This window comes from Candidatus Binataceae bacterium (assembly GCA_035650475.1).
Lineage (GTDB): Bacteria > Desulfobacterota > Binatia > Binatales > Binataceae > JAKAVN01.
This window is the reverse complement of record DASRHP010000006.1, coordinates 1-113,069: the sequence shown is the minus strand read 5'-3', so window position 1 is coordinate 113,069 and position 113,069 is coordinate 1. Positions and strand designations below refer to the sequence as shown.

Here is a 113,069-nt window from a genome sequence, read left to right as displayed (position 1 = left end):
CCGCGTCCATGTAGATCTGGTCGAGGTCGGGCCGCTCCTCGCGGTCCACCTTAATCGCGACGAAGTTCTCGTTAATCAAGCGTGCGACCTGCTCGTTCTCGAACGACTCGCGCTCCATCACGTGGCACCAGTGACAAGCCGAGTAGCCGATCGAGAGCAGGATCGGCTTGTTCTCGGCGCGGGCGCGCGCGAGCGCCTCGGCTCCCCACGGGTACCAGTCCACCGGGTTGTACGCATGCTGGCGCAGGTAGGGGCTCTGCTCGTGGATCAGGCGGTTGGGCTTGCGCTCCAAGGGCTCGTGACCGCGTTCGTCGCTCATCAGGAAGCTCTACTTTTCGGGACTCGCGCCGGCGCGCGTTAGTGGACCTCTAAACGCTAGCACGTGCCCGCCGGTGCTTACTACGCTGGTCTCGCGGCGCTCGCAGGCAACGGGCAACAGAGGAATTCTCGGCGGCAGCTTCATGCGGGTACTTGAACCTACGGATGCAGGCTGCGAAGGTGGTGCGCGAATGGAAAGCGCTGCCGATCCGAATCGCGCCTGCACAGGCGCCGGCGCGACGGCCTGCGCCGCCGCGCGCCCCTTGGCGGGCGCCCTCGACGGTTCAACCGTCGAAATCTTCGGCCGCGCGGTGCCGTGGCGCGCCGCGGTCGCCGCAGTGTTGGGACTGGCGGCGGTAATGTTCTTCGCGCGGCTGGGCGCGCGCGCGCTGTGGTCGTCGGAATTCCGATGGGCCGAGATCGCAAGAGAGATGCATCTCACCGGCCGCTACTTCTGGCCGACGATCAACGGCAAGGTGTATTACGACAAGCCACTGGGCTCCTACTGGCTGGTGCTCGGCGCCGCATGGCTGACCGGCGGTGTGGACGAAACCGCTGCGCGCCTGCCGTGCGCGATCGCGGGCCTGCTCGCCGTCTGGCTGCTCATCCTGATTGCACGCCGGCTCTATGATCAGCGAAGCGCGCTGCTCGCCGGTGTGGTGCTCGCGACCAGCTTCAGTTTCGTCTTTTTCGCCCGCCATGCCTCGGCCGACGTGGAAACGGCAACCGGCGAGCTGGCGGCGCTCGCGTTGTTCCTGCGCAACGAGGAGCGGCAGGATGGATGGTGGGTGGTCGGGCTGTGGCTGGTGATGGCGGCAACCTCGCTGACCAAGGGGCTACTCGGCTTCGTGCTGCCGCTGATGGTGATCGGGCTGTACTCGGCGTTGGCCAACGGATGGGCGGAGCTCTGGCGGCGGGTGGCGCGCGGCGCGATCCCGGACCGCATCGGCTGGCTCATCGAACGCAACCGATGGCTCTTCAACTGGAAGTCGATCCCGGCGATCGCGCTGGGCGGCGCCATCTATTACGTGCCGTTCGCGATCTCGGCGGCGAGCACCGGCTCCGAGAAGGGGCTCGAGATGGTGTACCGCGAAAACGTGGTGCGCTTTTTCCATCCCTTCGACCACCGCGGACCGATCTATCTCTACGTTTACGTGATCTTCGCCCTGATGATGCCGTGGTCAGCGTTCCTGCCGGCCGCGCTCGCCGAAGCCCATCGCAGGGGCGGTCCATCCGAAGTCAGCCCGCGCAGCAACCGCTTCGCGCTGGTCTATTTCTGGGCGACCTTTATCTTCTTCACGCTCTCCGGCTCGCGGCGCAGCTACTACCTGCTGCCGATCCTGCCCGCCGCCGCGTTGCTGGTGGGGCAAACCCTGACAACTTCGCTGGACGCGCTTTCGCCGCTCGGCCGCAGGCTACTTCGGGTGGGTTACGCCGTGATCGCGGTCGGAGTAATTGGCGCATTTGTGGTGCTGCTGCCGCCGGCGTGGATCCTGCCCGGGCGCTTGGCCGCGCTGCCGCCGGCGCCGGACCGGGTACTCTATGCCGCTTGCTGGATCATCGCACTCGGCGCGGTGCTCTATGCGATTCGCCGCTTCGATTCGCGCCGCGCCGCCGCGTCAACCGCAACGGTCGCCGTCGTGTTCCTGGGCTATCTGTATATTTTCGCGATGCCCGCTGCCGACCAGTGGCGCGGCGAGCGAAGCTTCGCCGAGGCCATCCGCCGCCAGATGGGTACTGCGACGTCGGGCGTCGTCCTCTACCGCAGTGAGGGACCGATATTCTACCTCGGCCTCCCCCATCCGCTTCCCTACTACGACGACGCCGCCCGCCTCCGGCGCGACGCGCTGGAGGGCAACGTGCGCTGGGTGATCGTGCGCCGGCGCGACCTCGCCACCTTCGAGAGCGCGCTGCGCCTTGCAGCATCGGTCGCCGCCCGCGAGAAGGCGTTCCCGTTCGAGCCTCACAAGCACACGCTCAACAAAGAGGTGCTCGTGGTGCTGCAAGCCCCTGAGAAGCCCGGGTCCGTTAAGTAGGGAGCCGGCCCGAAGCGATCGGTGGCCAAGGATGCTCGCCACCACTGAGAAAGGCAGGGGCGTCTGACCGACCGAAAGGAATGGGGACGTCAGCCAGACCAGGAGAAATAAAGGACGGGACTGCGGGCGGGTGACGCGCCCTACAGCCGCATCGGCATCACGACGTAAGTGAATTGCGTATCGGCGGGTGTGCCAATCACGCCCGGGCTAACGTCGTCGGAGAGCCCCAGATGGGCCTCGCTCTCCGGCGGTATCACGCCGAGCGCCTCGGTCATGTAGGTGGCGTTGAAGCCGATCGAAAATTCTTCGCCCTTGAAGTCGACGTCGATCGTTTCGCTCGCCTCGCCCATCTCGGGGCTCGTTGAGGAAACCGTCAGCGACCCGGGCGCCATCGTCAGCTTCACCCCGCGGTAGCGCTCGTTGGAAAAAATCGCGGCGCGCTTGATCGAATTGAGCAGGGCGTCGCGGCCGACCGTGATCGTGTACTTCGACTGCTTGGGAATCACCCCGCGGTAGTCCGGAAACTCGCCCTCGACCAGACGCATCGAGACTTCGGTCGCGCCGCGCTTGAGCCAGGCGAGCTGCCCGTCCACCATCAGCCGCACCTGCTCGTCGCCTTCTTGGTCGAGCAGCTTGCGCAGCTCGGCAAGCCCCTTGCGCGGAATTATCGCGCTGCCCTGCATCGTGAACTCCGCCGCCTCGCGCTCGATCATGGAGAGCCGATGGCCGTCGGTGGCAACCATCCGCACCGCCCCCTTAGACGGCGACTCGATCAACACTCCGCCGAGGTTGTAGCGCGCCTCGTCCGGGCTGACCGCGAAGATGGTCTTGTCGATCATGCCCGCGAGCACGCGGGTGGCGATGGTCAGATCGCCCTTGACCGCCTTGCGCGCAGCGTCGCCCTGGGGTTTGGCGCTCTGGCTCGGCATCGCGGGAAAGCTGCGCGGGTCGAGCCCCATCATCTTGAATCTCGCCCGCCCGCACCGGAGCTCGACCCAGTCGTTGTCGAGCGACTTGAGCGAGACTTCGCCGCCCTCGGCCTCGCGCACGATCTCGAACAGCTTGCGCGCGTTGAGCGTAACGCTGCCCTTCTTGTCGATACGGCAGGGAACCTCGGTGCGGATGCCGACTTCGAGGTCGGTCGCCGCCAGCTTGAGGTTGGCGCCGTTGGGCTCAAGCAGGACGTGCCCGAGGATCGGCACCGTGTTGCGCCGCTCAACGATCCCCTGAACCATCGCCAAGCTGTCCTGCAATGCCGCGCGCTCGATTACAAGTTCCATTAACCCTCTCGTCTGCGCTCTTCTGATCCTTACAAATTAATCTTGATCAGAAGAGATCAGTAGATCCCAGTAGGCCCTGTCGATTTGTTGATTCGGGCCGCAAGCCCCCGTTATTCCGGCACAATCCCGGCGCATGAAGCCGTGGGGCAGGGCGCGCCCTGTCGCCGCTTCCGCCGCGCCGCTGACGCCGGCTGTCGATACTGTGCCCATTGTAAAGGAATTTTCCACAGAATTGTTAAGAGCCCCGCTCAGGCTGCCTTCTGATCGACCTTCAGCTCGCGCTCGATCTTTTCGATCGACATCCTGAACGCAGAGTCGTTGGCCACCCGGCGCGCGATCAGGTTGTAGGCGTGGATCACTGTCGAATGGTCGCGTCCGAAATGCTCGCCGATCACCGGAAACGAGTTGTCGGTCAGTTTGCGGCACAGGTACATCGCGACCTGGCGGCAGAACGCGATGTGCTGAGTGCGCTTTTTCGATTTGAGGTCGGCGAGCCGGATGTGGAAGAAGTCGGAAACCGTCTTCTGGATCGATTCGATTCCCGGCCGTTGATCGTGGACACGGATGAGGTCGTGGAGCGCCTGGCGCGCAAACTCGACCGTCACCGGCGCCCGGTCCATCGAAGCCAGCGCAGAGAGCCGGGTCAGACATCCCTCCAGCTCGCGCACGTTGGAGGAGACGTTCTGCGCGATGTAGAGCGCGACCTCGGCCGGCAGCGCCAGGCGCTCGAGCGCCGCCTTCTTCTGGACGATGGCGACTCGGGTTTCGAGATCCGGCGGCGCGATGTCCGCGATCAGGCCCGACTCGAAGCGATTGCGCAGCCGCTCCTCGAGTCCCGGAATCTCGCGCGGCACCTTGTCCGAGGTCAGCACGATCTGATGGCGGTCGGCGTGAAGCGAGTTGAACGTGTGAAAGAACTCCTCTTGGGTCCGCTCGCGGCCGGCGAGGAACTGGACGTCGTCGAGGATGAGGGCGTCGACGCGGCGGAACTTCTCCTTGAACTCACCCATCCGGTCGCGCCGCAGGGACGAGATAAGCTCGTTCATGAAGACCTCAGCCGGCATGAACAGCACCTTGCGCTTGCCGCTCGCCCACAGGTGATGACCGATCGCGGTCACCAGGTGCGTCTTACCCAGCCCGACCCCACCATAGATGAACAGCGGGTTGTATTTTTCACCGGGCTGATTGGCAACCGCTTGCGCTGCGGCGTGGGCGAACTGGTTGGCCGAGCCGACCACAAATTCGGCGAAGGTATAGCGCGGGTTGAGCTGCGGGTGCTGCTCGCGTTGGGCTCCGGCATGGTCGGCGGCCGCGCCGTTGGACAGCGGCGCGATGCGCCGAGGCGGTGCCTCGCGCAAGGTGCTGCCGTTGCCGTTCAGTCCCAGCGTGAGTTTGACGTCAACCACCTGCCCGGCTTCGGCCGAGAGCGACTGACGCAGCAGTTCGAGGTAGCGGTCGCTGACCCAGTCGCGGAAAAAGCGGTTAGGCGCCTCGATCGTGGCCGTGCGCCCCTGCAAGCCGAGAAAGTTAAGCGGTCCAATCCAGGTTTCGAATCCGACCTGGCCCAAAGTATCTCGCATCCGATCGGCAGCTCTCTGCCACAATGCTTCCATGAGTCCCCTCCCCGAAAAGGGGGACCGCCAGCCCGTCCACGGCCCCCACGGTATCGAGCAAGCCCCGTTAATTACTCACAAGGTTATCCACATCTGTGGATAAGCAAAGTTTCCCCGTCTCCAGAGCGGAAAAGTGCTTCGTGAACGCAGGTCTATCAACTCGTCCCCCCGGCGTTGCGGACTTTCGGCTTCTGATTCGTGAACGTAACGGAGAAAGATCGCGTGACGGTCGGCCACGATGATCCTGTCGGTCGCTCTACGATCGGCCGCGCGGGCTCGCGCGCCGCTCGTAAACACGTGCCGATGAAGCCAACGTGATAAACTCTTTTCGTGAATGGCTCAAGCGCAAATGATCGGGTTTCTACAAGCGCGCGATTTTTTTCGGAAATCCACCGCGCGGATCGCCCGCGCGCCGACAGCCGCGTGCCGCACTTTTTTGTCGATCGCGCGCGTTGGCTCTGGAAGCCGGAGCCAGAATGCGATGCTTGGTTAAAATTGACGGCTACGTGGGTTTGACTGTCCCGCCAACCGATGTTAGCGAGCACGATGAAGCGATGATCACGAACAAAAACTCCTCCGCGCTGCTCCGCCGCGCCGCCGCCGCGATCCCCGGCGCGGTCAACTCGCCGGTGCGCGCATGGAAGGCGGTCGGCGGGGCGCCGCTCTTCATCGCGCGCGCCGAGGGTCCCACCGTTATCGACGCCGACGGCAACCGCTTCGTCGATTACGTCGGCTCCTACGGCCCGGCGATCCTCGGCCACGCCCATCCCGCGATCGTCGCCGCAGTCGGCGCTCAGGCCCACGACGGCTTCGGCTACGGCGCGCCGACCGAACTCGAAGTCGAGCTGGCCGAACGGATCGCGGCGGCGATTAGGACCGCCCAGCGCGTGCGCCTGGTAAGCTCGGGTACCGAAGCCGGGATGACCGCGATTCGGATCGCGCGCGCGGCCACCAACCGCCAGCGCATCATCAAGTTCGACGGCTGCTACCACGGCCATAGTGACGCCTTGCTGGTGCGCGCGGGCTCGGGCGTGATGACCTTGGGGGTGCCCGATAGCGCGGGGGTGCCCGAGGCGCTGGCGGCGCTGACCCGAGTCGCGCCCTTTAACTCGCTCGACGCGGTAGAACGTTATTTTCATGCCGAGCCGAGAGACATCGCGGCCATTATCGTCGAACCCGTCGCCGCCAACATGGGGGTCATACCCCCAGCACCCGGGTTCCTGCGCGATCTGGGCGAGCTTGCCCATCGCTACGGCGCGCTGCTCATCTGCGACGAGGTCATAACTGGATTTCGACTGCGCTACGGCGCCGCCTGTGAGCAATTGGGCGCGCAGCCCGACCTGGTCATGCTCGGCAAGATCATCGGGGGCGGGATGCCGATCGGAGCGGTTGGAGGGCGCGCCGATTTGATGGATCTGCTGGCGCCGGCGGGTCCCGTCTATCAGGCGGGGACGCTGTCGGGCAATCCGCTATCGGTGCGGGCTGGCCTGGAAACTCTCAAAATCCTTGCCCGGCCAGGCACTTACGAGCGACTGGAAGCGCTCTCCGCCCGGCTTGGCACAGGCCTGAGCGACGCCTTGGGGGCCTCCGGACTGAGGGGCTGCGTCAACCGGGTAGGCTCGCTGCTCACCATGTTCATCGGCCCCGAGGCGGTGAGCGACGCCGAGCAGGCGCGCAGCGCTGACACAGCGCGCTTCGCCCGCTTCTTTCACGCGATGCTCGAGCGCGGGATCTACCTGCCGCCCTCGCAATTCGAGGCGCTGTTCGTCTCGCTCGCCCATAGCGAGGCCGACATAGACCGCACCGTTGCCGCCGCCCGCGAGTCGCTTGCCGCGATCACGAAGAGCCCTAGGTGAGCGACTTTCGGCACTCCGCTCCCGATGGCGAGCAGCCGCAGGCCCGGCGCCAGCCGAGCCTGTGGCGGTATGCTGCGATTGGAGCCGAGTTCTTCTCCCCTATCATCGGAGGTTCGGTGGTCGGCTATTATATCGACCAGCATTTCCACACCGGGGCCATATGGACACTGGTCGGATTGCTTGGCGGTGTGTTTCTCGCCTTCTATCGGCTGATTCTCGAAATGCGCGAGTTCCGCAGGAATTTGACCAAGTGAATTGGGCCGTGCCGGCGATCGCGGGCATTCAGAGCATCGCGGCGGTCCTGACCGGCGCGCTGACGCTGCTTTTGCTCGGCGTTGGCTCGCCGGCGTTGGCCGTGGGATGTGCCGTCGGTGGCGTCGTGATGATCGCCAACCTGTACCTGCTCACCCTTGTTGGGCGATGGATCCTGGCGGTGGCGGCGCAAAGCGGCGGGGCGAGTCGGATCGGAATTGTTGCCGCGCCCTTGAAATTACTGTTTATTGTTAGCGTCGTAGCCCTGCTTTTCAGCCTCACCAATCTCAGCGCGCCGGGCTTTGTGCTCGGTGCCTTGACTCAGCCGGGCGCGATCTTTATTGAGACGTGGCGTGTTTCGGCGCGGGCCGCTTGGCGGTCCGCGCCGGCGCGAAAGGGGTAACGTTGGACCCGGTCAATTTCATCGACCTCATCGCGGACAGCACCCGCCTGCCGCCGGTGCTCGTCGGCACTTGGCTGGTCATGGGGGTTTTGATCATTTTCGGCCTGCTCGCCCGGCGGGCCCTGATGGCGGCGACCGATCCCACGATCCCGGACGAGGGAGTGACCCTGCGTTCGGTGGGTGAGGTGATGACCGAGTGGCTAGACGGCTTCGTGGCGGGGGTACTCGAGACGCACGGCGCGCGGCGCTACGTTCCCTTCTTCGGGACACTGTTCATGTTCATTCTGGCTGCCAATTTTCTGGGACTGATCCCCGGGATGGAGCCGCCCACCAACGACACCGACCTTACCTTCGCCCTCGCCATCATTTGCTTCTTCTATTACTTGTACCAAGGCTTCGAGCATCAGGGGCTCTATTATCTGCGGAGCTTTCTCGGCCCGCTTTGGTGGCTGTCGTGGTTTTTCGTTGTGATCGAGGTTGCCGACAACCTGTTCCGGCCCTTCTCGCTCGGCATTCGTCTGTTCGCCAACATGTTCGCCGACCACAAGGTGCTCGGGCTTTTCACCGGACTGACCAAGCTGCTGGTGCCCCTCGCTTTCTATGCGTTGGGCTCGATCGTGTGCATCGTGCAGGCGCTGGTCTTCGTGATTCTGGCCGTCGCCTACGTCCGGATGGCGAGCCACGCCCACTACTGAGACGGCGGCTGGCTGGCAGGCCGCGGAGTTCACGGCATAAAGCAACTATTCGCGACCAGGCATGGTCCGGTTCGTGGTGTGGAAGAGGATAGAGGCGAGGAAAAAAGAGCCCTGGATCCGGCCGGTGGCCGCGAGCAACCAAGGAGGCAGAAGGATGTTACGACGGTTAGGCAAATGGTTCGGGTTAGCCGCGGCGATGGTCCTCGGCACGCCGCTGCTGGCGATGGCGCAGGCGGCGGGCACGGGTGGCGGCGGCGACGGGCTGCGCGCGGGCCTTATCGGGCTCGGCGCCGGCATCGGAATCGGGATTGCGGCGTTGGGCTGCGGCATGGGTCAGGGCAAACTGGCGGCCTCGGCGATGGAATCGATCGGACGTAATCCCAACAGCACCAACCAGCTCTTTGTCCCGATGATCATCGGGCTCGCCTTCGTCGAGTCGCTGACCCTTTATTCACTGGTCATCTCGTTCATCCTGCAAGGCAAAATCTAATCTGCGGCGACCGACCGACCTTGAAGAGCGGGGCCCCGTCCGGGGCCCCGTTTTTCTTTTCGTGCGCTTGCGGTTCGCCCCGCGCGGGTCTAAGCACAGCGGCAGGAGGACTCCATCCATGGTATCCACGCAAAGCGGCACTGGACTGCTGGTGGTGTGGACGGACGTTGCGCCCGAGTACGAAGCCGAGTTCAATCGATGGTACGACAACGAGCACATTCCGCAGCTGGTCGGCATCCCCGGATTCTTAAGCGGGCGACGGTACCAGGCGGTGGACGGCAAGCCGAAGTACATCGCTATCTACGACCTGAGCGACGAGAGCGTGCTCAAAAGTGACGCCTTCCGCGAGGGGCGCGATAACCCGACTCCATGGAGCCGCAAGATTATCCCCCAGTTCCGCAACACCCAGATCGGCGCCTTCCGCCAGATCTTCGCGCATGGCGCGCGGCCCGGCCGCGACGCGGAATTCGTCCTCACCGTGCGGCTCAATACCCCCGCGGACCACGAGGCCGAGTTCAACGCCTGGTACAACGAGGATCACGTGCCGGCGCTGGCCGCCGTGCCCGGCGTGTACTGCGCGCGGCGCTATGTCGCGGTCGAGGGCGATCCCAAGTACCTGGCGATTTATGAGATGCGCGAGGGCGGAATCCCGAAGACATCCGAATGGAACCGCGCGCGCGACTTCGGCCGTACCGCCCAAATCCGTCCGCATCTGAAGGACCTGCAGACCGTCGTCGCCCGCAGGATCCTGCCCTAACGAGGACTGCCGCGGCCCACCCCCACGGCAGGATCAATCCGGTCTGCTCAGTAGCGCCGGCGTCCACGCCCGTCCGACGCAAGCCGCGGGAACCGAGGCTTGCCCCGGCTCAGTCCCGCCGACGGGCGCCGTGCAGGATGTCGAACGGGGCGCGGCGCCGCTCGCGTCGCAGCAGCACGTACATCGCGCCCGCCCCGCCGTCGGCCGGCCGCGCGGTAGAAAACGCCAGCACGTAGCCGCCGATAAGGCCGTGCGAGAGCCACTGCGCGGCCGCATGCTTGAGCACCGGCGTGCCGCCCGGCGAGCGCAGCCCGCGCCCATGCACCACCAGCACCGTGCGCATCCCCTTGCGCACGGCGTCGAGGATAAAGCGCTCCAGCGCCTCCTTGGCGTCGCTCTGGATCATCCCGTGGAGGTCGATATGGGCTTGGACTGCGAACTCGGCCCGGCGCAGACGGGTCAGCAGGCGCGGGTCGATCCCGACGCGTGCGCCCTCGACGTACTCGTCCGTTTCGGTCAGTTCGAAGTGGCCCTGGCCGGCAATCAGGTCGGATAGCCGCGCCAGCACTTCGGCGTCCTCGCTCACGATCTCCCGATTGATCTCGGGGTTTGGCGCGATTCGCGTCGCGCGCGAGCCGCCAAGCGGCCGCACGCCCTCGACCGCCTGGCGAAACATCGCCTCGTCGTCGGCGGGCGACGGCTCGGGTGCAGCGGAGGCGGACTTCGAACCGCGTGGCGCTGCCGGCGCAGTCTTCGACGACCGGGCGGATGCGGGCAACGGCGCCGACGGTATCGGGCGCACGCCCAGCATCTTCTTGAGATCCTTGAAGGGCGAGTCGAAGACCGGCTTTTCGGCCTTTTGCTCGACGCGCCGGGGCGGCGCGATGGTCTTTCGCCTCCTGGCCATTTGGCGCTAAGCCTATCTTGTGGGCCGGCGAACGCTAAGCCGACGCGGTTGAAACCAGATCGCCGGCCGGTCGTCAGTTCTCGCCAGTTCGGGGCCAACTTTCGTTGGCCGAGCCCCCATTGTTCGCGGAGAATACAGATCTCTCCGCGAGAAAGGACGCCACCATGCGCAAGCCTATCCTGACCGCCGTCGTCATCGTTGGGCTCATCGTGGTTGTGGTTGTCGGCGTGATGATTTACGCGGTCGTCAACCTCAACAGTATCGTCGCCGCCAACCGCGAACGCATCCTGAGCAAGGCGAGCGACTCGCTAGGCCGCAAGGTCGACGTCCAGAATATCAGCGCGTCGCTCGGTTGGGGCGTCAGCGTTGACCTGAGCGGCGTCACGATCGCCGACGACCCGGCGTTTTCCGACAAACCCTTCGTCACCGCTTCGGACGTCTATGCCAAGGTCGCGGTCCTCCCCCTGCTTCATCGCCAGGTCGAGGTCGAGCGGCTGTCGCTCAAGCAGCCGGTCGTCCGGATCATCCGCAATCAAAGCGGCGAGATGAACGTCAGCACGATCGGGCACAAGCATGCCGCGGGTGAAGCCGCCGCGCCCCCGCCCCAGGCGCCTGCCAGAGGCAAGCAGCCGCCAGCCGCCGGACAGCCCTTGGGTACGGCTCCCCTGACCGCGACGGGAGAGAAGCAGAAGTCGGCGACCGCGCTGGCCGGCGTCTCAATCTCGAGCTTCGCGATCCAGAACGGCACGATCTCCTACACCGAGCCGGGCGCTCAGCCGCTCCAGATAAGCTCGCTCAACCTCGACGTCGAGAACCTCAGCGCGAGCTCGCCCGTGACGCTCAACCTGAGTATGGCGGCGCTGGGCACGCGCAAGAACCTGACGCTGGAGGGCACGGTCGGCCCTGTGATGAAAAACGGCATCATCGACACCACCGCAATCCCGCTTGCGCTCAACGCCGGCGTCGGACCGCTCACGCTGGCCGATTTGCGCGCGATGCCGCAGCTTGCCAAGGCGATTCCGGCAGAGGTCAAGATAACCAACCCGGTTTCAGCCACAGCGCGGCTCACTGGCACCACCCGGGTGCTGGGTTTCAACGTCAATGCGGACCTGACGCCGAACGAGGTCGTGTATGCCGGCATGCTGGACAAGGCGGCGGGTGTGCCGATGAGGCTCAGCGCCGCAGGCACGCGCAGCGCTGGGATTCAGAGCAAGCTCGATATCCAGAAGGCGATGCTGACGCTGGGCGACCTCAACGTCCAGGCGGGCCAGATCCAGTTCGGCGGAGACACGATGAGCGCGCGGCTCAACAGCAATCGTTTCGACCTCGCTTCGCTGGGCAAGATGGTGACGCCGCTCAGCAAGTACAACGCGTCGGGCAAGGCCGAGCTGCACGCGATGGTCAAGGTCGCCGACAAGAAACCCGAGCTCGACGGTGTCGTGACCCTGGCGTCGGTGACGCTGGTCCCTCCGGGCAAGCCGGCGCTGCTGCGCGGCCTGACCGGCGACATCAAGATGGCCGGGAAGAGCGCGGTGGTCGGCCCGCTGACCTTCGACCTCGGCTCGGGTCATGGCCGGCTGGAGGCCTACGCCCAGTCCTTCGAGCCGATAAGCGCGAATTACTCGTTCAGCACCGACGTTCTCAAGCCCGCCGAGCTGACTCAGAGCTCCAAGCCCGAGACGGCCGGCGACCATCTGGATCAGCTCGCAGTCAAGGGCACCGTGCGCGGCAGTCTCGCGGCGCCCGAGGTTACCGCCAAGCTGACCTCGCCCGGCGGTACCCTGCAAAACGTCGCCTATCGTAACCTGGCCCTCGACGCCGACTACGGCGGCCAGCGCCTGACGCTCAACTCGCTCAAGCTTGCCGCCTTCAACGGCACGATCGACGGCAGCGGCAACGCCGCGCTGGCCGGCGACCGCGCTTTCAACGTCGCGCTCAACTGTAATCAGATTGGGCTCAGGCCGCTGCTGCTGTCGCAGAACTCCAAGGCAGCCGACACCGTGCGCGGCCAGTTGACCGGGCAGCTGCGGGTCGCTGGGCGCGGCAGCACCTTCGAACAGATAAAGCCGACGCTTAGCGGCAACGGTCGGGTTTCGGTCGCCAACGGCAAGCTCGTGGGTGTGAACGTGGTGGCCGACGCAATGCGCAAGGTCAACGGGATACCGGGAATCGGCGCGCTGGTCTCGCCGGCGATGATCGCCCGCCATCCCGAGCTCTTCAAGTCGCCCGACACCGATCTCAACCAGCTCGGGATGGGCTTCACGATCCAGGGACCGCGGATCACCTCGCACGATATCGTCGCCTCGACCGCCGACTACACGGTCAAAGGCGACGGATGGTTCGACCTCGACAAGAAGATCGACATGGACGTCGACCTTCTGCTGTCGCCGCAGCTCAGCCGCGAGATGATTTCCGAGCGCAAGAACATCGCCTACCTGACCGATCGTCAGGAGCGGGTCAAAATCCCGGTCCATATCAGCGGTCAGCTGCCCAAGCCGACGGTTACGCCCAATGTCCAGGACATCGCGCAGCGGGCGGCAACCCACGCGGCGCAGGAGCAGGGGCAGAAGGCGATCCAGAAGTTCCTCGGCAAGAAGACGGGCGGCCTGATCCCTGGCCTCGGCGGTCCCGCGCCGGGGCCGTCGCCCGGCGCCGCGCCGCAGCCTGCCAACCCGCTCGCGCCGCTCCAGAAGCTATTCCGCTAGAGGAGGCGGACGAAGAACGCGCTCTGGACCCTTCCTTGTGGCGGCGCGGCGACGGAGGCGGGGCGCTCCTGCCCGTCGGTCGCGCACGAGAGGACCGGACCCCGCGCGCGGCAGCCACGCGCAGGGCGAGCCGGCGCGCGTCCTACAAATTAAGCTGCACAATGGTGGCGCCGGCACCGCCCTGATGCGGCTCGGCCTGACGGAATCCCGCGCAGTAGGGCGAGCCAGCCAGGTATTCGTGGACCGCCTTCTTGAGCGCGCCCGAGCCGATCCCGTGCACGATCCGGACCTCGCTGCGGTTGGTCAGATAGGCCTGGTCGAGAAATTCCTCGAGTTTGCGCAGCGCCTCGGAGGTGCGCATCCCGATAAGGTTGAGCTCCCCGCCGTCTGTAAATTCCCCCGCGCCCGCGCTGACCATCACCTTGGGCGCGCCGTGCTCGGCACGCCCCGACACCCGCCGCAGGCGCTCCGGCGCGACCTCGATCCGGAGGCCGCCGCGGCCGATGACTGCACGCCCTTCGCCGAGCGCGATAAGCTCGCCGCGGATGTCTCCGAACTCGACCTGGTCGCCAACGCTGAGCGGCGCGCGCGCCTCGGGACGCTCCTCGGCCTCCGCCCGCGCGGGCGCAAGCTGCTCGACACGCGCGGCCGCCCGCGCCGCCAGCGCGCCCATCTCGCGCCGCGCCTTGCGCCCGGCCCGAATTTCCTCGGCCAGCGCCGCGCCCTCGCGGCGTAGTTCGACCACCAGCTCGCGCCCCTCGGCCGCGACACGCGCGCGTTCGGCCTCGGTGCGGCGCAGCGCGCGCTCGAGCTTCTCCTCGGCCTCGGCCGCGCGGGCGGCGGCGGCACGCTCCCGCTCGCGGATGCGTTCGAGCTCGTCGCGGAGCCTGGCGCGCTCTTCTTCGAGGAGTTTGAGCGCGCGCTCCAGCTCGGCCGTTCCGGCCGGCATCGCCGCGCGCGCGGCGGCGACGATCTCGGCGGGCAGGCCGAGCCGCTCGGCCACGGCCAGCCCGTAGCTCTGGCCGATCGTATGCGGCTTGAGCCGGTAGAGCGGCTGGAGATGCTCGGGGTCAAAATCGACGGCGGCGGCCTCGTAGCCGGCACGCGAGTAGGCATGCAGCTTGATCGCCGCGGTGTGGGTCGCGATCGCGACCAGGCATCGACGCCGCCCCAGCCACGTCATCAGGCCGATCGCCAGCGCCGCGCCCTCGACCGGGTCGGTGCCCTCACCCGGCTCGTCGAGGATGACCAGCGCCGGCTCGCGCATCGCCTCGGCCATCTCGCGCAGGTTGACGATATGGGCGGCGAAGCTCGAGAGGTTGGCCTCGATCGATTGCTCGTCGCCGATATCGGCGAAGATGCTGCGAAAGACGGTGAGCCGACTGCCCTCGCGTGCCGGGATCAGCAGCCCCGCCTGCGCCATCAGGGCGAGCAGCCCAATAGTCTTGAGCGCGACGGTCTTGCCGCCGGTGTTGGGGCCGGAGATCACGATGCCCTGCATGCCGGGCGCGATGCGCACGTCGATCGGCACGGCCTCGCGCCCGCCGGCGATGAGCAGCGGATGGCGCGCCTCGATCAGTTCGAAGCCGCCCTGGTCGGCCTCGACGATCACCGGCTCGACGCATCGGAAGCGCTCGGCGAAGCGCGCGCGGGCATTGAGCGCGTCGAGCGCGACCATCGCGTCGAACGTCAGCCTCAGCTCCGTGCCATAGCCGCGGATCATGGCGGTCAGATGGGCGAGGATGCGCAGCTCCTCGGCCTCGACGTCGCGCTCGAGCATCATCAGGCGGTTGTTGAGCTCGACCGCCCACATCGGCTCGACGAACAGCGTCTCGCCCGACACCGAACGGTCCTGCACGATTCCCTCCAGGCGCTCGGCGTAGTTGAGCTTGAGTGGGAGGACGAAGCGATGGTTGCGCACGGTGACGAGGTAGTCGGAGACGAACGGCTCCATCCCAGGCCCGCTCAGCGAGCGCATCAGGCGCGCCTCCAGCTCGACCCGTTCAGCGCGCAGGCGCTCGCGCAGACGGGCGAGCTGAGGACTGGCCTCGTCGAGCAGGCCGCCGTCGTCGGCGAGCGCGCCGAGCAGCGCGTCGGCCAGCTCCTTGGGCGCGATCAGGTTCTGCGCGAGCGCGGCCAGATGGGGCAGGCGTTCGACTCGCGATCGCATGAAGGCGCCGACGTGGCGCGCGGCGAGCACGAAGTCGCGCACCTTGACTAGCGAGGCGCCGTCGAGCACGGCGCCCTCGCGCGCAGCGGCGAGCAGGAGCGTGCGCTGGTCAGCGAACTCGCCCATCGGCAGCGCTCCGGCATGCCCGCGCAGCGCGACCATCTCGGCCGCCGCACGCAGGCGCGTCGCGACCTCGGCCGGCTCGTCGGCCGGGCGCAGCGCCTGGACCGCGGCGCGCCCGGGCTCGGAGGCCGCCATCGCGGCGACCAGCCCGATCACCTTATTGAACTCCAGCGCCCGCAGGTCTCGTTCGCGCATCGTCGTGCCGCCGGTTCCCTTGCGGCGGCTTCGCCGTCCGCCGTCCGGTCAAGCTAATATCTAGCCCACGGCGCGGCCACAGGCACTATCCGAGCGCCGCGCGCTCGCGCTTGCTTCGAGAGGAAGGCGATGGAACGAATCGAAAGCCGGATCAATACGTCGAGCCCCGAGTACCGCCACAACGCGGAGACGATGGAGGCGGCGGTCAAGCGGCTGCGCGAGGCGGTCGAGCGCGCGCGCCAGGGCGGGCCCGAACACGCGCGGCGCCGCCATCTCGAGCGCGGCAAGCTGCTGGTGCGCGAGCGGATCAAGAAGCTGTGCGATCCGCAGAGCGCTTTTCTGGAGCTCTCGCCGCTGGCCGCGTGGGGAATGTACGACGACGAGGCGCCGGCGGCAGGCATCGTCACCGGCGTGGGACGGGTCCACGGGCGCGAAGTGGTGGTGGTTGCCAACGACGCCACGGTCAAGGGCGGCACCTACTACCCGATCACGGTCAAGAAGCATCTGCGCGCGCAGGAGATCGCGATGGAGAACAGGCTTCCGTGCGTGTACCTGGTCGATTCCGGCGGCGCCTTCCTGCCGCTCCAGTCCGAGGTCTTTCCCGACCGCGAGCACTTCGGGCGCATCTTCTACAACATGGCGCGGATGTCGGCGGCGGGGATCGCGCAGATGGCGGTGGTGATGGGCTCGTGCACGGCAGGCGGCGCCTACGTGCCCGCGATGTGCGACGAAAACATCATCGTGCGCGAGCAGGGCACGATCTTCCTCGGCGGGCCGCCGCTGGTCCGTGCGGCGACCGGCGAGCAGGTCAGCGCCGAGGAGCTCGGTGGGGGCGACGTCCACACCCGGCTCTCCGGCGTCAGCGACCATCTGGCCGAGGACGACGAGCACGCGCTTGCGATCGCGCGCGCGATCTTCGAGAACCTCGGGCCGCGCGTCGCTCCCGAGTACACGCTCCAGCAGGAGGAACCCGAGGATCCCTACTACGACCCGCGCGAAATCTACGGAATAGTCTCGGCCGACACGCGCAAGCCGTACGAGGTGCGCGAGGTGATCGCGCGGCTCGTCGACGGTAGCCGGATGCACGAGTTCAAGCCGCGCTACGGCACTTCGCTGGTGACCGGCTTTGCACGGATCTACGGCTACCCGGTCGGGATCATCGCCAACAACGGCGTGCTGTTCAGCGAATCGGCGCTCAAGGCCACGCACTTCATCATGCTCTGCTGCGCGCGGCGCATCCCGCTGCTCTTTCTCCAGAACATCACCGGCTTCATCGTCGGCAAGCGCTACGAACAGGGCGGGATCGCAAAGGACGGGGCCAAGATGGTCAACGCGGTGGCCAACGCGCAGGTGCCCAAGTTCACCGTGGTGATCGGCGCCTCCAACGGCGCGGGCAACTACGGAATGTGCGGGCGGGCGTACTCGCCGCGGCTGCTCTTCATGTGGCCGAACGCGCGGATCTCGGTGATGGGCGGCGAGCAGGCGGCCAACACGCTGCTCACGGTCAAGCTCGACCAGCTCAGGGCGCAGGGCAAGAGCATGACGGCGGAGGAGCAGGCCGAGTTCATGCGCCCGACGCTGGAGAAGTACGAGTACGAATCGAGCTGCTACTACTCGAGCGCCCGGCTATGGGACGACGGCGTGGTCGACCCGCTCGAGACGCGCGCGGTACTGGCGCTGGGGATCGCGGCCTCGCTCAACGCCGGCATCCCGCCCGCCACCGGTTTCGGCGTGTTCCGGATGTAGCGTGCGCGGCGGGCGCGACGGCCTTCGGAGGACACGCCTTCAGGGCCCCGCAAGAATCGCCTCGCGGACGACGGTAGGCGCTTCGCTTGTCCGAAGCTCTCCGACAGACTTCGCTTCGCTCGCGCTGCGCGCTTCGCTCCGAATGACCATCCGGAAGGAAACCGGCGGGCGACCGGAGCGGTCGCCGGCAAAACAGATCCCTCCGGCGACCGCCCAACTGCGCGCGCTTAACGCTGCGGCTGGTCGGTTTCCGGCCGACGCTCCACGCAGTTTCGCGCGCAGGTATAGCGCGCCGGCCATCGCGCACACGACTGAATCCATCCGCTGCGCTGATCCACCGTGATCATGGTGGGGGCACGGGTCTCGGGGCAGATAACCTCGACCCGCCGCCCGAGCAGCCCGTGCCATGCCTGCCAGGCGTCGTGGGCGAGGACTGGCTCGCGCGACAGCAAATAGCCGATCATCGCAGCGCCGCCGGCCAGCGCGGCAAGCATCACTTTCCACCACGGCAGCGCATGCTCGGCCGCTGGCCCCAACAGCAGCGCGCCGACGATCGCGAAGACGAAGAGCGCGGCGACGAAAACCGTGATCGGCGGCAAGCGCGAGGCGTCGCGTTCGCCGCGGCGCAGCAGCCACTCGCCGGCGACGCCGATCAACGAGAAGGCCGCGAACAGCATCCCGCCGGTCGCCATCGTGCGCCAGAAGTAGGCAGTCAAATCCGCGCCGCCTTCCGGCGCCGGCGCGGCAACGACCGCTCCGCGTGCCATGTCGAGAAGCATGAAGGAGGCAATCACTACGACCGCGCCGAACAGTCCCGCAAGCAGGCCGTCGGCGGTCGACATCCGTTCATCTATTTTGTTGGACATCACCGCACGGCTCCTTTCTACGTCGTTCACACAAGCCGATTAGGCATTTAGCGTGCCCGAGGCAGAGCGTCGGCAGGGTCCGTCACGCTTCAGCAAACCGACCTGTATATGCGGGCGAGCGGCGCGGCGGGTCGATTCGCCGCCGTGCGGTCTGTTTCGATCGGCACAATGGCGGAACGCTTTGGCGCCTGCGGAAACAAAAGGCGTCATGCGACTGCCGGCGCGGCTCCGATTCCACCAAACGTTTTCTTGGCACCGATGATGCACACTCCTCAATCAGCGATTCCTGCCGCTGACGCAGAGGAGGGCCACAGGCCATGAGCTGTACAAGGAGGCTGTCGACGCTTTGTCTGACGCTTGCTGCGATCGCGCTGGCCGCGATGCCGCGCGTCGCAGCGGCGGCCGAGGACGAGATGCAGAGTTATCTCGCAGCGACCGCTACCCAGGGAACGATTCCCCCCGGCACCCGGATCACCATGGACAACTGGCGCAAGTATAAGGAGTTTATGCCGCCGGGGATGGTCGCGATGTTCGAGGGCAAGTACTTCTGGAAGATGCCGTCGGACGTCGTGATGGAGATCGGGCCGACGGTGGACCATCCGCTGCCGCCGAGCTATCGCGAGGCGACCGAGAAGTACAGCGGGCAGGTGAGGATTGTGACGCTGCCCAATGGCGGGATGAATATCGAGAACTACGTCGCCGGGATGCCGTTCCCCAATCCACAGGAGCCGCACAAGGGATGGAAGATCCTTGTGGACGAATGGTTCCCTCCGGGCGCGCACCTTTATGTGCAGTCGCCGGAGACCGGGCTCGTCAGCTTTTGCACTCAGGACCGCTTCGGCAACCGGGCGTGCGTGCGCTCGACGCTGATCTATCGGGCGCTGGCCTTTAACACCGATCCCGGCGTGCCCCGCGTCGAGCCGGGCGCGGGTGGCGCCTACTACTCCGAATACATCATGGTTGACGAGCCTGAAGAGTCGAAGTACACCGCCGACCTGACGCTGTTCTGGCAGGATTTCACGCGCCAGGAGGACAACTACGTCTTCGTACCGGCGCTGCGGCGGACGATGCGGCTGTCGGTTTCTGCACGCTGCGCACCGCTGCTCGGCAGCGACATGACCCACGACGATCAGAAAACCGGCTTCAACGGCGGCTTCGTCAACTTCCAGGCCAACTGGCTGGGCGATCGCAAGATCCTGGGCCAGATGGAGTTGACCACCGCCGACGGCAAATTCCCCGAGAACTACGACCTGCCGTTGGGCTGGGCCAAGCCGTCGTGGGGCAAGTGGAGTCTGCGCGACGCCTATATCATTGATGTGCGGCGCATCCCGGCGCTCTCCGCGGGCTATTGCTACGGCAAGCGCGTGATGTTCCTCGACAAGCAGACAATAGCGCCGTTGTGGATCGAGCTTTACGACAGCAACATGCAGCCGTGGAAGTTCGCCCATTTGGCCAAGGGTCCGCTAACCGATCCGGCTTCCGGCCAGACCTACGCCTGGGGCCGTTACATCGAGCAGTACTGGGATGTTCAGAACGACCATGCCAGCCATATCTTCGGCGCCGACGCCAAGGGCCGCGACACCGTGATCAACGGCGCGGTTCCCGAGCAATATAAGGACATCACGCGCTACTCGACGCCGGGTGGCCTGATGCACATCATGCAGTAGAGGTGGCTGCCAGTCGCTCAGCCTGTTGGGATGGCAGGCGAGCCAGTGCGTGGGCGGCATTCCCGAAAGAGGGTAGCCGCCCACGCCGTTTTTGGGAGGGTGGCGACGGTCTGCCTCGGTGTGCCGAATCGGGTCTATGAGCCGGGCCAGTCTGGTTCCTGAGGGAGCAAAGCGAGACGGCTCAGCGCTGGTTTCCTGAAAAGCAAGCAAGCGTTCTCTTGGCACAACCGATGCAGTATCTGAGCAGCGTACGGCGGGGCGCAGCAACGTGCCCGCGCCCGAATCCCAAAAACCGGCCGCCCACCTAAGGGAGGCGAGCCACCTCGAGGAGGAGACGATGAAATTCGGCATGCTTCATCTGTTCGAAAACCCCGCCGGCAAAACCGAGCATCAGATCGTTAAGGAACAGCTCGACCTGATGCGGGCGGCGGAAGATCTCGGCTTCGATTCGATCTGGCCCGCCGAGCACCACTTTTCCGAGTACGGCTATTGCGCCTCGCCGGCGCTGAGCTTGGCGGCGGTCGCCTCGGTCACCAAGCGCATCCGGCTCGGCACCGGGGTGGTCGTGCTGCCGTTCCACAATCCCATCCGCGTCGCCGAGGAGTTCGCGCTGCTCGACCTGATGAGCGACGGGCGGGTCGATTTCGGCGTCGGGCGCGGCTACCAGCCGATCGAGTACCGCGGCTTCCAGGTCGATCAGGAGAAATCGCGCGGGATTTTCAACGAGGCGCTCGAGGTCATCCTGCAGGCGTGGACCAAGGAGCGCGTCAACTTCAAAGGCGCTCACTTCCATATCGAGGACCAGGAGGTGCGGCCCAAGCCGCTCCAGAAGCCGCATCCGCCGGTGTGGATCGCAGGCATCACCGACGCGACCTTCGCGATGGTGGGCAGGTGGGGCTTCAATCTGCTGTGCGCGCCGGTCTTCGGCTTCCAGGGCAAGAGTGCCGACGCGCTGCTCGACCAGTACCGCAAAGCGCTGATCGCCGGCGGCCACGATCCGGCGACGCGCGAGATCGCGGCGCTCAACATGGTGTACTGCGCCGACACCACCGAGCAGGCCCGGCGCGAGTTCGCCGATGCCGTGATGTGGTACTACCGGACGATTGCCAAGTACGTCGCGCCGCCGCCGGAGAAGGGGCCGGTCAAGACCTACGAGCTGTACGCGCAGACGCGCAAGCTCGCCGAAACCGTCAGCTGGCAGCAGCTAATCGATGCGGGCGCGGTTATCTGCGGCGACCCCGACCATTGCATCGAGCGCATTGCCGAGATCCAGCGCAGGTACGGCTTCACCCAGCTTCTGTGCTGGACGCGGTTGGGCGGCCTCGACAGCCGCAAGGTGCTCAGGAGCATGGAGCTGATGCAGCGCCACGTGATTCCGTACTTCAAGAAGCAGGCGCGCGCGGCGGCCTGAGGCGAACCTCCGGCGCGTCGAACTTACGTAAGGAACCGGCCGCCCGGACCAATTGGTCCGGGCGGCCGTCGTTTTATCAGTAACTCGCCTTGGTGAACGGAGCGTGGTCGCGCTTATACACCAGGAAGGTGCGGTCGAACTCGATCACGACGATTCCCGACTCGCCCGTCCGTCCGTCGACCTTCATCCCCACCGTATGCACGCTGATCAGCCCCTGGGTCGGACGGCTCTTCGACTCGCGCTTCGATAGCACGGTGGTCTCGGCATAGAGCGTGTCGCCGGCGAAGACCGGATTGGACAGTCGCACCTTGTCCCAGCCCAGATTGGCGACCGCGTTCTGGCTGGTGCTGTGCACGCTCATCCCGGTGACCACCGACAGCGTGATCAGCGAATTCATCAGCGGCCGCTTCCATTCGGTGGTCTGGGTGTACGCCGCGTCGAAGTGCAGCGGATGCGTATTCATGCAGAGCAGCGTCATGTAGGTGTTGTCGGTCTCGGTCAACGTGCGGCCGGGGCGATGCTCGAAGACGTCGCCGGGCGTGAAGTCTTCGAAGAACAGGCCGAAGGCTTCGCGGTAACGGTTGGGGCCGACCTGCTTGTAAGCCGATGGCAGCTTTTCCATGGGTTGCGTCTCCTCTCCTCTAATGGTCGATCGCGGCGGAATTCGGGATTACTCGCGCGGGGACACCCGCGCCATATCCCACCTGGGTCGGGCGGCTCAGCCCTCCGGCGCCAGCATCTTGTTCGCCTGCACGTAGCGGTCGAACTCCTCGGGCTTGAGCAAGCCCAGCTCGACGCAGGCCTGGCGCAGGGTCTTGTTCTCGGCGTGCGCCTTCTTGGCGACCTTGGCCGCGTTGTCATAGCCGATATGCGGGCTGAGCGCGGTGACCAGCATCAGCGAATTCTCGACGTAGTGCGCGATCCGCTCGCGGTCGGCCTCGATCCCGACCACGCAGAAGTCGGTGAACGAGACGCAGGCGTTGGCGAGCAGGGTTATCGAGTGGAGCAGGTTGTGGATGATGAGTGGCTTGAAGACGTTGAGCTCGAAGTTGCCCTGGGTGCCAGCGGCGGCGATCGCGGTGTCGTTGCCGATCACCTGCAGGCACACCATTGTCATCGCCTCGCTCTGCGTTGGATTGACCTTGCCCGGCATGATCGACGAGCCCGGCTCGTTCTCCGGCAGCCGCAGCTCGCCCAGCCCGCAGCGCGGCCCCGAGCCCATCCAGCGGATGTCGTTGGCGATCTTCATCAGCGAGCAGGCCAGCGTGCGCAGCACCCCGCTCGCCATCACCAGCGCGTCGTGGGCGGCGAGCACGGCGAACTTGTTGGGCGCCGAGACGAACGGCAAGCCGGTGAACGCCGCGATCTTCGCCGCTGTGCGCTCGCCGAACTCCGGATGGGTGTTGAGCCCGGTGCCGACCGCGGTGCCGCCGATCGCCAGCTCATAAATGTCGGGCATCGCGGCGTCGATCCGTTTCAAGTCGGCGTCGAGCTGCGCGACGTAGCCCGAGAATTCCTGGCCGAGCGTCAGCGGCACGGCGTCCATTAGATGGGTCCGGCCGATCTTGACCACGTCGCGCAGCCCCTCGCTCTTGGCCGCCAGCGCGTCGCGCAGCTTGCGCACCGAGGGGACCAGGTGATGGACGATCTCCTCGGCCGCCGCGATATGCATCGCGGTCGGAAAGGTGTCGTTGGACGACTGCGACATGTTGACGTCGTCGTTGGGATGAATCGGCTTCTTGCTCCCCAGCTTGCCGCCCGCCAGCTCGATCGCGCGGTTGGAGATGACCTCGTTGGCATTCATGTTGGTCTGGGTGCCGCTGCCGGTCTGCCAGACGCGCAGCGGAAACTCGCTGTCGAGCTTGCCCGCGATCACCTCGTCGGCGGCCTGCTCGATAAGCCGCGCTTTGTCTGCGGCGAGTTTGCCCAACTCGCAATTGACCTGCGCGGCGGCCTTCTTGAGCAGGCCGAAGGCGCGGATCACCGGCCGCGGCATCCGGTCGGGCCCGATATTGAAATGATGGAGCGAGCGCTGGGTCTGCGCGCCCCAGTAATGGTCGTTGGGCACCTCGATCGCGCCCATGCTGTCGGTTTCGGTGCGGAATCCTTGCTTGTCTGCCATCTGTGGGTCCTCTGCGGATGCGCGCGACGGCGCGTCGCGCCGGGCGCATCGAATCTGGGCGAAAGTCTGTAGGCTCGGGCGCGATTTTGCAATGCAAGCGCCTGCGACGCGCCTGGCGGCATGGCCAAGGCCGCCGCCCGCCTCCGCCCTCAAGCTTCCCGCGCCCGCGCAGGCATTACAACGGCCGCCGCACGCATCCAGTGGGGCGGGCCTGCGCGCCCGGCCAGCGCCCGCTTCATCATAAGTTTATCCGCGATTCATCCAAATTTACCCGCCTGTCACGCGCGCAAAACGCCGGCTCGCTAGGCTGCCGCGCCGATGTTTCGCATCCACTCGCGTTCCACAGGAGGGGAACCAACATGCGCAAATCGATAAGACTTGGCAAAGCGACGCGCGCCGTCGCGCTCGCCGCGGCGATCAGCCTAACCGGCGCTCCCGCAGCAACCCAGTTTGCCCTCGCCGGCACCCATCAGGGCGCCGATCCGACGACGCCAATCCATCACGTCGTCGTAATTTTCCAGGAGAACGTCTCCTTCGACCATTATTTTGCGACCTATCCCGAGGCTGAGAACCCCTCGGGCGAACCGCAATTCCACGCCCGTGGGGGAACGCCCTCGGTCAACGGGCTCGGCACGTTGGCTCAGGGCGAGCCGACGGGCGTGCTGCTCACCGACAATCCCAACGCCAGCAATCCAGCCAACGGTGCGAGCGCGCTCAATCCTTTCCGGCTCGACCGCACCCAGGCTGCGACCTGCGACCAGGACCACAACTACGGCCACGAGCAGCAGGCGTTCGATCAGGGCCTGATGGATCTGTTCCCGGCCACGGTCGGCGTGGGCGGCGGCGGATGCCTCGATTACGGCAAGGGCAGCGGCCTGGTGATGGGCTACTACGACGGCAACACGGTCACGGCGTTGTGGAACTACGCCCAGCACTTCGCCATGAACGACAACGCCTACGGCACTACCTTCGGCCCCTCAACCCCCGGCCTGCTCAACCTGGTGGCGGGCAACACCTATCCCGCAACCCCCTCCGGGGGAAGCTCAGCCAAGGTAGTGAACATCAACAACGGCGTCGGCACCCTGGTCGGCGACCTGGATCCGACCGGCGACGTCTGCTCGGCCGGCGTAACAATCCAGATGGGTGGCAGGAACATCGGCGACCTCCTCGACGCCAAGGGCCTCAGCTGGGGCTCGTTCATGGGCGGCTTCGACCTGACGGTGAAGAACCCTGACGGGAGCACCGGATGCGCCCGGCAGAGCCCCGCCGCGGGCGGCGGTTCGGTCGCCGACTACATCCCGCATCACGCCTTCTTCCAGTACTGGCCCTCAACCGCCAACCCTAATCACATCCGCCCCTCGGTGCCGCCGAGCCAGTACGGCAGCAGCGCCGACGCCGCCAATCATGAATACGACCTCCACGACTTCTTCGACGCGCTCCGCGCTGGCAACCTGCCCGCGGTCAGCTTCCTCAAGGCGCCGGCCAACATGGACGGCCACGCGGGCTACTCCGACCCGCTGCTCGAGCAGCAGTTCATCGTCACCGTGATCAACGCTCTGGAACGTTCGCCGCTATGGAGCAGCACCGCCGTCTTCATCAACTGGGACGACTCCGACGGCTGGTACGACCATCAGATGAGCCCGATCGTCAATCCGTCGGCGGTGGCCAACCCCTCCGACACGAAAAACAGCGATCAGCTCAACGGCGCGGGCAAATGCGGCAACGGCACTCCGCTCAAGGACGACCAAGGCAATGTGATCCAAGGACGATGCGGCTATGGACCGCGGATTCCGCTGCTCGTCATCTCGCCGTGGGCGAAGGCGAATTTCGTCTCGCACAGCCTCGCCGACCAGAGCTCGATCCTGCGCTTTATCGAGGACAACTGGAGCACTGGCCGGATCGGCAACGGCTCGTTCGACGCGCTGGCCGGTCCGCTGGATAACATGTTCGACTTCAGCGCGGATAACGGCGCCCCGTCGCGTCGGCTCTTCCTCGACCCCGATACGGGTCAGCCGGTACCGCCGATGTAACTTCGGACGCGCAGGGTGCCCGTCCTACGGCGGGCGCGCGGGCCCCGCGCCCCGCGCCCGCCTCTTCATCTCGTTTCAAGAATGCCCGGCTTGCGATCCCGAGCGCGCAGGAACGTTTCACTCTCCTTCCTAGAACCGGGAGGAGAGCCGCCTGGGGGGAGTAAGTCGATTTCTCAGCCCGCCTTCTGGGGCGCGCCGCCAAGCAGTCCCTTACCCGGGATGTGATTGACTTCCAGCCGGATGCCGTCGGGGTCCTCGAACAGAATCGAGTAGTAGCCCGGCGCCCACGCGCCTTCCTGCGGCGGATGGACAATCCTGGCGTCGAGCGTGAGCAGGAATCGGTAGAGCTCGTCGATATCCTTGCGCTCGCGCGCGCGGAAGCATACGTGATGCAGTCCGACGCGCCGCTGGGTGAAGCGCTCGTCGCGATGGTGCGGATCGGCGCGATGGATTCCGAGGCCGGTGCGGCCGCCGATGCAATAGAATTGCGAGTCGGTCTTGCGCACCACGTGGGTCAGGCCCAGATGCGGCAGCAGCTTCTCGTAAAAGGGCAGGCAAGCTTCGTAGTTGCTCACCGTCAGCATCACGTGCGCCACGCCGTTGATCTCCATCGCGTCCTCCCTTGGCGTCCGATGCGCCGTGGCGGCCGCACCACTTTCGATCCGCCCGTGCGCCGTTCTATGTTATAGAGGATGCGCGCCGGCGGGGGCCACCAAGGTTGCCCCTTCGGCCGTGCAGATGCGCGCGCGCTTTTCAGCCCTCGCGCGCGCCGTTATAGTTGGAAAACTCGGATTCCGACAGGAGAGCGACGGACAATGCCGTGGACGATAACCCGATTGTGCATCGACTGCGTTGACACCGGATGCGTCAGCGTCTGCCCGGTGGATTGCATCTACGAGTATGTGGGCGAGGACAAGGAACACTACCCTAACATGCTCTACATCAACCCCGACGAGTGCATCGATTGCGGCGCCTGCGAGCCCGAATGCCCGTGGCAGGCGATCTTCGAGGAACCCGCGGTGCCCGAGATTTTCAAGGACGACATCGCGCTCAACCACGCCACGCTGGAGCTCGGCGACCAGTTTAAGGTCAAGACCTTCGTCCAGAAGGAGCATCCGACGCCCGAACAGATCGCCGCGAACAAGCGCAAGTGGGGGCTTGAGGCCTGAGGCCTGCGGCGCACACGCGCCGAGGGTTGTTTCCAACCACGGTACCGTCGCCGCTCTTCGCGCGGCGGTACCGTTTTTTTTGTGGGCGGCGGTCGCCGCTCGTCGCGATTCTCCGACCGTTCCCGCGCGTCGCTTCCGCGCGAAAGTGCCCGCGGGTTTTGAGCCGGCGGGCCCGGATGCCCGCCCCGCTGTCGGAGAGCACTCCCGCCGCGGCGCACCGAACATTGCGGCGGCTAGCGCAAGGCTTCCTCAGATAATTCGCTTCTGGCCGTGTTTGAAGCCACCCTGCTGGCCGACCGGCGCCTCGCGCTCGCTCTCCCGCTCGCGCCCGCGCTGACGGCCCCGTCCGCCCCCGCCGCCACCGCCTGCGCCACCACCACCACCACCACCACCTCCGCCGCGCTCGCGCCGCCCGCCGCCGCCCGCGCCCTCGCGCCGCTCGCCGACCGGGATTATCTCGACCGCGCGCAGGAAGCCGTCGCCGGTCGAGCGGGTGGTGATCAACGGGTCGTCCTTGAGCGCGAGATGGACGATGCGCCGGTCGCGCGGCGGCATCGGGTCGAGCGTCACCGTGGTGTGCTCGCGCTTGGTCTGCTCCGCCATCGAGAGCGCCATCCGATGGAGCTGGCGGCGGCGCCGCTCGCGGTAGGATTCGGTGTCGATCGTGATCGGTACCGCGTCCTTGACCTTGCGGGCGAGGATACGATTGACGAGGTACTCGAGCGCATCGAGGGTCTGGCCGTGGCGGCCGATCAGCAGGCCGGAGCCGTCGCCCTTGATCGCAAGCTCGATCCCCTCCGAATCCTCCTCGGTGACGGTGACATTGCCCTGTTCACCCATCAGCTCCAGGATCCGGCTTAGGATCGAGCTGGCCTCGGCGGCCTGGGCGTCGAGGTCGGCGGGCTTGCGGGCGCCGTCGCCTTCCTCTTCCCCGCCGGCCGTCTCCTCGGGCGCTTCTCCCTCGGGTCGGCGCGCGGCGCGCGGCGCCGACGGCGGCGGCTGTTCCTGCGGTATCGGATGGCGCCTTGGCAGAGGCTGCGGCGCGGTTGGAGGCGCTTGCGGAGTCTCAGCCGTCGGCGGCGGCTGCGCCGCGCGCGCGGCTTCGGCGCGCCGCGGCGGCAGCGGTGGCGCGGGCGGCGGCGAGGTCACGCCACTGGTAGCGGCCTCAGGCGGGCGGCGGACCACGCGGACGCGGGCCTGGCGGGCGCCGAGGCCGAGCACGCCCGCGCGCGGCGTGCTCAGCACCTGGATAATGACGTCGTCTTCGGCGGCGCCGAGCTTCTCCAGCGCTTCCTTGATCGCCTCGTCAACGGTGGCTGCCGATACTTCGATCGCTTCGTATGCTTCGCTCATGCGGCAACGGGCGCGGGCTGTTTGAACTCGCGGTTGAGAAAGTACTGCTGGATTATACCGAGGAGATTGGAGGCAAAGTAATAGAGCGAGAGCCCCGCCGGCAGGGCTATGAACAGGACGGTAAAAAATATCGGCATCCACATCATCATCTTCTGCTGATTGGGGTCGGCCGGCTTGGGCATCATCCACTGCTGCAAAAACGTGCTCGCCCCCATCAGCAGAACCAGCACCGGGATCCCGTGGCAGTCGATCCACGGCACCTTGGGCATCCACGCCACCGGGTAGCAGTCGGGCGCCGAGAGGTCGCGGATCCATCCGATAAACGGCGCGTGGCGCAGCTCGATCGCGTTGAGCAGCGCCTCGTACAGCCCGTAAAGGATCGGAAACTGGATCGCGGTCGGGATACATCCGCCGAGCGGATTGACGTGGTTGCGCTTGTAGAGGTCCATCATCTCGCGGTTGAGCGCCGCCGAGTCGTTCTTGAATTTTTCGCGGATTTTTTCGACCTGCGGTGCCAGCCGCTGCATCCGCAACGCCGAGCGCTGGGCCTTGATCGACGCCGGCAGCGTTGCCAGCCGCACCGCCAGGGTCAGCAAGATGATGTCCCAGCCGTAGTTGGGGGCGACCACATGGAAAAGCTGGAGCAGGCGAACGAAGATGATCGCCAGGAAGCCGAACCACCCGAAATTGATCGCCTTGCTCAGCCCCGGCGCCGCCTCTTCGAGGACTCCGAGCTGCTTGGGCCCCATGTAAACGCCTGAGACGACCTTGAGCGCGCCCGCGAAGAGCATCTCGGCGCGCGCCTCGCCTCCGCTGTACTCCATCCGGAGCTCGCCCGCAGCCGGTGTCTTGGGCACGAAGGCGGACAAGAAATAGCGGTCGCCGATTCCGGCGTACGTTATCTCGCCTACCACCGGCTGGACGCCCTTTTTCAGCTCCTTTTCGTACTCGTTGAGGACCTTGCCCTTGACGTCAGCCTGGAGCGCCGGATAATCGCGGTAGCCCTCCCCGAGTTCGACCAGCGGCTGGCTGAGCGTCAGCCCGACCGCCTTGACCGCGGCCGTCGCGCCGGCGGCCTCGGCCGCGATGTCGAAGATGTAGTTGCCGTCGCGGAAGGTGAAGGTCTTGGTCACCCGCAGCCCGTCCTTAACGTCGGCAGTGAAGCTGAGCGTGGCGTCCGACCCCTTGCGGACCTCGATCCGCGGCGGCGCGGTGCTCGTGTAATCGAGCGTTTGGTCGCCGAAAATCCGGTCCCCGATCTGGACCACGAGGCCCAGCGGTAGGCGCTCGCCGGGCACGACGAGGTCGTACAACGGGCTGTTTGTGGCCACGCTCTCGCGATAGTTTTTGAGCCGGAAACTCACCAGGCGCGCGCCGCGGGTCGTCAACACCGCGTGATACAAGTTGGTGTCCACCTCGATCGTGCGCGGCGCCCCGGCGGCCGGCGCCGCAGCCTCGAGCGGCTCGGGTCCGGGCACGCCCTCGTCGGCGGCCGCCGTGGCCAGGGCACTGGTGGGCGCCGCCGCGGCGGCGGAGGACGCCGCTTGGGGCGCCCCCGCGGTCGGCTGCGCCTGCGCAGCGGGCGTCGCGAGAGCCTGCGCCCTTTGCTCGGGCGGTGTCTTCGGTGGCGGGCGAAACCAGCGGACGACGTCGGTGTAGAAGATGGCCGCGAGGAGCAGCAGGATGAAGATGATGAGCGAACGGTTACTGTCCAAATTTCTCCTTCAGGGATGACGTCATGGTATAAGTCGGCGAGGCTGGCACGGGGTCGTAGCCCCATCCGCCCAACGGTCGGCACCGCATCAGGCGACGGATTGTCAGGTAAAGGCCGCGGCCGAGACCGTGCTGGCGCAGCGCCTGATGTGCGTACTGCGAGCAGCTCGGCTCGAAGCGGCAGGCGGGGCCGAGCGTCGCCACTAGCAGCGGCGAGATAAGCGCGCGATACAGGCCGAGCGCGGCGAGCGCCACGCCCAGCGCGAGCGCGCGTAACCGTGGCGCCGCCGCCGCGCAGACGCGGCCGCGGGATTCTTCGCTTCGCTCAGAATGACAGCATGGCTTCCTGTCGTTCCGCGCGGCCCCCTCCGTGTTTGACGCTTTACGCACTACAGGCCGTCCTCGCCGCGGCTCTCGAGCCTGCGCCTGAGGTTGGCGGCGACTGCGGCGAGCTCGGCAGCGATGGCGGCGCTGTCGAGCTCGCCGGCGCCGCGGCGCGCGATCACCACCATCGCAACTCCCGCCGGCATCATCGGCCGCAGCCGCAGCCGGAAGCACTCGCGCAGTCGGCGCTTGAGCCGGTTGCGCACCACCGCGTTGCCGATCCGGCGCGAAATCGTAAGCCCCAGCTTTGAGCGCCCCTCCGCCGCGCCGCGCATCGCGTAGAGCACGAAGTGCGCGCTCTGCACGCGCGCGCCGCGGCGCTGGATCAGAAGAAATTCGCCCGGCCGGCGCAGCCGATCGCTCCTGCCCAGCCCGCCCCGAGGTGGAGGGTTTAGCCCGGCTGCTTGGGGGGAATCGCCACGGCCAGGCGCTTGCGTCCCTTGGCGCGCCGGCGTTTGAGTACGTTTCTGCCGCCCGGCGTGGCCATGCGCGCCAGGAAGCCGTGCGTCCGTTTGCGACGGCGGTTGTGCGGTTGATAGGTCCTTTTCATCGCCTGCGGCCAATCCTGGCCCGATCGTCATGTCGGCTCGCGCCGAGCCCACGGAATTTGCCTTAAAACGGGCGGGGCCAGCGGCCCGCGCCGAACAAACAATCGAACCATACCCGATGCGCGCGGGCAAGCCCGTCCTACTGAGAGCCGAGATCAGTTGGATAGCCCGCCCCGCGTTAGCCGTTCGCGTCCCTGACCAAGGGTCACGCCTGCTAAGCGGAGCGGCGGGTGATGCCCTCGAAGACCAGGCTCAAGACCGCCTCGGCGATCTGCTCGGGGCGCAGGCGCCCCTCGCGGCGGTACCACTGGGTTATCGAATTGCTCATCCCGAAGATCAGCCGCGTCATCAGCCCCGGCTCGATGTCCGCGCGCAGCTCGCCCGCCGCGACCGCCTCGGCCACGAGCGCCGCCACCTCGCGGTCGAAGCGCCGCCGCCGCGCCATCGCCTGCCGCTCGGTCGGCGTGTTGCCCTTGATCCGCTGGAGCAGCTCGACCTCCTGGACGAACTCCAGCGTGATGAGCACGCCGCGATAGACGATATGCCGCAGCCGCGCGAGCGGCGAGCCGCTCCTGGACCCCGGCTCCTCAAGGATGCCGAGCAGTCGGTTGAAGGCGCGCTCGAGCGCGCGCGCCAGCAGCTCCTCCTTGCCCGAGACGTGATAGTAGAGACTCGATTTCCTAAGCCCGGTCTCGCGCGCGACGTCCTCCATCGAGGCCGCCTCGTAGCCGCGCCGGTTGAAGACGCGCACGGCGGCGTCGGTGATCGACTCGATGTCGTAGGGCTCGCGATGCTCGCGCGAGGGACGGCCGGGTTTGCGCGCGCCGCGGCGCGGCCGCGGCTCAATCGCAGCTGGGCGCGCGGGCGCTCGAACCGGCCGCTTCATCGAATCTGGCGCTCGGCTCGGCCGCGGCTCACGACGACGACGCTGCCGAGGCGCCGTGGGCGCTGCGCGCAAGCATCACGGCGAGCGTGCTCAGGTCGTCGATGTCGTAGTACTCGAGCTCGATCCGGCCGGGCGTGCGGCCGCGCGCGAGCACGATCCGCACCTTGCGTTTGAGCGCGCGCTGCATTGCCTCGGCGAGCGCGGCGATGTTGGGATCGACGCCGGCCGCGCGCCGCGCCGAGGAGCCGTTGCGCGGGCTGCGCGCCGCGCCCGCGAGCTGCTCGGCGCCGCGCGCGGAAATGCGCCCTTCGGCGATCCGGCGCGCGGCGGCGGCCTGGCTCGGCGCGGGCAACCCGAGCAGCGGGCGCGCCTGGCCAGGTGTCAGCTCGCCTCGCTCGATCATCTCCTGCACCGCGGGCGCGAGTTCGAGCAGGCGCATCTGGTTGGTCACATAGGGGCGGCTCTTGCCGATCCGCGCGGCGATCTCTTCGTGGCTGAGTCGGAATTCCTGGTTGAGGCGGCGGAAGGCATGCGCTTCCTCGACCGCGTTGAGCTCGTCGCGCACCAGGTTCTCCACCAGCGACATCTCGAGCGCGGCATGGTCGTCGAGCTCGCGCACGATCACCGGGACGCTGTCGAGGCCAGCCATGCGCGCCGCGCGCAGCCGCCGCTCGCCGGCGATCAGCTCGTAGCGGGGCGCGCGGTCGTCCGATGCGCCGTCGGCGCCGGGGGGAATCGGGCGTACGACCAGCGGTTCGATAACGCCCTGGCTGCGAATCGCCTGCGCCAGCTCTTCAAGACGCTCGGGATCGAAATGGCGCCGCGGCTGGAGCGGACTCGGCGCGACCCGGTCAAGCGCGACGCTGAGCAGCGCGCCGTCGCCCGGCCGCGGCGCAGAGGCGGGCGCGGCCGGCGCCGGCGTCCCGGTGCTTTCGATCAGTGCGTCGAGTCCGCGTCCGAGCGGTCTGCGTATCATCCGTCGTTTCTCCTCGCCCGTTCAGCGGAGCGCGCAAAGATGCTCCGCAGGTTCCATAGCCCGCGCCGCGCGGGCGCGCCGTTGGCCTGCGCCTCGCCCGCGCGGACGGGCGTGGCGGGCGCGGCGGAATCCACCGCCACGGACAGCGCCGGCGATTTGGCCGGTGCGGGAGCCCGGCCGCTTGCGCGCTCGAGCAGCTCGAGCGCGAGCAGGCGGTAGGCCTCGGCACCGACCGACTTCGGGTCATACTCCATCACGGCGAGGCCGTGGCTGGGGCTTTCGGAAATCCGCACGTTGCGCGGGATCACGCTCTCGAAGACGCGTTCGGGAAAGTGCTTCTGGACTTCGAGTGAGATCTCGTGGCTCAGCCGGTTGCGCGCGTCGAACATCGTGAGCACGACGCCCATCAGCTCGAGCTTCGGGTTGAGCGCGCCGTTGACCCGTCGGATCGTCGCCAGCAGCGAGCTCAGCCCCTCCAGCGCGTAGTACTCGCACTGCATCGGAACCAGCACGGCGTCGGCGGCGACCAGGGCATTGAGCGTAAGCAGGCCGAGTGAGGGCGGCGTATCAATTAAAACATAGTTATATTGCGGCGATTGAGCCTCCAGCTCGGCTTTCAACCGCCGCTCACGCCCCTCCAGCGTCGCCAGCTCGATCTCGGCGCCCACCAGGTCGGTGCTCGACGGCGCTAGATGGAGCTGGGCGCGCGCCTCGCGGATGATCTCGCTAAGCGGCGTGTGCCCGACCAGCGAATCGTAGATGGTGCGCGATTTGACCGGCTCGGACATCAGGCCGGAGGTCGCATTGCCCTGCGGGTCGAGATCTATAAGAAGGATGCGCTGGCCGGATTGCGCAAGCGCGACGGCGAGGTTGACCGCGGTCGTGGTCTTGCCGACGCCGCCCTTCTGATTGGCGATCGCTATGATTCGCCCCACCGCCGCCTCAACAAACACCCGGACCGGCGATGCGACCGGCGCGCATCGCTTTCAACCTGATACTGACATCGGCGCACGTCAAAGAAAAGAGCGTGCGCGCCGCCTATTAACAGCTTCCCTCGCCGCTGCGCTCACGAGCCCCGCGCCCGCCATAGCGCTGCGGTGCGCGTCGCTGAATGGGGCCCGTGCGCGACTCGGTAACTCCAGGTCGCCGCAGCGAGAAGGCCGACGGCCTGCGCGGCGGGGACGTCGAGGTGCTGGCTCGAGCTCGCGTAAAGCAAAAAGATTCCGCGCGGCCCAAGGGCGGCCGCCGCGATCGCGTAGACGTCGGCGAGCAGGCCGAAGGCGCGTGCAGTCACGAGATCGAAACGGGGCTCGACGCTGCGCGGGCTCATCCGGCGCTGCTCGACGACGACGTTGGACAAGTTCATCTCTCGCGCGGCGACTTCGAGGTAGCTTGCGCGCTTGCGCCGCGAGTCGACGAGCGTAAAGCGCGCCTCGAAGGCGGCGGCGAGTACGAGGCCGGGGAAGCCGGCGCCAGCGCCGATGTCGAGCGCCGCAGCTTGCGCGGCGAGGGCGCCTTCGAGGGCAGCGCGCTCCTCGGCAGGAGCAAAGGCGAGCGGTGCGAGGCTGTCGATAACATGGAAGGCGATCTCTTCGGGGTCGTTGGGATGGGCGGTCAGGTTGGTGTGCGCGCCCCAGAACGCAAGCATCGCCGCCATCCTCTCGATCCGTTCCAGGAAGCCCGCGCGTGGCCGTATCGAGGCCTCGGCGAGCCATCCCGCGACCGCCGCGCGCGCGCGAGCGGCGATGGCGGCGGGGTCAGTGATAGTGGCCGCGTGTTTCAAATATGTAACGTCGGCCGGGACGGATGTTTCACGTGAAACCTCGCCGATGAAGCGGACGGTGCCGCGCAAGAGAATGTTTCACGTGAAACATTTTCGGCTCGGCAGCAGGGATGTTTCACGTGAAACATCAGAGCCCGGGGGCGCGTTGTCGGCGGCCCCGCGTCCGCGCCGGCCGCGCAAATGAACCGCGATCATTGCGACTGCGGCGGGCGTGATCCCCGGTATCCGCGCAGCCTGGCCGAGCGAGTGCGGGCGCATTGCGCTCAAGCGCTCGCGCACCTCGGTGGATAGTCCAGCCACCGCCGCGTAGTCGATAGTTTCGGGAATCACTGCGTCCTCCAGGCGCTTGAAACGCTCGACCATCTCAGCTTGGCGGCGGACGTAGCCCTCGTACTTGACATCGATCTCCAGCTCCGCGGCCTCGTCGGGGGTGAGCGTTGGCGCGAGACCCGCCATCCGGAGCACCACGTCGTACGAGACCTCGGGCCTGCGGAAGAGCTCCCATGCGCGCTGCGGCGTCGCGATCGGCGTCGAGCCGCAATCGACGAGCGCGGCGTTGACGGCGTCGCTGGCGTGGACCAGCGTCTCGCGCAGGCGCCGCGCTTCGCACGCGACCCGTTCGGTCTTGGCGCGCATCGCCGCAGCCGCTTCTGCGCCGAGCAGGCCGAGCCGCTCGCCGATCGGCGCAAGCCGGCGGTCGGCGTTGTCCTCGCGCAGCAGGAGCCGGTACTCGGCGCGCGAGGTGAACATCCGGTAGGGTTCGCCGCCGATCCCGCGGGTCACGAGGTCGTCGATCATGACCCCGATATAGGCCTGGTCGCGGCGCAGCACGAGCGACGGTTCGCCGCGCGCGGCGAGCGCGGCATTGATTCCGGCGATCAGCCCCTGCGCGCCGGCCTCCTCGTAGCCAGTGGTGCCGTTGATCTGGCCGGCGAGAAAGAGCCGGCGGACCAGCTTCGTCTCCAGCGACGGGTGCAGCTGCGTCGGGTCCGAAAAATCGTACTCGATCGCGTAGCCCGGGCGCATAATCTCGGCGTGTTCGAGTCCGCGGATCGAGCGCACCATCGCGAGCTGCACGTCGAGCGGCAGGCTGGTCGAGAGCCCGTTGGGATAGACCTCGACTGTGTCGCGCCCCTCGGGCTCGAGGAAAATCTGATGGCGCTCCTTGTCGCGAAAGCGCATCACCTTGTCCTCGACTGACGGGCAATAGCGCGGCCCGCGGCTCTGGATCACGCCGGAGTACATCGGCGAGCGATCGATCCCGCTGCGGATTATCTCGTGGGTCGCCGCATTGGTGTAGGTCAGATAGCAGGTCAACTGAGGCTGCGTGATCCGCGCGGTGCGGAAGGAGAACGGCGGCGGCGGTTCGTCGCCCGGCTGGGCCTCGAGTGCGGAGTAGTCGATCGTGCGGCCGTCGAGCCGCGGGCAGGTGCCGGTCTTGAGCCGGCCGATCCGAAAGCCGAGTTGCGCGAGGCTCTCGCTCAGCCCGATCGCGGAAAAGTCGCCCGCGCGCCCGGCGGGATAATTCTTAAGCCCGACGTGCACGAGCCCCTTGAGGAAAGTGCCGGTCGTCAGCACCACGCAGTCAGCCTGGAAGACCTCGCCGATCTGCGACTCGACGCCGCGCACGCGGCCGTCCTCGACCAGCAGCCGCTCGACGCTGGCCTGGCGGATCGCCAAGTTGGGCGCGGCCTCGAGCACGCGCTTCATCCGTGCGCGGTAGGCCGCCTTGTCGGCCTGGGCGCGGCGCGCGCGCACGGCTGGGCCCTTGCGCGTGTTGAGGAAGCGGAACTGGATGCCGGTCTCGTCGATCGCGAGCGCCATCTCGCCGCCCAATGCGTCGATCTCGCGAACCAGGTGACCCTTGCCGATCCCGCCGATCGCCGGATTACAGGACATCTGGCCGATGTGGTCGAGGTTGAGCGTGAGCATCAGCGTGCGCACACCCATCCGCGCCGCCGCAAGCGCAGCCTCGATGCCGGCATGGCCGGCGCCGACGACGATCACGCCGAAGTTCATACGGACCGTGAATTATTGCGCGCCCGGCCGCTTCGGCCAAGGCCGCGCACGGCGCGCTCTCTCTCCTACAATCAGTAGAATTTCGCTACTTTCCGATGCAGAACTCGCGAAACACCGCGTCGAGCACGTCCTCCACGCCGACCTCGCCGGTAATCGCGCCGAGCGCCTCGGCCGCCGCGGCGGTATCGACCGCCACGATCTCCGGCGGCATTCCGGCCAGCGCCGCGTCCCGTGCATTTTCGATGGCTCTCAGAGCCTTCGAGAGCGCATCGCGATGGCGCTCGCGCGAGATCGCGACGCCGTCCGACGGCGCGCCCCGGGCGAGCGCCGCGAGCACACGCGCGAGCTCGTCGCGCAGCGTCGACGCGCCGTCGGCGTTCAGCGCCGAGAAGCGCATCAGCGCCATCCCCAACCCCCGCGCGATCAGATCTTCGGGCAGCAGTGCCGCCGGCAGGTCGGATTTGTTGAGCAGCGCGACGCCCGGGCGTCCCGCGCACAGCGCGAGCACGCGCGCGTCCTCCTCTTCGAACGGGCGCGAGCCATCGAACACCGCGATCAAAAGGTCGGCCGCGCCGGCATGGCTCAGCGTGCGCGCGACGCCGATTCGCTCGACCTCGTCAACCGCCTCGCGCACGCCGGCGGTGTCCTGCAAAACCAGCCGCCACGGCCCCGCCGTCATCGACTCCTCGATAACGTCGCGCGTGGTGCCTGGTACGGGAGTGACGATCGCGCGGTCGGCGCCGAGCAGCAGATTGAGCACGCTGGATTTGCCGGCATTGGGCTTGCCGACGATCACCGCGCGCGCGCCGTCGCGCATCAGGCGCCCGCGTGCGAAGCTGTCGTGCAGGAGCGCCGCGTCGGCGCCGACGCGCGCGAGCGCGGAGGCGATCTCTTGGCGGCTGGGCAGGTTCAGCCCCTCGTCGGCAAAGTCGATCTCGGCCTCAAGATGGGCGCGCACGGCGATAATTCCACGGCGCAGCGCGCTCACACGCTGCGCCAGTGCGCCGCCAAGCTGGGCTATCGCCTGCTGGAGCGCGCTCTCGCTGCGCGCATCGACGAGGTCGGCTATCGCCTCGGCTTCGGTGAGATCGATCCGCCCGTTGAGATAGGCGCGGCGGCTGAACTCGCCCGGCTCGGCCATCCGCGCCCCGGCCGCCATCGCAAGGCCGAGCACACGGCGCACGACGTAGGGGCCGCCATGGCAGTGCAGTTCGACGACATCTTCGCCGGTGAGACTATTCGGCGCGGGCATCACGACGCACATCGCGCGGTCCATAATCGCGCCGCTATCCGGGTCGCGGATTTCGCCAAGCGCCAGCCGGCGCGCGGGCGGCAGCGCATCGTCGTGCGCGGCGGCCGCCTTGCGGCCGCGCGGATGCCATAGCGCGCGCGCGATCGCGGTTGCGCGCGGGCCCGACAGCCGCACGATCGCGACCGCACCCCTGCCGGGCGGCGTGGCCGGCGCGACGATCGTATCCTGGGTGTACATCGATGAGCGCGGGCGCGCAGCGCGAACCGCGCCGGGACGCCCTCAGCGATTGCGCCGCCTCATTTTCCAGCGCCCGGGGCGTGGATGGAAGTATGCAACAGGCGGCGCCGCCGCCACCAGCTAAACAGGCGTGCCCGCCGCCAGACAATATGCATCGACCCTCGCGCGGCGGAACCCCGGACAGCTTTGCTGGGCGAGGCCTCGAATAGGTCGCGACCAGACCGCGCGTGGCGACGGGAGGCGGTTATTCGTCGGGCTCGTCGCCGCGGGCGGCGGCGCCGAGCTTGAGTTTGAGGCTGTGCATCGAGGCCAGGATGAGCCGCCATCCGGAGGGAAACTCGATCGTGCCGAGTTCGCTGTGCGATTCGGGCTCGATGATCACCTTGCGCCCCTGATGCCACTGCACGAGGAGCAGGCGATGCGCGATCTGGCGGCCGCTGACGGCGTCGATCGCGAAGTCGCCGTATAGCGTGCTGGTGCGCATCGCGCCGAGCGCGGCGCGGAGGCGGCCCTGCTCAAGCGAGCCGCTCTCGCGGATCGCGGCGCATCCAAGCAGCGCTGCCGCGTAGGCCTGCGCCGCGGGATAATCGCAATCGGGATAACCCGCGGCGCGCATCCGGCGCGCAAATTCCGCCGGCGTCGGCCCCAGCTCGGGCGCGATCCGCGCCTGCTCCTCCCATTGGCTGGGGCCGACGATGCCTTCGGCGGCTTCGCCGAGCGCGTCGGCGAAGCCGCGCACGCCCGCGGCCACGCATCCGAGGACCGGGATGTTGAGGTTGGCGGCGACGACCGCGCGGATCAGGGACACGTCCTGGGCGAAGCTGCCGGCGGCGGCGAGCGCATTCACGCGATTGCGCCTGAGCGCGGGCAGCAGCCGCGCGATCGCCTCGGCGCGCGCGAAGTCGCCGGCGTACTTGAGCCGCACGCGCACGCCGCGCCGGCGCGGACGGCGTTCGAGGCACGTGCGCTCCAGCCCGTCGGCGGCGGCGCGCGCAAACGGCGTCGGCGCGGCGACGATCGCGAGGCGTTTGCGCCAGAACTTGAGTTCGGTGAGCAGGCGGGTGAAGCCGACGAGATAATCGCTCGCCGGGCTGAGCACGCCAACCAGCATCCGCCTCCCGTGCGCGTAAAGCCCGTCGTCGGCGCCCCCGTGATTGAGCATCACCATTGCGGCGGCTTCCGCAATTGGCGCGGCCGCGCGCGCGAGCCGGCTCGAGTACGGGCCGAGCAGGAGATCGACGCGATTGGGGCCGACGCACAATTCGCGATAGATCGCGGCGCATCGGCGCGCGTCGCTCTGGTCGTCGTGGCATCGCAGCGCGAGTTCGAGCGCGCGGCCGCCGACGCGGACGCCGCCCGCCGCGTTGACGTCGGCAACGAAGAGCCGAAGCGCGGCTTCGGCCTGACGCCCCATCGCGGCGTAGGGGCCGCCAAGGGAAAGCGACAGCCCCAGGCTAAGCCGCCCCTCCATCATGGGACCTTGTCGCTGCGCTGATTGCGCACAGCTCTCTTTGTCGGAGAGGGAGCGCTTGGCGAACGAAGAACCCGTACCGGCTTCGCCGGCACGGAGCCGTCCGAGATTCCTTGCTTCGCTCGCGCTGCTCGTTTCGCTCGGGATGACCCTGCATCGCTCTCCTGAAGGGAAGGGGAGCAGGAAGCTTCTGGGGCGCGGTCACAGAATGATTTCAGCGATCCCGCCGCGGATGACCGCCAGGCCGTCGGGGTTGTAGGTCTCGTAGGCGTAGACCCGGCGGCCGCCGCGCTCGCCGCCCGGCCATACCCTGGTCGTGATCGATTGGCCCGGAAGCACCGGGCGGCTGAACTGCACGCGCAGGCGCGCAAGCCGCGTCGGCTCGCCGCCGCACAACCCGTCGATCACAACCCTCGAGGTGAACGCCATCGTGCACAGCCCGTGGACGATTATTCCGGGCAGCCCAGCCATCCTTGCGACGCCTTCATCGACGTGGATCGGATTGCGGTCACCCGAGGCCTCGGCGTAGCGGTAGGTCTGGTCGGGGTCGATCGTTTGCGTAACCGAGAGGACGGGCTCGCCCTGCGGGGTCGTGGGGCGCTCGGCGGCGCGCGCCGGCGCACCCGCGCCGCGCTCACGCCGCCCGCCGCGGATGAAGACACCGAAGAGGATGCGCTGGACGAGTTCGCCCGCGCGATTGCGCGCCAGGAGTTCGAGCGTCATCGCCTCGCCGCCTGGCCGCGCCTCGATCGCGGCGACCTTGGCGGTCGAGCTGATTTCGTCGCCGGGCCGCAAGGGCAGGCGAAATTCCATGTCCTGTTCGCTGTGGAGCAGGCGCAGGAGGTCGACGCCGAGCGCGGGATCGCTAACCGCCTGGATCACCGAGAGCCAGGTCACGACCACGCCGAACATCGGCGGCGCGACGATTCCGCCGCTCACGGCGGGATCGAAGTAGCGCGGATTGGCGTCGTTGTACGCGCGCGCGTAGGCCTGGAGCGCCTCGCGGGTGACGGTCGCGTGGGTGGGCGGATATTCGTGGCCGATGAGTTCGCGGTTGAGCGGCATCGCTATTGCGCTTGCGGGAGGATTACGAGGCGGCCCGGTCAGGCAAGCTCGCGCCCGCCAATGAGCACCGCCTTCAACTCTAGCGCCGACCCGAGCACGAGCAAATCGGCGCGCGCGCCAACGTCGATTTTGCCGCGGTCGCTGAGCCCCAGCACGCGCGCTGGATTCGTCGCCCCCATCAGTGCCGCCTCGCCCACGCTCGCGCCGGCCCGCTCGATCATTGTCCGCGCCCCGTCGAGCATCGAGATGACGCTGCCGGCGAGCCTGTGGTCGGGGGTCCGCGCCGCGCCGTCCTTGGCGACCGCCACGCCCGCTTCGCCGGCGGTCGCGACGCGGTCGGTGGTGAGGCAGATTCCCGCTGCGCCGCGCGCGCGGTAGAGCAGGCGCAGCATCTCCGGATGCAGGTGGACACCGTCGGCGACCACGGCGGCGCGCGCGCGCGACGGCAGCATCGCGGCGGCCGCCGCCCCGGGGCGGCGATGGTGCAGCGGGGCCATCGCGTTGAACGTATGGGTGAACATCCGCGCGCCTGCCGCGAGGGCGGCCTGCGCCTGCTCCAGGGTGGCGTCGGTATGGCCGAGCGAAACCGCGACGCCGCGCGCGCCGAGATACGCAATCGCCTCCAGCGCGCCGTCAAGCTCGGGCGCGAGCGTGATCAGCCGCAGCGGCTTGAGCGCGGCAACGCGGCGCAGCGCCTCGCCGCGCGGCGCAAGATTGAACGGCGGATGGGCGCCGAGGCGCGCGGGCGAGATGAACGGCCCCTCCAGGTGCATCCCGAGGATCGTCGCTGGCGCCACGGCTGCGCAACCGCGGGCCGCAGCGCCCGCCGTACTGAAAGCATCGCAGACGCGGGCTGATTGTTCGGCGGCGGCCTCGGCGATCGCCGCGGCCGTCTTCTCGATTCGCTCCAACGGCGCCGTGAGCGCCGTCGGCAGCCAGCCGCCCGTGCCCTCGCGCGCCAGCCGGGCGCTAAGACGCAACAGCGCGTCGGCCGACGCGTCCATCACGTCGATCTCGTCTGCGCCGTTGAGCTGGAGATCGATGAACGCGGGCACCACGTAGTCGCTGCCGGCAGAGTCGCCGGCAGCTTCGACCGACATGATCGTTTCCTCGAAGCTGACGGTGCCGGGCAGCGTCGAGCCGTCGGCCCGCGCGACGAGTCCGCGCAGCCGTCTCATCGCGGGCGGGATGGCGGCGGCTCAGTTCGCGTGGAATCGCTCCTTGAGCAGCCGCGAAAAACGCGGCAGGTAGATGAGGTCGAAAGTGTCTTCCTTGCCCGGAAACATCGCGACCGCCGCGCCCTTGAGCGCGCGCACGTGCTGCCAGGCCTCGTCGAGAGTGAGAGAGTCGTCCTGCGCGATGGTGGCGAAGGTGAGGTCGACCAGAAAACGCAGCCGGCGAATCATCCGGTCTTCGTGCGCAATGAGCGCCGCGCGATCGTCCTGAGCCATGGTAGCAATCCCCGCAATCGAATCGCGCGCGGGGCCCGGGGGCGCCCGCCGCTCCCGCAGTATAGCAATCGGCGCGTGCGTTTTTGAGCGCACGCGGCCGGCGCGGCCGCGGCTTGTTTTGCACGGCGTGGGATGCCAACCTCAGGGCGCGATGGCGCAAACGCGGCTTCGTTCGAGCTTCATCTACCTCGCCAACGCGGTCAACGATCTGCGCGGCAACTGGACGATCATCGCGCTCGTGCTGGCGCCGTTGGTGCTCGCCTCGGCGCTATGCATCCTGCCCGACGCGGTCAACCTGCAATGGAAGCTGGTGCAGACCTTCGAGCCCGGCACGACCAGCGTCGGATGGATAGTGCCCGCGCAGGCGCCCTACGCGCCGCCGACGCGCAGCGCGCCGCGCCCGCCGTTCCCCGCCTGGGCGATCACCGTGCTCCACCTGGTAAGCATCGCGATCACGCTCATCGGCGTGAACCTGGTCGTACTGTGCGCGCTCAAGCGGATACAGGCGGGGCAGCGGATGGCGCGTCCGCTGGACGAGGGCGTCGCGGTGTATCGCGAGGCCTGGCGGCTGCTGGGGCCGTTTGTGTGGGTGAGCGTGCTGCAGGTGCTCGCGATCGCGGTAGGCGTGGTGCTGCTGGTGGTGCCGGGGATCCTCGCCTACGTGTGGCTGTACTTTTCGCAGTACGCGCTGGTCTTCGACGGACGGCGCAGCTGGGCGGCGCTGCTGCACAGTCGCGACCTCGAACGCGGCATCTTCTTCCGGGTCGCGATGCGGATAGTCGTCTTTCTCGCCTTCTGGTCGGGCTTCAACTCGTGGGCGGGCGCGACGTTCTTTGCGGTCAGCCTGCTGGTCGGCTCCGTGGGGCTGATCACGGGCGCGCTGTGGGCGTCGATCTTCGTGGTCGATCTGCTGGCGGTCGCGGTCGCCTACACGACGATCGCGTTTTTGCTCGCCGCCGCGCTGCGGCTGTATCAGGATCTCGGCGCGATCACGGCCGAAGCGGCGCCGGCGCGGGAGCGGGAGTTGCCGCCGACCGCGCCGCTGCCGTCGGTCAGCGCCTGAGGGGCACCGGCTTCGCTTGCGCAAAGCCGCCCGCTGCTCGTAGGCGGGGTTAGAAAGAAACGGCCGGCCTCAGCCGCCGGCGCCGGAGGCGGCGTGCGCGAGCCGCGCCAACGCGCGGACCGCGACCTGGAGCACCGGCAGCCCGATCGCCGGCATCGTGCGCAGCTCGCCCATGACCTCCGCGGCGGCGTCGAACTCGCGCTCGCGTCCGCGGCGCAGCGCGCGCACCGCCTCGACGGGTTCCATCCCACGCTCGGCGAGCACCGCGCGGCACAGCGCAAGGCGGGCGGCGCGCAGCTGCGCACCGAGATCCTCAGCCGCCTGCCGTTCCCAGCGGTCGTCGATGCCGATAGTTTCGAGCGCCGCTTCGAGGGCGGCGAACTCGGCGAGGTCACTGAGCGCGAAGTAGGCGTGCGCGCACGCAGCCGGCGGCGTGCCGTGCGCCAGGCTCAGGCTGAGCACGCTAAGGAGATGGTCGGCGAAGCCGAGCCGGGCGAGTTGATGGGCGACTTCCTCGGTGTAAACGGTCGCCCGCAGCTCGCGGTACAACCGTTCGAAGCGCTCGCGCTCGCCCGCCGCCAGCATCGTCTCGAACTGCGCGCACAGGCTCTGGAAGCCGGGCTTGAAGCGCGCGATCGCGGGGCCCAGCGCGCCCCCGGCCTCGAGTGCGCCGACCGCCCATCCGCACACCCCTGCCGCCGCGCCTTCCAGCGCGAGCAGCGCCGCCAGCTCGGCCTGCGCGCCCAACCCGCCCGCGTCCGCGCGCAGCCGCTCGGCCTGCTCGCGGAGCTCGAGCACGCCGTCGGCGAAAATCCATGCGTGCACCACCTCTTCGGTGCGCACGCCGCGGCTGCGCGCGAGGCGGAAGATGAAGCTCGCGCCCATCAGGTCAACCATGCGGTTGACCAGGGTGGTCACGATGAGCTCGCGGCGCAGGCCGTGGCGCGGGATTTCGTCGGCAAAGTCGCGCGCGATCGACGCCGGAAAGTACGGCGTCAGGAAGCGCGCGGTCAGGTACGGGTCGTCGAGCAGATGGCACGATTCGAGTTGGGCGAAGAGGTCGATTTTGGTGTAGGCGCAGAGCACCGCGAGCTCGGGGCGGGTGAGCCCGGGATAGCGGCCGCGCCGCTCGCGCAGCTCCTCGTGGCTGGGCAGCGCGGACTCGTAACGGCGCAGCACGCCGCGCTGCTCGATGGCGCTAAGGTGGTCGCGGAAGATGCTGGCCTGGGTCCGGCTGCGCAGCTGCTCGAGGCTGAGCAGCACGACCTGATCGCGGTTGTCGCCGAGCACCAGGGCGACGACTTCGTCGGCGGCCTCGGCGAGCGCGCGGTTGCGCCGCTCGGGCGTGATCCGCCCGCGCTGGAGCGCCGGCTGGAGCAGGATCTTGAGATTGACCTCGTGGTCCGAGGTGTCCACGCCGGCCGAGTTGTCGATGGCGTCGGTGTTGATGCGTCCGCCCGCCATCGCGTACTCGATGCGCGCGCGCTGGGTGAAGCCGAGGTTGCCGCCTTCGACCACGATCTTCGCCCGCAGCTCGCGCGCGGTGATGCGGCAGGCGTCGTTGGCGTGGTCGCCGACCTCGGCGTCGCGCTCGTCGCTCGCGCGGACGTAGGTGCCGATGCCGCCGTTGTAGAGCAGGGTAACGTCGGCGCGCAGGACGGCCTGGATGAGGCTGTCGCTGTCGAGCGCCTCCGCCTCGCAGCCGAGCGCGCGGCGCGCTTCGGGGCTGAGCACGATGGTCTTGGCGCCGCGCCGGAAGACGCCGCCGCCGCGGCTCAGCAGGGCCGGATTGTAGTCCGACCACTGCGAGTTGGGCAGCTCGAAGAGGCGCTTGCGCTCGGCGAAGCTCGCCTTGGGGTCGGGGTCGGGATCGATGAAGATGTGGCGATGATCGAAGGCGGCGATGAGCTTGACGTGATCCGAGCGCAACAGCCCGTTGCCGAACACGTCTCCCGACATGTCGCCGATTCCGACCATCGTGACCGGCGCGCCGCGCCCGAGCTCGATGCCCATCTCGCGCAGATGCCAGCGCGCCGACTCCCACGCGCCGCGCGCGGTGATGCCGAGCGCTTTGTGGTCGTAGCCGTGGCGGCCGCCCGAGGCGAACGCGTCGCCGAGCCAGAAGTTGTGCTCCTCGGCGATCGCGTTGGCGAGGTCGGAGAACGCCGCAGTGCCTTTGTCGGCGGCGACCACCAGGTAGGGGCCGTCCTGATCGAGCACACGCACGCCTTCGGGATGCACGACGCGGCCGTCGATCACGTTGTCGGTCAGCTCCAGCATCGCGCGGATCAGCGTCTTGTAGGCCTCGACGACCTCCTCGCGGGTGGGCGCCGCGCCCGGGCGCGGCTTGACGATGAAGCCGCCCTTGGCGCCGGTCGGCACGATGATCGCGTTCTTGACCGTCTGCGTCTTCATCAGGTCGAGGATCTCGGTGCGGAAATCCTCGGGGCGGTCGGAGTAACGGATGCCGCCGCGCGCGATGCGTCCGGCGCGCAGATGGCATCCCGCCATGGTCGGGCTGTCAACGTGAATCTCGTACAGCGGCGGGGTGTCGGGCAGATTGGGAATGCGCGCGCTCTCGAACTTGAGCGACAGGTAAAGGGCGGGCGGAGTGCGGAAGTAGTTGGTGCGCACGGTAGCCTCGATCATCCCCAGAAAGGCGCGCGCGATGCGGTCGTCGGCGAGGTTGTCGATCGCGCTTAGCGCGGCGAGGTAGGCCGCGCGCAGCTCACCCGCCCGCCGCTCGCGCTCTTCGGCCGCCGGCGCCGGATCCATCCGCAGCTCGAACATCTCGACCAGCATTCGCGCCAGCCGCGGATTGAGCAGCAGCACGCGGCGCAAGGCCGGCAACGACGCGCCCAGGCGCATCTGGAAGGCCGCCGCGACGTAGGCTCGCAACAGCCCCACCTCGCGCCAGCCCAGCCCGGCGCCCAGCACCAGGGCGTTGAGCGGCCCGTCCTCGGCGCGCCCGCTGCGCACCGCGGTCAGCGCCTCGGCGATCGCGCCCGCGCCGCTCATGCTCTCCAGCGGCTGACCGCCCGGTCCCTGCACGCGGAAGGACTGGACGAAGACACGCAGCTCGCCGCCCGCTGCGCCCGCGCGCAGCTCGTGCGCCTCCTCGGAGATGACGCTGATGCCGAAGTTCGACAGCATCGGCATCACGTCGCTCAGCCGCAGCGCCTCGCCCAGCTCGTACATCCTGAGCTCGCTGTGAAGCGCGCCCTCGTGCGCCGCGCCGCCGCCGCCCTGGCGCACCAGCTCGACGTTGAAGCTGCGTCCGCCGGCGAGCAGATTTTCGATCTGCTCGATATCGGCGGCCGCGCGCGCGACCGTGGTGCTGGCCCGGTAGTGGCTGCTGAAGGCGCCGAGCCAGCGCTGGGCGAGCGCGTTGGCGCGGCGGGTGCCGAAGCGCTCGAGCAGTTCCTCGCGCAGGCGCTCCTCCCAGGTGCGCGCGAGCGCGGCGACTTCGGTCTCCATCGCGCGCATCTGGGCGGCGGTGGGCGAGGCGGCGGCGAAGCAGAAGTGCAGCCGCGCGCTGTAGCCCTCGCCCAGGGCGAGATAGTAGTAGATCAGATCGCCTGCCAGGATGCGGCCAAGCGCGGCCTGGATCTGCTTGCGCACCTCGGCCGAGAAGCTCTCGCGCGGCATGATGACGAGCACGACGACGTTGCCGCGCACCGCGTCGTAGCGCACGCTGAGCCGCACCGCCGCCTCGTCCTTGAGTTCGAGGATGAGCCGCAGCTCATCGCGCAGCTCGGCCACCGGCGCGCGGAACAGCTCCTCCTTGGGAAAGCTGTTGAACGCGGTCACCAGCTCCTTGTAGTTGTGCGAGCCGGGCGTGGCGCGCTCGGCCTCGATCACCTCGCGCAGCTTCGCGCGCAGCACCGGGATATGCTGTGCCTCCTCGGCGTAGGCCTTGGAGGTGAACAGGCCGAGGAAGCGATCGAATCCGATGGGCTGTCCGTCGTCGCCGCTACGGCGCAGCGTGATGTCGTCCATCAGGCGGCGGCGGTGGACGCGCGAGACGCTGCGGCTTTTGCCGATAATCAGCGCGGGGCCGTCAAAGAGCAGCGCGCGCTGCGCGGGCTCGAGCGCGTCGAGGTCAACCGGCGCGGCGTAGCGCGAGCGGCCGTGCTCGCGCAGCAGGCCGAGTCCCGAATCCGGCACCGCTTCGAGCGCGCGGTGCCCGTCGCGCGCGATCAGCCGGTAGCGGCGGTAGCCGAGAAAGACAAAGCCGCCGCCGACCAGCCATCGCAACAGATCGCGCACCTCGACCAGTTCGCGCTGCGCCGCGGTTTCCTCGCAGATCTCCAGCGCCCGCGCGCTCATCGCCTCGAAGTCGTCGGTCACGCGGCGAACCTCTTCGAGCACGACGCGGAGGTCGGCGGCAATCCGCTCGGGATCGTGCAGCGCCCCTTGGGGGCGCAATTCGAGGTGGACAAAGGACTCGGGGCGCTCGATCGCGCGCCCGCTCTCCAGCGAGACCAGCCGCCCCGCGGCGTCGCGCGCCACGCTGAGCACCGGATGGAGCAGCATTCCCGCGCCGATGGCGGTCTGATGGAAGTATTCGAGCAGGCTGTCAACGATGAACGGGCAATCCGGCATCGCGCTCTCGACGAACGCGCCGGCGCCGTGCTCGTCGCCGCTTTGCACTCGCAGCTTTACCGGCTCGGCACGCACGGCGAAGAATTCCAGCGCGTCGGCGGCGAGGCGCGCCCGCTGGTCGGCCGACATCGCGGCCGCCGCCTCGGGCGGCAGCCGCTCGAACAGGCGCTGGCTGAAGATCGCCAGCCGCCGCTGCTCCTCGCGTGCGGATTCCGTCTCGGCGATTTGCAGGTTTGATTCGCTGGCCAAATCTGTCGCTCCGGGGAGAGTTGGAGGCGTGCGCTGCGCCCGGGCCGAATTATAAATCGCGCGATGCGCGCGCGGCTACCGGAAAGCGGTCGCAGCGAGAACCGAACTGCGGGCGCCGGCCGGACATCGACCGACGCATCGGATAGGATCCGATCGGCGCGCAGGATGCGCGCGGCGATGGCGGAGGTCGAGATCACCGCGATGACATTCGGGCCGTTCGGAGTCGGCCGGCTCGACGGCGACACCGTGATGGTGCCCAACGCGGCGCCCGGCGACCTGCTCGAAGTAACGGTCGTCGGCCGGCGCGCGGGCCATCTCATCGCGCGCGCCGAGCGCGTGCTCCGCGCGGGCCCCGCACGGCGCACGCCGCCGTGTCCGTACCTGCCGCGCTGCGGGGGGTGCGACTGGCAGCAGATCGATTATCCCGCGCAGGCGCGGCTCAAGGGCGAGGTCATCGCGGGCCTGCTCCGCCGCGCGTTGGGCCTTGAACTCGATCCCGCGACGCTGGTCGAGCCGGCGCCCGCCGAATTCGGCTACCGCGCGCGGGTGCGGTTCAAGGTCGGGCCGCGCGGCGAGTTGGGATTCCACCAGGCCGGCAGCCGGCATCTGGTCGAGGTCGAGCACTGCATGGTCGCGGCAGAAGACATCCGGATGCCGCGCGAGTTCGTGCGCGAGATCAGATGCGAGGAGATCGAGGTCGTTGCCGACCGCGGGCGCGAGGTGTTAGTCGCGCATCTGGCCCGCGCGCCTGCGGCGGCGGAGGTCGCGCGCGCGCGGGCGATAGTCGCGCGCGACCCCCGGCTTGCGGGCGTCGTGATGCGCGGGGGCGCGACGCGCGCGCTGGTGGGCGAGACCGCCGTGCAGGTGGCGCTCGAGCCAGGGCTGGTGTTGGAAGCCGACGCCGATCTGTTCAGCCAGGTGAACCGCGCACAAAACCTGAGACTGGTCGCGATGGTGATGGAGATGGGGGCCCCCGCGGCAGGCGCGCGCGTGCTCGATCTGTTCTGCGGCGCGGGTAATTTCAGCCTGCCCGCGGCGCGCCGCGGCGCGGCGGTCACGGGCGTGGACGCGGAGCCGGCGGCGGTGGCGGCGGCCGCGCGCAACGCGCAACGCCTGGGATTCGGACGCGCCGAGTTCACGGCGCTGCGGGCGGCGGAGCTGGCGCGCTTTCTGCTTCGTGCGCGCTACCGCCCCGACACCGTGATCCTCGACCCGCCGCGCACCGGCGCGCGCGAGCTGATCGAGCCGCTGGTCGCGATGCGCGCGCCGCGGCTGATATACGTTTCGTGCGACGCCGCCACGCTAGCGCGCGATCTGCGCGCTCTGTGCGCGGGTGGTTATCGGATCGCCGCCGTGCGCGCGCTCGACTTCTTTCCCAACACGCATCACGTCGAGCTCGTCGCGCACGCGGTATTGACATCGGTTGCACCGCGTTCCTAATCTAGGTAGGAGCCGCCTCGGCGTTTCCCCCGCCAGCAGAGGGTCAGCGAAGCGATGCCCAAGCAGGAAAAGGAAAAGCAGCCGCGCCCGAAGATTACGATCATTCCGGGCCGCGGGGTGGCGCAGACCATCAACTATCTGCTGGAGGACCGCGACGACCTCGAATGGATCATCGCGGTGGGTCGGACCAAAAACGGAGAGCTCTTCTTCTACGACACCGGCGGCGACATCGTCGAGGATCTCGGCACGCTGGAGTACCTCAAGGCGCGTATCGTGCGCGCGCACTTCGGCGACGAGTACGAGTAAGCCGCCCGCGCCAGGCCCTCGCGCGTCGCATTCTCTCTTCAAATCTCACGACTCGATCGCGCTGTGGCGCTCCACGGCGCCGGGCGCCAAGGCGCGCCGCGCGCCTGACTTCTGCGGGGTCGGCAAAAGTAAGGGCGATGCGCGTGGCCACCCGCGGTGGCGCGCATCGCCCGTGTAATCGCACCTGGCCGCGGCGCACTCGAGGGAGCCCGCAGCGAGGATTTGGACGGCTTAATCTTTGCCTTGGGTGATGTCGTTCGGATACTTCTGCGTGATCCGTTCGGCGGCGAGGAAGTCGTGCATCGCCTTGTCGTAGTCACCCTTGAAGTAGGCGCGCTGACCTTCGAGGAAAAGCTGCTGCATGTGCTGCGCGCTGGCCCCTGAGAGCTGCGCATGCCAGACGTCCTGGCCAACCTTGGTCATCGTGGCCTGCACGTCCTCCTTGCGGTATTTGTGCCAGGTTCCGCTCTTGGGGCCGTACGGCGCCTGCGCGGTGGTCGGCACAGCCTCAGGCGACGCTTCCGCCGCAAACGACGAGGCGGAAAAGACAACTGCGACGCAGACCGCGACCAAACCCAGCATCGCCAATTTCAAAGACTTTGTCGTCATTGACTTCCTCCCTCCTGGCCGAAATCCGCAGTTTCGCTTGCTCATAGCAAAAACGTTCATTCTCACGCAACCATGACGATCCGCTCGCTCCGGGGCGCGGGGCCAGCCCTAGTCTTCGAACTCCTGCTTGGGCGGACACGCGTAGATCACGCCGCCGTCGATCTCCAGCGGCACGCGGTATAACGCTTTGCCGCAGGCGCTGGGCGGTCCGGCGATGCACTCGCCGGTGGAGGGCTCGTAGTAGGCATTATGGGTCTGGCACATGAGGTAGCGCCCTTGCTCGGCGAAGAATTGGTTGTCGATCCAGTCCATTGCCATCGGCACATGGCGGCAGCGGTTGACGTAGGCGTGGAAATGGCCGCGGAAGTTGACCACGAAACATTCCTCGTCGGCGCCGCGCACCGGCAGCATGAACTTCAGCGATTCGCCCGGCTTGAGCGCGCCGGTCGAGCACACCCGGTAACGGATGGCGCGGCGCGCGCCGCGCTTCGCGTTCGTCGCGCGCTCATCCTTGTGGCCGCCCGAGCGGCCGCCGATCTTTGCCATCCTCGATAGTCCCGGCCTTTCCATCCGCGAAGGCGCCGCTCATTATACTCAACAGGAGGCGCGACACCGCCCGCCGCTTCGGGGCGAGTGGCCGCGCAGCACGCGCCGATGGACAAGCCGCGGATTCGCCCGGTGGAGGCATTTCCCCTCGAGCAGGAGGGCCAAAGCGTGGTCTGCCTGCGCGATCCGAGCCGACTTGCGCCGGATCCGATCGTGCTCGGGATGGGCGCTTACTTCCTGGTTACGTTGTTCGACGGCACCAACTCGGTGCTCGATCTCCAGGCCGCGTTCAGCCGTCGCTTCGGGACGATCATTCATTCCGAGCAGATCCGCGAGCTCATCGCGGCGCTCGATCGTGCCGGTTACCTCGACTCGCCGGCGTTTGCCGAACGAGTGCGCGCCGTGCGCGAGGAATTCGAAAAGAGTCCGGCGCGCCCGGCGGTTCTCGCAGGGCTGTGCTATGAGACGGAGGCGCCGCGCTTGCGGGCCGAGATCGAGTCGTTTTTTGAGCGGCCGGGCGCGCCCGGCCGCGACGCGCTTGCCGCCGCGCCGGCGCCCGAGGGCGAGCTGGCGGGGCTTGTCGCGCCGCATATCGATCCGCGCCGCGGCGCCGCGGCCTACGCGTGGGCCTACGGCGAACTGCGCCGCCATCAGCGCCCCGAGCTCGTGGTCATCCTCGGCACCTCGCACTACGGCGCCGGCCCCGAGCTTTTCAGCGCCACGCGCAAGGACTATCTGACCCCGCTCGGCGCGGTGCGCACCGACTGCGGCTTTGTCGAGCGGCTCGGGGCGCGCTATGGCGAGGCGGGCGGCGGCGACCTGTTCGCCGACGAGCTGCTGCATCGCAACGAGCATTCGATCGAGTTCCAGGCGCTGTTCCTGGCGTGGGCGCTGGGCGTTGGCGACTACCAGGTCGTGCCGGTGCTAGTCGGCTCGTTCCACGAGATGGTGCGCGGCGGCGAGCAGCCGGCCAACGATTCGCGCGTGGCCGCCTTCCTTGCAGCGCTGCGCGCGGAGCTTGCGCGCGAGCGCCGGCGCGTGCTGATCCTCTCCGGCGTTGACTTCGCCCACGTCGGGCGCAAGTTCGGTGACCCCTTCGGGATCGGCAACGGCGTGGCCGAGCGAGTGCGGCGCGAGGACCTTGCGCTGATCGAGAACATCAAGGCCGGCGATCCGGGCGGCTTCTTCGCCGACATCGCGCGCGAGGGCGACGCGCGCAAGATTTGCGGGCTTGCCCCGATGTACACGCAGCTCGAGCTTCTGCGCGGCCGGCGCGCGCGTTTGCTTCACTACGACATCGCGCTCGAGCCGCAGACCGATTCGCTGGTCTCCTTCGCCAGCCTCGCGATCGAATAGCGCGCGCGGCGCTTGGCATTCGGCGCGCTTTGCGCGATAAGTCGGCTTCGCATCCCGGTGCGAAAGGAGCCGCACATATGACGGTAGGATTGCAGGCGTTCGTGAGCGAGAGCACCGCTGACCCGGCGCGTATCGCGCGCAAGGCCGAGGCGCTCGGCTTCGATTCGATCTTCATCCCCGAGCATCCGATAATTCCGGTCCACCACAGGACGCCCTACCCGCTCGGCGACGGCTCGATCCCCGAATTTTACGCCCACATGCCGGACCCCTTCGTCTCGCTGGCGCACGCCGCCGCCGCAACCACCCGGATCAAGCTCGCGACCGGGATCTGTCTGGTTCCCGAGCGCGATCCGATCGTGATGGCCAAGGAGATCGCGACGCTCGACTTCTGGTCGGGCGGGCGCTTCCTGTTCGGCATCGGCGCCGGATGGCTCGCCGACGAGTCGGAGATCATGGGGGTCGACTTCAAGCGGCGCTGGCCGATGACCCGCGAGTACATCGCGGCGATGAAGGAGTTGTGGACCAGGCCCGAGCCCAGCTTCGAAGGCAAGTTCGTCCGGTTTCCCAAGGTGAAGTTCTTCCCCAAGCCGGTACAGAAGCCGCATCCGCCAGTCATCATCGGCGCCGGCGGGATCGGGCCGAGTTGCGAGCGCGCGCTAAAGGACACGGTCGCGATGGGCGACGGATGGATGCCGCTGGGGCTCAGCCCCGCCCAGCTTGCCACCGAGCTTGGCAATCTGCGCCGGATGTGCGCCGAAGCGAAGCGCGATTTCGGCCGGATCGAGATCACGTTCCTGATGCTGGAGTTGCCCAAGGAGCCGGCGCGCGCGATCCATGAATATCACGAGGCCGGCGCCCATCGCGTGCTCGTGAGCGCGCCTACGCTTGCGCCCGACAATTTCGAGCGTGAACTGGAGGAGCTCGCGCGTGCCTGCATCCGCTGAGCGCGCGCAAGCCGCTGCGGCGGCCGAGCGCGCGCTACTGGTGCGCCTTGAGGAAGGCGCGGACGCGCGCGACGGCCGCCGGCGTCGCGTCGGGGGTTTTCCACTTCATAATCAGCTCGGCCCTGGGTGCGAGCCGCGCGATCTCCTGCGCGATCGGCGTCGGATGGTAGAGATCGTCGCCCGCCAACACCAGCAGCGGGGTCTGGCAGCCGCGCACGAAGTCGCGCGAGACCGCGAAGACGAAATCGCCGTCGTACATGCGCGCGCGAAAGGCGCGCAGCGCCGCGTCGTCAAGCCCGGGACGCTCCTGCTTCAGCTCATCCGCCCAACCGTCGAACATCTCGTGGAAGGCCTTGCGATTCTCGGCGCTGAGCCCGATCGGGTTTTGCAGCACCGCAGCGCTGACCCGCTCGGGCGCCGCCTTGATTACGCCCAGGCAATAGGAGGAACCGATGCAGCCGCCCATCAGATGGGCGCGGCGCACGCCGAGATGGTCGAGCAGGGCGAGATGGTCGGCGGCATAGGTTTCCCATCCGTCGGTCGCGCTGAGCGGTGCGCGCGAACGCCCGGCGTTGCGCTGGTCCATCGCGATTACGCGGAAGTCGGCCGCCAGCTCGGCGGTCGGGTCGAAGGGGCTGCGCCGCCAGAATTCGATACTCGAGCGCATCCCGCCCGGCGCGAACAGCAGCAGCGGATAGCCCGCGCCGTACTCCTCGTAATACAGCGACACGCCCGCGCGCTCGAAGATTGGCATCGCCCTTCCTCCTGGTGTGCGAGTCGAGAGATGGTTTCGTCAATGGTCATTCGCAGATCGAGGCAGTGGCGGTCAACCCGGAGTGTTGCCGCCGCGGCCCTTGTGCGCAACATCGCCCGGCTCTGGCGAATCTTGACGAACACAGGCGATTTCGGATGCTGGCGGCCCGCTTCAGCGAAATTGCCAATATTGTTTCTTGAAACTCTAAATAGAGTAATTTTAACTTAGAATGGTTAACTGACTATTAACGCAGTTGCTTTGTGCGCCGATAGGTCCTAATCTCGGGCCAAGTTGCCTATGGCTGCGCATGCCGACAAGCCTCCCTCGCCCGTGGTGTTCAACGATCGTGAACGCGATCTGATGGCTGAAGTCGCGCGCCATGTGAAGCCCAATGTCAGCGCGGTGGCGCGCCGATGGGCCGAAGCGATCCGGCTCGACGCGCCGGCCGAGAAAATTCCGCGCATGCGCCAGACGCTGGAAGGGCTGAACACCGAGGTACTCAGCGGGTTTTTCGAGCGTCTGGCCGAGCGCGATCCAGAGGGTGCGCTGGAGGTTTACTCGGGGTTCATCGAGAAGCTCATTCGCAGCCAGCTCGAGGAGCCCGAGCGCCAGCGCGCCACGATTGAGGCGTTGTTCGGCGCGGCGCGCCTGCTGCGCGTGCCGCTCACCAAGGAAATCCAGAACGTGCTCGGCGCCGCCGAAGGCCGCGCCATCTATGTGCAACTATGCTTCAGCCGGCTGTGGGGCTACTGTGCCGAGGAGCTGGGACTGATTTACAGCCGCCTGCGCGAACAGCATCTGCGCCAGCTCTACGACGAGGCGCAGCGCAGCGCCGAGCGGCTGCGCGAGAGCGAAGAGCGCTACCGGATGCTGGTTGGCGAATTGACCGAGGCGCGCGACGCGGCGCTCGAATCCTCGCGCCTGAAGTCGGCCTTCCTTGCCAACATGACGCATGAGATCCACACCCCTCTCAACATCGTCCTTGGCTACGCCGACCTGATGGCGGAGCGGCTCGGCGAACTGGGCGACGAGGAGCGCGCGCGCGAATTCGGCGAGCCGGTGCGCCGCGCCGGCAACCGCCTGCTCGAAACCATCAACGCGATCCTCGAAATCTCCAAGATGGAGGCGGGCGGCTACAAGCTGGCACCGCGCGAGATCAGGCTCGGCGATTTTGCCGGCCGCCTGCTCGGCGAGTTCAAGGTGCTCGCCGCGCGCAAGGGGCTGGAACTTTCGGCGCGCATCGACACCCCCGAGGCGGTGGTCAGGTTCGACGAGAACTGTCTGTCCAACGCGCTGACCAACCTGCTCCAGAATGCGATCAAGTTCACCGAGCGCGGCGCGGTGTCGATGCGCGTGTATTGCGACAGTGGGGGCGTGCAATGCCTGGACGTCGCTGACAGCGGGATCGGAATGGACGCCCGCTTCGTTCCCCATGTCTTCGAGCCCTTCTCGCAGGAGAACAGCAGCCTGACCCGCAAGTTCGAGGGCGTCGGCCTGGGGCTCGCGCTGGTCAGGAAATACCTCGAGCTCAACGGCGCGCAGATCTCGGTCGCGAGCGAAAAGGGCAAGGGTTCAACCTTTACGATCCGCTTTCTCAACGGCGCGCCCGCAACGCAGTAGCGCCCGGGGCGTTCGCAACGGCGGCCTCGCGCTTGAGCCGCGCGACCATGATGTCGGCGAGCCGGGTCGGCTCGGGCACGCGAAACTTCCCCACCGCCATCAGGGCCAGCCGCAGCGCCTGGCGAAAGCCGACGCGATGGCCCGGCGAGATATACACCGGGCGCACGCCCGCGCGCGTGCGCAGCGCTGCGCCGACCCGCTCGCCGCGATCGACCAGCCACGCGAAACTTCCCGCCTCGCATCCCACCGCACCGTGTTCGCCGACCAGGACCGACTTGGCGCATCCGATCGACGGGACGTCGAGCAAATAGCCGAGATGGGCGGCGAGGCCGAAGCGACGCGGATGCGCGTAGCCGTGGGCGTCGAACATCAGCAGGTCAGGGCGATGGCGCAGGCGGGCGAGCGCCGCGAGCACCGCGGGGCCTTCGCGGAAGCTCAACAGGCCGGGAACGTAGGGGAATCTCACCGCGCGTTCGGCGCTCGCGTACTCGACCATGCGCAGCTCGGGCAGGTTGAGCACCACCACCGCCGCGTAGCATCGCCCGCGCGCCTTGTCGTAGGCGACGTCGGCGCCGGCGACGAGCCGTGGCGAGCGCGGTCCGCCGCGAACGATCAGGCGCGCGCGCATCCGCGCCTGGAGGGCGATAGCCTGGCGCGGCGTAAGGTCCCATCGATGGCGTCGCACGGGACGCAGCCCCCCTTGTCTGTTCGCCTCGTACTCGCCGCTAGCCATCGTCCGCGCGCCAGGGCCAGACTTTCACGGGCGCGCCCCGCGCGGTCAAGCGGAAACGATGGGAACCCAAGACCTCCGCGCGAAGTTTAATGATTCGCACGCGCCGCCGGGCGTTTCGCCCACGTATTTGACTCTGCACGGGGCGGCGTTTATCTGCTCTGACAATGACCGCGGCGGGCAAACAAGCCGGCGCCGGCCTGATCAGCGCGCTGCTCGTGCTGGATCTCCAGGTCGACTTTCTTGAGCCGAACGGGCGGATGCCGATCGCCCGCGAGCAAATCGCTCCCGTGCTTGCCGCGGCCAACCGCGCGATTGCGGCCGCCGGGGGGTCGGGCATGGCGGTAGTCTACGTCGGCAACGAGTTCACGCCCTGGGATATCCCGGGCAACTGGTTTCGCCACGGCGCGGCGCTGCGCGGCACGCCGGGCGCCGCGCTCGATCCGCGCCTGCGGCGGCTTGGCGCGGCGCCCTATTTCGCCAAGCGCGGCGGCGACGCGTTCGCCAATCCGGCCCTCGTGAATTTCGTGCGCACCGGCCGTATTACCCGCGTCGTCCTGTGCGGGGTCTATGCCGACGCGTGCGTGAGTGCAACCGCCAGGGGCGCGCTCGGCCGCGGTCTGCGGGTCACGGTCCTGGCCGACGCGGTGGGCGCGGCGAGCGAAGCCGCGCGCCGCCGCGCGCTTACCGGCCTCGGCAGCGCGGGCGTCGGGATCGAAACCACCGCGGATTTCGTCACGCGGCTTGCCGCCAACGCGGCCGCCGCCCGCCGCTAGCGCGCGAGCTCGTGGGTCAGCTTGTCGAGCCGGTCGAAGGCGCGGTTGATTTGCTCGCGCGAGGTCGCGTAGGAGATCCGCACGTGCTCGGGCGCGCCGAAGTCGTTGCCGCCCACGATCGCAACCTGGGCCTCGTCGAGGATGACCTCGGCCAGGCGGTCGCCGTCACCGATCGGACGACCCTTGTACTGGCGCCTGAGCAGCGCCGAGACGTTGGGGAAGACATAGAAGGCGCCGGCCGGCACGTTGGGCAGGCTGAAGCCGGCAAGCCGGCGGATGCGCTCGACCACCAGGTCGCGCCGCGCGCGAAACTCCGCCGCCATCGCATGCACTTCGTCCTGTGCTCCGGTCAGCGCCTCGACCGCGGCGGCCTGGGCGATCGAACTGGGGTTGCCGCTGTTCTGGCTCTGGAGGCGGACCGCGGCGGCGATGACCTCGCGCGGGCCGGCCGCAAAACCGATCCGCCAGCCGGTCATCGCATAGGTCTTCGACAGCGTGTTGAAGACGATTCCGCGCTGCCTGAGCCGCGGTTCGACCTCGAACAAATGCGGGATCCGCGCGCCGCCGTACGAGATGTGCTCGTAGGCATCGTCGGACATCACCCACACGTCCGATTCCGCGAGCACCCGCCCCAGCGAGGCTAGCTCCTCGGTGCCGTACACCGCGCCGGTCGGGTTGGAGGGCGAGTTGATTATGATCCCGCGCGTGCGCGGGCCGATCGCGCGGCGCAGCCGCTCGGGATCGAGCAGAAAGCCGTCGCTTTCCGCGCAGGGCACGAGCTTGGGCGTCGCGCCGCTCAACTGCACCATCGCGACGAAACTCACCCACGCCGGGGTCGGGATGATAACCTCGTCGCCCTCGTCGAAGAGGCTGCCGATGACGTTGTACTCGGCGGGCTTGCTGCCGGCGGACGCCATGATCTCGGCGGGCTCGTACTCCAGGCCGTTGTCGCGCTTGAGCTTGACGCGCACCGCCTCCTTGAACTCGCGGGTGCCCGAGACCGGGGTGTACTTGGTCTTGCCCTCGGCGAGCGCGCGGCGGGCGGCCTCCTTGATGCGCTCGGGGGTGTCGAAGTCGGGCTCGCCGGCGGCGAGCGGGATGACGTCGACGCCGGCGGCCCTTAGTTCAGTTGCGCGGGCGTCGGCGGCCAACGTGGCCGACGGTTTGATCCCGGCCACTCTGCGGTTGAGCTTGAGCATCGCTGTGGGTCCTGGGGGCAAACGCGCGCGCCGCCTTTGCGGCGCGCGGAGCCTTCGAGCCTAGCAGAGCCGCGGGGCTCAGTCGATTTTGAGCTTGGCGCGCAGCCGGTTCATCACCGGCTCCGGCACCAGCTCGGGCAGGCGCTTGCCGTGGCTTGCGACTTCCTTGATCAGCCGCGAGGCGGTGAAGAACAGCTTGGGATTGGCGAACAGGAACACCGTCTCGATCTGCGGGAACATCTGTTTGTTCATGTGCGCCATCTGCAATTCGTAATCGAAATCGGTGACCGCGCGCAGGCTGCGGATGATCACGTGGGCGCCGATGCGCTGGGCGTAATCGACCGACAAACCGCTGAACTTATCCACCCGCGCGCGCGGCTCGAGGTCGCGGATGGCCTCGCGGATCATTTCCACGCGCTCGTCGGGAGTGAACAGGGCGGGGTCCTTGTGCGGATTGTAGGCCACCGCCACGATCACTTCGTCGAAGATCGCCACGCTGCGCCGGATGACGTCGATGTGGCCGTGATGGATGGGGTCGAAGGTGCCCGGATAGATCGCACACCTGGGTCTCGAGTCCTTCACTTGCATCACCATTCCAAGGAGCTTATCCGAACTAGCGCAACAAGGGGGCGCGGTAAAGGGCGATGCGATGGTCGCTGACGGTCGCGCAGCTGGCCTCTTCCAGCCCCGCTGACGCCGGCCGCGGCGCGCGCGCGGCCTGACGCACCACCACCCACGCCCCCGCCTCCAGCAACCCGCCCGCTGCAAGCAACGCGAGCACCGCCTCGCTGATATCGTGGCGATAGGGCGCGTCAATGAAGACGAGGTCGAAGCGCGCGCCGCGCGCGCGCAGATGGGCAAGCGCCCTTTCCACGCCTGCGACGATCACCTCGGCGCGCTCGGCGAGGCCGAGCGTGCGCAGGTTGTCGCGGATGGCGGCGGCGGCGGCGCGCGAGGAGTCGACGAAGACGGCGTGACGCGCCCCGCGCGAGAGCGCCTCGAGACCGAGCGAGCCGCTGCCGGCGAAGAGGTCGAGCACGCGTGCGCCGGCAAGCTCGGTACGCGCGGCGAGGCGCGAGAAAATCGAGGCCCGCACGCGCGCGGTTGCCGGCCGCGTCTCTAACCCGCGCGGCGCACGCAGGCGCCGCCCGTGCGCCTCGCCCGCGATGACTCTCATCTTACGGATGCGCGGTCGCCGGTGGTCATGCCACGGGCGTGAGCGGCCAACATGGGGAATAAATGGTACGGCAAATTTTCTTGCGTTCGCGGCCCGACGGGCGGACCATAACCCAGCCGCCGCGCGCTCGCAAGTTGGCCGCCGCCGCCGACCCTCGCGCGCTCTGGCGTGCGGCGGTGATTTGCGTTAGCTATCTTGAGGTTTCCGGGCTCGGCCATAAGAATTCCCGAAGTCGGAAAACTTCCCGCTTGAAGGCCAGATTATAGTGAAGTCGGTCGCGACTAGGTCCGAAGTCTGCTTCTCACCCGCCGCGCTCGACGAGCATCGCGCGCTGCTCGCCCGCTATCCGACACGCCAGGCCGCATTGCTGCCGACGTTGTGGATTGCCCAGCGTGAGTTCGGCTGGATCTCGCCCGCGGTCGAGGAGTACGTCGCGCGCCTGATGGAGCTGCCGCTCGCCCACGTCCACGGCGTGGTCACGTTCTATTCCATGTTCTACCGCGCGCCGATCGGACGCTGGCACCTGGAAGTCTGCGCCAACCTGTCGTGCCGGTTGCGCGGCGCGGACCGTGTGGTGGCCTGTATCCAGCGCAAACTCGGCATCGCGCCCGGCCATACCACCGCCGACGGCAAGTTCACGCTCAGCCTGGTCGAATGCATCGCGTCCTGCGCCACCGCGCCCGTGCTCCAGCTAAATCACGAGCGCTACCACGAAAATCTGACCGAGGAATCCGTCGCCAAGCTCATCGACGAACTGGCCGCCCGTGCTGATTGATTTCATAATCGACGCCGTCAAGGCGATCGTGGTGCTGCTGCTGGTGCTCAACCTGGCAGGCGTCCTGCTGTGGTTCGAGCGTAAAGGCAGCGCGCTCATCCAGGACCGGGTCGGCGCCAACCGCGCCGCGATCATTGGTCTCGGCAAGCGCCTTGGCCTGCCTAACCTCGGCTTGGTCAACACGCTGCTCGCCGATCCGATCAAACTCTTCACCAAGGAGGACTTCGTGCCTGACGGGGCGGACAAGTTCCTCCACGGCCTGGCGCCATTCCTCGCGCTGTTCCCTGTCATGATCACGTTCGCGGTGGTGCCCTTCGGCGACATCGTGAAGATCGGCAACCGCACGATTACGCTCCAGGCCGCTGACCTCAACGTCGGTGCGCTTTATATCCTGGCCACGATCGGAATCGGCGTGTACGGGATCGCGCTCGGCGGATGGGCCTCGAACAACCGCTGGGCACTGCTCGGCGGCATCCGCGCCAGCGCGCAAATGATCTCCTACGAGGTCGGGCTGGGCCTGGCGATCATCTCGGTGGTGATGACCTACGGCACGCTCGACCTGCAGGCGATGTGCCACGCCCAGGGCGGGGTGTGGTTCGGATGGCTGCCGCGGTGGGGGATTTGCCTCCAGCCGGTCGCCTTCCTGATGCTGTTGACCGCCGGGATGGCCGAGTCCAAGCGGGTGCCGTTCGACCTGCCCGAGGGCGAATCCGAGCTGGTGGCCGGCTATTTCACCGAGTACTCGGGCGGAAAGCAGGCGGTCTTCATGATGACCGATTTCGCCGAGATCGTGCTGGTCGCGGTGCTGATCACGGTGTTTTTCTTCGGCGGATGGCAGGTGCCGTGGCTCTATCGCGACGGATTTCACTTCCCCGGCGGCGCGACGCTGCTGCTGCCGCAGGTGGCAGTCGCGATTCTCGGCGTCGTCTCGTTCATGGTGAAGACCGTCATCTTCTGCTGGCTCCAGATTCTGGTGCGCTGGACGCTGCCGCGTTTCCGCTACGACCAGCTGATGCGTCTGGGATGGAAAGGGCTGGTGCCGCTGGGGCTTGCCAACGTGGTGGTGACGGCGCTGGTGGTGGTGCTGGTCGCGGGAGCGCATTGAGATGCCGCTGGGGCTGTTCATCTTTCTCGCCGCGCTGGCGGTGATCTCCGCGCTGGGCACCATCGCGCAGCGCAACCCCGTGCACTGCCTGCTCGCGCTGGTCGTCACCCTGCTCGTGATCGCGATCATGTTCATCGGGCTGCACGCGCCGACCGTCGGCTTTCTGCAGATCATCGTCTATGCCGGCGCGATCATGGTCCTGTTCCTGTTCGTGATCTGGCTGTTGAATCTGCAGGCCGAGGTGCGCACCGCGCCCGGCCATCTCCTGCTCAAGGCGCTCGCCGCGCTGCTGTGCGCGGCCCTGGCGGCCGAGGCATTCATCGTGTTGTGGCACGCGCCGAGCGCCGCGGGCGCGCAGGCCACCGTACCCGAGGGCTACGGCTCGATCGACAAGCTCGCGACGACGCTGTTTTCCGAATATCTGGTCTCGTTTGAGGTGACTTCGGTGCTGCTGCTGGCCGCGATCGTGGGCGCGGTTGCTCTCGCCCGGCGGCTCCCGGCGTCGCGGACAATCACCGATACGGCGCAGGCGAACGCCGCGCCCGCGCCGGCTGATGGCGCGCCGCGCTCCGTTCCGATCGCGCAGCCGGGCGCGCGTATTGCGGCGCGCGGCGAATCGACGCGCCCGGAGGGCGTCTGAGATGGTTCCGGTGAGCTATTTCGTCGGGCTGAGCGCGGTGCTCTTCGCGATCGGAGTCGCCGGTGTGCTGCTGCGGCGCAACGTGATTGTGATCTTCATGTCGATTGAGATCATGCTCAACGCGGTTAACCTCGCCTTCGTCGCGCTCGGGCGGCGGCTTGGTTCGATGGACGGGCAGGCGATCGTGTTCTTCGTGATGACGGTGGCGGCGGCCGAAGCGGCGGTCGGTCTGGCAATCATCATTTCGGTCTTCCGCAACCGCGAGACGGTCAACGCCGACGAACTCAACCTGTTGCGCTGGTGAGCGATGGCTACCGGATCTCCGCTCGCATTGATCCTGCTCTTTCCGGCGCTCGGCGTCGTCTTCAACATTTTCTTCGGCCGCCGCGCGGGACGGCAGGCGGTCAACGTGGTCGGCAGCGGCGTGATCTTCGCCGCCTTCGCGGTAGCCGTATGGCAGTTCGTCGAACTGCTCAAGATGCCCGCGGGCGGCGCGCTGCGGGTGATCCTGTGGGAATGGATCGTCGCCGGACGTTTCCACGCGCTCATCGGCCTGCGCTTCGACGCCCTCGGCGCGGTAATGACGCTGGTGGTCAGCGGCGTCGGCGCGCTCATCCATCTCTACTCCGTCGGTTACATGGCCCACGACCAGGATTACGCGCGCTACTTCGCCTACATGAACCTGTTCGCGCTCTCGATGCTGGTGCTGGTGCTGGCAGACAACCTGCTGCTGATGTTCGTCGGATGGGAAGGCGTGGGGCTGTGCTCCTACCTGCTCATCGCCTTCTGGTACAGCAACGAGCAGTACGCCTACAACGGGCGCAAGGCCTTCGTCGTCAACCGCGTCGGCGACGCGGGCTTCATCCTCGGCATCCTGACCATCATCGCCGCGCTCGCCGCACACAACGTGTGGACGGTGACCTTCCCAGGCATGGAGCACAACGCGCGATTTCTGGCGCCGGTGGCGACGACGGCCGGCCTGCTGCTGTTCTTCGGCGCGACCGGCAAGTCGGCGCAGATTCCGCTCTACGTATGGCTGCCCGACGCGATGGTCGGTCCGACGCCGGTGAGCGCTCTGATCCACGCGGCCACGATGGTGACCGCGGGCGTGTACATGGTCGCCCGCCTGCACTTCCTGTACGTGCTGTCGCCGCAGGCGATGCACGTCATCGCGACGGTCGGGATGCTCACCGCGTTCTTCGCCGCGACCATCGCGATCGTTCAACCCGACATCAAACGCGTGCTCGCCTACTCCACCATCAGCCAGCTCGGCTACATGTTCATGGCCGTCGGCGCGGGTGCATTTGCCGCCGGTATCTTCCACGTCATGACCCACGCCTTCTTCAAGGGCCTGCTCTTTCTATGCGCCGGCGCGATCATCCACGCGCTTGACGGCGAGCAGGACATGAACCGGATGGGCGGGCTGTGGCGCCGGATGCCGGTGACGTACGCCACGATGCTGGCGGCGACGCTCGCGATCAGCGCGGTGCCCGGCTTCTCCGGTTATTTCTCCAAGGACCTGATCCTCGAGCGCGTCTTCGCCGCCGGCGACGACTGGCTGTGGCTGCTCGGCGTGATCACCGCCGGCCTGACGAGCCTGTACATGTTTCGCCTGCTCTTCCTGACCTTCCACGGCAGCTCGCGCGTCGCCCCCGACAAGCACGTTCACGAGGCGCCGGCGGTGATGGCCGTGCCGCTCATTATCCTCGGCGTGCTCTCGGTTGTCGGCGGATGGGTCGAGCTGCCGGAAGGATGGCTATGGGGCGGCGCGTTCACACATTTTCTCGCGCCGTCGGTCGGAACCTTCCAGCAGGAGGCCGCGCGCGGGGTGTCCGGCGGCGCGCTCAGCGCAGTGGCGATGCTTGCCACGGCGGTTGGTTTCCTCCTCGCCTACATCCTCTACATCCAGTCGCCCGCGCTGCCCGGCCGGATCGCCGAGAGCCTGAGCGCGCTTTACCGGTTGCTGGTGCGCAAGTATTACGTCGATGAGCTCTACAACCTGGTCTTTTCGCGCTTGCTGTTCTGGGGCGCGACCGACGTGCTCAATCGCGGCCTCGATCGCGGTGTGATCGACGGCCTCGTCGACGGCGCCGGCCTGGGCGTCGAGGCGGGTGGCGAAGCGATGCGCCGCTCAGCCACCGGCAATGTGCAGGTCTACGCCTTCGTCTATCTGCTCGGCGCGGTGGCGATCGTCGCCTACTACGTTTACCTGGTGATGGTGCGCTGATGGGCGTGTACTGGCTCAGCGCGCTGATTTTCACCCCGCTGCTGGGCGCACTGTTCGTGCTGGTGCAGCCCGAGGCGCGCGCGACCTGGCGCGCCGCCTTCATCTTCTCGCTGCTCCCGCTCGCGATCTCGTTTTACCTGTTCGCCGCCTTCGACCCGACCCAGGCCGGCTACCAGTTCGTCGAGCGCGCGCAGTGGATCCCCGAATTCGGCATTTCCTACCATCTCGGCGCCGACGGCATTAGCCTCTTTCTCGTTCTCCTCACCACGATCCTGTTCACGCTGTCGCTGCTGTACTCGGGCGGCGGCGACATCGAGACCCGTCCGCGCGAGTTCTGCTTCTTCATGCTGCTGCTCGAAACCGGGCTTCTGGGCGCGCTGCTCGCGATCGACCTCTTCCTGTTCTACGTGTTCTGGGAGGTGATGCTCATCCCGATGTACTTCCTCATCGGGATCTGGGGGCACGGGCGCAAGGTCTACGCCGCTTTCAAGTTCATCCTGTACACCATGCTCGGCTCCATCCTGATGCTGGTCGCGATCCTGTACCTGGTCGCGGCCGCCCGCGCCCATCTCGGCCATCTGAGCTTCGACCTGCCCGACCTTTATGGCGTGCCGCTCAGCCACGAGGCCGCGCGCTGGCTGTTTGCGGCCTTTGCACTCGCCTTTGCGATCAAAGTCCCGATGTGGCCGGTGCATACGTGGCTGCCCGACGCACACACCGAGGCCCCCACCGCCGGTTCGGTGATTCTGGCCGGCGTGATGCTGAAGATGGGGACCTACGGCTTCCTGCGCTTCGCGATCCCGCTGTTTCCGGAGGTCGCGGTCGAGGCGGCGCCGCTGTTTTTGGCGCTGGCGGTCGTCGGGATCATCTACGGGGCGCTGGTCGCGATGGTCCAACCGGACCTCAAGCGGCTGGTCGCTTACTCTTCGGTCAGCCATCTGGGGTTCGTGATGCTCGGCATCTTCGCGCTCGACCCGCAGGGGATGGAGGGCGCGCTATACCAGATGCTCAACCACGGAGTCTCGACCGGCGCGCTGTTTTTGCTGGTCGGGATGATTTACCTGCGCCGCCACACGCGCGAGATTTCCGAGTTTGGCGGGCTCTGGCACAGCGTGCCGATCTTCGCCGGGGTATTCATGGTCGTGATGCTTTCGTCGATCGGATTGCCCGGGCTCAACGGCTTCGTCGGCGAGTTCCTGATCCTGCTGGGGACCTATCTCAGCCAATCGCTGGCCGCCGCGCTCGGCGTCCTGGGCCTGATTCTCGGCGCGCTCTACATGCTTTATGCCTATGAGCGAGTGATGTTCGGACCGATCAAAAAGGCGGTCAACGCGACTATCCGCGACCTCGGCGCGCGCGAGATCGCGGTGCTGGCGCCGCTGATCGCACTGATGCTGTTCATGGGACTCTATCCGCGTCCGCTGCTCAGCCGGATGGAGCCGTCGGTCAACGCCGTGCTCGGGCGCGTTCGCGTGGCCCAGGCGCGCCTGGAGCGCGAGCGCCGTCCGCGGGCTCTCGCCGCTCTGCTGGAAAGCCCGTCCGCCGCGCGGTCCGCGCGCGTATCGATGGCCGCCAAATGACCCAGTTCGACTGGAGCGTAATCAACTTCGCCTGGATGCCGCTGCTGCCGCTGGTGGTGGTCGCGGCGGGTGCGATGGGAGTGCTGCTGGCCGGTGTGCAGGTTGACGACGAGGACAGCGGCGCGCTGGGCGTGCTGTCGATCGCGCTGTTCGCCGTCGCCGGCATCCTTGCGCTCTTCCTGTCGGGCAACGTCTCCGAGGTTTTCTTTTCGGGTGCGCTCTCCACCGGCGATTACACCGCCTACTTCGAACTGTTGATTCTGTTCGCCGCCGCGATGACGGCGCTGATGTCGCTCGATTACGCGTCCGACCAGGAGCTGGCCGGCGCCGAGTACTACGCTCTGCTGATGTTCGCCGCGCTGGGGATGATGCTGATGGCGGCGGCGGACGACCTGATCGTGATCTTCCTCGGCCTCGAAACGATGTCGATCGCGGTTTACGCGCTGGCCGGCTTCATGCGCCGCGACCCGCGCTCCAACGAGGCCGCGCTCAAGTACTTCCTGCTCGGCGCGTTTTCCACCGGCTTCCTGCTCTACGGAATCGCGTTGATTTACGGCGCGACCGGCTCGATCAAGCTCCAACCGATCGAGGCGGCGCTCTCGCGTCCCACCACGGACAACGCGCTGCTACTCGCCGGCGTCGGCCTCCTGCTCATCGGCTTTGCCTTCAAGGTGGCCGCGGTGCCCTTCCATATGTGGACCCCCGACGCCTACGAGGGGGCGCCCACGCCGGTCACCGGCCTGATGGCGGTGGGAGTCAAGCTGGCCGCCTTCGCTGCCTTCGCGCGCATTTTCATGGCCCACTTGGGGCCGCTCGGCCCGCAATGGACGATGGTGCTGTGGGTGGTCGCGGCGCTGACGATGACGGTGGGCAACTTCGCCGCGCTGGTGCAGACCAACATCAAGCGGATGCTCGCGTACTCGGCGATCGCGCACGCGGGGTACGTGCTGGTCGGGATGGCGGCGGCCGATTCCCCGCGCGCCGGCGGCGCGATTCTCTATTATCTGCTCGGCTACGCCTTCACCAATCTCGGCGCTTTCGCGGTGGTTGTCGCGCTCGAGCGCCGCGGCGCAATCCGCGACGATATCGCCGACTACCGCGGCCTCGCCCGGCGTCATCCGGCACTGGCCGCCGCGATGGCGATGTTCATGCTGTCGCTGACCGGCGTGCCGCCGCTGGCGGGGTTCTTCGGCAAATTTTACGTCTTCGCCGCTGCGCTCGACGCCCACCTGGTGTGGCTGGTTATAATCGCCGTGCTCAACAGCGTGGTGTCGGCCTACTACTATCTCGCAGTGATCGTGGCGATGTACGTGCAGGAGGGCGGCGCCGAACCGGTTGTGCTGGGTGCGCGCCCCGCGCTGGTCGCCACGCTGGCGGTGGCCGCGCTAGGCACTATCCTCATCGGGCTTTTCCCGCAGCCCTACGTCGCCGCCGCCTCGCGCGCGTTCGCCTCGGCGCTCAGCCCCACCCCGCACCATCACCTGATCCACACGGTGCGCAATTAGCATCTGACCCTTCGCGCTGCGCGCGTTGGGAACGCGGCGACGCAGGTTGGCTAGCGGCGGCGGGCGGCTGATTTTCGCCGGTCCTGCGCTGGCGCGGCCTTGGCTTTGCGCGGCGCGCGCGCTTTGGCGGCCAATGCCGACGTGCCCGCGCTCAGCGAAGCGCTTGCGGTCCCGGCCCAGGCGTCGGCCTCGATTTCCACCAGCATGTCCGGATGGACGAGCCGGGTAACCTGGACGACGGTGGAGGCGGGCGGCGCCGCGCCGAACATCTCCTGATGGGCGCGCGCAAGGTCGCCGAAACGCTCCAGCGTGGTCACAAAGACGCGCGTGCGCACCACCCGGTCCAGGCCCAGGCCCATCCGGCTCAGCGCCCCGGCGATATTTTCAATCGCCTGACGCGCCTGCACGTACATCTGCCCCTTGCCGACCAACTGGCCGCTGTGGTCGAGGCCAGTGGTTCCCGAGACCATCACCCAGTCGCCGGCGCGCACGGCGCGCGAGTAGCCGAAAACCGGTTCCCAGGGCGCACCAGTAGAGATGCGGACGATCTCGTCCATCAATAAGGTCTCACCGGGCGATAGTTGCACCCGGCGCGATGAGCTAGCGCTCGCGCGACGGCCACAGCTCCTCGATCTCGCGCGCCACCGAACGCATCGGCGAGCCGGTCGGCCGCGCATGCGGCGCGAGCCAGCGCACCAGCTCGACGAACCGCGAGGCCATCGCCGGCTCCTGCGGCCCACGACGCTGCATGTCTAACTCTGGTTCGACTACCCGTTCAGCTCCGCCGGGCTTGAGCAAACCCGTCGAAAGATTGAGACGACGACGCGCCACCACAGCCCCAGCCTCCTGTACCGATTCGCCCGCTATATTACATGCTCTGCTGGCGGACGCAAAATTTTATGCGCCGCGCGGTTAAAATCCGTCTCCTGCGCAGGACTTGCGCGCTTGAACTACATACTGGCACTGAAGTATTTTGGCGCGGCAACCCGGTATCAAGGAGGTAGCGATGCGCAAGTATCTGGTTCTGGCGTTGATCCCCATGTTCTTCGCGGCGATGGCTTGTCAGAAGAGCGAGCAGCCCGCGCCCGAGTCGGCCGCTAGTCCCGCTGCCGAGGCAAGCCCTGCCGGCGGCGAAGCCGCTCCTCCGGCCGGCGCCCCTGCCGAAGCGAGCCCCGCTGCCTCGCCAGCCGCACCCTAGGGCGAATGCGCAGCTAACCGCGGGTTTCAACCTATTGCGCCGCGGCGCGCCGGGCCTGTTCGCCTGGCGCGCCGCGCGCGAAGCCTTTCAGTCGTAGCGCCAGTACTCGAAGCGCTGGACCGCGCCACGCAAGAGAGCGTCCGCCGACATTCGCGGCTCTGTGGCGGCGTCTAGGTCGACGGCTTTTCGGACACCGGCCCGTCCTGAGGCGCGGCCGAGGTGGGCTCGGATTCGGCTGGCGTTTCCGCCGCAAGCCCTCCGCCTTGCATAATGTTACGTGCGCGGGCGGCCGATTCGCGCGCCAGTTTCGCCAGCTCGGCAGAGGTCCGGCGTACTTCCTCGCGTTTGCGCCGCAGCTCATCGCGCAACTCGGTTATCTTGGCCAGCGCGGCTTGGCGCGCCGCCTCGCGGGCGTTCGCGTCGCGCGCGGCGCGCTGGAGCTGTTTTGCGAGCTTGGCTCCTTGCGCGCGCAGCGCCGAGATCTGCTGGGCCACTCGGGCGCGCGCACGCTTAGCTTCAGCCAACAGCCGTTGGTCAAGTTTACGCCGGCGCGCCTCCTCGACCAGCCGGGTGCGCAGGTTTTGTACGGTTGCGGCGAGCCGAGCTATTTGGCCGCTTGAGGCCTTTGCGTTGCCCGGCCTCGCCTTGGGCTTAGCTTTGCGCGCCCGCGAGACTCGCTTCTTGGCTGCCATCGATTGACAACCTCCTTCGGGCAGCGTCGCGCTCGAACTTTCCGACGCCTGCTCCACTGATGAGCTAAGTCCCATTTTCCGCTTAAATCAACGCAGGTGGCGTCCGGAGGGTCTTCGCGCGTTTGGCCGCCGAATCGCCGCCCGGGAGGCGGAGTATGGACGAGGCGGCGGCAACGGCTGATAGGGGCGGGCTTCGGCCGGAGCTTTCGCTCTTCGATTCGGTGACCATCGTCGCCGGCTCAATGATCGGCTCGGGAATCTTCATCGTCTCGGCCGACATCGTACGTCACGTCGGCTCGCCGGCGGCGCTGCTCGCCGTATGGGTTGTCGCGGGCGTGATGACGATCGTCGGCGCGCTCGCCTATGGCGAACTGGCGGCGATGATGCCGCATGCCGGGGGCCAGTACGTCTTTCTGCGCGAGGCATACGGCGGCCTGTGGGCGTTCCTTTACGGATGGACACTGCTGTTGGTGATCCAGACCGGCACGATCGCAGCCGTCGCGGTGGCCTTTGCGCGCTTCGGCGCCGTGCTGTGGCCGGCGCTGGGCGGACCGATGTGGCTCGGATGGCAGGGTGTGGGGCTGGACGCCGAGCGCGCCGGTGCGATCGCGGTGATCGTCCTGCTCACCGCGGTCAACCTGCGCGGCCTCGACATGGGGCGCGCGGTGCAGAACCTCTTCACCAGCGCCAAGGTGCTTTCGCTCGGGCTGATAATCCTGCTCGGCTGCGTGATTGCACCCAATCGTGCCGCGGTCGAGATCAACTTCCTGCGGGGATTCTTCGCCAGCGATGGATCATCGGCGGGTCTTGCCGCGGCGTTCGGCGCCGCGATGGTGGGCGCGTTGTTCTCGGCCGACGCATGGGCGACCGTCACGTTCGCCGCCGCCGAGGTGCGCAATCCGCGGCGCGATCTGCCACGCGCGCTCGCCGCCGGCACCGGCATTGTTATCGCGCTTTACGTCCTGACCAATGTCGCCTACCTGTGCGAGTTGCCGGCCGCTGGCGGCCACGTTCTGCCTGCCGGCGCTGTCAAGGGGCAGGTCTTCGCCCTCGGTATAGCAGGCGCGCCGCGCGACCGCGTCGCCGCCTCAGCGATGCAGATGGTTTGGGGCAGGGCAGGCGCCGTGATAACGGCCGTGCTTGTGATGGTTTCGACCTTCGGATGCGCCAACGGGCTGATCCTGACGGGCGCGCGCGTGCTGTTCGCGATGGCGCATGACGGCGTGTTCTTTGCCGCCGCTGCCCGGCTCAATCGGGCGCGTGTGCCCGCCGCGGCGCTGCTAATGCAGGCGGCGTGGGCGGCCGCGCTGACGCTTTCGGGCACCTACTCGGAGTTGCTGGATTACGTGATATTCGCCCAGCTCCTGTTCTATGTGGTCACGGTGGCGGCGGTGTTCGTGATGCGCCTGCGGCTGCCTGACGCGCCGCGCCCCTACCGCGCTTGGGGCTATCCATGGCTGCCCGCGGCTTACATCGTGGCGACGCTCTTGCTGATGGGTGACCTGCTGGTGGTCAAGCCGCGGTACACCTGGCCGGGGCTGCTGATCGCGCTGAGCGGACTGCCGGTGTATATGCTGCGCCGCCGCGCGCAGCCGGCCGCCGCGGCCGGGCAGCGCCCAACGATGCGAGCGGGCTAACCTAGAGGAAGCTTGGCTGCGGATTAGCTCGGCCGCGCGCCAAGGCCCGCAAGGGTCGAGCTTGCGCTCCTCAGGCAAGCGCGTGGGGGTAGCCGCGGGTCAGCTTGGGCAGCTCGATCCCGAGGTGGCTGAGCCGCCGTTCGAGCATCGACAGATACAACTCGGCCAACTCGTCGTTGTCGCGCGCCTTGAGTCCGAAGCGCAAACAGTCGTAGGTGAAACCGCTGCCCGGCGGACCGAAAAAGTTGACCGCCGCCGGCAGCCATCCGCGCAGCGCTTCGCCCACCGCCTCGCACCCGCATCGTTCGACCGCGCGCGCCAGCTCGCCGGCCCCGAACATCTCGTGCTCGGCCTCTTCTTCGAGGATTCGCTCGGCTGCCTGCGCATGCGGCGCATAGCTGGAGTCCTTGTAGTTAATCCCGATCATGATAAGGCCGGTCATGTCGAGGCTGAGCGAGGCCATCAGCAGATCGAGGGCGCCGGCGGCGCGGCGGGCAAAGCGCAGCGGCGCCTCGAACGACGGCGCCTTGAGCGCCGGCATCATCGCCCGGTCGGCCTCGGTCTGGCTCACGCCGATCTCGCCGAGCGCACGATACACCAGCGCCGCGTGGCGGCGCTCCTCGCGGAGGTTTTTTTCCACAACCGGGCGCAGCGCCTCGTCGGCGAGCGCCTCGAGCGCGCGCTGGTAGCCCAGCGCGGTCAGCTTTTCGGCCAGTGCATGCGCGGCAAGCAGACGGATCAGCGTCTTGGCGTAGTGCGGATCAACGCGGCCCAGCCGCACGTCCTCGGCCTCGACTGAACGGGGAGTAAATTCGCGCCGCGGCGCCATCGCGACCTCAACTGCCCTCCGGCCGCAGGGCTCGCTGAGATTGTATGCCCTGTGCGCCGCAGACGGGATAGGCGGGCGGCGCTTCCGACGCTCAATGGGCGGCGCGGACGGGCAGGATCACGGTCGCACTGCCCAAGGTGGTCTTCTCGCCCTTGGCGTTCTCCAGCCAGATCTCGCAGTCAACCATGTGGTCGTTGCCCTGCGCGTACTTCTTTGTCACCTTGCCCCTGCACACGACCTTGGAGCCGGGCAGGTCCATCCCGCGATACTGCACCGCGAGCCTGCGCAGCCATCCGCCGGTGCCGGCGAAATCGGTCATCATCTGGGCCAGGAAGCCGTTCTTGAGCGCGCCGTGCAGGATCACGCCGGGCAGGTTGTTCTTGAGCGCGAAGTCCTTGTCGTAGTGGATCTGGTAGAAATCGCCGGAAGCCCCCGCGTACTTGACGAGCTGCTGGGTAGTCGGATTCTTCTCCAGCGCCGGAACTTCGCTGCCGACTTCGACATCTTCCCAGTACGTTTGCTTCGCCATCTTAGATTCCTCCCTCGCGCGCCCGCGCCAGCTCAGTAGCGGATCACGGTCGAGCGCTGGAGCGCGCAGAGCTCGCCGAACTGGTTGGTGTAGCTGTGCTCGACCACGATGAAGACCATCGGGCCGAGCCGCCCGGCGCTTTCGCGGATGTCCGCGATCTTCGAGACCACGGTGATTCGGTCGCCCGGTCGGATCGGTTCGAAATATTCCCACTCCGAGCCGCCGTCGAGTCCGCGGAACTCGGGCATGTCGATCTTGATGTCGGGGATTTCGCCGCCCAGCGAACGGCAGAAGGTGGGCGGCGCGATCATTCCGCCGAAGCGCGTCTTGCGCGCGGCCGCTTCGTCGTTGAACAGCGGATTGGGGTCGCCGATCGCCTGGGCGAAGCGGCGGATCGCGCCACGCTCGATCTCGACCACGCGCGGCTCGGTTTGGCTGCCGATCTGCTTTCGGACCTCGTCGGTCACGTACTTGTTCGCCATCGCGGATTTCCTTGTATTTCGGGTTTGTTCGTGCGGCGGCGCGCCGGCGCAGCCGATTCCATACCCACTCAGAAGATGTCAGTAATCGCCCACGATCCTCGAATGGTCCCAGCTCGCCCAGCGCTCGGGTCGGAGCCGGATCACGATCCGCTTCTGCGCACGCCGGATCGCCGCTTCATTGCGTCGCGGCACCTCGCCCGGACGCTCCGGATCGGCGCCGACCAGGCGCAGGACCTCGTTCACTGCCTCCGGCCCCTCGACCAGTTCGACCCGTCCGCGCACCATCACGCCGCGCAGCTCCTTGTACTTGTGGCCGCTCTCGACCAGCACGGTGGCGCGCGGGTCGCGGCGCAGGTTGCGGATCTTTTGCGCCTTGGCGTAGCTCGTCATCACGACCGCACCGTCGCTGACCGTATACCACATGGCAACGACGTGCGGATAACCATCGTGGCCGTTGGTCGCCAGCGCGCAGTTGTGATGCGCCCTGAGGTAGGCCCACGCCTCCTCGGGCGTCATCCTTATAGCGTCGCGCTGTTTCATCACGCATCTCCCGAGAGCTCCGCCGCGGCCGGCCCCGAGCATGGGGCCGCCGGTTGCGCGTCGGCGGTGCGGGTGTTGTCTAATATGGGGTGGAGCCCTTGCGCAAGGACGCGGCGCATCCGGCCGCCGCGGCCCGACGCGCAAACCGAGGAGGCCCCCTATGGCGAAGCTCCAGACGGCCGAGATCGAGCGGCGGCTTGGCGCGCTGCCCGGATGGGAGTTCAAGGACAACGCCATCCGCAAGCTCTACCGCTTCAACGAATTCATGGACGGGATCCGCTTCCTCAACCGGGTGGCGGAGATGGCCGAGGCCATTGACCACCATCCGGACGTGCAGATCAACTACACCCGGATTACGTTCAGCTGCTCGACTCACAGCGAGGGCGGCGTGACGGAGAAGGATCTGCGCCTGGCCGCGCAGATCGAGGACGCGTTTCGGGCCGCACACGGCGCCTAGCGCTTGCGCGGGACGTAGTACTGCGTGCCCGCCCCTGTGCGGTCGATCTCGCGCATCAGGTCGTCGAGGTCGCCGGGCTCGGCCACGAAATCGATCTCTGAAGTGTCGACCACCAGCAGGGGCGTCTCGTCGTAATAGAAGAAGAAGTCGCGGTAGGCGGCGGAGACCCGTTCGAGATACTCCATGCTGATGTGGCGCTCGAAGGAACGGTTGCGCTTGCGCAGCCGCTCGGCCAGGACCTCGACGCCGGCGCGGATATAGACCACCAGGTCGGGCTTCGCGATCCGCTCGTCGAGCAACCGATAGACGCCCTCATAGAGCGCGAGCTCGTCGGGGCTGAGATTGAGGCGGGCGAAGATGCGGTCCTTGGCAAGGAGGTAGTCGCTGACCGTGGCCTGCGCGAAAAGATCCTGCTGGGCGAGCTGGCGCTGCTGATTGTAGCGGGTCAGCAGGAAGTAGAGCTGGACCGGGAAGGCGTACTTTTCAGAGTCCTGGTAGAAGCGGGCGAGAAACGGGTTGGAGTCGGTGTCTTCGAGCACGATCCGCGCGCCGAGCCGTAGCCCCAGCGCGTGCGCGAGGCTGGTCTTGCCGACGCCGATCGGGCCCTCGATCGCGATATAGCCGCCGCGCCGCCTCATCGGGCCGCCGCTCGACGAACCGCTCCCCCCTCCGCGCGTGGGATGGGTTCCGCCTGATCCGAACCGCCGTTCCCGGCGGCGGAGGCGCCGCCGTTGCGCGCGCTAGTCAGCCGGCATCGGCAGCGGGAAGTGCACCCGCTCCTTGGCCACGCTCATCAGTTCGACCGAGGCGCCGTTCTTCGCGAAGGCGCCGATAATCTCCTCGACCAGCCACTCCGGCGACGACGCGCTGGCAGTGACGCCCAGCGCGCTCACGCCTTCGAGCATCTCCGGCCGCACGTCGGCTAGCGAGTCGACCAGGAAGGCGCGCGCCCCGCGCATCCGCGCGACCTCGACCAGGCGGTTGGCGTTCGAGCTCTGGCGCGAGCCGACCACCAGGATGGCGTCGCTTAGCCCGACCAGTTCCTTGACCGCGTTCTGCCGGTTCTGGGTTGCGTAGCAGATGTCGTCGGTCTTCGGCGTGGTCATCGCGGGGAAGCGCCGCTTGAGCGCGTCTATGATCTCGCGCGTGTCGTCCACGCTGAGCGTGGTCTGGGTCACCGCCGCGACCCGCGATGGGTCTGGAACCTCGACCCTCTCGGCCTCGGCAACGCTGCCCACCAGGAGCACGCCGGGCGCGACGCCGAGCGTGCCCTTGACCTCTTCGTGGCCGGCGTGGCCGACCAGGATGATCGTGTGCCCCTCACGCGCGAAGCGTTGGACTTCGAGATGGACCTTGGTGACCAGCGGGCAGGTGGCGTCGATCACGCGCAGGCCGCGCGCGCGGGCGCGGTCCCATTCACTGGGTGCGACGCCGTGAGCGCTGAAAATCACGCGCTGGCCCTCGGGCACCTCGGCGAGGTCTTCGACGAAGACCGCGCCCTCCTCTTCGAGCGCTTCGAGCACGAAGCGATTGTGCACGATCTGATGGCGAACGTAGAGCGGACGGCCATAGGTGCGCAGCGCGCTGCGCACTGCCTCGACCGCGCGATCGACGCCCGCACAAAAGCCGCGCGGCTCGGCGAGGATTATTTTTTCGACCTGGTTTTCAGCGAGGGACATTCAGCGTTCCTGATTAGCCGAAGCTGGCCGATCGGTCAACTTGGCCGGCGGACGGTTCAGTGGCGGTGGCTGGGGGCCGGCGGATGCGAAGTCTGGCATCCGACCCACACTTCGCCGCCCTCGAAGTATTCCTTCTTCCAGATCGGCACGATCTCTTTGAGCCGGTCGATCGCGAAGCGGCAGGCTTCGAAGGCCTCGCTGCGATGCGCCGCCGAGACCGCGATGGCGACCGAGGTCTCGCCGATACTGACCAGGCCGATACGATGCGCGATCGCGACCCGCACGATCCGCCATCGCTCGCCCGCCTGTTGCGCCAGCCGGCGCATCTCGCTCAGCGCCATCGGTTCGTAGGCCTCGTACTCGAGCCGGATCACGCGGCGGCCCGCATTTTCCTCGCGGGTGGTGCCGGCGAAGGTCACGATCGCGCCGGCGCGCGCGTCGGCCACCGCCCGCTCCAACGCCGCGACATCGATTGGTTCGCGGCCGATCGTGATCGGGCCGAGCCAAGGTGCGTCGCCGTCCGCGCCCGCGCCGCCGCTGACCGGCGGGATGAATGCGATCTCATCGCCGGCGCGCGGGCGATAGTCGCCCTGCACATACTCGTGATTGACCGCAAAGCCAACGGTGTCGCGATGGCCGCTCAGAGCGGGAAATTCCTCGCCGAGGCTGCGCCAGATCTCGGCCACTGTCGCACCATCGGGAAACTCGCGGCTCAGCTCAGACGCGCCCGCGCGCTCGCGCAGCGTCGCGAACAATTTTATCGTCACCCGGTTCATTGCGGCCGCCCTTCAGCGGGTCATCAAAGTTTGAGCAGGTGCGCCATATGGGCGAGCTCGGGAATGAGCAGCTTCTCCATCGCGAGCCGGCAGGCCTCGGGCGCGCCCGGCAGCGAAACGACGATCTTGCCCATCGCGACTCCTGCCAGCGCCCGGCTCAGGATCGCCGCCGGTCCGATCTCCTGGTAGGAGAGGTAGCGAAAAAGCTCGCCGAAGCCCTCCAGCTCCTTGTCGAGCAGCGTACGCACGGCCTCGATCGTCGAGTCGCGCGCGGAAATCCCGGTGCCGCCGTTGACGATGATCGCGTCGAGCTGCGCGAGCTTGTCGAGCAGGGCGGCGCGGATGCGCGCGGGGTCGTCGGGCAGAACCTCATAGTACTCCACCCGATGGCCCGCGGCGGCGAGCATCTTGCGGATAAGCCGCCCGCTCTCGTCGGTCTCGGGGCTGCGCGTATCGCTCGCGGTCAGGACCCCGACCTTGAGGCTTTTGTGGCCCGCGTGGCGATGATGTTGCTCGACGGACACGCGCAGATTATATCATCGCGCGGCCGGCCCCGTCGCCTCCGCGGCCGAACGCACGCCTTGCGACGGCAAGTCTTCCAGCCGTACGCCGCGCCCTGCCCGCAAAGCTTCCCTGGCTTCGGTGTGCGCTCAGCGCGGGCGCAGGTTGAAGGCCTGCGGGCCCTTCTCGCCGGGGCGTACGTCGAACTGCACTTCGTCGCCTTCGCGCAAATCCTCGAAGTAAACCTTGGGCGAAAGGCGCGAGCGATGAAAGAAGACCTCGTCGGTGCCGTCGTCGGGGGTGATGAAGCCGAAGCCCTTGTCCTTGATTATCTTCTTGATCGTGCCGAACACAGCGTCCTCCGCGGGGCCGGGCCCCATAACGTTGAGCTTAGGCGAGCCGGGCTCTATGTAAAGAGGGGCGGCCGCAGCGGCCGACGGAGGCAACCTTGGTCAAGGCAGTCGGACTGGCGGAAATCGAGCGCATCTTCGCGATAACCGACGCCCTCGGCATCTCGCGCGAGGCGCTGGTGATCCCGCTGCGCCCGGCGCATCCGGGCGGCGTGCGCCGCCTCGGCCCGGCCAAGCTGGAGATAAGCGTCGAGCGCGAGGCCGACTTCGAGCAGTGGCTCACTGCTCTGGAATCGGCGATTCGGGCGGTGTGGCCGGTACCGCCGCCGGACTGAGCTCGATCAGCCGCGCGCCGTGATCGACCATCTGCCCCGGCGCAACGCAGATCTTGCGCACGATCGCCGGGCTTTCCGCGTACAGCGTCGTCTCCATCTTCATCGCTTCGAGCACGAGCAGCGCGTCGCCCGCTTCGACCGCCTGCCCCTCGTTGACCAGCACCTTGAGCACCTTGCCCGGCATCGGCGCGTCGACTTCTGGCGCCGCAAGACCGCCCGTGCGATGGCCTACCCGTTCCTCGAGCGCGACAAACTCGACGGCGAACGGACCCGCCGCCGCCATCACCGCGCCGCGCCGCCGCGCGCCGGCGACGCGCACCCGCCGCCCGTCGATCGCGATCACGACACTCCCGTCGGGCAGCGGCGTCAGCGCGGCGTTGACCTCGCGGCCGTCGATCGTAATACGGGCCTCGCCCGCTTCATGCGCAAGCAGCTCGAGGTCGAACTCTCGCGCGTCGCCCTGACGCCTGAGCCTCATCGCCGCCCCCACGGTTCGAAACCCACAAGCTCGTTCCACGGCGAGCGGCCAGCGGGCGCGGGTCGCGCGCCGTTGACGGATCCGCCGCGCTGCGGCGGCCGCTGCGCGGGCGTCGCGCCGAGCGCGCCCGCGCCGGCGAGCGCGGCGGCGACCAGCAACTCGTCGATCGCTTCGTCGCCCGGCGCCCATCGCGGAAAGAACTCGTCGAGGAAATGGGTCGAGAGTCGAGCGTCGCGGAACTGCTCGCTTGCGATTACGTCGCGCAGGAAGGCCGCGCTATGGGTCACACCCAAAAGCGTGAACTCGCCCAGCGCGACCGCCGCCCGCGCGCGCGCCTGCTCGCGGTCCTCGCCCCAGCATACGAGCTTGCCCAGCAGGCCGTCGTAGAACGCGGTGACCGGCGCGCCGAGCGCGAGATGGGTATCCACGCGCACGCCAGGCCCGGCGGGCAGGTTGAGGTAGAGCACCTCACCGCTGGCCGGACGGAAGCCGTGTTCGGCGTCTTCGGCGTAAATCCGGCACTCGATCGCGGCGCCGCGCGGCGACTGCGGTTGGCGCACCCGCTCGCCCATCGCGATTCGGAGCTGCTCAGCCACCAGGTCGCATCCGAAACGCATCTCGGTCACCGGATGCTCGACCTGCAATCGCGTGTTTGCCTCGAGGAAGTAGAACTCGCCGCCGTCAACCAGGAATTCTATCGTACCCGCGTTGCGGTAGCCGGCGGCGCGCGCGACCCGGAGCGCCGCCGCGATCATCCGCTCGCGCACCGCAGCGTCGAGCGCGGGCGCGGGCGACTCCTCGACGATCTTCTGATGGCGCCGCTGGATCGAGCAGTCGCGCTCGCCCAGTGCAACCGCGCCGCCCAGATGGTCGGCGAGAATCTGAACTTCGATGTGGCGCGGACGGGCCAGGTACTTCTCGAGGAAGACGCGGCCGTCACCGAAGGCCGCTTTGGCTTCGCGCGCCGCCGCCTCCAGCGCCTCGCCGAGCTGCGCCTCGGCCTCGACCAGACGCATCCCGCGCCCGCCGCCGCCGGCCGCCGCCTTGACCAGGAGCGGAAAGCCGACGCGCGCCGCAAACTCGCGCGCCGCGCGCGGCTCGACCGTCTCAAGCCCCGGCACCACCGGCACTCCAGCCTCAGCCGCAAGCCGGCGCGCGGCGACCTTGTCGCCCAGCGTTGCCATCACCTCGCCGGGTGGACCGACGAAGACCATCCCGGCCTCGCTGACCGCGCGCGCGAACTCCGGCCGTTCGGAGAGGAAGCCATAGCCGGGATGGATCGCGTCGGCGCCGCTCGCGCGCGCGGCCTCGATAATCGCCGCGATATTGAGATAGCTCTGGCTCGCCTCGGGCGGACCGATCGGCCGCGCGTCGTCGGCGGCGGCGACGTGGGCGGCACCGGCGTCGGCTTCGGAGTAAACCGCGACGGTGGCGAGGCCGAGCAGGCGGGCGCTGCGAATAATCCGCAGGGCGATCTCGCCGCGGTTGGCGACGAGCAGTTTCTTGAACGGCGTGCGCTTCACTCTGGCGTCGAGCGTAGCATCGCGCGCGGTCCCAAGTGGAGAGCCGCTCGCGCAGCGGCCGCCTGCGGCGCGCGGGGTCAGCTCTCCGCGGCGGGTTCGGCGCGCGCGAGAAGGGTCTGCGGCCGGAGAGAAATTTTTTTTAAAAAAATTTTCGCGACCACGGTCAAATGGATTGATCGCGCGCAAGATTTCACTATCTTGGAATTTCCGGTTCGCGGTGGCGGGAAAAACCCGGCTGTCGCGGCGAAGGGATAACTACTCCGACCAAGGGAGCGCCAGGCGCAGGAAATGGAAGAGACCCCCGTTGTTCGTACGGTGTACGACTTCCCCGTCGCCGGCCATCTCTGTAGCGATGGCGTCGTGCGCTACATCAAGCTGGTGCGCCGGCCCGGCAACCCGCAACCGCAGGGCGTCTGCGCGCAATGCCAGACCGCCTTCCAGTACCAGAAGCCGCAACGCTCGCGCGTGCGCCACTACGGCGAGGGCGGCGCAACTCACTTCTAAGCCGCGCATCGCAGGGCGCAGCGGTCCGCGAGCGCGCTCCTCGACAGAATTCGTTGCAGGCTGACGCCCAGCGCGCCGGCGCGTGACTGTCCGCTACGGAGCGGCAGGCGCCGATAACGACGGCGCGCCGGTCGCGGGCGCATCGCCTGCCGAGGCGGCGCCGGCCAAGCTGGGTGCGAGGCCTGGTGAGGCGCCGGCCGCGGCCAGATTCCTGGCTGCCTTGGCCTGCGCAGCCGCCGCACTGGGTGGCGGAACAACCAGCGGCGCCGGTATCCTGACCAGCATCACCTCCGGCCCGCGGTAGTAGCGCGCGAGCAGCCCCCCCATGAATCCGAAATTGCGCCGCGGGTCGAACCACAGCCGGACCTCGGGCACGAACGGCTTAAGGAAGACGTCGAACCATCCGAAGACCGGCCGTGCGTCGGCCCTGACCAGCGCGCCGTCCTGCGGAAGATAGCTCCACAGCCCCTGCTGCATGTCCACGTGCAGGCTGAAGATGCGCGGTCCCGAGGCGCAGTCAAAGACGTGGAAGCCGAGATCGCGCGAGGCGCCGCGCTTGAGCTCGTCCGCGATCGGCACCAGCACGCTGGCGCCGGCGTAGGTATCGGCGGGCAATTCCAGCACCTTGCTGCTCGTGCTGCCTTGCGTGCCGCTGTAGGTGACGCAGGTGGCGCGGCCGCTGGGCGCGTCAACCCGGGCCACCCGTTGTGGCGCGCCGTGCGGGCCGAAGAATGAATGCTCGTAGCGCACGAGCCGTGGGTCGCCGCCGGCGCTCGCGCGCAGCCGCTCGCTCTCGACGTCGTACTCGCCGTCGAAGAAATCGCTGCGCCCATCGATCGCCACCTCCTCGCCGTGGACCGCGACCGCGTAATGGCCGCGTCCGATGAGGACGGTGCTCGAGGGTTTGTAGATGAGGAAGTCGAGCTCCTGTGACTCGCTGGCTTTAGCGGCCGGTGCAGGCGCAGCGGCTGCCCAAGCCGCCGCGCCGGCCATTCCAGCCAGCACTGCGGCAAGCGCCGCCGCGGCGATTCGTCGCGCTCTCAGCACATCGTCTCCAACCCGCCGCCCCTCCCCCGAGGGCGCAGTCACGTTGCCGGCCGGCATTTGCAGACCCGGTCCTCGCCGCTGCATAGCTGGAACTTTGCCCTTGCCGCGGTTCTCCCGATCTGGGAGCTTGGGTCCGATTTACGTTGCGGTCCGCGCTCGATGATACACGAAGACCATCGCGCCGTCTTTAGGGTTCCGCCGGCGGCCGGCACGCCACCGACGCGCATGCCGCTCGGGTCCGCGACCGCACCCGTCGATGCGGCGTTGCCCCCGGCCGGCGGGGATCGCCGCTACCTGCCGGTGATGCTGGCGCTGTTGATGTCGGTGACGATCTTCGAGGGCTACGACGTCACCATCTTCCACCTCTGCACGCCGGACATCGCGCATTCGTTCCGCCTGAGCGACCTCGCCGTCGGCGCGATCGCGTCATTCGTGCGGCTGGGCGGAATGATGGCGTTTTTCGTCGTGATGGCGGCCGATCGGGTCGGGCGTCGTCCCGTGGTCTCGGCCACCGTTCTTTGCTATGCGCTCTTCACCCTGCTGACTGCGCTCTCGCGCGGCCTTGGCACCTTCGCCGCCTTCCAGAGCCTCGCCCAGCTTTTCCTTTCGGCCGAGTTCAGCGTCGCCGTAATCATGATTAGCGAGGAATTTCCCGACCGATGGCGCGGGCGCGGGGTGGCGATCCTCAACCTGGTCGGGTTGCTCGGTGTGCTGATGGGCGCGGCGCTGTACGCGCCGATAGCCGGCTCGGCCTGGGGCTGGCGCGGGATGTATTGCGTCGGCGTCGCGCCGCTGCTGATGGTGGCCGTGATGCGCCGGCGGCTGCGCGAGACCGCGCGCTTCGCCGCGATCCGTGCCGTCCGTGTGCCGCTGCCGTTTGTTTCCGCCTTCGGCGGCAGCCTGCGCGCCGCCCTCGGCGTGCTCGGCGGGCCCTATCGCGGGCGCTTGGCGCTGGTTGCGCTGTTATGGAACAGCGTCGGTATGGTCGGTGCGCCGGCGGTGACGTTCTTCAGCCTCTACGCCCGCCGCGACCATCATTGGACCCGTGCCGAAGTCGGCAGCGCGGTGGTCCTCGCCTACGCGATCGGCACGCTCGGCCATCTGCTCGCCGGCTATCTGCTCGATCGCGTCGGGCGCCGTGCCGCCACCGCCGCCTTCTATGTGACCGGCGCGCTCGGGATTCTCGCCCTGTTCCAGAGCGCGAGCCATGGCGCGATGCTCGCCGCCATGGTGGTCGCGGTGTTCGCCTTCCAGGGCGCGCGCACGGCGACCGCAACTTATTCGGCCGAATTGTTCCCGACCGAAGTCCGCGCGACCGCCTACAGCCTCACCGTGCAGGTACTGGGACAGCTTGCCTCGCTCCTGACGCCGTTTACGATCGGCGCGCTGTCGCGCGCGATGGGCGGGTTGGGCAACGCGGTTGCGGTGGTTTCGGTTGGCCCGGTGATCGGCGCCGCGCTGGTGCTGCTGTTCGCGCCGGAAACCCGCGGCAAGTCGCTCGAAGAACTGGCCGCCGACTAGCCAATCCCTCGCCGCCGGTCGGGTTTCGGCCGTGCAGGCGTGGCGGCCGGGTTTGCCGCGCTGCGCGCCGCTCGATTACATTCGAGCCGCAACCATCGAGGGGAGTTTGGGCCGATGCAGAGTCTGCTGCCGCTTGCCGAGAAACTGGGGGAGATGCTCAAGGAGCGGGGCGAAACCGTTGTGGTCGCCGAGTCGTCCACCGGCGGGCTGGTTTCGGCGGCGCTGCTCAGCGTGCCCGGCGCCTCGGCCTATTTCCTTGGCGGCGCGGTGGTTTACACGCTCAAGGCGCGCCGCCTGACGCTCGACGTTCCCGACGCCGCCGTCAAGGGAATCCGCTCGGTGACCGAGGAGCTGGCGCTGATCCTGGCGCGCGCCGCGCTCAAACGCTTCGAGGCGAGCTGGGGCCTCGCCGAGGTCGGCGCGGCCGGTCCGGCGGGGAACCGCTACGGCGATCCGGCCGGCCATAGCTGTATCGCGGTCGTCGGTCCCGGGATCGAGCGCACCTCTACGGTCGAGACCGGCAGCAGCGAGCGCGTCGCCAACATGCGCGCGTTCTCGGCCGCGCTGCTGGAGCTTTTCGGACAGGGACTCGCCGCCGTGCCCAAGCCGCGCGCCTAACAACGTTTGTTGGCTTCGATGCTTCGCAGCCGGACAGCGCGCCTGCTCTGGAGCGTGGCCGGGATGGTAGTCGCGCTCGCGCTGGCCGCGCTGATCGTCGCAATCGACCTAGGACTATCGCGCCCACCCTAGAGCGGCAGACCTGGTGCTTGCGCCAATGCTCTGGCTCTCGGAGGAGACTTTTAATCGCGCGGCCGCGGCGGCGCGCTGACAGAATCGGTCCTCACCTGCCGACGGCGTCCGCCGTCGGCCTCCCCAAGGCGGGAGAGGCGGGCACCAGATCTTTCGCGGGGAGAACGCTCAAGCCCTTTCGACCTGTGCGGAGTTGGCTTACGCGCTCCTGCTCGGCGTGAACAACCTGGAAAAGGCCTCGATGGAGGCGGGCGGGCAGTGCGCGCCCGCCAGGATTTCCTTCACGTGCGCCGCCGACTTCATTCCGACCAGCGCCACGTTGATTCCCGGCGCCGAGCGCACGAACTGCACCGCGCGCTGCGCGTCGGTGCTCAGCCCCTCGAACGCCTCGGCCACGATCGGCGGCAGCCCGCGCGCGAGCCGCCCTTGCAGGAGCGATGCGCTGGCGCATACGGCGAGGCCGAAGCCGACTGCCGCGCGCAGCGTCGTGCCGCGGCGGTCCGGAAGCTGCTGGTTGGCGAGCGTCAGCGCCTCCGGCATCGCAAGATTGAACGGAAGCTGGACGACGCGGAAATGATGGTCGCGGCCGGCGATCTCGTGGGCGATTTTCACTAGCTCCTCCATCTGGAGGTACTGGCGTTCGCTGGCGGCGACCCGATAGCCGTTCCAGGTCGCGGTGCCATAGACTCCTATCTTTCCCTCGTCCACCTGCCGCTCGAGAAACTCGAACGCGCGACGTATCCGGTCGAGAAACTCGGCGCGCGCGACCGTGGCGAGCTGGGTTTCGGGATTGTGCAGGTAGTAGATGTCGATGGTGTCGAGGCCGAGGTTGGAGCGGCTCATCTCGAGCATTGCGCCCAGGTAGCGGGGGGTGATGCAGTGGGCGCCCTCGACCAGGTCCTGCGGCCCGACCAATCCGCTGCGCACGAAGTGCTCCTCGAACCACGCCCGCGGATTCGGCGGCATCGCGCCGTCGAAGGTCAAGTAGCCGCCCTTGGTCGCGACCACCACCTCCTCGCGGCGCAGCGCGCCCGAGCCGATAAGTTCCGCCAGCACCTTGCCCACCGCGCGCTCGCCGCGCTGGAAGCGGTAGTTAACCGCGGTGTCGATCAGGTTGATTCCACCGAGCAGCGCGGCCTCGATTGCCTCCACGTAGGCGGCGTCGGTCTCGTCGTCGGGGTCGCCGAGATAAGTGCCGATCCCGATCGACGAGACGTTGAGCCCGCCGAGCATCGGGCGGAAATTGCCCGGCAACCCGGGATGGCGGCGGGCATAAGCGGCGGTACCCTCGGCCGTCGCGCGGTTCCTCAGCATCGAATTCTCCTTGCGCGCGCCGCCGGCTCAGGCCTTCGGCGAAATGATCTTCAGCGGACTGATTGCGGGTTCGTAGAGGAGCTGGATTACGTTGCCGTCGGGGTCGCGGATGTAGAACGAGACCGAGCCGTCGCGATGGTGGCGCAGCGGATGAACAATCTCCAGGCCCGCAGCCTGCGCCTCGCGCCAAGCCGCCTGGACCTCCGCGATGCTCGGCACGATAAAGCCGAGATGGTCGAGCGCGCCCGCATCGGGTTCGCCATGGGCGCCGCGATGGAGCGCGAGGTTGTCGCATCCGGAGCTGAGGTAGGCATTGTCGGGGTCGGGCTGCCATACCAGGCGCATTCCGAACACCTGCTGGTAAAATGCCACCGCGCGGGGGACGTCGCTGACCCTCAGTGCAAGATGGCGCAGCCCGCGATGCGAAATCACCATTGTTCCTTACGGTAGCCCAGCACGGCCCAAATCGGGTCGCCGTCGCCACCGCTGCGGTCGATCATCTCTATCCTCTCGAAGCTCGCGCTCTCGGTAAAGTATAAACTCACAAGTGCGAGCCGCTGCGCCTCGGTCGCCTGCGTCCAGAGCGCGACCGCCTTGGTCGGGAACATCCGGTTCGAGAAGCTCACGATGAACGGCGCCCCGGGCCTTAACACCCGGCCGACGTCCGCGAACACTTCCACCGGGTGCACCAGGTACTGCACGGAGACGGTCAGGACCGCGCCGTCGAACGCCGCGTCGGCGAACGGCAGCCGCGGCGCGCGGTTGAGGTTGTGCACTACGAACTCGTCGAGCGCCGGGTTGTCCTCCATCTCGGCGCGGTTGAGGCCGAGTCCGACCAAGCGCGCGGGATTCAGCTCTGCCGGAAGATGCGAGCGCCAGCTGCTCATCAGGTCGAGCAGCACGCCACCACGGGGCAGGTGCGCGGCATAGATCGCACTGACGGTGCGAATCGCGTTGTGGTCGATATGCACGACGAAGCGGGGCGTGAGGTAGAAGAGTTCGTCGTCGTCCTCGTCGAGGCGGCGAAAAAACGCCGGTTCGAGCTGACGAGCCATGGCGGAGTCAGACTTGACCTGCGGCAGGTCCGCAGGCGGGCAAATTCTCCAACGAATACGGGGATTTAGGGCCATGGCGCGGCGGGTTTCGAGCGGTACGTTGACTTAGGCCGAAGCCCCCGCCTAGATTAAAACGTTTTTCCAAATCGGCTGCTCCGTTGCTCCTTAACGGCGGCGTTTGAGGAGAAAAAAACGCCATGGTCAGGCGCAACAAAACCAATTACATCATCCAGTCGGTCGCCCACGCGCTCGACGTCCTCGAACAGTATTTCGGCGAGGTCGACGAACTCGGCGTCACCGAACTTTCTAAACGGCTCAAGCTGCACAAGAACAACGTCTTCCGCGTGCTCGCCACGCTCGAGTCCCGCGGCTACATCGAGCAGAATCGCGCCACCGAGAACTACCGCCTCGGCATCAAGTGCCTCCACCTCGGGCGCCGCTATATTGACCATATGGGCCTGGTGCGGCAAGCGCGACCTATTCTGGCCGACGTCGCGCGCCGATGCGGCGAGAGCACCTTCGTCGCGATCATGCGGCGCGACCGCGTCGTGCCGTTGGAGGCCGCCGAAGCGTGCGAGCGAGTGGTGCGGATTAGGCCGCCGCTGGGAGAGGCGCTGCCGCTGCATTGCACGGCCGTCGGCAAGGCTCATCTCGCCTTCGATCCCGAGCAACAATTGCGCGCCGGATTGCCAGAACAACTGGAGCGCTTCACCGACCGCACGATCGTCGATCGCGCGATGCTCTTCGAGCAGCTCGATTCGGTTGCGCGCTCGGGCTACTCGATCGAGAGCGGCGAGTTTTTCGAGGACGTGGCGGCAGTGGCGGTGCCGATCCGCGATTACACCCGCTCAGTGGTCGGCTCGCTGGCCGTCGCCGGCCCCGCCTACCGCATCCCCAGCGAGCGCATCAGCAGCGAACTAGCGCCGTTGATCCTGGAGGCCGGCCGCGAGCTATCGCATCGCCTTGGCTTCAACGAATAGGGCGCGGCGCGGCGTCTTTTTGCGGCCGTCGCCGCTCGCCAGGCCGGTATTAGCCCGGTTTGACTGCCCCGCAGACGGTTGTTAGTTTCTTTGCGCCTTGGGGCCTGGCTCTCCAGGCCTTCCGGCCGGCCGCCTGTCGTATCGTCGTCGCCGAATAAGCCCGGAGTGAGATCGTTGTGAAGATCCTGGTTCCCGTAAAGCGCGTTCCGGACCCCGCCACCACCATCCGTATTCTGCCCGACGGCTCCGGCATCGCCACCGACAATGTAAAGTGGGTGATCAACCCGTTCGACGAAATCGCCATCGAAGAGGCCCTGCGAATCAAGGAGAAACAGGGCGGCGGCGAGGTCGTGCTGCTCTCGATCGGGCAGCAGACTTGGCAGGAGCAGTTGCGCACGGGGCTTGCGATGGGCGCCGACCGCGCGATCCTGGTGCGCGCCGATACCCCGCTGGACTCGCTGGCAATCGCCCGCGTGATCGCGAAAATCGCCGGCGACGAGAAGCCTGAGCTCGTCATCATCGGCAAACAGGCGATCGACGACGACTCCAACCAAGTCGGCCAGATGCTGGCCGAGATGCTCGGATGGCCGCAGGCGACCTTCGCCTCCAAGGTCGAAATTGCCGACGGCAAGTGCACCGTAGTGCGCGAGGTTGACGGCGGCCTGGAGACAATCGCTTTCGCGCTGCCGGCGGTTATCACCACCGATCTGCGGCTCAACGAGCCCCGCTACGCCTCACTGCCCGGGATCATGAAGGCGCGCAAGAAGGAGCTGAAGGAAATCCCGGTGGATAGCCTCGGCGTCGATCTGGCGCCGAAGCTGAGGGTCAAGAAGCTCGCTGCGCCGCCCAAGCGCCAGGCCGGACGCAAGGTCGGCTCGGTCGAGGAGTTGGTGCAGGTCCTGCACAGCGAGGCCAAGGTGATTTGATCCGCGCGCGCCACCGGCGCCGCGCGACCAAGAAAGCATCGCAACGCCCGCGCTCGGCGCGGGCGCGCTGGAGCGAATTTGAGATGGGCGACGTACTGGTCTTTGCCGAACACAAGGCGGGACATTTTCCCAAATCCACGCTGATCGCGATCAATGCCGGAGTTGAGCTTGCGCAAAAACGCGGCGGCGGCAAGGCGATCGCCGTCGTCGTCGGCGAGAATATCGACGCGCCGGCCGCCGAGCTTGCCAAGTACGGTGTGAGCAAGGTCGTCGCGCTCGATGACACGCGCCTTGCGCACTATCTCGCCGACGCCTACGCGCAGGTGATCGCCGGGCTCGCCAAAGGCCTCGGCGCCGAGTACGTGCTCGCCACCGCGACCGCGATGGGCAAGGACCTGATGCCGCGGGTGGCCGCGCGGCTTAATGCTCCGATGGCTTCCGAGATCGTCGCGATCGGCGACGACGGCACGCTCGTCCGCCCGATGTACGCCGGCAATGCGCTCGCCACGGTCGAGATGGACGGCGCGATCAAGGTCGTCACCGTGCGCGCCACCGCCTTCGACTCGGCCAAGCCGGCCGACAACTCGGCGCCGGTCGAGAAGGCCAAGCCAGCGCTCGACCCGGCGGGGCTGAAGATGGAATTCGTGGCCTTCAACGAGACCAAGAGCGATCGCCCGCAGCTTACCGAGGCGCGGATCGTGGTTTCGGGCGGGCGCGGGCTCAAGTCGGGCGAGAACTTCAAGACCGTGCTCGAGCCGCTGGTCGATGAGATGGGCGCGGCGATGGGCGCCAGTCGCGCGGCGGTCGATGCGGGCTTCGTGCCCAACGACCTTCAGGTCGGGCAGACCGGCAAGGTGGTTGCGCCCGAGCTCTATGTCGCGGTCGGCATCTCGGGCGCGATCCAGCATCTGGCCGGGATGAAGGACTCCAAGACCATTGTCGCGATCAACAAGGACGAAGAGGCGCCGATCTTCAACGTCGCCGACTACGGGCTGGTCGCCGACCTGTTCAAGGCGGTGCCCGAGATGGTCGAGGCGGTCAAGAAGCTCAAGCACTCCTAAGGCGCGGGGCGCGCCGAGCCTCTGATTTCTTACAGCCCCAACTCAGCGAGCAGCGGGGGCCATTTGTCGCGCCACGGCGAGGCCGCCTCGAAGGCCGCCGACGCCCGCAGGACCATCGGGTCGTCCAAATGGCGGCCGACGATTTGCAGTCCCACCGGCAGTCCGTCCGCAGTCCATCCCGCGGGCACCGTGGCCGCTGGCTGACCGGTTAAGTTCATCGGGAAGGTAAAGGCGAGGAACTCGGCCGGACGCACATAGCGCCCGTCGATCTTCTCCGGCCCCTGCATGTGGATCGGGAAGGGCGGCACCGCGAGCGTCGGGGTCAGCAACAACTCGTAGCGCGCCATCAAGCTCGCCATCTTTCGCACCACCGCCTTGCGGGCCATGTTGGCGTTGGTGAAATCCTCCGCCGTCCAAGGGATCGCCAGCCAGTCTGCCAGATGTCCCGACATCCTGCCCGGATACTTCGCCGCCAGCTCGCGCATCCCTCTGAGGTCGCTCTCCGCCATGATGATCGCGAAGAAGGCCGGGAACGGATCCTCCCATCCGGGATTCGCTTCCTCGACGACGCATCCCAGGTCGCGTTCGAACACGCGCACCGCGTTGCCGACAATCCGCCGCACCTCCGGATCGACCGCCGCGTAGCCCCAGTCCGCGCTGTAGGCGACGCGCACGCCGCGCAGGTCGCCGCGCATGCATTCCATCCAGTCGAAATCCGCGCGCGGCAGGCTGTGCCGGTCGCGCATGTCGGGCCCGGCCGCGACCGACATCATCAGCGCGGCGTCGGCGACGGTGCGCGAAAGCGGCCCGATATGCTCGACCGATTCCCATCCCGAGACGCCCGGGTAACGCTCGTCGCGCGCGCCGGGATACAGCGGGATACGTCCCATCGAGGGCTTGAGCCCGTACAGCCCGCAGAACGACGCTGGGATGCGTACCGAGCCGCCACCGTCGCTGCCGGTCGCGATCGGCCCGACGCCCGCCGCCACCGCGGCGCCCGAGCCGGCGCTCGAACCGCCCGGCGTAAGTGCCGTGTTCCACGGGTTGCGCGTGGTTTCGAAGACCGGGTTATGGCCGGTCGGGCTGTAGCCGAACTCGGGGACGTTGGTTTTGCCGAGCATCACAGCACCTGCCGCGCGCATCCGCTCGACCACGAGGTCGTCCTCGTCGGGGACGAAATCCCTGTAAGCGTATGAACCCGACGCCGTGCGCACGCCCCTGGTCAAAAGCAGGTCCTTATGGCCGACCGGCACGCCGGCGAGCGCGCCTACCGGGCGCCCAGCCATGATATCAGCCTCGACGCGGCGCGCCTGGACGCGCGCGAGGTCCGGAGTCGGCGTGCAGAAGGCGTGCAGATGCGGCTCGAGGCGTTCCATCCGGGCGAGCACTGCCTCGACGACCTCGACCGCGGACAGACGCTTCGCCCGGATATGAGCGGCGAGCGTAACCGCGTCCATTCGGCAGATTTCGTTGTGCGTGGCCATAGCGGGCGCGATCGTAGGCGCGCCGCCCGCGCGCGGTCAAACCTCAGGATTTGCTTCGCGGCTTTGGCTGAGCTGACGCAGCCGGCGGTCACAGCGTTCGCGCGCGAAAGCCGAAGGCGACCCTGGCGCTGTCCCAAGAGGACAGCCGATGGTATTTTGCCTGTGGTCGAACTGCCGATCTTTTGACTCCCGGCGAAAACGGCCACATTGTCGTCGAGTGCCCGAGGCGGCCGGATTTTCATTCTCCCGCTTACTTGATCGGCATGACGGAGGTTCGATGATAACGGGGATCATCTTCACTCTTTGCATCCTGGCTTCCGTGGGCGTGTTTTTCTACCAGCTCTGGCGGCGCTTCCTGCTGCTGCTAAGCGCCGAGCCCGCGTCGCGCTTCGATCGCATTCCTGAACGCGTTCGCGCCGTGATTGTCTGGGCCTTTGGCCAACGGAAATTCGTGCGCCGCAATTCGGGCGCCGAGCGGTCCGCCGGCTGGATGCACTTTTTCATCTTCTGGGGCTTTTTCATCCTCGCCGTCCAGATCCTAACGATGTTCGGCCGTGCCTACTCCGACTCGTTCGTCATTCCGGGCTTCAGCCTGAATCTGCTGGGCGGTCCCTATCTGTTGTTGCGCGACTTGACGGAGGTGGCCGTCCTGATTGCGGTCGGGGTGGGGCTTGTGCGATGGGGCATCACGCACGCGCCTCGGCTTTACGGCTTTCTTCCGCCCGAGGCTCGCGTACGCGCCAAATCCCACTGGGAAGCCTACCTGATCCTGATTTTCATCGGGCTTATCATGGCGGCAGGCCTCGTGTACGACGGCGGGCGAATCGTATCTCACCCGAACGACATGCAGCTCGTGCGGGAGGCGCGGTGGGCGCCTCTGTCAACCCTGGTGGGTCTGGGTCTGGCGAGCCTTCTGGGCACGAGCTTCGCCTTGCAGGCGAGCAACGTAGCCTGGTGGGTCCACAACCTCGTCGTTCTCGTTTTTTTGGACTTCCTGCCGCCCTCGAAACACTTCCACATCATTACCGCGATCCCGAATATCTTTTTCGCGAAACTCGAGCCCAAGGGGCAGCTCTCGAAGCAGGACCTCGAAAATGCTTCGCGCTTCGGCACCTCGCACATCGATCAGTTCACGTGGAAGCAGGTGCTCGACATGTTCAGCTGCACTGAGTGTGGCCGCTGCTCCTCGCATTGCCCCGCGACGGCAAGCAAGAAGCCCCTGGCGCCGCGTCAGTTGCTGCTCGATCTGCGCGACTACCTCTACCAGCATCAGGACGAGATGATTGAAAAGAGATACCGCGCGGGCAAAGGGGATGGAGGGGAACCCGCGGAGGTCGGAGAAAACATCGTCGGTCCCGTCATCCACGACGACACGCTGTGGTCCTGCACCACCTGCCGGGCCTGCGAGGAGGCTTGTCCTCCGATGATCGAGTACGTCGACAAGATCGTCGACATGCGTCGTCATCTGGTGCAGGAGGAGGCCCGCTTCCCCAAGGAGCTCACGCGCACCTTCAAGAACATGGAGACGCAGTCCAATCCGTGGGGGCTCGATGCCACGCTGCGCTTCGAGTGGGCCGAAGGGATGAAGGTGCCGACTCTCGCCGACAGGCCCGATGCCGAGTTCCTCTACTACGTCGGCTGCGCCGGCGCCTTCGACGATCGCAACAAGAAGACGACGCAGGCCTTCGTGCGTGTGCTGCAAAAGGCAGGCGTGGACTTCGCCTGCCTCGCGCAAGAGGAACTTTGCAACGGCGAGACGGCCCGTCGGCTCGGCAACGAGTACCTCTACCAGTCGATGGCGCAGATGCTGGTCGAAATCCTCAACAATTACAAAGTTCGCAAGATCATCGTGAACTGTCCGCACTGCTTCAACACGATCAAGAACGAGTATCCGCAATTCGGCGGTTCGTACGAGGTGATTCATGCCGCCGACCTCGTGCGGCAATTGATCGCCGCCGGGCGCCTCAAGATCTCGGCGGAATTCTCCAAGCGGACCGTGTACCACGACTCCTGTTACTACGGCCGCTACAACGACGTGTTTGACGAGCCGCGGACGGTGCTGGACCGCGCGGGTGCCCAGGTTGTCGAGATGCAACGGCACCATAAATTCGGCATGTGCTGCGGTGCCGGCGGCGGGCGGATGTGGCTGGAGGAAGACCCGGATAAGCGGGTGAATCTGCTCCGCACCGAGCAGGCCCTTCAGACCGACCCCGAGGTCATCGCGGTCTCCTGCCCTTACTGCATGACGATGCTCGGCGACGGCATCAAGGCCAAACAGCTCGAAGAGAAGGTCCAGACCCTCGACGTGATGGAAATCGTCGACCGGGTCACCCGCAGCGGCCGCGACCCCGAGCCCTGAAGAGACCGTTGTCCGGCGCGTCATCCCGCGCGTGGCTGCGACGCGAGGGGGCCGGTCCTTGGCTCGGTGCCACCGCGCCCCGGTTGCGACCAATCTGACGCGATGTTTCCCGCAGGGGCCGTTTGGCGAACGGTCCTTACAAGAACCTGAACGGCCGCTCTGCGGCCGGATATCGAAACGCGCCGGGCACAAACGCTCACCCACCCGTCACCCGCATTTTCCGATCGCGGAGGCGTTTCAGCCGCCCCAGCCGTACCAGCGCACCTGCCAGGTGAAGAATGCCACGAAGATGATCGACGCGGCGATCAGGATTTTCGTCAATTGATCCGGCTTGGCGTCCTTCCCAATTCCCATCGCGATCAGCGCGAGCAGGAACGGATAGACCTGTACGTAGTAGCGCGCGCCGAGCTGCGAGAAGCCGCTCGCATAGACCAGCAGGCTCGGCGCGCTCGATAAAATCGCCGCCGCCGCCACCAGCGCCGGCAGCGGACGCAGAAAGCTCGGCCGCAGCGCGAGCACGAACGCCGGGCTCGTCAGCAGCAGCGCCTGACCCATGAACTCGGGGTGAATCCAGGGAAACTTGTCGCTGTAGCCGGGCGCCATGAAGAACAGCGTGTAGAGGTTGAAGGGCAGATCGCGCAGCGCGAACGGCCCGCCAGGCCGCCGCAAGCCATACTTGTCGTGCGCGTACCACAGCCACAGTGCAATGTCGTTGAGCGTTCCGAATCGCGCCTCGTTGTAGGCGACGTAAACTGCGAGCGCGCCGGCCAGCCCGGGCAGCACCCATAGAAGCTCGCGCCAGCGACGCCCCCGCGCAAGTAGCATCAGCGCATACGCCGGCCACGCGAGCACGAGGTCGTAGCGCGCGAGCGCCGCCAGTCCCGCCCATGCTCCCAACCACCCCGCTCGCGCCTCGCCGAAGACCTCGCCCAGCGCGGCGAGCGTGAACGGGACCGAGGCGACGAGCGCGAAGTCCCACGACGCGCCGAGCGTCGCCTCGTACCAGAAGGTCGTACCGACGCCGAAGAACGCGATGAGCCAGAGCCTGGCCGCTAGCGCGAGTTGGAGCCGGGTCAAAAGCCGCCAGAGCAATGCCAGCGAGACTGCGCCGATAATCACGGCGACCGCAGTCTGACTGGCTGATTCGCCCCAGACCGCCGCCGCCGGCAGCATCAGGATCCCCGCCAGCGGCGGATGGACGAGGTAGCTGTGGCCGCCCACCTCCACGTGTTCCATGTAAGCGGGCGCATTGACCCATACGCGGCCGTGAAGCAATGCCCACGCCAGGCGTGCGTGCTCGTTAAAGGGCGTCGTTGGCGCAATCGTTGCGCCGTAGAAAGCGAGGAACAGCACGCCGACGGCGAGCGCACACCATCCGTCGGAGCCGAACACGCGTTCGGCGCCGCGCGGTCGCGGGGAAAATTCGTCGTCGGCGCCGAGCGCGAAGTCCGCGATCAGACCGACAAGCGCGACGGCCAGTGCGACGATCGCCAACGGATGGGGAGCCGCATGCTTGAGTAGGAGCGCACCCGGCACGTTGGCGAGTGCGACCACGATCGCGGCGCCCAAAAGCCATCGCGCGAGCGCGCGCTCGCCGGCGGCGGCGGACGGCGCCGGCGGCAAATCGGTGAGCGCGCTCTGCGGCCCGGCGTCCACGTGGTTGCGCCGCGCGGGCGCTCAGCGCTTGATGTCGGCGAGAAACTCAAGCATCGCGGCGTTGACCTCAGCCGGCTTCTCCTGCTGCGTCCAATGGCCGGAGCCCTTAATGAGCACGGTCTTGTGCAGGTTGGGCACCCACGCCTCCATCCCGGCCGCCATCTCGGGCCGCAGCACGATGTCGAGCTCGGCCGTAACCATCAGCGCGGGCTGGCTGACCCGCGCCGGCAGCTCGGCGCTCTGCTCCCAGTTGCGGTCGATATTGCGGTACCAGTTGAGCGGCCCGCGAAAGCCGCTCTTCTCGAAGGCGCGTACAAACAGCTCGAAGTCTTCGTCGGTCAGAAAGCTGCCGTGCGGCAGATCAGGCAGACGGTCGAGCAGGCCGCCGCCCGCCTGACCGAACACGCCCGAGGGCATCTTGCGGATTTCGTCGAGATCCGCGCCCTTGAGCAGCTCGCCGCCCTGGTAGAACGAACGCAGGCTGCGGCGCACGTCGCGCTCGAGCTCGGCCTCGGCGACTCCGGGTTCCTGGAAGTAGATGATGTAATGGAAGTTACCGGCCGCCATCGCCCGGATCAGATCCATCGGGCGCATCGGCGGACGCGGGAAGAACGGAGTGTTGAGCGCGATGACGGATTCGATCCGCGCGGGTGCCATCAGCGCCGCATTCCAGGCGACGAAGCCGCCCCAATCGTGACCGACGACCACGCACTTCTCGATTCCGAGCGCATCCAGCATCCCGACCAGGTCGGCGACGATCTCACGCTGGGTATAGGCCTCGATCGGCGTAGGCGCCTCGGTCTCGCCGTAGCCGCGCTGGTCGGGAGCGATCGCCCGGAAACCGGCGGCGGCCAAAGCGCGCATCTGGTGGCGCCAGGAATACCAAAGCTCGGGAAAGCCGTGGCACATCACGACCGGGTAGCCTGCGCCGGCCTCGGCGACGTGCATCCGGATGCCGTTGGTGCTGACGAATTGATGGTTGAACTCGCTCATTAGCTCCGACCTCGGCGATCTCGTCCAAGGCTAGCATGCGCGCGGCGCGTTGTGATCGCTCGGCCGCTACCAGCGCCTGACGCGGCCCGCTAACTTTAGCTCGCACCTTAAGCGATCGGCTGCCAAGCGCCGATAGCGGTGCGCTTCGAAAACGCCAGTAAAAGCGCCTCGCCTACCCCGGCATCGGGCTTGCTCTTAGCCCTGCGTGGTCAATTCCTCAGGCAAACGGGTGGGCGAAGGTTATGAATCAAGGGCAACGTGTCGGGCGCGAAGTCCGGACTTGGCTGGAGACCTACGGCGCGGCGGTAGCCCTGGCGCTGGGGCTAATCGTCGCGGCTTGGTTCGCAATGGCAAAATAAAACTCGACTGAACATGGCCCCCGTGCATAACTCGTGGTACGGCGACGAGTCTTCGTGCAAACGGAGACCGGAGCTGAGTACACCGAGCTTCGGGGGGCTTATGCATCGACTGGGGCAAGCATGCGTAGTTGCCGGCCTGACCTTGGCGCTCGCGCTGCCGACGGCGCGCGCCGCGTGGGCGCAGGGAGCGGGAGGCGGCGCCGTTTCCGGCAGGGAGGAGTACGTTAACAGTTGCGGCGCCTGCCACGGCCCGGATGGCCGCGGCGACGGCGTGATCGCCGGCTTTCTCAAGAACAAGCCCGCCGATTTGACCGCGCTGGCGCGCCAAAACCGCGGCGAGTTTCCGCAAAAGAAGCTCGAGGCCTTTATCGACGGCACCCAGATGATTGGCCCACACGGCGCGCGCGAGATGCCCGTATGGGGGCGCGAGTTCGTGGCCGAAGGGAGCAGTCCCGAACAGGCCAAGGCGCGTATCGCCGCCCTGATCGAGTACATCAAGTCGATCCAGGAGAAATAGTGTTGCTCGGGCGCGCCGCCGGTGCGGTCACACTCGCGTCGGCGCTCAACGCATCGCCCGCATGATTTCGCGCGCGAAGGTCCGCAGCGTGCGCTGGTTGTCCACCACCGGCTGGATCGCGACCTGCCGGATACCCGCCTTGCGCATCGCCGCGATCGACTCCAAAATCTCCTCGCGCGTGCCGGTCAGCGTGGTCGCGCGAATCATGCGCTCGCTGACCAGCGCTTCGTGCTCTTTGCGGAAGCCGCGCAGGTAGCCCGCGTAGAGCTTGAGGTGGCGCGTCTCGACCGGCTCGTTCTCGACCCGGTAGGCGCTGGCGAAGGCGGTGATGTCGTCGCGCAGCTCCGCCGGCAGCTCGCTCTTGTCGGGCGCGGCGAGCGCGAAGATGTTCGATGAGGAGGATACGAACGGGCCGACCGCGCGGCGCACCTCGCTCGACTCCAGTTTCTGGCCCGGGCGGGTCAGATGAAAGGCCGTCATGCACAGCGCGTAGATGCTCGAAACCCGGCGCTTGGCGCGCTCGGCGCCCGTGCGCACGCGGTCCATCACGAAGCCGATTAGCTGCGGACTCACCGCGCCGAACAGGATCACGCCGTCGGCCAGTTCGCCGGCCAGCTCCAGGCTGCGCGGCCCGCTGGCGGCAACGTAGATCGGAATCCTGCGCCGGATATTGATCACGCCGCTGTTGGGGTTGAGGAAGCGGATCATGCGGCGGCGTTCGCCCTCCTGGTAGGGCACGGTCTTGCCCGCGAGCAGGCCACGGCAGATCTCGATATGCTCGCGCAGCTGATCGACCCGCGCCGCCGGCATCCCCAGCGTCCGCCGCGCGGTGTTGCCGGTGCCGATCCCGAGGATCACGCGGCCCGGGGCGAGCGCGTTGATCGTGGCCACCCCACAGGCCGTGACCGGCGCGATGCGCGAGAGCGGGTTGGTGACGCCGGGTCCGATGATGATCCGGCGGGTGTTGGCCGCGCACAGGGCGAGCGCAGCATAGACCTCGCTGCCGAGCATCTGCGAGTCGTACAACCAGGCGTGGGAAAAGCCCAGCTTCTCAGCCACGGCGACATCTTTGTAGGCGTCAGGGGTCGCGAAGAACACGCAGCCAAAGTCCATTGCGCACCTCGTCCGGCGATTACCCGCAGGGGGTCCGTATGCGGCCGCGCGGAGCGTCGAGCACTGGCACGCGGCCGGCCGCGATATTTGGCTTCGTTTTTATGCTTGGTGGATGCTTTGCAGTCAACAGTTGAGGCGTGCCGATTGTGCCGACGACGCCGGTCGGATGAAATCGTGCCGGAGGTGCACCATGAGCCAGGTCAGTTTCGAGGCCGAAGGGCGGATTGCGATCGTGACCATCAACCGGCCCGAGGTCCGCAACGCGGTCGATCGGCCAACCGCCGACGCTCTGGCCGCGGCGTTTCGCCGCTTCGAGGGCGACGACGCGCTGGCGGTCGCGATCCTGACCGGCGCCGGCGGATGCTTTTGCGCTGGCGCCGATCTCAAGGCGGTCGCGACTGACAAGGGTAACCGGCTCGTTGAGGACGGCGACGGACCGCTGGGATGCACGAGGATGCTGCTCGACAAGCCCGTGATCGCGGCGGTCGAGGGCTATGCGGTGGCAGGTGGGCTCGAGCTGGCGCTGTGGTGCGACCTGCGGGTCGCCGCGCGCGACGCCGTCTTCGGCGTGTTCTGCCGGCGATGGGGCGTGCCGTTGGTGGACGGCGGCACGGTCCGGCTGCCGCGGCTTGTCGGGATGAGCCGTGCAATGGACATGATTCTGAGCGGGCGTGGTGTGAGCGGCGAGGAGGCGCTGGCGATGGGGCTGGCAAACCGGCTCGCCGAACCGGGCGGCGCGCTCGCCGCCGCCAAGGAGTTGGCCCTCCAGCTCGCCGCCTTCCCGCAGCGATGCCTGCGCAGCGACCGCCTTTCGACTTACGAGGCGTGGACGCTGCCGCTGGTGGACGCGATGCGCAACGAGTTCCGCCACGGAAAGGCGACCGTCGAGTCGGGCGAGACGCGCGCGGGCGCGGCGCGCTTCGCCGCCGGCGCGGGCCGCCACGGCGGGTTCTGAGGCCGTCTGCGTCTCGCCGCAGAACCCGCCACCCCCGCGGATGCCGTGGCGCAAGGATGCGGGGGTGTTTGACCTTCGCGCGGATGCCGCAATATCCTCGCCTTCCGGCTTCGGTAGCGGGCCGTCGGACGGAGGTGGCGTCCATGGACGCGGACAAGGCCAACCGGCTCTTGCGCGAGCTGGCGGACAAGCAGGAAATCCACGAAGTCCTGATGCGCTATTGCCGCGGGATCGACCGCTGCGACGCGGAACTGCTGCGCAGCGTGTACCATCCCGACGCCAGCGACAACCACGGCCTGTTCGTCGGCAAGGCGGTGGATTTCATCCGGTGGGCGCTCGAGGGCCTCAAGCGCGACCTCAGCACCAAGCACTACGTCACCAACGAGCTGGTCGAACTGCGCGGCGACGTCGCCCACGTCGAAAGCTACCTGCTCGCGATACATCATCGCACGGCCCGCGAGGGCGGCCTGGTTGACCTGGTGATGGCCGGGCGCTACGTCGACCGGTTCGAGCGCCGCAACGGCGAGTGGAAGATCGCCGACCGCAAGGTCATCCTCGACTGGGCGCGCATCGATCCGGTCGGGAAGAGCTTCTCGGTCGAGAAGTTTCTCAACGGCAGGCGATCGCGCGAGGATGAAGTTTACCGCCGTCCGTGGGGCGATGCGGATTGACCATTCGCGGAGAAAGCTTGCGAGCTTCGTCTGATGTGAACCACTGAAGCAAACGATCCGGCTGAGCTGCCAGCGCCGGGAGTCGGGAGATTGCGCAATGCTCAATTGCTTACGGCCGAGGACGTTGCTGCTGGCCTTGCTGTTTCTCGTTGGCGCGGCGGCCGCCTTCGCTCAGGTTCCCACCAGCCCGAGCACCCAGTTCCCCTATACGGGGCCGCCCACCGAGGGCGTCAGCGTGCTCAAGATGCCCGCGCCCGGTAGGCATTGGGCCTTCATCATGGCGCCGCTGTACGGCAACTTCCTCGTCTCGCAGATTTATGTAATCGACGGCGATTCGGCGAAGATCCTCGGGATGATGACCGGGGGATTGCTCTCGACCGCCGCAGTGTCGCCCGACCGCAGCCGTATCTACGTCGCCGACACCTTCTTTTCGCGCGGGACGCGCGGCGCGCGCACCGACGTCGTCACGATCTACGATACGAAGACGCTTGCACCGACGGGCGAAGTGGTTATTCCACCGCGGCGGCTGCTCGCCGCTCCCGATAACCTGCAATTGAAGGCGACTTCGGACGGGCGCTTGCTGCTGGTCGCCAATATGACGCCTGCGACCAGCGTCACCGTGATCGACACCGCGGGTGACAAAGTGGTCGGGGAGATTCCCACTCCCGGCTGTCCGGAGTTCCAGCTCGTCGGCGCGCGCCGTTTCGTTTCGCTCTGCGGCGACGGCGCGATGCTCAGTGTCGGTTTCGACGACGCCGGAAAAGTGCGCTCCGAGAAACGAAGCAAGCCGTTTTTCGATCCTGAGAAGGACCCCGTCTATGCATATCCGGCGATCATCGGCACCGAGAATTATTACGTGACCTATCACGGAATGGTTCATCCGATGGATGTGGCGAGCGATCCGCCCGTCGCCGGTGCTTCCTGGTCGCTGGTCAGCGATCAGGAAAAGGCGCAAGGATGGCGGCCGGGCGGGGCGCAGCCGTTCTGGGGCCATTCCGCAAGCGGCCTCATCTATATCCTGATGCATCAGGGCGGCGAGTGGACCCATAAGCAGCCGGGCGCAGAGGTCTGGGTATTCAGGGCCAAAGACCACAGGCGAGTTCAGCGGCTGACGCTTCCCGAAGCCGCCTCTTCGATTTACGTGTCCTCGGACAAACAGCCGCTGATTTTCGCCGCGACGCCGACCGACGTCTTGCAGTTCGGCGCCAAGCCGTTCACGCTCCAGGTGCTGGCGGCCGACGGGCGCTACCTTGGAAAGATCGACCAACTGGGCGGCTTTCCAGCCGCCATCTTCGGCCTGTAGCATCACCACCGCAGGCTATATGGAGGAGGCGGCTACCATGGACGCTTTGGTTGAGCAACTGGCCCGGAACCTGGCCCAGCGTACTTCGCGCCGGCGACTGCTCGGCCTGCTCGGCAAGGCGCTGCTCGGCGGGATGGCGCTGCCCTTGCTGCCGGTGGCGCGCGTGAGGTCGGCGGCGGCGGCGCAGGAGCCCGGAGATCCGATGACGTGTGACTATTGGCGCTACTGCGGCTTCGACGGGAATCTCTGCTCGTGCTGCGGCGGCGGGATTACGGACTGCCCGCCGGGATCGGTGATGTCGCCGACTGGCTGGGTCGGTACGTGCAAGCATCCGGTGGACGGCAAAGACTATATAATCGCCTACCGCGATTGCTGCGGAAAGGAATTGTGCGGCCGCTGCGCCTGCCATGGCGACAAAGGCGACATCCCTATCTATCGCACCCAGCTCGACAACGAAGTGTTATGGTGCTTCGGAGTGAAGAGCGGATGGGCGGTGAATTGCACCACAGCCGTAAATCTGGGCGCCAAGATGTGAGAGCGGGGGATTTCCACCGCTCGCTCCGATAAACTGGCTATGCGGAGGTGGTATTGCGATGGACCGCGAATTCGAATTCAAACAGCTCCTGCGCGCTTATCGCAGCGGGATAATCGGTGAGACAGCGTTCGAACAGGAGATGGCGCGGTTGGAGGCCGGCGGCGAGACGCCGAGCAACGGCGCCGCCGGCGGTTTCCGCGCCTTCGGCCGCGCTTATAAGTCCGAGCGCGCCGCGATCGTGAGCTTCATCGACAAGGCCCGCGCGGCCGAGGCCAACGGCGCGGAGGCCTTCAGGCGATGGGCCGAGGTCTGCACCACCGAATGTATCCGCAGCGGGCTCAGGATGGTGGCCGAGCGCGAGGCCTATCACGCGCGGGTGTTCGAGCAGCGGATGGGCGACCTGGGCGCAGAGCAGCGCGCCGGGGCGACCGAGGAGGGGCGCAGGTTCAGCGCGATCCTCGGCGATCCCAAGCGCGCGGACAACGAAAAGCTGCTGCACTTCGTGCGCCTGGTGGGCGACGCGGAAGCGGCGGTGAAGCCGATCCGCGAATTCGCCGCGCTGCTCTGCGAGGACCTCGAAACCAAGGAAATGCTGCGGCTGTTCGCCGAGGACGAGTGCTCCACCGTGCAGTGGGTGCACGACGCCTGCGCGGCGCTCAACACGCCCGCGACAGAGACGGCGCCCGCCGTCGCGTCGGCGCGCCGCGCCCGCCACGCATAGGGCGGCTTCGCGCGCCCGGAATCATTGCTCTGGAGTAGCCCGCCGGTGCTTCGTGGATGAGCGGGAACGGCGGGCCGTCGCCCTTGGCGGAGCGCGTCAGGCCTGGCGCGGGTGCGGCTTGGCTTCGGCGCGCCACTCGTTATTAGTGCTGCGGTCGCCGGCCAGCCACTTGCGCAGATCGTCGTGCGCGGAGGCCGCGCGCTTGGCCGCGATTTTCCGGGCCTCGGGATGGTCAACGGTAAATTCGAGATTCAACCCATTGGGGTCGGTGACGTAGAGCGACACGCAATAGCCATGGTTGATCACCATGGTCGCGTGGCCCGCCGCGTTGAGTCGCCGCTCGATTTCCTGCTGGCCGGCGGCGTCGGGCAGCTTGAGCGCGAGATGGACAAAGGGCGAGTGCGGTCCGTAGTGGGCGAACTTCTCGTGCTGGCGCGGATCGGCGAACTGGAAGAAGGCCAGCGCGCCGCCGTCGGCGATCTGGAAGAAGAGATGGCAGTAGTAGAGTTCGTCCTCGCCGAACACCTTGTCGCATTCGCGCCAGGCCGCGACCAGCGGCCAGCCGAGCACGTCCTCGTAGAACCTGCGGGTCTGCTCGAGGTCCCGGCAGACGTAGGCCGAATGATGCAGCCGCACGGGAATCGTATCGGGCTTGCCGCGCTCGCCGTTGGAGGGTGTGTTAGCCATCCCGTCCGTCCTCGCAAAATTGGTATTTCGCGCGCCATCGCCGGCGCCGACGCTGTGGCGATGCCGTTGCGGACTGTACCTTGTCCCGCGCCTACTCGGGCACCTTGATCGGCGGCGCGGTCCGCGCCCCCGCAGTGCCCGGGTTTCCCGCTTTGGGCATCGTCGGTGCCGGCGGAGCGCCGCGGCGCTCGTAGCCTGCCGGCGCCTGGAAGGTGTCGGCGGGAAGCTCGCGAGTCGCAACCTTTATAACCTCGGTCTTGGTGGTCTGCGGCCCCTGCTTGGCCATCATCTCCTTCAGTCGCGTGGCCTGTGCGGAGGGAAGGCCGGGGATCGCGAAGTCCCCGCTCATCGTTCGCGTCGAGACCATCGTCAGCGGAATCCCGTCGGGCATCGCGCCCGCCATCGCCTTGGCGGCTTGCAGCCGCTTGGCCATCGCCTTGGTGAATTCGCTGAACTCGGCGGCGCCCGGCGCGCTGTTGGAGAAGCAGGCGGTCGTCGTCACGGCGGCGATCATGGTTTTGCCGGCGCCGGCGTACTCGGAGCAACTGTAGCCAATCACCTTGGATTGCTTGCCGGTCTTCTTGAAATTGAGGTTGAGCTCGCTGGACGTGTTCGCCGCCATCATCGTGTGCGGCGGAAACGGCATCTCGGCAAACACCTTCTGGCCGGGGTCGATCAGGATCATGGTGCCCTTGTCGAGGTCGATGACGACGGAGTTGCGCTCACTCACCAGCTTTTCCTTGTGGCCCTGCACCATCAACTCGCGAGTATGGGTCACGGAGGGCCCGTTGGCCTGCGAATTGGTGACCTGCTCATCGATCACGACTCCGGCGTGCGCAGCGCCGCCAGCGCTCGCGGCCAGCGCCAGGCCGGCAATCATCGCGGCGATCCGTTTCATAGCGATTGTTCCCCTCGCGCGCTACTGATTTCCAGAACTCCCTGCGTCCTGCCCTGTTCGCGATCGGCGCGCTCAACGACCAGCCGATGCAGAGTCAGGCTCGACAGTCCGAACATTACCCAGATCATTTCCTTGAAGCGGCGCAGCAGGCCGACTGCGAAGCCGACATCGGCCGGGTAACCGAGCATCGCCATCACCAGCGCCTTGCCGCCCTCTTGGCTGACCAGCTTGGCCGGTATCACGAAGGTGGCACGTTCAATGAGCTGGCCCAGCACTTCGACGAGCAGCGCCACCTCCCAGTTCGCCGGCTCACGCAAGAGGACGAGCAGAATATAAATCTCTATTGGCCCGAGGCTCCAGGCAAAAAGATAGCAAAGACAGGCGGCCGCCAACCGCCAGCGATGATGGGCGTAAAAGTCGAGCAGATGCGCATCAGCCTCCGCCGCCGCCACGCGCACCTCTTCGTTGTTGATTCGCGAAAGGTCCAGCCGCACCGCGGCGCGCCACAGGTAAGAAAACGGCCGCTTCATCTGGACGTAGAAAAAGCCCGCCGCCAGCGCGATCGCCAGCCCGAGGCCGCCCAGTGCCGGCCACAGCAGATGGTGGAATTCGGCCTCGAACGGCAGCACCGCTGCCATCCCGCCCGCGATGAAGCTGACCTGCCCCAGCATCTCGGCCAGCGAGGCAACGATCACGGTGGCCAGCCCGGCCGCCATCCGCAGCTTGCGCCGCACCATCATCGCCATCACGAACTGTCCGCCGATCTGCGCCGACGGCGTGACGTAATCCACCGCCTCGCCGGCAATCCGCGCGGCGAACAGCTCGCCGAAGCCCAGCCCGCGCGGACAATCGTCGATCGTGACGCGCCACCCGAGCGTGTTGGCCGCCCGCGCCAGCCCCTCCAGGCTGACCGTGAGCACGAGGCCCCATCCGGCCAGCCGGATGTAATGAAAGACATCGGCCCATCCGAATCGCCGCAGGAACCAGGCGTAAAAGCCCAGCGCGAGCAGGACGATCAGGGTTTCAACACGTCGCATCAGTTACAGGAATCGCCGCATGCGGGCCGGGGCGCGGCGCGGATGCATTCTTTCAGCGCCGCCCGCCCGAGGCAAGCCGCCCCGGCGCGCCCGCGCATCGCCGGCCACGCCGCTTAGACCTTGAATCGCACGTGGATGATGTCGCCGTCGCACATCACGTAATCCCGACCCTCCAGCCGCAGTTTGCCCGCCTCGCGGACCTTGGCGTCCGAGCGCAGCGCGGCGAAGTCCTCGAAGCTCACCACCTCGGCGCGGATGAAGCCGCGGGCGATATCGCTGTGGATGCGGCCGGCCGCGTCCAGCGCCGTCGCTCCGCGCGGCAGCGGCCATGCGTGCGCCTCGGGCTCGCCCGCGGTGTAGAAGGTGATCAGCCCCAGCGCGCGGTAGAGCGCGCTGACGAGCCGGTCGCGCGCGGGCGCCGCAAGCCCCGCCGCGCTCAGCAGCTCGCGCTGCCCCTCGGCGTCGAGCTCCCACAGCTCGGCCTCGAACGCCGCGGCGAGCACGAACAGCTCCATCCCGTGCGTCGCAGCCGCCGCCGCGGCCTCCGGCGCGGGCGGCGCGCCGGCGCGCTCGGCGTCGCAGTTGACCACGACCAGCGCGGGCTTGCGCGAGAGCAGGCCGAAGCTTGCGAAGGTCGCCAGCTCCTGCGCAGTCATCTCGAGAGCGCGCAGCGGCTTGCCTTCTTCGAGCCATCCGATACAACGCTTCAGCGTCGCGCGCTCGAACTCGGCTGCGGGGTTGCGCTCCTTGAGCAGGCGCTCGTGCCGGCGCTCGGCCTGGTCGAGGTCGGCGAACACCAGCTCGGCCTCGATCGCCGCCAGCGCGCCCGGCAGCGCGGCCCGGTTGCCGGCGAAATCGGGGATCACGATAAGCAGCGCGTCGAGGTCGCGGATGAGCGGGAGCAGGCTGGGGTCGAGCGCCGCGCCCTCCTTCTGCTCCTTGGGGTTGGGTGCGAAGTCGAACACCGTGAGCTCGACCTGCACCTTTTTCTTCGAGCCGTAGGTGCGCGCCAGAAAATCCAGCCGCTCGTCGGCGACCTTGATCTGGCCGGGGCGCGCGCGATTGCGCGGGTCGCTCGGCCCGGGCAGCGGCGCCAGCCCGGTGAGCGCGTGGAACACCGTCGATTTGCCCACGCCGCGCGCGCCGATAATTCCTGTCTTCAAACCGCTCGCTCCTGAAACCTCCAGCCTTGCACATCGGGCAGGGCGACGAAAGCGAGCTTGCGGCGCGGCCCCGATGTGCTAATCAGCAGGGCGACGGAGGTGCTCCGCGATGTCCCAGGCGCCGGCCGACTACCAGGCTCGCTATCCCATCGACTTCGCCGACCTCGACCCCGCGGTGCGCCAGCGCGTGGTCCAGCTCTACGCGGCCGACGGCGGCAAGGCGCGGGCCATCCTCTACCGTCCGCCGCGCGGCGAGCCGCGCACGGTAATCCTGATCGCGCATCCGCGCGGCGACTTCGCCCAGCACTACTCGATCCCGTACTGGGTTGGGGCTGGCTTCGCCGCCTGCGCGCTCAACACGCGCTATCTCAACAACGACTCGATGATGCTGCACGAGAACCTGTTGCTCGACCTCGCCGCGGGCATCCGGTTTTTGCGCGAGGAGGAGGGCTTCGAGCGGATCGTGATGCTGGGGAATTCGGGCGGCGGCTCGCTGTTCGCCTACTACCACGCGCAGGCGAGCACGGTGGCGGGTGAGCGCGTCGCCGCGCCGCCCGGCGGCGGCCCGCCCGATCTCAACCGCTTCGAGCTTCCAGCGGCCGACGCGCTCATCCTGCTCGCCGCGCATCCGGGGCAGGGGATGGTCCTGATGGGGGCGCTCGATCCGGCGGTGGTTGACGAAAACGATCCGTTCGCAAGCGACCCCGAGCTCGACATGTACGACGAGCGCAACGGCTACCGTCCGCCGCCCGCGCCGAGCCGCTACGCGCCGCAATGGCTGGAGCGCTACCGCGCCGCCCAGCGCGCCCGCGTCGCGCGGCTCGACGCGATCGCGCACCGCCACATCGCCGAGGCGCGCAACGCCCGCGCGGCGACCCGCGCCGACAGCTTCGCCGCGATGCCGGCCGAGTACCGCAACTTCATGCAGCGGCGCGCGATGAATCCGCGGATCATGGTGATCTACCGCACGCTCGCCAATCCCAACTATCTCGACCTCACGCTGGAGCCCTCGGAGCGCGCGCTCGGCTCGATCTTCGCCGCGCGTCCGGACCTCTTCAACTACCATGCCTTCGGCCTTTCGCGCGTGGTCACGCCCCAGGCGTGGCTCTCGACCTGGTCGGGGCTGTCGTCAAATGCGAACCTTATCCGCAATCTGCCGCGCGTGGCGGTGCCGACGCTGGTGGTGGGCGCGATGGCGGATCAGGACATCTTCATCTCCGACGCGCGCGCTGAGCTGGCGGCCTCGGGCGCGGCCGACAAGCGGCTGGAGTTCATCGACGGCGCCGACCACTTCATGCGCGCCGGCGGGCTCAAGGCGCACCTGGGGGATCCGCGCCCGCGCCTGATGAAGCTCCTGTGCGAATGGACGCGCGAGCGCTTTGCCCCCTAGTCGGGCGCACGGTCTCAGTGAAGTGGAACTTTGTCGTGCCGGGGCCCTTGCGCCCGCAGGGGGTTGGCTTCACCGGGACGGCGCGCGCCGACGCGATGCGATGGTGACGCTGCAAGTCACGGTCGCGAACGGCGAGAATCTCTTTAACCAGCGCGGCGGCTGGGCTAATCTCGAAGCTCGCCGGCGGGAGCCACCCTAGCTCAGCTGGTAGAGCAGCTGATTCGTAATCAGCAGGTCGTCGGTTCGAATCCGACGGGTGGCTCCAGAAAACCCAAAGACTTCAAAGGTTTTTTCTATCATTTAGATAGCCACTCCGTCGAACTGCCGCTGATTGTCCGAAAACTGTCCGAATTTGTCAAGAGTGACCGCCATTTCCGGTCCTGCAGGGTGCGAATGATGGACCCGCCGCAGGGCATGAGACGCGCCGATGCTTCCCTCACCCCCTGGCGCTGGTTCCCTTGAGTGTCGCGTCCTTGTCACGTTCTTCAAAGTCATCGGTTCCATTTAACTACAGGTTTTGCCCGAGGAGATTCGCTAGCTTAGAATCTGCGACAATGAAACCGAACTTCGAAGGTTGGACGATCGTGGTCGCTGGGCTCTGGAACGTTAGAATTTTCACACCGGCTTGGGTGGCGAAGAACGCTTTTGGTGCGAAGGAAATTCAAACGGAGATCAGGTTTGGCGCACCTGCACCTAGCGTCTTAGAACCCGTTAGTTTGAGATACCAGTCCGGGGCATTGGTCCTGCTACCTGCGCATGATCGGCTTATCGTTGGCATGAGCTCGTCCGAAGATGAAGTCCTGCTTCAAGCAGAAACTGTGGCCCTTCGGATCGTCCGTAGCCTTCCGCACACTCCGATCAGCGCGTTTGGTGTGAATTTCTCCTTCATCGAAGACGAGCCGCCTAGCGAAGCGATCGCAATCTTTAGGCTTCCCGACACACCCATAATTCAGTATGAAATCCTGCACACCGAAATAACGAGGAAGCTCCGACTTGAGAGCAGCGTTCTTAACCTGAAGCACGCATTCGATCAAAAGACTCTCCGACTGGAATTCAACTTCCACCATGACACTCCGATGGGGGCCGACCAAGTTGTACAGCAATTGCCTGGCTCGGTGATCGCCTCCAAAGGCATCGCGCACAAAGTCCTAAAGGCGTACAAGTTCGACATGGGAGATGAGAATGAAAACGCCAACTAGCGGAGCCGTTGAAACAGACATAACCCAAGCTCCTGCTGACGATCGCAGCTACCGGCCTATACAGCAACGAGTGACGACATTTGTGATTCGAACCTCCAGCGGAATCACTCCCACTATGCCTGCAGCGAATGTAATCGTGCACGGCGTTGTCGCTCCGTCCGCGACAATCACAATTCCTTACAACCGAGAGAAAGAAGATAGGAGGACTGCAAATCGGATCGCCAATTCTCCTTCTGTCGCTTCTGGAACTTCTACGGCTACTCCACAAGAGCCCAGTCAGCGGGCTGCCATAACTCCTAACGATTAGTGCATTATTTGACTATCAACTTGCCATGAGTGTGCCGGAACCCTCTGCGTATCATTTTACTTATCGCTTGCCCAATAGCACAGATCTTGAGCAGGGCGATTTGCTTTCCAAAGAAGGCCTGTCGCAGATCTTGGCTATTGTACATCCGCATTATCTAGGCGACGAGTATACGCATTTCCTCGTTCTTACCCAGTCTTGTGACCTGGTGAGGCGTGCTGGTAAATGTAAGACGAGGTACATAACGCTGGCAGCTGTCCGGCCCGTGGAAATCGTGCTTCAGCGAGAGGTTGAGAAATATCAGGACGAATTCGCCAAGAAAGGGATGGTTTGTTCGCGAAACAAACGCCAGCTACTCGAGAATTTCTTGGAGCGACTTCTCAACAACAATGAGCCGGAATATTTCTTCCTGCGAAAGGAAGACGCTGTAGGTTTGCACGATGATTCGTGCGCGTTCCTGCGACTATCGATCTCTATTCGAGCATACCAACATTATGACTCTTGCCTGACCGCCCGGGTTGTGTCTCTAACCCCGCAATTTCAGGCGAAGCTTGGATGGCTTGTGGGTAACATGTACTCTCGGATCGGTACAGAGGACTGGGTGCCGCAGTATACAACTAAAGAACAATTCCATTCCCTTATCACAGCTATACTCGATCAGCTGTGCCTATGGGTTGACGATGCGAAACTGCGCCGCGCACGAACGACCGCTTCGTTCAGCTTAGACTCGTACGATACCGCAACTATCAGAAGCCTGATAGAGTCGGCGGCGGTCCCTAGCCGGCGAGATCGGATTTTGGAATGCGTCGAGACGGTTCTTCATGAGCTAGGACTAGTAACGGAAGAGGATATTCTGAAGAAATTTCGCAGGCGCCTGATAAATGATCCTGTTTTCGCCGCTAGCGTAAAGTGATGATCGGCACGTGTCTCGTGAGTGAAGCCAAGCGTTTGCCGACACATAGAAATCTGTTGTCACGGTATGCCGCGCGCGAGCAGGTTTTGAGCGTCCGAGCTCTGTGACTCATTCCCGATCCACCTGAAATAGAGTCAAATACGGGTGATAGGAGAAGCGACGATTGCGCTTTCGGCCAGTTGTTTCGCGCAAAGACCGACCGTCTCAAGTTGGCGTGCCAGACTATTCGCGTTCGCGAATGACAGGCCAGTGATCTCCATGATGGTCGGCACGGAAACGATCGGAGGGAAATAGATGCGCTCCAAGAGCTGTAACGCTTTCCCCGACGCGCGGCCCAAGCGGTTCAGGATCACCTCGCGATGCTCCTCGCGGATCTTCACGATCCGGCGAGCATTCACGGTTGCCTCTTCGGCGACTTGAGCCACGCCCTGCAGGAAGAACTTGAGCCAGCCTTCCCAATCTCCACGATCGCGGACCGCTTGCAGACGGTCGTAGTACTCCGCCCGGTTAAGCTTGAAGTAATGAGATAGGTATAGCAGCGGGCATTTCACGATCTCCTTTTCGCACAGCAGAAAGGTGATCAGCAGGCGCCCGACTCTTCCGTTTCCGTCGAGGAAAGGATGAATGGTCTCGAACTGCGAATGAGCGATCCCCACCTTGATGAGCGCCGGCATTGGATGTTCCTAGTGCAAGAACTTCTCAAAGTTGTCGAGCGCCTGTCGCATCTCATGTGGCGGCGGCGGCGCATATCGCGCGTTTGCCAGCGTCGAACCGGGCGGGTCAACGCAGTTCTGCGAATGTCGAAACTCGCCAGGATTACGCTCGGCACCTCTGACGCCCTGCGTCAGCTTCTCATGTAAGTCGCGGGTCAGCCGGAGCGATACGGGCAGCTTCTTCTCCAAGCGTTTGAGGTGGTTCATCGCAGCCACGGCGTCGCGAAAGAGGCCCTCGGCCTTCGGACAGTCAGCCTTTCCGATGATCCGCGATCGGCGTCACCTTCGGCTGAACTGGCTGGGCACCGAGGTGCGCCTGCAGACGCTCGGCAGCCGCGGCGAGGTCGGCTTCGCTGACGATGTTATACCGGTCAAAGACGCTCCGGGTCTTGTGGCCCGATAATGCCATCGCCACACGGTCCGGAATACCCGCCCTCACCATGTTGCGCACCGCAGTGCGGCGCAGGTCGTGCACCAACACTTTGCCTACGCCGGCGCGCTTACAGGCGGTCGCCCATGCCCGTTTGAAATCTCCGACAGGCTGGCCGTCGAGATGGAATACGTACGGGCAGTCGAGACGGCGATTCGCATTCGCGCGTTCGATAATCTCAAGCAGCTCCCCCGACAGGGGCAACACACGGCCGTCCTTGTTTTTGCTGACCGACGGCCTGAGGCGCACGATGCGTCCGGCAAGATCCACGTCGCGCCACTCAAGGGCCTTCATCTCGCCGACCCGCCAGCCCGACAGGTAGAGGAACGTGATCGGGTCTTTCAGATACTGCGGCAGATGATCGCGGAGTGCCACAAAGACGCCGTGATCGACAAAGCCCTCACGCGCGTTGTTCTCCTCGAGCAGGGGAATATGCGGGGCGTAGCGAAGTCGTCCCGATTCGAGCGCCAGCTTGAACATCCGCTTGAGGGCGGCAAGCTCGCGGTTGATGCTGGCATTGGCGGCGCCCTGGCGCTGCCGATCTGCTGCGTATTTCTTGATCCGCTCGGTCGTGATGTCCACGGCGCGATCCAGCGCAAACCGCGCCTTCAGGTGTTTGATCGAAAGCCGGACGGAGCGAATCGATCGCAACCGATTGACCTCGTAGTCGGTAAGAAGTGCCTCTGCCAGGTCCTCGAATGTGACACGCTCCTCGACCGGACCGATCAATTTTCCGTTCGCCGCTTCGCCGATGCGCTGCTTGAGGAGCTTGAGCGCCTGAGCCTCGTTCGTCGACCGCGAACTCTCCCGGTGCTCCTTCCCGCGATAGCAGTAAGCGATCCAGTAAACTGAGCCGCGCTTGAAAACGCGGCCCATCCCTCTCAATGATTTCTGTTCCTTCGCTCTCAACCCGTGCAAACGTTCCCGGCCGTGAAATTCGAGCGCGCGCCCAACCATATCCGTCCGGCGACGCTCCGCGCCGGCGCGAGCGACGCATCCCGGCGAAACTCGCGCTGCCACAATAGATCAACGTTTGAGGAGCGGTCGTGTCAACCGCACGGCGATTGAATTCTCAACGGCTTTTGCCGCGAATGAATTCGTCCATCCCGAGCTCCGAAAAGCGGAGTAGTCTGCCGCACCGCACTGTGAACGGAAGCTCCTTGTGGTGGCGGTATAGCCAGTCGGCGTTGACGCCGAACTTCTCTGCCGCCTCCTTCACGGGGAGCAACCGCTCGTCGTGTCCTGTTTTGCGATGTGCTGGAACGTCGTCGCGAAGGAGATCGACTTCATGTGCGCACAAGATGTTTAGCGCGGCGATCGCCTGCATCCTCAAGACCCGCGTGATATGCGCATCGAGCACCCCTACTCTTTCAGGGTCAGCCACCAACTCCTCCAGCCTCGGGACTCCGAACAGTCCCGCCCCGCCCGACCTGCGCGGCACACGGGCCAACGACTGACTGGCCCTGGTCCGCATACTTCACCTCTCCGGTCGGCATGTTTGACCGAGTTACGCGGCGGCTCCCCTCCCTGTGAAAAGCGCAGCCGTTCGATCCGAATCGGAAATCTCGCAGTCGACCATCACCGCGTCGTGCAAGCGCGGTCTCGAAATGAAAGGCGCGAGCGCGTTGCAGCAGTGAGCGGCGGTAGATCATTGCTAACTGCGAGTCGTAACCTGAGGTGATGTACGGCAGATTTTAGTGACCTTCTTCTCTTTTGACCAGAACAAAAAGTCGAATTTCACGTCCGCTGGGGCCTCGCGCTGTGGAACGTTATAACGGTCAATCGTCACATAATTTTCGCCGTGCATGCCACGTTGACCAGAGGGTTCCGCGCAGGCACGTCCTATTCCTAAATTTTTTTTCTCCTTCCGAATGTCGCGCCGACCCTTAGACGGTCGAACTTCCCCTACGCTTGCGGTCTCCGTCGGCTTCGTTGCCTCCTCTTGACTTTGTACCTAAACGAGACGGTCGCGATGGTAAGGCGAAACGCGTGCAGTTCGTGCGAAGTCGAGGTGCTCGATATGCGCGATCCGGCGGTCGCGGCGCGGGCGAAGAGCCTCGGCGTTCGCACTGTCCCGGCGATCGTGATCGACGGCAGGCTCGCCGCATGCTGCACCCGCGCAGGTCCCGAGGAATCCACGCTCAGGGTCGGCCGCTGTCGGCACAGTGCTTCCGTAAGTAATCGTGGCCATGCTCTGCTCGGGCTGCCCTCGTGGGGCTTGCAAGTCAGGCGCGCGGGCAGGGCTTTATGCCGCTGGTGCTTGCGGCAGTCGCAGACGCAGCGATCGTGGTTGGCAAGTTCGTGTTGGATTTAAGTGCGGCGACCCACGCGGGCGTCGCGCTGCTGCTTCTTACCTCGCTGCTCAGCGTGACCCGCGGCCGCCAAGTGTCGAGCGTCTGCTCTGGATGCGTATCGAATCCAGATGCAGAACCGACTGGCCGCGCTGCGTCAGGCCGGTAATGCGTAGACTACAACTACTTTCAAGGCTGAGGACTAGCGGCGGCCGAGCGGAAGGCTCGGCCGCCGCGCGCGTTTACTCGGCGGGAGTCCGATTCAGGATGTAATCGGCGGCTTTCTGCGCCTGGGCCACTGCCTGAACGATCAATCTGCGATCGTCGCGCAGGCGCTGAAGCCAGCCGGCAACGTAAGCCGCCTGATTCTGGATGACCGCGTTCGAGATTCCGGCTTCGGCGCACAGAAACGCGGCTGAAAGCTCCGCCACAAGCTCCTCGCGGCTGTACACGGCGGTGCCGAACGGCGCCACTTCGGTTATTCCTTCGCGCCCGAGCCGCTTTTGGTGGCCGGTCGAATGACTCAATTCGTGCAGCGTGGTTGCCGCGTCCTCGGCGGCCGACTCGAACAGCTCTCTCGGCGGTAGCGTGACGCGATCCGTGATCGGCGAATAGCAGGCTTTCGAGCCCGCGCGCACGATCTCGGGCGGGTTCGGCATTCCGGCGACAATCTTCTCCACCGCTTCGATCGGATCCTGCTGATGAATCTCGATCTTCGGCAGCTTATCGAGTACTGCTTGCGGCAGGTCGCATTGTTCGAGGTTCCAAACTCGATAGAACCTAAGCACGAACCGGCGGCGGTTCTTTTCCTCCTTCGGCTCGACGTCGAGGTCTTCCGTCTCGCTCTGCTTCGCGTCGTGGATCTTCCAGAAAGTCACGATCGTGCTCTCCTCGCCTCTACGGATCGATCCGCCAAGGTGGTTTGCCTGGCGCATCGTCAGCCAGAAGGGCGATACGAATTTCGACGCCGAAAGCAAAAAGTGGTTGATGCCTAGATACGGCTTCTTGGTGATCAGATTGCGGGGCAACCCCGTCGAGGTCCACGGCCGGCGCCACGGC

109 protein-coding genes and 1 tRNA gene (1 of these 110 running past the window's edge) are annotated in these 113,069 nt (G+C 66.9%); 48 read left to right on the top strand and 62 right to left on the bottom strand.

Annotated features, from left to right (window positions below):
• A protein-coding gene (locus VFB33_03155) for a thioredoxin domain-containing protein (GenBank protein ID HZO80668.1) crosses the window boundary here: on the bottom strand, positions 1-319 show its beginning. It extends 1,766 nt beyond the left edge of the window; 319 of the gene's 2,085 nt are visible here — the first part of the coding sequence; its start codon is at positions 317-319; its stop codon lies beyond the left edge, outside the window.
• 190 nt (positions 320-509) lie between these two features.
• Here VFB33_03155 and VFB33_03150 point away from each other — a divergent pair, with 190 nt between their 5' ends.
• Positions 510-2,354, top strand: coding sequence for a glycosyltransferase family 39 protein (locus VFB33_03150; protein ID HZO80667.1), 1,845 nt, complete (start codon positions 510-512; stop codon positions 2,352-2,354).
• A 140-nt stretch (positions 2,355-2,494) separates the two neighbouring features.
• Here the strand turns inward: VFB33_03150 and dnaN are convergent, their stop codons facing one another.
• Both dnaN and dnaA read right to left on the bottom strand, forming a co-directional pair.
• On the bottom strand, positions 2,495-3,634 hold the full coding sequence (gene dnaN / locus VFB33_03145; protein HZO80666.1) for a DNA polymerase III subunit beta: 1,140 nt from the start codon (positions 3,632-3,634) through the stop codon (positions 2,495-2,497).
• Positions 3,635-3,882: 248 nt separating this feature from the next.
• Positions 3,883-5,247, bottom strand: coding sequence for a chromosomal replication initiator protein DnaA (gene dnaA, locus VFB33_03140; GenBank protein HZO80665.1), 1,365 nt, complete (start codon positions 5,245-5,247; stop codon positions 3,883-3,885).
• A gap of 554 nt (positions 5,248-5,801) precedes the next feature.
• Between dnaA and hemL the strand changes: the two genes are divergently transcribed.
• The 6 genes from hemL (at position 5,802) to VFB33_03110 (ending at position 9,700) form a co-directional block, all read left to right on the top strand.
• On the top strand, positions 5,802-7,103 hold the full coding sequence (hemL, locus tag VFB33_03135) for a glutamate-1-semialdehyde 2,1-aminomutase (GenBank protein ID HZO80664.1): 1,302 nt from the start codon (positions 5,802-5,804) through the stop codon (positions 7,101-7,103).
• The gene (locus VFB33_03130; protein HZO80663.1) at positions 7,100-7,357 is read left to right on the top strand and encodes an AtpZ/AtpI family protein; all 258 of its coding nucleotides are present in this window, start codon (positions 7,100-7,102) and stop codon (positions 7,355-7,357) included. The genes hemL and VFB33_03130 overlap by 4 nt, the downstream gene beginning before the upstream one ends.
• An 8-nt stretch (positions 7,358-7,365) precedes the next feature.
• Positions 7,366-7,758, top strand: a complete 393-nt coding sequence (locus VFB33_03125; GenBank protein HZO80662.1) for a hypothetical protein — start codon at positions 7,366-7,368, stop codon at positions 7,756-7,758.
• Positions 7,759-7,760: 2 nt separating this feature from the next.
• Positions 7,761-8,453 carry a F0F1 ATP synthase subunit A gene (atpB, locus tag VFB33_03120; protein HZO80661.1) on the top strand — a complete coding sequence of 231 codons (693 nt, stop codon included), beginning with the start codon at positions 7,761-7,763 and terminating at the stop codon, positions 8,451-8,453.
• Positions 8,454-8,607: 154 nt separating this feature from the next.
• Positions 8,608-8,943, top strand: a complete 336-nt coding sequence (gene atpE, locus VFB33_03115) for an ATP synthase F0 subunit C (GenBank protein HZO80660.1) — start codon at positions 8,608-8,610, stop codon at positions 8,941-8,943.
• A gap of 118 nt (positions 8,944-9,061) precedes the next feature.
• Positions 9,062-9,700 carry a hypothetical protein gene (locus tag VFB33_03110; protein ID HZO80659.1) on the top strand — a complete coding sequence of 213 codons (639 nt, stop codon included), beginning with the start codon at positions 9,062-9,064 and terminating at the stop codon, positions 9,698-9,700.
• 109 nt (positions 9,701-9,809) lie between these two features.
• Here the strand turns inward: VFB33_03110 and VFB33_03105 are convergent, their stop codons facing one another.
• On the bottom strand, positions 9,810-10,607 hold the full coding sequence (locus VFB33_03105) for a Smr/MutS family protein (GenBank protein ID HZO80658.1): 798 nt from the start codon (positions 10,605-10,607) through the stop codon (positions 9,810-9,812).
• Positions 10,608-10,771: 164 nt separating this feature from the next.
• On the opposite strand from VFB33_03105, the gene VFB33_03100 reads away from it, so the two are divergent.
• Positions 10,772-13,312, top strand: coding sequence for an AsmA family protein (locus VFB33_03100; GenBank protein HZO80657.1), 2,541 nt, complete (start codon positions 10,772-10,774; stop codon positions 13,310-13,312).
• 142 nt (positions 13,313-13,454) lie between these two features.
• On the opposite strand, the gene VFB33_03095 is transcribed toward VFB33_03100, so the two are convergent.
• Positions 13,455-15,800: an endonuclease MutS2 gene (locus VFB33_03095; GenBank protein HZO80656.1), complete on the bottom strand. Its 2,346-nt coding sequence runs from the start codon at positions 15,798-15,800 to the stop codon at positions 13,455-13,457.
• 129 nt (positions 15,801-15,929) lie between these two features.
• On the opposite strand from VFB33_03095, the gene VFB33_03090 reads away from it, so the two are divergent.
• Positions 15,930-17,546 (top strand): carboxyl transferase domain-containing protein, encoded by a 1,617-nt coding sequence (locus tag VFB33_03090; GenBank protein HZO80655.1) that lies wholly within the window; start codon positions 15,930-15,932, stop codon positions 17,544-17,546.
• Between the two features lie 227 nt (positions 17,547-17,773).
• Here VFB33_03090 and VFB33_03085 read toward each other — a convergent pair whose 3' ends face one another.
• Positions 17,774-18,412: a hypothetical protein gene (locus VFB33_03085; protein ID HZO80654.1), complete on the bottom strand. Its 639-nt coding sequence runs from the start codon at positions 18,410-18,412 to the stop codon at positions 17,774-17,776.
• Positions 18,413-18,729: 317 nt separating this feature from the next.
• Here VFB33_03085 and VFB33_03080 point away from each other — a divergent pair, with 317 nt between their 5' ends.
• Positions 18,730-20,079 (top strand): DUF1329 domain-containing protein, encoded by a 1,350-nt coding sequence (locus VFB33_03080; protein HZO80653.1) that lies wholly within the window; start codon positions 18,730-18,732, stop codon positions 20,077-20,079.
• A gap of 337 nt (positions 20,080-20,416) precedes the next feature.
• The gene (locus VFB33_03075) at positions 20,417-21,490 is read left to right on the top strand and encodes an LLM class flavin-dependent oxidoreductase (protein HZO80652.1); all 1,074 of its coding nucleotides are present in this window, start codon (positions 20,417-20,419) and stop codon (positions 21,488-21,490) included.
• Between the two features lie 76 nt (positions 21,491-21,566).
• On the opposite strand, the gene VFB33_03070 is transcribed toward VFB33_03075, so the two are convergent.
• Complete coding sequence (locus VFB33_03070) at positions 21,567-22,112, bottom strand: MaoC/PaaZ C-terminal domain-containing protein (protein ID HZO80651.1); 546 nt, start codon at positions 22,110-22,112, stop codon at positions 21,567-21,569.
• A 96-nt stretch (positions 22,113-22,208) separates the two neighbouring features.
• The gene (gene fumC / locus VFB33_03065) at positions 22,209-23,612 is read right to left on the bottom strand and encodes a class II fumarate hydratase (GenBank protein ID HZO80650.1); all 1,404 of its coding nucleotides are present in this window, start codon (positions 23,610-23,612) and stop codon (positions 22,209-22,211) included.
• Positions 23,613-23,971: 359 nt separating this feature from the next.
• On the opposite strand from fumC, the gene VFB33_03060 reads away from it, so the two are divergent.
• Positions 23,972-25,642, top strand: coding sequence for an alkaline phosphatase family protein (locus VFB33_03060; GenBank protein ID HZO80649.1), 1,671 nt, complete (start codon positions 23,972-23,974; stop codon positions 25,640-25,642).
• 173 nt (positions 25,643-25,815) lie between these two features.
• Here VFB33_03060 and VFB33_03055 read toward each other — a convergent pair whose 3' ends face one another.
• A complete protein-coding gene (locus tag VFB33_03055; GenBank protein ID HZO80648.1) occupies positions 25,816-26,253 on the bottom strand; it encodes a VOC family protein in 438 nt (145 codons plus the stop codon).
• A 204-nt stretch (positions 26,254-26,457) separates the two neighbouring features.
• Here VFB33_03055 and VFB33_03050 point away from each other — a divergent pair, with 204 nt between their 5' ends.
• Complete coding sequence (locus VFB33_03050; GenBank protein ID HZO80647.1) at positions 26,458-26,811, top strand: ferredoxin family protein; 354 nt, start codon at positions 26,458-26,460, stop codon at positions 26,809-26,811.
• A 249-nt stretch (positions 26,812-27,060) separates the two neighbouring features.
• Here VFB33_03050 and jag read toward each other — a convergent pair whose 3' ends face one another.
• The 15 genes from jag to VFB33_02975 all read right to left on the bottom strand — a co-directional run bounded on the left by jag (position 27,061) and on the right by VFB33_02975 (position 41,949).
• Entirely contained in the window at positions 27,061-28,164 is a 1,104-nt protein-coding gene (gene jag, locus VFB33_03045; protein HZO80646.1) for an RNA-binding cell elongation regulator Jag/EloR, read from the bottom strand.
• Positions 28,161-29,879, bottom strand: a complete 1,719-nt coding sequence (yidC, locus tag VFB33_03040) for a membrane protein insertase YidC (protein ID HZO80645.1) — start codon at positions 29,877-29,879, stop codon at positions 28,161-28,163. Before yidC ends, jag begins: the two co-directional genes overlap by 4 nt.
• Positions 29,869-30,132 (bottom strand): membrane protein insertion efficiency factor YidD, encoded by a 264-nt coding sequence (gene yidD, locus VFB33_03035; GenBank protein HZO80644.1) that lies wholly within the window; start codon positions 30,130-30,132, stop codon positions 29,869-29,871. Before yidD ends, yidC begins: the two co-directional genes overlap by 11 nt.
• Positions 30,133-30,266: 134 nt before the next feature.
• Positions 30,267-30,632 (bottom strand): ribonuclease P protein component, encoded by a 366-nt coding sequence (gene rnpA, locus VFB33_03030; protein ID HZO80643.1) that lies wholly within the window; start codon positions 30,630-30,632, stop codon positions 30,267-30,269.
• A gap of 20 nt (positions 30,633-30,652) precedes the next feature.
• The gene (gene rpmH, locus VFB33_03025; protein HZO80642.1) at positions 30,653-30,811 is read right to left on the bottom strand and encodes a 50S ribosomal protein L34; all 159 of its coding nucleotides are present in this window, start codon (positions 30,809-30,811) and stop codon (positions 30,653-30,655) included.
• Positions 30,812-31,023: 212 nt separating this feature from the next.
• On the bottom strand, positions 31,024-31,695 hold the full coding sequence (locus tag VFB33_03020) for a TetR/AcrR family transcriptional regulator (GenBank protein ID HZO80641.1): 672 nt from the start codon (positions 31,693-31,695) through the stop codon (positions 31,024-31,026).
• Positions 31,696-31,723: 28 nt separating this feature from the next.
• Positions 31,724-32,671: a ParB/RepB/Spo0J family partition protein gene (locus VFB33_03015; protein HZO80640.1), complete on the bottom strand. Its 948-nt coding sequence runs from the start codon at positions 32,669-32,671 to the stop codon at positions 31,724-31,726.
• Entirely contained in the window at positions 32,668-33,606 is a 939-nt protein-coding gene (locus VFB33_03010; protein ID HZO80639.1) for an AAA family ATPase, read from the bottom strand. Before VFB33_03010 ends, VFB33_03015 begins: the two co-directional genes overlap by 4 nt.
• A 131-nt stretch (positions 33,607-33,737) precedes the next feature.
• Positions 33,738-34,454, bottom strand: coding sequence for an RsmG family class I SAM-dependent methyltransferase (locus tag VFB33_03005; protein ID HZO80638.1), 717 nt, complete (start codon positions 34,452-34,454; stop codon positions 33,738-33,740).
• Between the two features lie 78 nt (positions 34,455-34,532).
• Positions 34,533-36,473 carry a tRNA uridine-5-carboxymethylaminomethyl(34) synthesis enzyme MnmG gene (mnmG, locus tag VFB33_03000; GenBank protein ID HZO80637.1) on the bottom strand — a complete coding sequence of 647 codons (1,941 nt, stop codon included), beginning with the start codon at positions 36,471-36,473 and terminating at the stop codon, positions 34,533-34,535.
• Positions 36,474-36,558: 85 nt separating this feature from the next.
• Positions 36,559-37,962 carry a tRNA uridine-5-carboxymethylaminomethyl(34) synthesis GTPase MnmE gene (mnmE, locus tag VFB33_02995; GenBank protein ID HZO80636.1) on the bottom strand — a complete coding sequence of 468 codons (1,404 nt, stop codon included), beginning with the start codon at positions 37,960-37,962 and terminating at the stop codon, positions 36,559-36,561.
• 244 nt (positions 37,963-38,206) lie between these two features.
• Positions 38,207-39,433: an ABC transporter substrate-binding protein gene (locus VFB33_02990; protein ID HZO80635.1), complete on the bottom strand. Its 1,227-nt coding sequence runs from the start codon at positions 39,431-39,433 to the stop codon at positions 38,207-38,209.
• 201 nt (positions 39,434-39,634) lie between these two features.
• Positions 39,635-40,498 carry a MaoC/PaaZ C-terminal domain-containing protein gene (locus tag VFB33_02985; GenBank protein ID HZO80634.1) on the bottom strand — a complete coding sequence of 288 codons (864 nt, stop codon included), beginning with the start codon at positions 40,496-40,498 and terminating at the stop codon, positions 39,635-39,637.
• Between the two features lie 38 nt (positions 40,499-40,536).
• Complete coding sequence (nagA, locus tag VFB33_02980; protein ID HZO80633.1) at positions 40,537-41,676, bottom strand: N-acetylglucosamine-6-phosphate deacetylase; 1,140 nt, start codon at positions 41,674-41,676, stop codon at positions 40,537-40,539.
• Positions 41,677-41,697: 21 nt separating this feature from the next.
• The gene (locus tag VFB33_02975) at positions 41,698-41,949 is read right to left on the bottom strand and encodes a hypothetical protein (protein HZO80632.1); all 252 of its coding nucleotides are present in this window, start codon (positions 41,947-41,949) and stop codon (positions 41,698-41,700) included.
• A 151-nt stretch (positions 41,950-42,100) separates the two neighbouring features.
• Between VFB33_02975 and VFB33_02970 the strand changes: the two genes are divergently transcribed.
• A complete protein-coding gene (locus VFB33_02970; protein ID HZO80631.1) occupies positions 42,101-43,012 on the top strand; it encodes a hypothetical protein in 912 nt (303 codons plus the stop codon).
• Positions 43,013-43,081: 69 nt separating this feature from the next.
• On the opposite strand, the gene VFB33_02965 is transcribed toward VFB33_02970, so the two are convergent.
• Entirely contained in the window at positions 43,082-47,866 is a 4,785-nt protein-coding gene (locus VFB33_02965; protein HZO80630.1) for an NAD-glutamate dehydrogenase domain-containing protein, read from the bottom strand.
• A gap of 177 nt (positions 47,867-48,043) precedes the next feature.
• Here VFB33_02965 and VFB33_02960 point away from each other — a divergent pair, with 177 nt between their 5' ends.
• Positions 48,044-49,306 (top strand): methyltransferase domain-containing protein, encoded by a 1,263-nt coding sequence (locus tag VFB33_02960; GenBank protein HZO80629.1) that lies wholly within the window; start codon positions 48,044-48,046, stop codon positions 49,304-49,306.
• A 54-nt stretch (positions 49,307-49,360) separates the two neighbouring features.
• Positions 49,361-49,612: a hypothetical protein gene (locus VFB33_02955; GenBank protein HZO80628.1), complete on the top strand. Its 252-nt coding sequence runs from the start codon at positions 49,361-49,363 to the stop codon at positions 49,610-49,612.
• 231 nt (positions 49,613-49,843) lie between these two features.
• Here VFB33_02955 and VFB33_02950 read toward each other — a convergent pair whose 3' ends face one another.
• Entirely contained in the window at positions 49,844-50,221 is a 378-nt protein-coding gene (locus tag VFB33_02950; protein ID HZO80627.1) for a hypothetical protein, read from the bottom strand.
• A gap of 108 nt (positions 50,222-50,329) precedes the next feature.
• Positions 50,330-50,767, bottom strand: coding sequence for a Rieske 2Fe-2S domain-containing protein (locus tag VFB33_02945; protein HZO80626.1), 438 nt, complete (start codon positions 50,765-50,767; stop codon positions 50,330-50,332).
• A 108-nt stretch (positions 50,768-50,875) separates the two neighbouring features.
• Between VFB33_02945 and amrB the strand changes: the two genes are divergently transcribed.
• Positions 50,876-52,123, top strand: coding sequence for an AmmeMemoRadiSam system protein B (gene amrB, locus VFB33_02940; protein ID HZO80625.1), 1,248 nt, complete (start codon positions 50,876-50,878; stop codon positions 52,121-52,123).
• A 77-nt stretch (positions 52,124-52,200) separates the two neighbouring features.
• Positions 52,201-53,067 carry an LLM class F420-dependent oxidoreductase gene (locus VFB33_02935; GenBank protein HZO80624.1) on the top strand — a complete coding sequence of 289 codons (867 nt, stop codon included), beginning with the start codon at positions 52,201-52,203 and terminating at the stop codon, positions 53,065-53,067.
• Positions 53,068-53,101: 34 nt separating this feature from the next.
• Here VFB33_02935 and VFB33_02930 read toward each other — a convergent pair whose 3' ends face one another.
• Positions 53,102-53,821, bottom strand: coding sequence for an alpha/beta hydrolase (locus VFB33_02930; protein ID HZO80623.1), 720 nt, complete (start codon positions 53,819-53,821; stop codon positions 53,102-53,104).
• Positions 53,822-54,118: 297 nt separating this feature from the next.
• On the opposite strand from VFB33_02930, the gene VFB33_02925 reads away from it, so the two are divergent.
• Positions 54,119-55,441, top strand: a complete 1,323-nt coding sequence (locus VFB33_02925; protein ID HZO80622.1) for a HAMP domain-containing sensor histidine kinase — start codon at positions 54,119-54,121, stop codon at positions 55,439-55,441.
• Here VFB33_02925 and nfi read toward each other — a convergent pair.
• A complete protein-coding gene (gene nfi / locus VFB33_02920; protein HZO80621.1) occupies positions 55,416-56,174 on the bottom strand; it encodes a deoxyribonuclease V in 759 nt (252 codons plus the stop codon). The genes VFB33_02925 and nfi overlap by 26 nt on opposite strands.
• Before the next feature lie 164 nt (positions 56,175-56,338).
• On the opposite strand from nfi, the gene VFB33_02915 reads away from it, so the two are divergent.
• The gene (locus VFB33_02915; GenBank protein HZO80620.1) at positions 56,339-56,947 is read left to right on the top strand and encodes an isochorismatase family cysteine hydrolase; all 609 of its coding nucleotides are present in this window, start codon (positions 56,339-56,341) and stop codon (positions 56,945-56,947) included.
• Here VFB33_02915 and VFB33_02910 read toward each other — a convergent pair.
• The 3 genes from VFB33_02910 to rsmD all read right to left on the bottom strand — a co-directional run bounded on the left by VFB33_02910 (position 56,944) and on the right by rsmD (position 59,323).
• Positions 56,944-58,146: a pyridoxal phosphate-dependent aminotransferase gene (locus tag VFB33_02910; GenBank protein HZO80619.1), complete on the bottom strand. Its 1,203-nt coding sequence runs from the start codon at positions 58,144-58,146 to the stop codon at positions 56,944-56,946. The two genes, VFB33_02915 and VFB33_02910, sit on opposite strands and share 4 nt — an antisense overlap.
• Positions 58,147-58,224: 78 nt before the next feature.
• Entirely contained in the window at positions 58,225-58,728 is a 504-nt protein-coding gene (gene coaD / locus VFB33_02905) for a pantetheine-phosphate adenylyltransferase (GenBank protein HZO80618.1), read from the bottom strand.
• Between the two features lie 31 nt (positions 58,729-58,759).
• Positions 58,760-59,323, bottom strand: a complete 564-nt coding sequence (gene rsmD, locus VFB33_02900; protein HZO80617.1) for a 16S rRNA (guanine(966)-N(2))-methyltransferase RsmD — start codon at positions 59,321-59,323, stop codon at positions 58,760-58,762.
• Positions 59,324-59,588: 265 nt separating this feature from the next.
• Here rsmD and VFB33_02895 point away from each other — a divergent pair, with 265 nt between their 5' ends.
• Genes VFB33_02895 through VFB33_02865 form a run of 7 tightly spaced genes read left to right on the top strand, consistent with a single transcriptional unit; the run spans position 59,589 to position 67,155 of the window.
• Positions 59,589-60,098 (top strand): NAD(P)H-dependent oxidoreductase subunit E, encoded by a 510-nt coding sequence (locus VFB33_02895; protein HZO80616.1) that lies wholly within the window; start codon positions 59,589-59,591, stop codon positions 60,096-60,098.
• The gene (locus VFB33_02890; GenBank protein HZO80615.1) at positions 60,088-61,203 is read left to right on the top strand and encodes a complex I subunit 1 family protein; all 1,116 of its coding nucleotides are present in this window, start codon (positions 60,088-60,090) and stop codon (positions 61,201-61,203) included. Before VFB33_02895 ends, VFB33_02890 begins: the two co-directional genes overlap by 11 nt.
• Position 61,204: 1 nt before the next feature.
• Positions 61,205-61,843, top strand: coding sequence for an NADH-quinone oxidoreductase subunit J (locus VFB33_02885; GenBank protein HZO80614.1), 639 nt, complete (start codon positions 61,205-61,207; stop codon positions 61,841-61,843).
• A 1-nt stretch (position 61,844) separates the two neighbouring features.
• Complete coding sequence (gene nuoK / locus VFB33_02880; GenBank protein ID HZO80613.1) at positions 61,845-62,147, top strand: NADH-quinone oxidoreductase subunit NuoK; 303 nt, start codon at positions 61,845-61,847, stop codon at positions 62,145-62,147.
• Positions 62,148-62,150: 3 nt separating this feature from the next.
• Positions 62,151-64,070: an NADH-quinone oxidoreductase subunit L gene (gene nuoL, locus VFB33_02875; GenBank protein HZO80612.1), complete on the top strand. Its 1,920-nt coding sequence runs from the start codon at positions 62,151-62,153 to the stop codon at positions 64,068-64,070.
• Entirely contained in the window at positions 64,070-65,650 is a 1,581-nt protein-coding gene (locus VFB33_02870; protein ID HZO80611.1) for an NADH-quinone oxidoreductase subunit M, read from the top strand. Before nuoL ends, VFB33_02870 begins: the two co-directional genes overlap by 1 nt.
• The gene (locus VFB33_02865) at positions 65,647-67,155 is read left to right on the top strand and encodes an NADH-quinone oxidoreductase subunit N (protein HZO80610.1); all 1,509 of its coding nucleotides are present in this window, start codon (positions 65,647-65,649) and stop codon (positions 67,153-67,155) included. The genes VFB33_02870 and VFB33_02865 overlap by 4 nt, the downstream gene beginning before the upstream one ends.
• 50 nt (positions 67,156-67,205) lie before the next feature.
• Here the strand turns inward: VFB33_02865 and VFB33_02860 are convergent, their stop codons facing one another.
• On the bottom strand, positions 67,206-67,712 hold the full coding sequence (locus VFB33_02860; GenBank protein HZO80609.1) for a RidA family protein: 507 nt from the start codon (positions 67,710-67,712) through the stop codon (positions 67,206-67,208).
• An 811-nt stretch (positions 67,713-68,523) separates the two neighbouring features.
• Positions 68,524-69,045: a hypothetical protein gene (locus tag VFB33_02855; protein ID HZO80608.1), complete on the bottom strand. Its 522-nt coding sequence runs from the start codon at positions 69,043-69,045 to the stop codon at positions 68,524-68,526.
• A gap of 155 nt (positions 69,046-69,200) precedes the next feature.
• Between VFB33_02855 and VFB33_02850 the strand changes: the two genes are divergently transcribed.
• The gene (locus VFB33_02850) at positions 69,201-70,682 is read left to right on the top strand and encodes an amino acid permease (GenBank protein ID HZO80607.1); all 1,482 of its coding nucleotides are present in this window, start codon (positions 69,201-69,203) and stop codon (positions 70,680-70,682) included.
• 70 nt (positions 70,683-70,752) lie between these two features.
• Here VFB33_02850 and VFB33_02845 read toward each other — a convergent pair whose 3' ends face one another.
• From VFB33_02845 to VFB33_02830, 4 genes are all read right to left on the bottom strand, one after another.
• Complete coding sequence (locus VFB33_02845; GenBank protein ID HZO80606.1) at positions 70,753-71,511, bottom strand: Phenylacetic acid catabolic protein; 759 nt, start codon at positions 71,509-71,511, stop codon at positions 70,753-70,755.
• A 91-nt stretch (positions 71,512-71,602) separates the two neighbouring features.
• Entirely contained in the window at positions 71,603-72,040 is a 438-nt protein-coding gene (locus VFB33_02840; protein ID HZO80605.1) for a MaoC/PaaZ C-terminal domain-containing protein, read from the bottom strand.
• 32 nt (positions 72,041-72,072) lie between these two features.
• The gene (locus VFB33_02835; protein ID HZO80604.1) at positions 72,073-72,522 is read right to left on the bottom strand and encodes a MaoC family dehydratase N-terminal domain-containing protein; all 450 of its coding nucleotides are present in this window, start codon (positions 72,520-72,522) and stop codon (positions 72,073-72,075) included.
• 78 nt (positions 72,523-72,600) lie between these two features.
• Positions 72,601-73,062: a TIGR03618 family F420-dependent PPOX class oxidoreductase gene (locus VFB33_02830; GenBank protein HZO80603.1), complete on the bottom strand. Its 462-nt coding sequence runs from the start codon at positions 73,060-73,062 to the stop codon at positions 72,601-72,603.
• Positions 73,063-73,222: 160 nt separating this feature from the next.
• On the opposite strand from VFB33_02830, the gene VFB33_02825 reads away from it, so the two are divergent.
• Positions 73,223-73,519, top strand: coding sequence for a 4a-hydroxytetrahydrobiopterin dehydratase (locus tag VFB33_02825; protein ID HZO80602.1), 297 nt, complete (start codon positions 73,223-73,225; stop codon positions 73,517-73,519).
• Here the strand turns inward: VFB33_02825 and VFB33_02820 are convergent.
• The 5 genes from VFB33_02820 to VFB33_02800 form a co-directional block, all read right to left on the bottom strand.
• Entirely contained in the window at positions 73,516-74,157 is a 642-nt protein-coding gene (locus VFB33_02820; GenBank protein HZO80601.1) for a deoxynucleoside kinase, read from the bottom strand. The two genes, VFB33_02825 and VFB33_02820, sit on opposite strands and share 4 nt — an antisense overlap.
• Before the next feature lie 102 nt (positions 74,158-74,259).
• Entirely contained in the window at positions 74,260-75,198 is a 939-nt protein-coding gene (gene ispH / locus VFB33_02815) for a 4-hydroxy-3-methylbut-2-enyl diphosphate reductase (GenBank protein HZO80600.1), read from the bottom strand.
• Between the two features lie 56 nt (positions 75,199-75,254).
• Positions 75,255-75,965, bottom strand: coding sequence for a molybdopterin converting factor subunit 1 (gene moaD, locus VFB33_02810; GenBank protein ID HZO80599.1), 711 nt, complete (start codon positions 75,963-75,965; stop codon positions 75,255-75,257).
• A gap of 32 nt (positions 75,966-75,997) precedes the next feature.
• Positions 75,998-76,498 (bottom strand): molybdenum cofactor biosynthesis protein B, encoded by a 501-nt coding sequence (locus tag VFB33_02805; protein HZO80598.1) that lies wholly within the window; start codon positions 76,496-76,498, stop codon positions 75,998-76,000.
• Positions 76,499-76,624: 126 nt separating this feature from the next.
• Positions 76,625-76,828 carry a cold shock domain-containing protein gene (locus VFB33_02800; GenBank protein HZO80597.1) on the bottom strand — a complete coding sequence of 68 codons (204 nt, stop codon included), beginning with the start codon at positions 76,826-76,828 and terminating at the stop codon, positions 76,625-76,627.
• Positions 76,829-76,923: 95 nt separating this feature from the next.
• Between VFB33_02800 and VFB33_02795 the strand changes: the two genes are divergently transcribed.
• Positions 76,924-77,160 (top strand): hypothetical protein, encoded by a 237-nt coding sequence (locus VFB33_02795; GenBank protein ID HZO80596.1) that lies wholly within the window; start codon positions 76,924-76,926, stop codon positions 77,158-77,160.
• On the opposite strand, the gene VFB33_02790 is transcribed toward VFB33_02795, so the two are convergent.
• The gene (locus tag VFB33_02790; protein ID HZO80595.1) at positions 77,105-77,638 is read right to left on the bottom strand and encodes a biotin/lipoyl-containing protein; all 534 of its coding nucleotides are present in this window, start codon (positions 77,636-77,638) and stop codon (positions 77,105-77,107) included. The genes VFB33_02795 and VFB33_02790 overlap by 56 nt on opposite strands.
• On the bottom strand, positions 77,635-79,161 hold the full coding sequence (locus VFB33_02785) for a biotin carboxylase N-terminal domain-containing protein (GenBank protein HZO80594.1): 1,527 nt from the start codon (positions 79,159-79,161) through the stop codon (positions 77,635-77,637). The genes VFB33_02790 and VFB33_02785 overlap by 4 nt, the downstream gene beginning before the upstream one ends.
• A gap of 288 nt (positions 79,162-79,449) precedes the next feature.
• Between VFB33_02785 and VFB33_02780 the strand changes: the two genes are divergently transcribed.
• Positions 79,450-79,665: a hypothetical protein gene (locus tag VFB33_02780; GenBank protein ID HZO80593.1), complete on the top strand. Its 216-nt coding sequence runs from the start codon at positions 79,450-79,452 to the stop codon at positions 79,663-79,665.
• A gap of 93 nt (positions 79,666-79,758) precedes the next feature.
• On the opposite strand, the gene VFB33_02775 is transcribed toward VFB33_02780, so the two are convergent.
• On the bottom strand, positions 79,759-80,712 hold the full coding sequence (locus VFB33_02775) for a hypothetical protein (protein HZO80592.1): 954 nt from the start codon (positions 80,710-80,712) through the stop codon (positions 79,759-79,761).
• 225 nt (positions 80,713-80,937) lie between these two features.
• On the opposite strand from VFB33_02775, the gene VFB33_02770 reads away from it, so the two are divergent.
• From VFB33_02770 to VFB33_02760, 3 genes are all read left to right on the top strand, one after another.
• Entirely contained in the window at positions 80,938-82,233 is a 1,296-nt protein-coding gene (locus tag VFB33_02770) for an MFS transporter (protein HZO80591.1), read from the top strand.
• A gap of 114 nt (positions 82,234-82,347) precedes the next feature.
• Complete coding sequence (locus VFB33_02765; GenBank protein ID HZO80590.1) at positions 82,348-82,851, top strand: CinA family protein; 504 nt, start codon at positions 82,348-82,350, stop codon at positions 82,849-82,851.
• Between the two features lie 9 nt (positions 82,852-82,860).
• Positions 82,861-82,983: a hypothetical protein gene (locus VFB33_02760; protein HZO80589.1), complete on the top strand. Its 123-nt coding sequence runs from the start codon at positions 82,861-82,863 to the stop codon at positions 82,981-82,983.
• 198 nt (positions 82,984-83,181) lie between these two features.
• On the opposite strand, the gene VFB33_02755 is transcribed toward VFB33_02760, so the two are convergent.
• Genes VFB33_02755 through VFB33_02745 form a run of 3 tightly spaced genes read right to left on the bottom strand, consistent with a single transcriptional unit; the run spans position 83,182 to position 85,352 of the window.
• The gene (locus VFB33_02755; protein HZO80588.1) at positions 83,182-84,297 is read right to left on the bottom strand and encodes an aldo/keto reductase; all 1,116 of its coding nucleotides are present in this window, start codon (positions 84,295-84,297) and stop codon (positions 83,182-83,184) included.
• 27 nt (positions 84,298-84,324) lie between these two features.
• Entirely contained in the window at positions 84,325-84,732 is a 408-nt protein-coding gene (locus VFB33_02750; protein HZO80587.1) for a VOC family protein, read from the bottom strand.
• Positions 84,726-85,352: a methyltransferase domain-containing protein gene (locus tag VFB33_02745; protein HZO80586.1), complete on the bottom strand. Its 627-nt coding sequence runs from the start codon at positions 85,350-85,352 to the stop codon at positions 84,726-84,728. The genes VFB33_02750 and VFB33_02745 overlap by 7 nt, the downstream gene beginning before the upstream one ends.
• A 197-nt stretch (positions 85,353-85,549) precedes the next feature.
• On the opposite strand from VFB33_02745, the gene VFB33_02740 reads away from it, so the two are divergent.
• From VFB33_02740 to VFB33_02730, 3 genes are all read left to right on the top strand, one after another.
• Positions 85,550-86,332: an IclR family transcriptional regulator gene (locus tag VFB33_02740; GenBank protein HZO80585.1), complete on the top strand. Its 783-nt coding sequence runs from the start codon at positions 85,550-85,552 to the stop codon at positions 86,330-86,332.
• Positions 86,333-86,508: 176 nt separating this feature from the next.
• Entirely contained in the window at positions 86,509-87,258 is a 750-nt protein-coding gene (locus VFB33_02735) for an electron transfer flavoprotein subunit beta/FixA family protein (protein ID HZO80584.1), read from the top strand.
• Positions 87,259-87,341: 83 nt separating this feature from the next.
• The gene (locus VFB33_02730; GenBank protein HZO80583.1) at positions 87,342-88,319 is read left to right on the top strand and encodes an electron transfer flavoprotein subunit alpha/FixB family protein; all 978 of its coding nucleotides are present in this window, start codon (positions 87,342-87,344) and stop codon (positions 88,317-88,319) included.
• Positions 88,320-88,348: 29 nt separating this feature from the next.
• Here VFB33_02730 and VFB33_02725 read toward each other — a convergent pair whose 3' ends face one another.
• Positions 88,349-89,776, bottom strand: coding sequence for an amidase family protein (locus VFB33_02725; GenBank protein ID HZO80582.1), 1,428 nt, complete (start codon positions 89,774-89,776; stop codon positions 88,349-88,351).
• 304 nt (positions 89,777-90,080) lie between these two features.
• Between VFB33_02725 and VFB33_02720 the strand changes: the two genes are divergently transcribed.
• Positions 90,081-92,162, top strand: coding sequence for a (Fe-S)-binding protein (locus tag VFB33_02720; protein ID HZO80581.1), 2,082 nt, complete (start codon positions 90,081-90,083; stop codon positions 92,160-92,162).
• 237 nt (positions 92,163-92,399) lie between these two features.
• Here the strand turns inward: VFB33_02720 and VFB33_02715 are convergent, their stop codons facing one another.
• Positions 92,400-93,818, bottom strand: coding sequence for a hypothetical protein (locus VFB33_02715; protein ID HZO80580.1), 1,419 nt, complete (start codon positions 93,816-93,818; stop codon positions 92,400-92,402).
• A 21-nt stretch (positions 93,819-93,839) separates the two neighbouring features.
• A complete protein-coding gene (locus tag VFB33_02710; GenBank protein HZO80579.1) occupies positions 93,840-94,811 on the bottom strand; it encodes an alpha/beta hydrolase in 972 nt (323 codons plus the stop codon).
• 459 nt (positions 94,812-95,270) lie between these two features.
• Between VFB33_02710 and VFB33_02705 the strand changes: the two genes are divergently transcribed.
• The gene (locus VFB33_02705) at positions 95,271-95,687 is read left to right on the top strand and encodes a c-type cytochrome (GenBank protein HZO80578.1); all 417 of its coding nucleotides are present in this window, start codon (positions 95,271-95,273) and stop codon (positions 95,685-95,687) included.
• 45 nt (positions 95,688-95,732) lie between these two features.
• Here the strand turns inward: VFB33_02705 and VFB33_02700 are convergent, their stop codons facing one another.
• Complete coding sequence (locus tag VFB33_02700; protein HZO80577.1) at positions 95,733-96,800, bottom strand: LLM class flavin-dependent oxidoreductase; 1,068 nt, start codon at positions 96,798-96,800, stop codon at positions 95,733-95,735.
• Positions 96,801-96,990: 190 nt separating this feature from the next.
• On the opposite strand from VFB33_02700, the gene VFB33_02695 reads away from it, so the two are divergent.
• The 5 genes from VFB33_02695 to VFB33_02675 all read left to right on the top strand — a co-directional run bounded on the left by VFB33_02695 (position 96,991) and on the right by VFB33_02675 (position 100,985).
• On the top strand, positions 96,991-97,755 hold the full coding sequence (locus VFB33_02695) for a crotonase/enoyl-CoA hydratase family protein (GenBank protein HZO80576.1): 765 nt from the start codon (positions 96,991-96,993) through the stop codon (positions 97,753-97,755).
• Between the two features lie 143 nt (positions 97,756-97,898).
• A complete protein-coding gene (locus VFB33_02690) occupies positions 97,899-98,426 on the top strand; it encodes a nuclear transport factor 2 family protein (GenBank protein HZO80575.1) in 528 nt (175 codons plus the stop codon).
• A gap of 97 nt (positions 98,427-98,523) precedes the next feature.
• The gene (locus VFB33_02685; protein ID HZO80574.1) at positions 98,524-99,729 is read left to right on the top strand and encodes an amine dehydrogenase large subunit; all 1,206 of its coding nucleotides are present in this window, start codon (positions 98,524-98,526) and stop codon (positions 99,727-99,729) included.
• 37 nt (positions 99,730-99,766) lie between these two features.
• Positions 99,767-100,264 (top strand): methylamine dehydrogenase light chain, encoded by a 498-nt coding sequence (locus VFB33_02680; protein HZO80573.1) that lies wholly within the window; start codon positions 99,767-99,769, stop codon positions 100,262-100,264.
• Positions 100,265-100,322: 58 nt separating this feature from the next.
• Positions 100,323-100,985: a hypothetical protein gene (locus tag VFB33_02675; protein ID HZO80572.1), complete on the top strand. Its 663-nt coding sequence runs from the start codon at positions 100,323-100,325 to the stop codon at positions 100,983-100,985.
• A 96-nt stretch (positions 100,986-101,081) separates the two neighbouring features.
• Here VFB33_02675 and VFB33_02670 read toward each other — a convergent pair whose 3' ends face one another.
• From VFB33_02670 to VFB33_02655, 4 genes are all read right to left on the bottom strand, one after another.
• The gene (locus VFB33_02670; protein ID HZO80571.1) at positions 101,082-101,672 is read right to left on the bottom strand and encodes a VOC family protein; all 591 of its coding nucleotides are present in this window, start codon (positions 101,670-101,672) and stop codon (positions 101,082-101,084) included.
• Positions 101,673-101,763: 91 nt separating this feature from the next.
• Complete coding sequence (locus tag VFB33_02665) at positions 101,764-102,570, bottom strand: DUF4412 domain-containing protein (protein ID HZO80570.1); 807 nt, start codon at positions 102,568-102,570, stop codon at positions 101,764-101,766.
• Positions 102,567-103,607 carry a lysylphosphatidylglycerol synthase domain-containing protein gene (locus VFB33_02660; GenBank protein HZO80569.1) on the bottom strand — a complete coding sequence of 347 codons (1,041 nt, stop codon included), beginning with the start codon at positions 103,605-103,607 and terminating at the stop codon, positions 102,567-102,569. The genes VFB33_02665 and VFB33_02660 overlap by 4 nt, the downstream gene beginning before the upstream one ends.
• A 113-nt stretch (positions 103,608-103,720) precedes the next feature.
• Entirely contained in the window at positions 103,721-104,770 is a 1,050-nt protein-coding gene (locus VFB33_02655) for a DUF933 domain-containing protein (protein ID HZO80568.1), read from the bottom strand.
• Positions 104,771-104,879: 109 nt separating this feature from the next.
• On the opposite strand from VFB33_02655, the gene VFB33_02650 reads away from it, so the two are divergent.
• From VFB33_02650 to VFB33_02635, 4 genes are all read left to right on the top strand, one after another.
• Entirely contained in the window at positions 104,880-106,160 is a 1,281-nt protein-coding gene (locus VFB33_02650) for a hypothetical protein (GenBank protein HZO80567.1), read from the top strand.
• 189 nt (positions 106,161-106,349) lie between these two features.
• Positions 106,350-106,425 (top strand) — tRNA-Thr (locus VFB33_02645).
• A 289-nt stretch (positions 106,426-106,714) separates the two neighbouring features.
• Positions 106,715-107,359 (top strand): hypothetical protein, encoded by a 645-nt coding sequence (locus tag VFB33_02640; GenBank protein HZO80566.1) that lies wholly within the window; start codon positions 106,715-106,717, stop codon positions 107,357-107,359.
• A gap of 332 nt (positions 107,360-107,691) precedes the next feature.
• Entirely contained in the window at positions 107,692-108,576 is an 885-nt protein-coding gene (locus tag VFB33_02635) for a hypothetical protein (GenBank protein ID HZO80565.1), read from the top strand.
• Positions 108,577-108,710: 134 nt separating this feature from the next.
• On the opposite strand, the gene VFB33_02630 is transcribed toward VFB33_02635, so the two are convergent.
• The 5 genes from VFB33_02630 to VFB33_02610 form a co-directional block, all read right to left on the bottom strand.
• Positions 108,711-109,250 (bottom strand): Fic family protein, encoded by a 540-nt coding sequence (locus VFB33_02630; GenBank protein ID HZO80564.1) that lies wholly within the window; start codon positions 109,248-109,250, stop codon positions 108,711-108,713.
• A gap of 9 nt (positions 109,251-109,259) precedes the next feature.
• Complete coding sequence (locus VFB33_02625; protein ID HZO80563.1) at positions 109,260-109,496, bottom strand: hypothetical protein; 237 nt, start codon at positions 109,494-109,496, stop codon at positions 109,260-109,262.
• Between the two features lie 43 nt (positions 109,497-109,539).
• Complete coding sequence (locus VFB33_02620) at positions 109,540-110,595, bottom strand: site-specific integrase (GenBank protein ID HZO80562.1); 1,056 nt, start codon at positions 110,593-110,595, stop codon at positions 109,540-109,542.
• 196 nt (positions 110,596-110,791) lie between these two features.
• Complete coding sequence (locus VFB33_02615; GenBank protein HZO80561.1) at positions 110,792-111,103, bottom strand: hypothetical protein; 312 nt, start codon at positions 111,101-111,103, stop codon at positions 110,792-110,794.
• A gap of 1,149 nt (positions 111,104-112,252) precedes the next feature.
• The coding region (locus VFB33_02610; GenBank protein ID HZO80560.1) for a zincin-like metallopeptidase domain-containing protein at positions 112,253-113,069 on the bottom strand (817 nt) is incomplete at its 5' end.

Excerpts from the sequence above, each read along its gene's own strand:
- VFB33_03150 (HZO80667.1), top strand. The coding sequence starts at position 510 with ATGGAAAGCGCTGCCGATCCGAATCGCGCCTGCACAGGCGCCGGCGCG.
- dnaN (HZO80666.1), bottom strand. The coding sequence starts at position 3,634 with ATGGAACTTGTAATCGAGCGCGCGGCATTGCAGGACAGCTTGGCGATG.
- dnaA (HZO80665.1), bottom strand. The coding sequence starts at position 5,247 with ATGGAAGCATTGTGGCAGAGAGCTGCCGATCGGATGCGAGATACTTTG.
- hemL (HZO80664.1), top strand. The coding sequence starts at position 5,802 with ATGATCACGAACAAAAACTCCTCCGCGCTGCTCCGCCGCGCCGCCGCC.
- atpE (HZO80660.1), top strand. The coding sequence starts at position 8,608 with ATGTTACGACGGTTAGGCAAATGGTTCGGGTTAGCCGCGGCGATGGTC.
- VFB33_03110 (HZO80659.1), top strand. The coding sequence starts at position 9,062 with ATGGTATCCACGCAAAGCGGCACTGGACTGCTGGTGGTGTGGACGGAC.
- VFB33_03105 (HZO80658.1), bottom strand. The coding sequence starts at position 10,607 with ATGGCCAGGAGGCGAAAGACCATCGCGCCGCCCCGGCGCGTCGAGCAA.
- VFB33_03100 (HZO80657.1), top strand. The coding sequence starts at position 10,772 with ATGCGCAAGCCTATCCTGACCGCCGTCGTCATCGTTGGGCTCATCGTG.
- VFB33_03095 (HZO80656.1), bottom strand. The coding sequence starts at position 15,800 with ATGCGCGAACGAGACCTGCGGGCGCTGGAGTTCAATAAGGTGATCGGG.
- VFB33_03090 (HZO80655.1), top strand. The coding sequence starts at position 15,930 with ATGGAACGAATCGAAAGCCGGATCAATACGTCGAGCCCCGAGTACCGC.
- VFB33_03085 (HZO80654.1), bottom strand. The coding sequence starts at position 18,412 with ATGTCCAACAAAATAGATGAACGGATGTCGACCGCCGACGGCCTGCTT.
- VFB33_03080 (HZO80653.1), top strand. The coding sequence starts at position 18,730 with ATGAGCTGTACAAGGAGGCTGTCGACGCTTTGTCTGACGCTTGCTGCG.
- VFB33_03075 (HZO80652.1), top strand. The coding sequence starts at position 20,417 with ATGAAATTCGGCATGCTTCATCTGTTCGAAAACCCCGCCGGCAAAACC.
- VFB33_03070 (HZO80651.1), bottom strand. The coding sequence starts at position 22,112 with ATGGAAAAGCTGCCATCGGCTTACAAGCAGGTCGGCCCCAACCGTTAC.
- fumC (HZO80650.1), bottom strand. The coding sequence starts at position 23,612 with ATGGCAGACAAGCAAGGATTCCGCACCGAAACCGACAGCATGGGCGCG.
- VFB33_03060 (HZO80649.1), top strand. The coding sequence starts at position 23,972 with ATGCGCAAATCGATAAGACTTGGCAAAGCGACGCGCGCCGTCGCGCTC.
- VFB33_03055 (HZO80648.1), bottom strand. The coding sequence starts at position 26,253 with ATGGAGATCAACGGCGTGGCGCACGTGATGCTGACGGTGAGCAACTAC.
- VFB33_03050 (HZO80647.1), top strand. The coding sequence starts at position 26,458 with ATGCCGTGGACGATAACCCGATTGTGCATCGACTGCGTTGACACCGGA.
- jag (HZO80646.1), bottom strand. The coding sequence starts at position 28,164 with ATGAGCGAAGCATACGAAGCGATCGAAGTATCGGCAGCCACCGTTGAC.
- rpmH (HZO80642.1), bottom strand. The coding sequence starts at position 30,811 with ATGAAAAGGACCTATCAACCGCACAACCGCCGTCGCAAACGGACGCAC.
- VFB33_03020 (HZO80641.1), bottom strand. The coding sequence starts at position 31,695 with ATGAAGCGGCCGGTTCGAGCGCCCGCGCGCCCAGCTGCGATTGAGCCG.
- VFB33_03015 (HZO80640.1), bottom strand. The coding sequence starts at position 32,671 with ATGATACGCAGACCGCTCGGACGCGGACTCGACGCACTGATCGAAAGC.
- mnmG (HZO80637.1), bottom strand. The coding sequence starts at position 36,473 with ATGAACTTCGGCGTGATCGTCGTCGGCGCCGGCCATGCCGGCATCGAG.
- mnmE (HZO80636.1), bottom strand. The coding sequence starts at position 37,962 with ATGTACACCCAGGATACGATCGTCGCGCCGGCCACGCCGCCCGGCAGG.
- VFB33_02990 (HZO80635.1), bottom strand. The coding sequence starts at position 39,433 with ATGGAGGGGCGGCTTAGCCTGGGGCTGTCGCTTTCCCTTGGCGGCCCC.
- VFB33_02985 (HZO80634.1), bottom strand. The coding sequence starts at position 40,498 with ATGCCGCTCAACCGCGAACTCATCGGCCACGAATATCCGCCCACCCAC.
- nagA (HZO80633.1), bottom strand. The coding sequence starts at position 41,676 with ATGAGACGGCTGCGCGGACTCGTCGCGCGGGCCGACGGCTCGACGCTG.
- VFB33_02975 (HZO80632.1), bottom strand. The coding sequence starts at position 41,949 with ATGGCTCAGGACGATCGCGCGGCGCTCATTGCGCACGAAGACCGGATG.
- VFB33_02970 (HZO80631.1), top strand. The coding sequence starts at position 42,101 with ATGGCGCAAACGCGGCTTCGTTCGAGCTTCATCTACCTCGCCAACGCG.
- VFB33_02960 (HZO80629.1), top strand. The coding sequence starts at position 48,044 with ATGGCGGAGGTCGAGATCACCGCGATGACATTCGGGCCGTTCGGAGTC.
- VFB33_02955 (HZO80628.1), top strand. The coding sequence starts at position 49,361 with ATGCCCAAGCAGGAAAAGGAAAAGCAGCCGCGCCCGAAGATTACGATC.
- VFB33_02950 (HZO80627.1), bottom strand. The coding sequence starts at position 50,221 with ATGACGACAAAGTCTTTGAAATTGGCGATGCTGGGTTTGGTCGCGGTC.
- VFB33_02945 (HZO80626.1), bottom strand. The coding sequence starts at position 50,767 with ATGGCAAAGATCGGCGGCCGCTCGGGCGGCCACAAGGATGAGCGCGCG.
- amrB (HZO80625.1), top strand. The coding sequence starts at position 50,876 with ATGGACAAGCCGCGGATTCGCCCGGTGGAGGCATTTCCCCTCGAGCAG.
- VFB33_02935 (HZO80624.1), top strand. The coding sequence starts at position 52,201 with ATGACGGTAGGATTGCAGGCGTTCGTGAGCGAGAGCACCGCTGACCCG.
- VFB33_02930 (HZO80623.1), bottom strand. The coding sequence starts at position 53,821 with ATGCCAATCTTCGAGCGCGCGGGCGTGTCGCTGTATTACGAGGAGTAC.
- VFB33_02925 (HZO80622.1), top strand. The coding sequence starts at position 54,119 with ATGGCTGCGCATGCCGACAAGCCTCCCTCGCCCGTGGTGTTCAACGAT.
- nfi (HZO80621.1), bottom strand. The coding sequence starts at position 56,174 with ATGGCTAGCGGCGAGTACGAGGCGAACAGACAAGGGGGGCTGCGTCCC.
- VFB33_02915 (HZO80620.1), top strand. The coding sequence starts at position 56,339 with ATGACCGCGGCGGGCAAACAAGCCGGCGCCGGCCTGATCAGCGCGCTG.
- VFB33_02910 (HZO80619.1), bottom strand. The coding sequence starts at position 58,146 with ATGCTCAAGCTCAACCGCAGAGTGGCCGGGATCAAACCGTCGGCCACG.
- rsmD (HZO80617.1), bottom strand. The coding sequence starts at position 59,323 with ATGAGAGTCATCGCGGGCGAGGCGCACGGGCGGCGCCTGCGTGCGCCG.
- VFB33_02885 (HZO80614.1), top strand. The coding sequence starts at position 61,205 with ATGCCGCTGGGGCTGTTCATCTTTCTCGCCGCGCTGGCGGTGATCTCC.
- nuoK (HZO80613.1), top strand. The coding sequence starts at position 61,845 with ATGGTTCCGGTGAGCTATTTCGTCGGGCTGAGCGCGGTGCTCTTCGCG.
- nuoL (HZO80612.1), top strand. The coding sequence starts at position 62,151 with ATGGCTACCGGATCTCCGCTCGCATTGATCCTGCTCTTTCCGGCGCTC.
- VFB33_02870 (HZO80611.1), top strand. The coding sequence starts at position 64,070 with ATGGGCGTGTACTGGCTCAGCGCGCTGATTTTCACCCCGCTGCTGGGC.
- VFB33_02865 (HZO80610.1), top strand. The coding sequence starts at position 65,647 with ATGACCCAGTTCGACTGGAGCGTAATCAACTTCGCCTGGATGCCGCTG.
- VFB33_02860 (HZO80609.1), bottom strand. The coding sequence starts at position 67,712 with ATGGACGAGATCGTCCGCATCTCTACTGGTGCGCCCTGGGAACCGGTT.
- VFB33_02855 (HZO80608.1), bottom strand. The coding sequence starts at position 69,045 with ATGGCAGCCAAGAAGCGAGTCTCGCGGGCGCGCAAAGCTAAGCCCAAG.
- VFB33_02850 (HZO80607.1), top strand. The coding sequence starts at position 69,201 with ATGGACGAGGCGGCGGCAACGGCTGATAGGGGCGGGCTTCGGCCGGAG.
- VFB33_02845 (HZO80606.1), bottom strand. The coding sequence starts at position 71,511 with ATGGCGCCGCGGCGCGAATTTACTCCCCGTTCAGTCGAGGCCGAGGAC.
- VFB33_02840 (HZO80605.1), bottom strand. The coding sequence starts at position 72,040 with ATGGCGAAGCAAACGTACTGGGAAGATGTCGAAGTCGGCAGCGAAGTT.
- VFB33_02835 (HZO80604.1), bottom strand. The coding sequence starts at position 72,522 with ATGGCGAACAAGTACGTGACCGACGAGGTCCGAAAGCAGATCGGCAGC.
- VFB33_02830 (HZO80603.1), bottom strand. The coding sequence starts at position 73,062 with ATGAAACAGCGCGACGCTATAAGGATGACGCCCGAGGAGGCGTGGGCC.
- VFB33_02825 (HZO80602.1), top strand. The coding sequence starts at position 73,223 with ATGGCGAAGCTCCAGACGGCCGAGATCGAGCGGCGGCTTGGCGCGCTG.
- VFB33_02820 (HZO80601.1), bottom strand. The coding sequence starts at position 74,157 with ATGAGGCGGCGCGGCGGCTATATCGCGATCGAGGGCCCGATCGGCGTC.
- ispH (HZO80600.1), bottom strand. The coding sequence starts at position 75,198 with ATGTCCCTCGCTGAAAACCAGGTCGAAAAAATAATCCTCGCCGAGCCG.
- VFB33_02790 (HZO80595.1), bottom strand. The coding sequence starts at position 77,638 with ATGAGGCTCAGGCGTCAGGGCGACGCGCGAGAGTTCGACCTCGAGCTG.
- VFB33_02780 (HZO80593.1), top strand. The coding sequence starts at position 79,450 with ATGGAAGAGACCCCCGTTGTTCGTACGGTGTACGACTTCCCCGTCGCC.
- VFB33_02770 (HZO80591.1), top strand. The coding sequence starts at position 80,938 with ATGCCGCTCGGGTCCGCGACCGCACCCGTCGATGCGGCGTTGCCCCCG.
- VFB33_02765 (HZO80590.1), top strand. The coding sequence starts at position 82,348 with ATGCAGAGTCTGCTGCCGCTTGCCGAGAAACTGGGGGAGATGCTCAAG.
- VFB33_02755 (HZO80588.1), bottom strand. The coding sequence starts at position 84,297 with ATGCTGAGGAACCGCGCGACGGCCGAGGGTACCGCCGCTTATGCCCGC.
- VFB33_02750 (HZO80587.1), bottom strand. The coding sequence starts at position 84,732 with ATGGTGATTTCGCATCGCGGGCTGCGCCATCTTGCACTGAGGGTCAGC.
- VFB33_02745 (HZO80586.1), bottom strand. The coding sequence starts at position 85,352 with ATGGCTCGTCAGCTCGAACCGGCGTTTTTTCGCCGCCTCGACGAGGAC.
- VFB33_02740 (HZO80585.1), top strand. The coding sequence starts at position 85,550 with ATGGTCAGGCGCAACAAAACCAATTACATCATCCAGTCGGTCGCCCAC.
- VFB33_02730 (HZO80583.1), top strand. The coding sequence starts at position 87,342 with ATGGGCGACGTACTGGTCTTTGCCGAACACAAGGCGGGACATTTTCCC.
- VFB33_02725 (HZO80582.1), bottom strand. The coding sequence starts at position 89,776 with ATGGACGCGGTTACGCTCGCCGCTCATATCCGGGCGAAGCGTCTGTCC.
- VFB33_02720 (HZO80581.1), top strand. The coding sequence starts at position 90,081 with ATGATAACGGGGATCATCTTCACTCTTTGCATCCTGGCTTCCGTGGGC.
- VFB33_02710 (HZO80579.1), bottom strand. The coding sequence starts at position 94,811 with ATGAGCGAGTTCAACCATCAATTCGTCAGCACCAACGGCATCCGGATG.
- VFB33_02705 (HZO80578.1), top strand. The coding sequence starts at position 95,271 with ATGCATCGACTGGGGCAAGCATGCGTAGTTGCCGGCCTGACCTTGGCG.
- VFB33_02700 (HZO80577.1), bottom strand. The coding sequence starts at position 96,800 with ATGGACTTTGGCTGCGTGTTCTTCGCGACCCCTGACGCCTACAAAGAT.
- VFB33_02695 (HZO80576.1), top strand. The coding sequence starts at position 96,991 with ATGAGCCAGGTCAGTTTCGAGGCCGAAGGGCGGATTGCGATCGTGACC.
- VFB33_02690 (HZO80575.1), top strand. The coding sequence starts at position 97,899 with ATGGACGCGGACAAGGCCAACCGGCTCTTGCGCGAGCTGGCGGACAAG.
- VFB33_02685 (HZO80574.1), top strand. The coding sequence starts at position 98,524 with ATGCTCAATTGCTTACGGCCGAGGACGTTGCTGCTGGCCTTGCTGTTT.
- VFB33_02680 (HZO80573.1), top strand. The coding sequence starts at position 99,767 with ATGGACGCTTTGGTTGAGCAACTGGCCCGGAACCTGGCCCAGCGTACT.
- VFB33_02675 (HZO80572.1), top strand. The coding sequence starts at position 100,323 with ATGGACCGCGAATTCGAATTCAAACAGCTCCTGCGCGCTTATCGCAGC.
- VFB33_02670 (HZO80571.1), bottom strand. The coding sequence starts at position 101,672 with ATGGCTAACACACCCTCCAACGGCGAGCGCGGCAAGCCCGATACGATT.
- VFB33_02665 (HZO80570.1), bottom strand. The coding sequence starts at position 102,570 with ATGAAACGGATCGCCGCGATGATTGCCGGCCTGGCGCTGGCCGCGAGC.
- VFB33_02660 (HZO80569.1), bottom strand. The coding sequence starts at position 103,607 with ATGCGACGTGTTGAAACCCTGATCGTCCTGCTCGCGCTGGGCTTTTAC.
- VFB33_02650 (HZO80567.1), top strand. The coding sequence starts at position 104,880 with ATGTCCCAGGCGCCGGCCGACTACCAGGCTCGCTATCCCATCGACTTC.
- VFB33_02640 (HZO80566.1), top strand. The coding sequence starts at position 106,715 with ATGAAACCGAACTTCGAAGGTTGGACGATCGTGGTCGCTGGGCTCTGG.
- VFB33_02635 (HZO80565.1), top strand. The coding sequence starts at position 107,692 with ATGAGTGTGCCGGAACCCTCTGCGTATCATTTTACTTATCGCTTGCCC.
- VFB33_02630 (HZO80564.1), bottom strand. The coding sequence starts at position 109,250 with ATGCCGGCGCTCATCAAGGTGGGGATCGCTCATTCGCAGTTCGAGACC.
- VFB33_02625 (HZO80563.1), bottom strand. The coding sequence starts at position 109,496 with ATGAACCACCTCAAACGCTTGGAGAAGAAGCTGCCCGTATCGCTCCGG.
- VFB33_02620 (HZO80562.1), bottom strand. The coding sequence starts at position 110,595 with ATGGGCCGCGTTTTCAAGCGCGGCTCAGTTTACTGGATCGCTTACTGC.